We start from the raw sequence: 115343 nt of genomic DNA, 5'->3' as shown, positions 1-115343 counted from the left end.
GTAGAGATACAAAGGCACACTCCCGCCTTGTCACTGACCAAGGCATCCACTCCTTCCAGCAATTCCATTCGCTTCTCCGAAGGAAGTTTCACAAACCCGTCATCAATCACCCTCACCGTCGTGCCGTGTGTCTGATGAGGCACCACCAGCATCTCCGGACGGACAGGCATCAATGAGCACAATAACTCCCGGTTCAGTTCCACCTTTTCGAAATCATCCCCACAATAATGGTTACAGTTGAACGAGGCATAGTTTCCCTCGCTATAGCCTCCATGACGGGTGGTAGAAAAACAAAAGATGTCGGTGCGCGAACTCATCCGGTCGTACACCCACATCCTTTTATCCTCAGTCAGATGATCCATTACTTCTGTGTTTCGTCGTCCCAGTCTTCCTCCTCGTACTCGTAGTCGAAGTCATCCTCGTCCGTATCCTCCTCGTATTCATACTCGAAGTCCTCGTCCTCACCCATATCTTCCAGCTCTTTCTGGAGTTTCTTCAGGTCCTTCGGACGATGTACGATGGCTTCCCGACGTACGGCCTCCAACTGGTTGCTGTCTTTATTCAATTCCGTCCACAACAGGTCCTTCAGCTGCTGGATACCCATTCCGGACACCGAAGAGATAAAGACATGCGGTATATCTTCAGGCAATGTAGGCTCCAGCATCTGCATAAGTTCCTCGTCCAGCATGTCACATTTCGTGATGGCCAGCACCCGCTGCTTGTCCAGCATCTCCGGATTGAACGTAGCCAGTTCATGGAGCAGAATCTCATATTCCTTCCGGATGTCATCCGTATCGCCCGGCACCATGAACAACAGCAGGGAGTTACGCTCGATATGACGCAAGAAGCGCAGTCCCAGTCCTTTACCTTCACTCGCACCTTCAATGATACCCGGAATATCCGCCATCACGAACGATTTGCCTTCGCGATAGGACACGATACCCAGATTCGGTTCCAGCGTAGTAAAAGGATAGTTGGCAATCTTCGGACGTGCCGCAGACACAGCCGCCAGCAAGGTTGATTTTCCCGCATTCGGGAAACCCACCAGACCCACATCAGCCAATAATTTCAATTCCAAAATCACTGTCATCTCCTGCATGGGTTCCCCCGGTTGGGCAAAACGAGGTGCCTGACGGGTAGCTGTACGAAAATGCCAGTTTCCCAATCCGCCACGTCCGCCTTTCAGCAAGATGACTTCTTGTCCGTGCTCCGTTACGTCGCACACATATTCGCCGGTTTCGGCGTTATATACTACGGTTCCGCATGGAACCTCGATGACCTTGTCTGCCCCATCTTTTCCGAAGCTCTTGTTCTTTGAACCGTTTCCGCCGTGTTCCGCAAACACATGACGGTCGTATTTCAGGTGCAGCAACGTCCAATAGTTGCGGTTTCCCCGCAAAATCACATGACCTCCTCTACCACCGTCGCCACCGTCTGGACCTCCGTTGGGCATATACTTCTCACGGCGCATGTGCACCGAACCGCGGCCTCCTTTTCCGGAGCGGCAATAGATTTTTACGTAATCAACAAAATTCGATTCAGCCATAATTTAAAGTTTAAGAACTGGCAGACTGTCCCCAGCCCGCCAGTTTTTCCATTATTTAAAGTTTATCGATAGCTGCGCAGATGTCAGCGAAGATGCCTTCCATGGTACCCAGACCCTGGATGTGGCAATATTTACCGTCGTTCTTGTACCAGTCAATCAACGGAGCAGTCTGAGAATGATATACCACCAGACGTTTCTTGATGGTTTCTTCGTTGTCGTCGGCACGGCCTGATTCCTGTCCACGTTTGATCAGACGAGTCATCAGTTCTTCTTCCGGCACTTCCAGGTCGAGCATGACAGACACTTCCTGTCCACGTTCCTGCAACATCTTCTTCAAAGCTTCTGCCTGAGCGATGGTACGAGGAAATCCGTCAAAGATTACACCTTTGCTATCTTTGAAGCTGTCGAACACGCTCGCCAGGATATCAATCATCAATGCGTCAGGAATCAGCTGACCATTGTCGATATAACCTTTGGCTGTCTTACCCAGTTCTGTACCGTTCTTGATTTCCGCACGCAATACATCTCCTGTAGAAATATGGTTCAAACCATACTTTTCCACAATACGAGCACTCTGAGTTCCCTTACCTGAACCCGGAGCACCAAAAATTACAATATTCAACATGTTGTTTTAGATATGATTTATAAAAAATTATTCTATTACTGTATAAATGTCGCGATAGTTCCGGCCCAGACCGTCATAGTCCAGTCCGTATCCCACAATAAAATCATTCGGAATGCGCATGGCCACATAATGAATGTCCAAGTCCACCTTCAGTTTGTCCGGCTTTACCAGCAGGGTGGCAATACGGATTTCTTTCGGATGACGCGCCTTCAGGGTTTCCAGCAGACGCTGCATGGTCAGTCCCGTATCCACAATATCTTCCACAATAACCACCGTACGTCCGGTTATGTCTTCGTTCAGTCCTACCAGTTCCTTCACCTTGCCCGTGGAAGCTGTCCCCTCATACGAAGCCAGTTTCACAAAAGAAACCTCACACGGAATCGTCAGATGCTTCATCAAGTCGGCCGTAAACATGAACGAGCCGTTCAACACACTCAGGAACAGTGGCTTCTCATCCTCCAAATCACGATTGATTTCATCGGCTACACGTGCCACTTCCTTCAAAATTTCCGCCTCCGGGATAAACGTCTTGAAACGTTTGTCTTTTATCTGAATCGTCTCCATGTTATGATGTAGTTTTTTAGAAATTGCGCAAATTTACGGATTTTCCCTAAAACCGCCACACATCCTCCTGAGTATTTAAAGATATTTTCAATAGAACCTATTCACCATTCGGGGCTTTTTTCGTACTTTTACCGACAAAATAGCTATTTTATATATACAATGAAAATTTTAAGTTGTACACAACAAAAAGAGGCCGATGCATATACCATCGCCCATGAATCTATATTGTCAATCAACCTCATGGAAAAGGCGGCTGGCCTGCTGGCACAAGCCATCAGTGACCGCTGGGACAAATCGCACCGCATCATTGTCTTTGCCGGTCCGGGCAACAACGGAGGCGATGCCCTGGCTGTAGCCCGCATCCTCTTTCTGAAACACTATCCGATAGAAGTCTACCTGTTCAACGTGAAAGGGACCCTTTCCGAAGAATGTCTCACCAACGTACAACGCCTGAAAGAAAGCGGGTTTGCCAATTATACGGAAGTCAGCAGCCAGTTCGACCCTCCCCAGCTGGGCAGCCACGACGTCATCGTGGACGGACTGTTCGGCTCCGGCCTCAACAAGCCGCTGAGTGGTGGATTTGCAGCCGTCGTGCAATACATCAACGCCTCCCCTTCCCAAGTAGTATCCATTGATATCCCTTCTGGTCTGATGGGAGAAGACAACACCCACAACATCCGCCAGAACATCATCAAGGCCGACCTGACCCTGAGCATCCAACTGCCGAAACTCTCCTTCCTTTTTGCGGAGAATGCCGACGTGGTAGGCGAATGGCAATTGCTCGACATCGGCATCAGCCGGGAATTCATCGAAAAAGCCAAAACCCCTTACCTCATCACCGAAGCAAGCGAGATGCGTGCACTCATCAAGCCACGGAAGAAATTTGCCCATAAAGGCATGTTCGGCCACGGCCTGCTGATAGCCGGTTCCTACGGCATGGGAGGGGCTGCCCTGCTGGCCTCGCGGGCCTGCCTGCGTTCCGGCATCGGACTACTCACCGTACACACCCCCGTCTGCAATCACCTCCTGCTCCAGAGCAATGTGCCCGAAGCCATGGTACAGGACGACGTACACGAACGCTGCTTTGCCGAAGCGGCCGACCTCGACAATTTCCAGGCCGTAGCCATCGGTCCGGGACTGGGACAGGAAGAAGTGACCGTACAAGCACTCTTCGACCAAATCAGCAACTGCTACATTCCGCTGGTGCTCGATGCCGATGCGTTGAATATCTTCAGCAACTACCGCAACTACCTGACCCGCATTCCCCGCCACAGCATTCTCACGCCGCACGTCAAGGAACTGGAGCGTATCATCGGCCGTTGCAGCAACAGCTTCGAACGGTTGTCCAAGGCCAAGGAGCTGGCCGCCTATCTGCAATGCTACATCGTGCTGAAAGGCGCATGGACAGCTGTCATCACTCCCGACGGAGAAACGTATTTCAACCCGACAGGCAACCCGGGCATGGCTACCGCTGGCAGCGGAGACGTACTGACGGGTATCCTTCTTTCCCTCCTCTCACAGGGATATACACAGGAAGAAGCCTGCCGTCTGGGAGTCTACGTACACGGCCTGGCCGGTGACATCGCCTGCCAGCGGAAAGGTGTCATCGGCATGACCTCCGGCGACATCGTGGAAGCTCTGCCCGAAGCATGGAAACAATTAATGGAAATCAAATGACAGACAATAATATGAAAAGAGGAATCATCGCGTTGGGACTGCTGGCCTCTCTGAGCGCCTACTCCCAAGAAAGCTATGTGCCACAGGAGGGCGAAGGCATCGTCTATTTCCTGCCCAAGACCAAAGTAGCCATCGACATCATCGCCACCAAGGTAGATTACCAGCCGGGCGACTTCTGCCTCTATGCCAGCCGATACCTGCGGCTGAACAACATCGGTACAAAACCCGAGACTCACTGGGAAATCAAAGATATCCGTGTACGGTTGGAAGGTGTTCCCGATTCTACCAAAGCCTACATCATGAAGCTGAAAGATAAAAATGTGGCTTCCAACGTAGAGCTGACGGATAAAGGCATCGTAAAGGCTATCAACACCACCTCCACCGAAAAAGAACAGCTTCCCGATTACAAGCTGGATACTCCACAACCCCACGAAAATGCCAGCAAATACATGACGGAAGACATTCTCATGGCCGGTTCAACACCTAAGATGGCCGAGCTGACTGCCCGTGAAATCTACAACATCCGCGACAGCAAGAACCTCATCCTGCGCGGACAGGCCGACACCATGCCTAAAGACGGAGCTTCCCTGCAACTGATTATCCAACAGCTCGACAAGCAGGAAAAAGCCCTGACGCAAGCTTTTACGGGAGTTACCGACCGCACGGACAAAGTATTTACCATCCTGGTAGAACCGGGTGAGGACGTACGGGACCAGATTGCCGCACGCTTCTCTGCCCAATTGGGAGTTCTCCCTGTCAGCAATCTTGCAGGCGACCCAGTGTACGTTTCCATCCGCAACACGTCAAACCTGCCTGTACCAGAAGATGGCAAAAGGAAGAAAAAAGATGGCATCATCTACAACATACCGGGCAAAGGAAAAGTCACTGTGACTTACCAGGGTAAGAAGCTCTTTGACGACGAAATGTCGTTTACTCAGTTCGGTTATACCGAAGTGCTGGTAGACGGTCTGTTCGACAAGAAAATCAACACCCGTGTGATTTTCAACCCTACTACCGGCGGAATCGTAAAAATAGACAAAGACTGACCTTACATTTGACTGAAAGAAAATGCAGACCGTCTTCCGGTATCAGACCCGGAAGACGGTCTTTTCTTATCCTGAAAAGAAAGTTCATTCCATTGACGGCAAAACGCCTTGAAGCTAAGGATATTCTGCCAAAAAGCCATGTAAGTTTCCCTTTTCGGAACCGTATGTTTCCCGACAGAGAGCCATACGTTTCCCTCCCCGAAAACATACGTTTCCCGATTGGGAAACATAAAAAGGACCTTGGAGCCTCGCCAAAAATGTCATCTTCTTTCGGGGGCTTTCTCTCCACATCGCAGAAAAAGTAGCAAAAAGCTACAAAAATCACCTTTTTTCCTCTTTATAAAGAGGAAATATTCGTCCTAAACCGTTTTTCTGTTTCTATAATTTGCAGAGTTCTTAAAATAGCCCTATCTTCGCACGATAAAACGTGCAACTTTGTTATGACCCGAATGAACAAAATAAAGAAACTCAAAAAAATCCGACTCCACCACGAAGGGACTCACATTCTGATTACCGGTGCAATCTTGTTACTCCTCATAAATGCCGCTTTGTATTGGGGAATCGAGTGCAAGATACCATTTTATTTAGTAGCTGTCGCAAGTCTCATCGTCTACGGACTGATGGTTAATTTCTTCCGCTGCCCGATACGCTTATTTAAGGGGGACACGGAAAAAATGGTAGTGGCACCGGCCGACGGACGTGTAGTAGTCATCGAAGAAGTGGATGAACATGAATACTTCCATGACCGCCGCCTGATGATTTCCATCTTTATGGATATCACCAACGTACACGCCAACTGGTATCCGGTAGATGGAGTGGTGAAGCATGTAGACCATCATAACGGACGCTTCATGAAAGCCTGGCTGCCGAAAGCCAGCACGGAAAACGAACGTTCGATGGTCGTCATCGATACCCCGGAAGGTCATACCGTCATGGCCCGTCAGATTGCGGGCGCCGTGGCCCGACGCATTGTAACATACGCCGTGCCGGGAGAGGATTGCTACATTGACGAGCACATGGGATTCATCAAGTTCGGGTCGCGGGTGGACGTGTATCTGCCTCTGGGTACAGAAGTCTGTGTGACCATGGGACAGAAAACGACCGGCAATGAAACGGTGATTGCCCGCCTGCCCTAATCCAGAAGAAAACGATATATACCTTATTTATATATAACATCATGGCTCACGCGATTATCCGGAATATACCCAACACGATTACCAGCTGTAATCTGTTTTGTGGATGCATAGCCTGTTACATGGCTTTTCATAGCAAATACGAATGGGCACTGCTTTTCATCGTACTGGGAGCGGTGTTCGACTTCTTCGACGGGATGACAGCCCGCCTGTTGCATGTGTCCTCTCCCATCGGGAAAGAGCTGGACTCGCTGGCCGATGACATTACCTTCGGACTGGCTCCGGCCGCCATTGCTTTCTCCCTGTTCAAGGAGGTGCATTATCCGGATTTTCTCCTTCCGCTGTCGGGACTCATGCCCTACACAGCTTTCCTGATTGCCGTATTTTCTGCCCTCCGACTGGCCAAGTTCAATCTGGACGAACGTCAGACCAGCTCGTTCATCGGCATGCCAACCCCTGCCAACGCCTTGTTCTGGGGCTCACTGACCGTAGGGGCACACGATTTTCTGATTTCCGACAGCTTCAATGCCCTGTACCTCTTCATTCTGGTAATTGTCATGTCATTGTTGCTGGTAGCCGAACTGCCCATGTTCTCCCTGAAGTTTAAAGATTTGTCATGGGGACACAACAAGATAAGTTATATCTTCCTGATTGTCAGCGTTCCACTGCTGATTATCTTCCAGTTGAGCGGCTTCGCGGCCGTCATCGTATGGTACATCCTTTTATCCTTGCTGACACGTAAAAAATAAACGGGAAAAATTGTGGCACGTTTTTTGTTCCTTCTAAATTAAAAACGAAAGAAAATGTTCCATATTCTAGGCTTTATATTTTTCATCATATTGGTCGTCCTGCTCATCGGACTGTTCATCCTGTACAGAGTCATCGGCATGATATTCGGATTCAAACGACGCATGCAACGCAACAGTTCTTCCCAACGGACCACCTATTCCTCCGGTTCAAGTCAGCCACAGGAAGAGTCCTTCGAATCTGATTCCAGCGAAGGAAATCCCTCCGCACGCCGACGGAAAAAGATTTTCGACAAAGAAGAAGGGGAATACGTGGATTTTGAAGAAATCAAATAAAACATTTCATCTTCTCTTCCGGAAGAAGTCTTTCATCAATCCGGCGCACTCGTCGGACAACACCCCTTTTACAACCACCGTCTTAGGGTGCAAGGCTTGCGGCGCATACCGCTGGAAACCTCTTTTCTCGTCTTCCGCCCCGAAGACGAGACGACCAACTTGTGCCCAGGCAATCGCTCCCGCACACATCACACAGGGCTCCACCGTGACATACAACGTACAATCATTCAGGTATTTCGCCCCCAATGCATTAGCCGCCGCCGTCACCGCCTGCATTTCCGCATGGGCCGTCACATCGTGCAAGGTCTCGGTCAGGTTATGCGCACGCGCAATGATGCGGTCCCGGCAGACCACCACGGCCCCTACGGGTACCTCTCCTCTGTCTGCGGCCCGTGCAGCCTCAGCCAGTGCTTGTTTCATGTAAAAAGAATCGTCTGCCATCGGTTTATCTGCGCATGTCATGTTCCTTGAAAAGCGTGGGATAATCATCTTCCATATTCTGATGGATAAAAGACAAGACCGTCTCGCGAAGCCAGCGTGCCTTGTTGGTTATCTGGTATTTTTCCAGATAACGGTCCACAATCCGCACCTCTTCTTCGCTCATCAGGCAAACCATCCGCTGGCGACGGGGAGGATTGCTGACTGGTACTTTCTTTCTTTTTTTCCCGCTATTTACCATTTGTCCTGCAAAATTAGCGTATTCCGTTAAAATTGAAGCATAAAAATGCGTATTTTTGCAAAAAAGCGGAAAATGGCACTACATAATGAGCTGGGAAAAGAAGGAGAGGCTGCCGCAGTGGCTTATCTGACTGAAAAAGGATATGAAATCAGGCACCGGGACTGGCATTCCGGACACCGGGATTTGGACATCGTGGCCCAAAAAGACGGCACCTTGGTCATTGTGGAAGTGAAAACCAGAAGGGACAACCGTTTCGGCCATCCGGAAGAAGCGGTGGACAACCGGAAAATACGGAGTATTGTGGCTTCTGCCGATGCGTATGTCCGGAAATTCGCCATCGACCTTCCCGTCCGCTTCGACCTCATTACCGTGGTAGGAATGCAGCCTCCTTTCCAGATTGAACACATCGAAGAGGCTTTCTTCCCTCCTGTGTGGAACTAATTAATGCATAAAGACTCATGAAATATCCTGAACCTATCGTACTGGCAGAAACCACTTCTACCAATTCCTACTTGGCGGACCTTTGCAATGCACAACCATGTCCGGAACTGACCAGCGTATATTCATCTTTCCAGTCGGCCGGACGCGGACAGCGTGGCAACAGCTGGGAATCGGAAGCAGGCAAAAACCTGCTTTTCAGCTTTGTGCTGTATCCGGACTTTCTGGAGGCACACCGCCAGTTCTATCTGTCACAGGTCACTGCCCTGGCCCTGTATGACGTGCTGTCCAGCTATACGGAAGGCATCTCCATCAAATGGCCCAACGATATCTACTGGAAAGACAAAAAGATTTGCGGCACGCTGATTGAGAACGACCTGACCGGCATCCATATCAGCCGTTCCATCTCGGGAACGGGGGTTAATCTGAACCAAGAACGCTTCTACAGCGATGCCCCCAACCCCATCTCCTTGTGCCAGATTACAGGCAACCAGTATGACGTCGGTGAGATACTGGCACAAATCATGGACAAGGTTACCTACTATTACCAGCGGCTGAAGGAAGGACAGACCGACCTGCTCGAAACACGTTACAAGGAAGCCCTCTACCGCAAGGAGGGAATGCATCCGTATCAGGACAAGGACGGACAGTTCCAGGCACGCATCGTGGACATCGAGCCCAGCGGACGCCTGATACTGGAAGATGCGCAAGGACAACAAAGAGGCTATTTATTCAAGGAAGTGGAATACATCTTATGAAGACGACCGACCGACAGATTCTGCACATTGCCCTGCCCTCCATCGTTTCCAACATCACCGTTCCCCTGCTGGGATTGATTGACGTCAGCATTGTAGGCCATCTGGGAGCGGCTTCCTATATCGGAGCCATCGCCGTGGGAGGCATGCTGTTCAATATGATTTACTGGCTCTTCGGCTTCCTCCGCATGGGAACGGGAGGACTCACCGCCCAGGCCTATGGCCGACACGACATGCAAGAGGCTACCCGAATCCTACTCCGCTCGCTGAGCATCAGTCTGCTGCTGGCCCTTGCCCTGCTGATACTTCAAATTCCGATTCACAGTCTGGCTTTCACCTTCATGGACACCAGTGAAGAGGTGCAAAAGCTGGCTACGCTGTATTTCCATATCTGCATCTGGGGAGCTCCGGCCACGCTGGGACTCTACGGCTTTACCGGCTGGTACATCGGCATGCAGAACTCCCGTTTCCCGATGTTCATCGCCCTCACCCAAAACATCGTCAACATTGCCGCCAGCCTGTTTTTCGTCTTCTCCCTCGGCATGAAAGTGGAAGGAGTGGCCCTCGGTACCCTCGTGGCACAATATGCGGGACTGGGAATGGCCTGCCTGCTCTGGCTGGCCTACTATCGCCCGTTGCGGAAATACCTGCACCAGAAAGCTTTGTTCAACCGGACGGAAATGAAACGTTTCTTCCAAGTGAACCGGGACATATTCTTCCGTACGCTCTGCCTGATTGCCGTAACCGTCTTTTTCACCTCCACGGGAGCCGCATACGGCGATGTGGTACTGGCCGTCAATGCCTTGCTCATGCAACTGTTCACCCTCTTTTCGTATTTCATGGATGGATTTGCCTACGCAGGAGAAGCGCTGACCGGGAAATACATCGGAGCCCGGAACCACAAGGCACTGACACTAACCGTAAAACATCTTTTCAAATGGGGCATCTCACTCTCCCTGCTGTTTACCTTGCTCTACGGACTGGGAGGAAAAGGTTTTCTCAGCCTGTTGACCGACGACGCGACTGTCATTGCCGCGTCCGGAGAATACATTTACTGGGTACTAGCCATTCCACTGGCTGGATTCTCGGCTTTTCTGCTCGACGGTATCTGCATCGGGGCCACAGCCACCCGCCTCATGCTGCGTGCCATGTGGATTGCCTCGGCCAGTTTCTTCCTCCTTTACTACGGTCTGCACGACACATTGGGAAACCATGCCCTCTGGATGGCTTTCATTGTCTACCTGAGTCTGCGGGGTATCGTACAAGGAATCATCCTTTACCGGAAGAGAATCACAGATTTACATACCCTGTCATAGTTTTCCCCACAAAGCGGAAGATATCCGAAATTATTACTAACTTTGCTACAAACTAATAAAACAACTACGATTATGGCAAAATTCAAACGCATTCTGTTAAAGCTCAGCGGCGAAAGCCTGATGGGAGAAAAAAAATACGGTATTGACGAAAAACGGCTGGGCGAATATGCACAGCAAATCAAGGAAATCCATGACATGGGCGTACAGATTGGCATCGTCATCGGTGGCGGTAACATTTTCCGCGGATTGTCGGGAGCCGGAAAAGGCTTTGACCGCGTGAAAGGTGACCAGATGGGTATGCTGGCTACGGTTATCAACAGCTTGGGACTAAGCTCAGCTTTGGTGGCTGCCGGCGTAAAGGCACGCGTACTGACGGCTATCCGCATGGAACCGATTGGTGAATTCTATACCAAATGGAAAGCCATTGAGGCCATGGAAAACGGGGAAGTAGTCATTATGTCGGCCGGTACCGGAAATCCGTTCTTTACCACCGACACCGGTTCGTCACTGAGAGGCATTGAAATCGAAGCCGACGTCATGCTGAAAGGTACCCGCGTAGACGGTATCTATACAGCCGACCCGGAAAAAGACCCGACAGCCACGAAGTTCGACGACATTACGTACGATGAAGTACTGGCACGCGGCCTGAAAGTAATGGACCTGACCGCTACCTGCATGTGCAAGGAAAACAACCTGCCGATTATTGTATTCGACATGGATACCGTAGGTAACCTGAAGAAGGTGATGTCGGGCGAAAACATCGGTACGCTGGTACACAACTGATATCCCAACCCTTCTCTATAAAATAACGGCAAGCTGCGGTCTACGACTGCTCCTTGCCGTTTTTATTTACTCATCCGACAGTTCATAACGGTGGAATTCCGCATTTTTCATCAAGGGAATCGTGCGAAGGTCATCCAATGCCACCCCTTTCATCCGGGCCTCCAGACAGCGGTTGATTTGCCCATGCGCCACGACCAGCACCCGCAGGCCGTCATAATGATGCCACAGATACTCCAGAAAAGCTCCTGCACGGTCGTACAGCATCTGAGGGGTCTCTACCCCGGCAGGCGGATGACTCAAGTCCACACTGCCCACCGTCAGTCCGGTCCATGGTCCCCAGTCGATTTCCCGCAACAAAGCCGTCTGCTGCCACGGCAGATGCCGGTCGCCCACGGCCAGCCGTACCGTATCCACCACCCGCTGCAAATCACTGCTCACCACGGCATCCAACGGAATCTCACGCAAGGCCTGCCCCAGTTCTACAGCCTGCTGCTTGCCCTCTTCCGTCAAGGTACCGGGCAAATGCCCCTGAAAAATCCGACTCAAGTTTTCCACCGTCTGTCCGTGACGGGCCAAATAAAGTGTAATCATAAACCGTGCTGCTTTTAAGTTGACAAACAAAGATAAGAAGTTTCCGGCAAGTTTCGGGCCAGACAGACACAAACTTATGTTCCGAAGTATTGCAAGAGAATAAAAAATAGCTTATTTTTGTTCACATAAATACTTATCAGAGAATATAAAACCTATAAATGTAAGAAATATATGGCAGATTCTAAAACAATTATCAGCGAAGCTGAAGAGAAAATGGATATGGCAATCATGTATCTGGACGAAGCGCTGGCTCACATCCGGGCCGGAAAAGCCGACGTACGTCTGCTGGACGGTATCCGCGTAGACTCTTACGGAAGCATGGTGCCCATCAACAACGTAGCCGCAGTGACTACTCCCGACGCACGCAGCATTGCCATCAAGCCGTGGGACAAGAGCATGTTCCGCATCATTGAAAAGGCGATTATCGACTCTGAATTGGGTATCATGCCGGAGAACAACGGTGAAATCATCCGCCTGGGCATTCCACCATTGACAGAGGAACGCCGTAAACAGCTGAGCAAACAGTGCAAAGGTGAAGGAGAAACTGCCAAAGTAAGCATCCGTAACGCACGCCGCGATGCCATCGACGCCCTGAAAAAGGCCGTAAAAGACGGTATGCCGGAAGACGAGCAGAAAAATTCTGAAGCCAAATTGCAGAAAGTACACGACAAGTACATCAAGCAGATTGACGACATGCTGGCTGCCAAGGACAAAGAAATCATGACAGTATAAATTTTATTCATCCCCATACGAGGAGAGAGGGAACCGTCAGGATTTCTTCCCTCCTCTTTTTTTAAATTTACATCTATTGGAAAAAGGTCTGGTCATAAAAAATACAGGCAGCTGGTATCTGGTCAAAACCGACGAGGGAAAGCTGATTGAATGTAAGATAAAAGGAAATTTCCGCCTGAAAGGAATACGCAGCACAAACCCCATTGCCGTAGGCGACCGGGTACAAATCAATGTCAATGCGGAAGGAACCGCATTCATTACCGAAATTGAAGACCGGAAAAACTACATCATCCGCCGTTCTTCCAACCTGTCCAAACAATCACACATCATCGCAGCCAATCTGGACCAGTGCATGCTGGTGGTCACGGTGAACTATCCGGAAACTTCCACCATATTCATCGACCGTTTCCTGGCCTCGGCAGAAGCCTATCGCGTGCCGGTCTGTCTGGTATTCAACAAAGTGGACCGCTATACAGAAGAAGAATTGCATTATCTGGAGAGACTGATTCACCTGTACACCCACATCGGATACCCTTGCTACCGGATTTCCGCATTGGAAGGCACCGGAGTAGAGGAAATCAAACAGGCCCTGCAAGGAAAAGTAACCTTGTTCTCCGGCCATTCCGGCGTGGGGAAATCGACCTTAATCAATGCCATCCTGCCGGAACAGAATGTCAAGACCGGCGAAATATCCACAGCCCACAACAAAGGCATGCACACTACCACTTTCTCTGAAATGTTCTCTGTAGCGGGCAACGGCTACATCATTGACACCCCGGGCATCAAGGGCTTCGGTACCTTCGACATGAAGGACGAGGAAGTGGGACACTACTTCAAGGAAATATTCGAGTTTTCCGCGCACTGCAAATACGGGAACTGTACCCACCGGCATGAACCGGGTTGCGCCGTACGTGAAGCCGTGGAAAACCACTACATCAGCGAATCGCGGTATGCCTCCTACTTGAATATACTGGAAGACAAGGAAGAAGGGAAATACCGCTCGGCATTTTAAACAGACAAGAATATACAGCCACCGATTTTCTTCCCATCAAGGAAAACGGTGGCTGCTTTTCAAAAAGAGAGGTTGACAAGATGTGCTCCTCAATTCATTAATAGAGTTGATAGGGCTTGATGACTTCATCGCCTTTTACTGATATGTCATAAAAGCCGTCACGACCCTTTTTCAGATGCAAAGGAATGATACGTGTAGCACGGGGAGAAACTTCTGAGTCCGATTTATGTACATGATATACATAATAATAGCCCCCATCTTTACCTAAAAAGACATCTCCGTGTCCGGAACCGTTCTCCCCTATAATGCTACGATGTATAATGGGGTTTCCTCCGTACTTTTTCCAAGGTCCCAATGGAGAATCGGCAGTGGCATAGCCCACTGCATAATCGATGTTCATATAATGATTGGCCGAATAAAACAGATAATATTTCCCATCCAGTTTAATCACAGTGGGTCCTTCCATGATGGGATCAGAAACATAATTATCGGTATGTTCCCAAGGTTCCGTACAATCCAGACATTGCTTTAATGTCTCACTCTTTATCGTACCGGTCAGCATATCAAACTCGGCAACCCAAATATAATTACCATGGTTGAAACGCACATGATACAAATAATACTTCCCATCGTCATCTTTGAACAAAAAAGGATCTATGTTTTTCTTTGATCCGTCAATAGGCTTCATCTCTTCTTGCATGAAAGGCCCGGTTACAGAAGTGCCACAAGCCAATGCAGTCTGTTCGTTAGCCGTATAGGCAAAATAATACGTATCACCCTCCTTCAGCCATTGTGGTGCCCAAAAACCGGTTTCACCATACGACTCACCTTTGCGTAGAATAAAGCGATAATAATCAGCCGTGCCAGTAGTCCATTCCAGCAGATTATCAGACATCAGGACCGTAAATCCCAAAGGAGTCTGCGACCCGGTTCCAGTCATATAATACTTTCCATTGTCCAAAACAATGGTAGGATCTGCGTAAAATATCTCGTGCTTCTGCTGTTGAACAGGCTTTGATGCCTCACAACTTGCTATGACCAGCATAGAAAGTCCTGCTAAAAAAAATTTGATATACATGCCTTCTAAATTAAGTTATAAAATCAATCCATTTCAAGAACATTTGCCTCCAGTGAAGGATAGCCACCCTCTACATAAAGCCAACCCGCCTAACTGTTTTCACAAAAAGTAAAGGGAGACTTGCCACAAATCATAGATTCAAGTCTCCCCTACTCTACCTATTGCTAATTAACGATTTATTGATATCCTTCATTCTGTACCATGTTAGGATTCATCTCTATCTCACGTGCTGGGATAGGCAATACCCAATAATTGTCACCTCCCCAGGTATATTGATAGGTGGGTGTACCCCATACTTGGCGCATACCATTTGTACGACCTTGGCTATCTTTTGAAAATTTCAAGTCTTTCCAAGTTCTCCAACGTATTTCATCAAAGAAAACCACATCTTCACCTACCAGTTCCCAGTGGCATTCATTCATAATACGCTGGCGCATATCTTCCTGTCCGGTAACGGTAGTAGGCGCATTGCTATTCAGCGGTTGTGCACCGGCACGACGACGTACTTCATTTACTTTCTCCACAGCTCCCGATACGTCACCCAGTTCATTCAAAGCCTCGGCCCAGTTCAGTAAAACCTCAGCATAACGAATAAGAGGCAAATCAATCGGGGAGTAGAATGTCATGATTTCCATACCTTCACCCACAAACTTACGATTAACATAGTAAACCATCGAAGCCACATCGGTTTGTAAATCATAAGTAGGAGCCATCACATCACGGTAAGGAGCACGCATAGTATATTCTGTAGGAACTCCGGCACGTCCTCCCAAATAAGTACTGTAAGGAGTTATGACAGACATAGCCAAACGTGGATCACGATGGTCATAAGCAGCCTTGATACGCGCCTCATTTCCCGGAGTGATATATTTAGACATATCAGCACCCCAATCTGCATAAACAGCCTTTTCTTCTTCAGTGGCATCATCGCGCAGGAAATAAACACTACGTTCTTCGGCCGTCATTTCATTGTATCCAGGAATATAATCATCCCAGTTGAATTTACTACCATCTGCATTTTCATAGGAATCCACAAAATTAGGATTAATGATATAGTTGGTCCAACCAATACCTGTTCCAGTACCATCATCAGGCATGCTACGTGTGCCGTAGTTTCCATTCTTATTGTTAGCGCATGCGCCATTATTGGCTGAAGAACATTGCAAAGAGAATATCATTTCATCGCATCTCTCATTCTCTTCCTTGAACAACTGTTTATATGAGTTTGCCCCATCGGCTGTATAAAGGCTATAGCCACAATTCTTCACAGCCTCAAAGTCATCAGCCGCTTTCTGCCATTCCTTCTTCCACATATACACCTTACCACGCAAAGCGTAAGCCGCTCCTTTAGTTATATGTCCATAATTGGCATCACTTGAACTATATTTATCAGGCAAATTGGAGTCCTCAATACACTTGGTAAGGTCCTGAATAAGATAATCCCAGATTTGATCTTGTGTTGAACGAGCGAGTTTAGCTTCATCCGTATTCTTGATAGCTTCTGTGTAATAAGGAACACCGCCATATAAAATATTCAAACGATAATACCACCAAGAACGTAAGAAACGACATTCAGACACCAGTCTTGAAGCTTTTGCTTCGTCCATACCCGGAACTGAAGGCAGATTAGAAATGACATCATTGGCACGCAAGATGCCGCCATAATAATTTTTCCACCAACGTTCGCTGCCACGGTCACTCGTAGAAGAATTGGTAGCAAACAAAAAGTCCAGTCCACCAATCCAGTTGCGGTCAAGATCCATCATAGACGACCAGACATCAAACCATCCAACCCAGCCGTCCTTGGCACCTTCATACAATACATTATAAACTCCTGTCACGGTCTGTTCCGCCAATGTTTCACTAGACCACACATTGCTTTCACTGGCAGAATTAAGCGGTGCCAAATCCATATTGACACAACCGACACAACACCATCCCAAACCGACGGCCAAAGCAACATGTTTACAGTATTTCTTTGCTATGTTTTTCATTATTCAAATTCTCCTTTTCTTAGAATGTTACATTAATACCAAATGCATATTGTCTCATAGATGCATAACCAGCTCCTGTTGCCATTTCAGGATCCATGCCTTGAAACTTGGTAATGGTCAACAAATTTTCGCCAGAAGCATAAACACGCAGGTTCTGTACATAGAGTTTCTCCATCCACTTCTTAGGGAAGGTATAACCTATGGTCAAGTTCTTCAACTTCATATAATTTCCATTATGCAGATGCCATTCGCTTACCGTACTGACCTGATTGGTACCGCTCATTGTCAAACGAGTATTCTTAGAAGTGATGTTTGTACGAGGATCCTCAGGGTTCTCCGGATCATAGAAATAATGATCGTAACCTACATCCTTACCGATACCATAGCCACGAGTCATCACCGTACTGTTCTGTGTCTGTGTATACCACTGAATCTTGAATCCTGCAGCACCAGCCCAGTTCATAGAAAGATCGAATCCTTTCCACGAAGCACTGGCCTGAAAACCATAGTAGAATTTAGGAGTAGCCGAATAACCAATAAAGTCACGGTCGTTGTCGCTACCATAAATACCATCACCGTTGAGGTCAGCATAAATGATATCACCATACCAGATACGGTCTTTACCAATACCCTGTGAAGGATAAAACTCATAACCGGCATTCACCATGGCCTGCAACCACTTCATATCCTGTTCAGTACGTATCATACCGTCTTTAGGACCTCCATTAGGATTCACAGACCCATCGACATTGAATGCACTGCCATTACCATGATACAGCTTGAGCATGTAATATTCGTTCATCGTATGCCCTTCAACAATACGAGTATCCCCACCGGTTGACACATCTCCCAAATTGGTGGTCCATACCCCGTCAACCCAACCACGTTGCAATTCTCCTTTATATTTAGTCACCTCATTCTTGTTGAACGAGAAATTGCCAGAAATGTTATAAGCAAAGCCATTAACATGATCCTGCCAGCCCAATGTGAGTTCAACACCGCGATTGGTTACCTCTGCTATATTTTCTTTTGGAGAACTAAAATAAGACAACGTAGGCGACAAAGTCGGGTTATACAAAATACCGTTGGTCACTTTGTTATACCATTCTATGGTACCTGTCAAACGATTGTTCAGTATAGCAAAATCAAGACCCAGATTGGTAACAGTGGTAGCCTCCCATTCCAGATTGTAGTTGGAGAAGGATGTCATGCCAAGACCTGAAATAAGCGAATTGCCAAACACATACTGCTTAATGCCATAAAGCGCCTGCCAATCATAGTTACCAATCGAATTATTACCTAACTTACCCCAAGAAGCACGCAATTTCAAATTATCGAACCAGCCAAGGTTTTTCATAAAGTTTTCTTCCGAAATACGCCAACCTGCCGAGAACGACGGGAAAATTCCCCAGCGACTTTCAGGAGCGAAACGTGACGAACCATCATAACGCATATTGACTTCAAACAAATAGCGAGAGTCATAAGCATAGGTAAAACGGCCAAAGAGCGAACGAGACGAATATTCTGTCGTATTACCAGACAAATAATTAGGCTCACTCATAGCATCAAAATCTGTCAGACCAGAATCAACCATACCTTTTTTGCTCACATCTGTCGTACGGCGCCATTTACGGTATTCCTCATAACCAATCATAGCTGCCACATCATGCTTTTTGTTGAACACCTGCCCGTAATTCAACACTGTGCTGCTCTTCCAACTTTGGTCTCCATCGATATAATAATATACAATATCCTCAGCCAATGTCTCAGAGGTAGGAGGAGTACTCGTGACGATTCCTGTACGGAAATTCTTTTGTTCACGGTAATCCGTATCATGCAAAAATTGCTCATTACGGAAGTGGTCATAATAGAAGTTATAACTCAGCGAGAAGTGTTTCAGAAAGTCAATCTTAACATAGGGATTGACATAGAACTTGGTCTGCTTGTAGAAACCACCCTGACGGTTCATAAAATAAACAGGATTTGTTGAAACAGGGTCTTCCTCAGTTGCTGCAGGCGAACCATAAGCGCCATCATAATAGGGATAAGTACCCGGAGTAGCCTTCTGCATCATATTACCGTTCAGGTCATCAATATTGTTACGTTCCTGATCGGTATGATAGCCCCAGGCACGCAAACCTACCTTCAGAAAGTCGGAAATCTTCGATTCGATATTGGAACGCATATAGTATTTCTTCATGCCTGAGTTGTCGGCCAAGCCCGGATTGTCTACATAGGTAGCACTCAAATTATAAGTTGTACGTTTCTCTGCACCCGTTACAGTAACGGTATGCTCTTGCATCCATTTAGGATTGTACACTTCATCATACCAATCAGTATTAGGATAAGCAACATAGTTTGGATAACCAGATTCAGAAATACCGTTAGGGTCCTTTTCAGCAGCACGCCATTGATTAATTGTTGATTGTGTGAATAAGGCAGCCTGACCACTGTTGGTCGCAGCTTCATTCATCAGCTCCATATAATCGGCATAATTGGATACCTGATGGATAAGTCTGGCAGGCGTATTCAGTGAAAATTTGCCCGAATAAGATACATTAATCTTGCCATCAGTGCCTTGTTTCGTAGTCACCAAAATAACACCATTGGCACCACGGTTACCATAAATTGCACAAGAAGCAGCATCCTTCAGAACTGAAATCGAAGCTATATCATTGGGATTGATCTGATTTAAGTCCATCTCCATACCATCAACCAAAATCAACGGACTTGAATCATTCAACGTACCATTACCACGAATCAGTACTGAAGCACTTTCTGAATTTGGTTTACTGCTGGTAGTCATCACATTCAAACCGGCAGCCATACCTGATAAGGCTGCAGACACCGTAGTCACCGGGCGAGAAAGCGTTTCATCAGAAAAATTGACGGTTGCCACCGAACCAGTCAAGTTCACCTTCTTCTGAGAACCGTATCCCACCACCACAACTTCATCCAGCACCTTCGTATCATCTTTCAATACCACTCGCAATGGTGTTCCCTGAAATGGAACTTCCTTCGTTTCCATACCAATATACGTAAACACCATTATGTCTCCTTGCTTTCCATTAACCGAAAAAGTACCATCCAAGTCCGTGATAGCACCTGTCGAAGTGCCCTTTATCACCACATTCACACCTATCAGAGGTTCACCATTTGCATCGGTCACTGTCCCTGTTATAGCCACATTTTGTGCCCCAAGGGAAGATGCAAACAAAATTAGGAATAAAAATAAGATTTTTTTGACCATTTATTTTTGATATTAGATTTAAAATGTACAGAAGTTATACTTTACTCTCTACAGGAAACAATAGACCAACCATTGACTCCTGATAAACATAAAAAATCAGGTTGAGTTATTCCATAGGTATTTATTCATAGTTATAAGTTATAATTTAAACATTTGTCTTTTAATGCAAATGTAGATAACCTACACTGAAACCTATACCACAAAAATGCCAAACTATATAATTATTCAACCAATAATCAGCCTCCAACTATATCTGAGCGTATTCTTTCACTTACAGCAACAATCATTTGATGTCTTATCGAAAGGAAACTGGAATCCATCGGAGTCTTTCCTCTCTAAAAGCAAAAGGGAATAAAAGGCGCACTCTTAAATAACTACCTAAAAGGATTAATTTAGAAACAGAAAAGGCTATGAAATAGCAAGATAAAAGTTATTCTTCTGACAGTGGAATCTAATATAATCAATAAGGTCAGGAACCATAAAGGCTATAGAATAAGAGAATCACCATAGACCACTAATTATCAACATACAGCACAACTCACAAGACCATTCCACTATTTACAGTTAACGTTTCAATCACCATCCCAATAAAAGCCTTTCCTATTTTATAAAAAGTATGAAACACATAGAATTCCTCCCATAAATTCATATATTTGCCAAGTATATCGTTTTAACCTTAATCTAACAAACACATGGACAAACGCATCAAATGGGGAATCATCGTAGTGATAGGGGCAGGAGTCATTGCCTTAGGGATTCACACGTTTACCCCTTGGAAGAATGAAGAACTGGAAGCTGCCGAGAAGCAAGTGCCCACCGGCAAGTCCAAAGCACTCAACGTAAATGCAAAAATACTCAAACCTCATTTGCTCACCGACCAGCTGTTTGTCAGTGGTAAACTGATGCCGGATGAGGAAGTAGACTTATCGTTTGAGACCTCCGGAAAAATCACAAGCATTGATTTCACGGAGGGCTCTTTCGTGTCCAAAGGCCAACTGCTGGCCAAAGTGAACGACAGCCAGTTGCAAGCCCAGCTGAAACGGCTGGAGGCCCAGATGCCACTGGCCGAAGACCGTGTATTCCGTCAGAATGCCTTGCTGCAACGCGATGCGGTGAGCAAAGAAGCCTACGAACAGGTGAAAACGGAACTGGCTACCCTGAATGCAGACATCGAGAACGTGAAAGCAAACATTGCCATGACGGAACTCCGTGCTCCGTTCGACGGTATCATCGGACTGCGGCAGGTCAGCCTGGGAGCTTACGCCTCCCCCACAACCGTCATCGCCAAACTGACGAAAATCACTCCGCTCAAGGTGGAATTTGCCGTACCAGAACGTTATGCCCGTGAAATCAAGAAAGGCACGAACCTGACCTTCAAGATTGAAGGGCGACTGGAAACCTTCAATTCCCAAGTTTATGCCACGGAATCACGCATCAATGAAGAAACCCATACACTAACCGTCCGCGCCCTCTATCCGAACCGGAATGGGGAACTGTTGCCCGGACGCTATGCGGACATCGAACTGAAACAGAAAGAAATTCAAAATGCCATCGCCATTCCGTCGGAAGCCATCGTCCCGGAAATGGGGAAAAACAAGGTCTTCCTATACCGCTCGGGAGTGGCCGAACCGGTGGATGTGGAAATCGGTATCCGTACGGAAGCAGAAGTACAGATTCTGAAAGGATTGTCGGCCGGAGATACCATCCTGACCTCCGGTACCCTTCAACTCCGCACCGGCATGCCGGTAATTCTTGACCAAATCAACTAACTTTCTGCCGTATGAATATCTCCGAACTTAGTATCAGAAGGCCCGTACTAGCCACTGTGCTCACCATTATCATCCTGCTTTTCGGACTGATTGGCTACACCACCCTGGGGGTACGTGAATACCCTTCGGTGGACAACCCCATCATCTCCGTGACCTGCAGCTATCCGGGAGCCAATGCAGAAGTAATTGAGAACCAGATTACAGAACCACTGGAACAGAACATCAACGGGATTCCGGGCATCCGTTCCCTGTCGAGTACCAGCCAGCAGGGACAATGCCGCATCACCGTAGAATTTGAACTGTCGGTCGACCTGGAAACGGCGGCCAATGATGTGCGCGACAAGGTGTCGCGTGCCCAGCGCTACCTGCCCCGCGACTGTGACCCTCCTACCGTATCCAAAGCCGACGCTGATGCCAGCCCCATCCTGATGGTAGCCATACAAAGTAATACGCGTTCCCTGCTGGAGCTGAGTGAGATTGCCGATCTGACTGTCAAGGAACAACTGCAAACCATTCCCGACGTGAGCAGCGTCTCCATTTGGGGAGAGAAACGTTATTCCATGCGTCTGTGGCTCGACCCGGTCAAAATGGCCGGCTACAGCATCACTCCAGTAGACGTGAAGAATGCCATCGACAAACAGAACCTGGAACTTCCGTCTGGAAGCATAGAAGGAAATACTGTGGAACTGACCCTGCGCACCATGGGACAAATGCATACGGCGAAGGAATTCAACAACATCATCCTGAAAGAACAAAACGGACAGGTGGTGCGCTTCAGTGACATCGGTTACGCGGAACTGGGACCGGCCGACCTGAAGAGCTACATGAAGATGAACGGGGTACCCATGGTGGGTGTCGTCGTCATTCCGCAACCGGGTGCCAACCACATCGACATTGCCGACGCCGTGTACGAACGCATGGAGCAGATGAAGAAAGACTTGCCCGACGACGTGGAATACACATACGGTTTCGACAACACCCGCTTTATCCGTGCCTCCATCGCAGAAGTGGAAAGTACCGTGTACGAGGCTTTCGCGCTGGTGATTATCATCATCTTCCTTTTCCTGCGCGACTGGCGTGTCACCTTGATTCCCTGTATCGTAATTCCGGTCTCCCTCATCGGAGCCTTCTTCGTGATGTATATCGCCGGATTCTCCATTAACGTACTTACCATGCTGGCCGTCGTCCTGTCGGTGGGACTGGTGGTCGACGATGCCATCGTGATGACCGAAAACATCTATATCCGTATTGAACGAGGCATGAAACCGTTTGAGGCTGGTATCGAGGGGGCTAAAGAAATTTTCTTTGCCGTGATTTCCACCACCATCACCCTGGCCGCCGTATTCATTCCGATTGTCTTCATGGAAGGAACCAGTGGACGCCTCTTCCGCGAATTCAGCTTCGTGGTGGCCGGCTCTGTCATCATCTCGGCCTTCTCGGCCCTGACCTTCACCCCGATGCTGGCTACCAAACTGTTGAAGCACCGGGAAAAGCAAAACTGGTTTTACCGGAAGACGGAGCCTTTCTTCGAAGGCATGAACCGCCTGTATGCCCGTAGCCTTCAGGCCTTTCTGCGCAAGCGTATCATCGCTATCCCGTTCATTCTGATTACGTTGGCCCTCATCGGTTACTTATGGAACCATATTCCAGCCGAGATGGCCCCACTGGAAGACCGCTCGCAAATCAACATCCGGACCAGTGCGGCAGAAGGAGCCAGCTATGAATACATCCGTGACTATACGGAAGAGATCAACACACTGGTCGACTCCATCGTACCGGATGCGGCCTTTGTCACGGCCCGCGTATCGAGTGGAAGCGGAAACATCCAGGTTACCCTGAAAGACATCAAGGAACGCGATTACACCCAGATGGAAGTAGCTGAAAAAATCTCCAAAGCCATCCGTACGCATACCAAGGCGCGTTCCTTCGTACAGCAGCAGTCTTCTTTCGGCGGACGAAGAGCCAGTATGCCGGTACAATATGTGCTTCAGGCGGTCAGCATCGAAAAGCTGCAGGAGGTATTGCCAGAGTTCCTAGCCCAAGTATACGATAACCCGACCTTCCAGATGGCCGACGTGGACCTGAAGTTCAGCAGTCCGGAAATGCGTGTCACAATCAACCGCGACAAGGCCGGCACCATGGGTGTGAGTGTACGCGACATCGGAGAAACCTTGCAATACGGGTTAAGCGGACAGCGCATGGGCTATTTCTACATGAATGGCAAGCAGTATGAGATTCTCGGACAAATCAACCGCCAGCAACGTAACCAACCGGCCAACATCAAGTCGATTTATATCCGGAACGACAAGGGAGAGATGATACAGCTGGACAACCTGGTGGAATTTGTGGAAGCTGTGGCACCGCCCAAACTGTATCATTATAACCGCTTCATCTCTGCGACCATTTCTGCGGGACTGGCCGAAGGCAAAACCATCGGCGACGGTCTGGACGAGATGGACAAGATTGCCGAAAAGGTACTGGACGACACGTTCCGCACAGCCTTGTCGGGCGACTCCAAGGAATATCGCGAAAGTTCCTCCAGCCTGATGTTCGCCTTCATCCTGGCCCTGATTTTGATTTACCTGATTCTTTCCGCACAGTTTGAAAGTTTCAAAGACCCGCTCATCATCATGCTCACCGTGCCGCTGGCCATCGCCGGTGCCCTGGTCTTCATGTGCTTTGGCGACATCACGATGAACATCTTCAGTCAGATTGGTATCATCATGCTGATTGGACTGGTGGCCAAGAACGGTATTCTGATTGTGGAATTTGCCAACCAGAAACAGGAGGCGGGCGAAGAAAAGATGCTGGCCATCCGCGATGCGGCCCTCCAGCGTCTGCGCCCTATTCTGATGACCAGTGCCTCTACCATCCTCGGCTTGTTGCCGCTGGCCTTCGCTTCGGGCGAAGGGGCCAACCAGCGCATCGCCATGGGAGTAGCTGTAGTGGGCGGTATGCTGGTCTCCACCTTCCTGACGATGTACATCGTACCGGCCATTTATTCTTATATATCGACTAACCGCGCTAAAAAAGAAAAGAAATGAGAAAACGGTCTATTTACTATGCACTTCTTTTACTGGGCCTGGGACTTCCGGCACAGGCCCAGTACACCTATACCTTGCAACAATGCCTGGAAGAAGGATTGGCCAACAACTATTCACTCCGCATCACCCGCAACGAAGAGCAGGTGAGTAAAAACAACGTCACCCTGGGAAATGCGGGCTACCTGCCTACGGTGGACCTGACAGCCGGCTATACCGGAAACGCAGACAACAGCAACAGCCAGTCGCGTGAAACGGGAGAAACCACCAAGCTCCGTGGCGTGTACGACCAAACCTTGGACGCAGGTATCAATTTGAACTGGACGATTTTCGACGGGTTCAACATCAGTACCACTTACAAGCAGCTGAAAGAGCTCGAACGACAGGGAGCCACCAACACCCGGATTGCCATCGAGGACTTCATCGCCACCCTCACGGCAGAATACTATAACTACATCCAACAGGAAATCCGGTTGAAGAATTTCCGCTATGCCGTGTCGCTGTCCCGGGAACGTCTGCGCATCGTGGAAGAACGCTACCACATCGGAAACTTCTCCCGGCTGGATTATCAGCAGGCCACCGTGGACTTCAATGCCGACCGGGCGCAGTATATCAAACAACGGGAACTGGTGCATACTTCCCGTATCAACCTGAACGAATTGATGGCCGCCAAAGATATGGACCGCCCGCTCAGTGTGAAAGACTCGGTGATTGATGTCAACGAAAACCTGGATTTCAACGCCTTGTGGGAGAGTACCCTACAAACCAACTCCAGTTTGCTGCAAGCAGACCAAAATACCGTACTGGCCCAGTTGGATTATAAAAAAGTATTGTCGCGCAACTATCCGTATGTACGGTTGAATGCCGGTTACGGTTATACCCTCAATAAATACGATGTCAATGCCACCCGCCAGCGCAGCAACTGGGGATTCAGCGGAGGTATCACCGTAGGATTCAACCTCTTCGACGGCAACCGGAAACGCGAGAAACGGAATGCCAGTCTGGCCATCCGCAACGCCCAGCTGGCCCGCGACGAACTGGAACAAGGACTCCGGGCCGACCTGAGTAACCTGTGGCAAGCCTACCGCAACAACATCCGCTTGCTGAACTTGGAACGCCAGAACCTGATTTCCGCCAAAGAGAACCACGAGATAGCCAAAGAACGCTACCTGCTGGGAGATTTGTCCGGAATCGAAATGCGTGAAGCACAGAAAAGTCTCCTCGATGCGGAAGAACGCATCCTTTCTGCGGAATATGATACGAAGATGTGTGAAATATCCCTGCTACAACTTAGCGGGAAGGTGACGCAATACCTGAAATAAAATGTTTCATAATTTTTTGTATCTTTGCCGCACAATTTACAAATACAATTACCATGGGGCTTTTTATTCGAAAAAGTATAGAGGCTTTACAAGCTGAAGCCAAGGAAACGGGAAGCGGCACCCTCAAACGGGTATTGGGGCCCGTCAGTCTGATAGCACTCGGAGTGGGAGTCATTATTGGAGCCGGCTTGTTTTCCATCACCGGAACCGTGGCGGCTTCTTACACCGGTCCGGCCATCACGCTTTCATTCATCATTGCCGCAATTGGCTGTTGCTTTGCGGGTCTCTGCTATGCAGAATTTGCATCGATGATTCCCGTATCGGGAAGTGCCTATACCTATTCATATGCTACCATGGGCGAACTCATCGCCTGGATTATCGGATGGGATTTGGTACTGGAATATACCGTAGCCGCCACCACCGTCAGTATCAGCTGGAGCCGCTATATGACCGTCTTCCTGCAGGGAGTAGGAATTGAACTTCCCCAGGCATTCACGGCCTGCCCGTGGGACGGAGGTATCGTGAACATCCCAGCCATGGTCATCGTAATACTCATGAGCCTGATTCTGATGCGGGGTACTGCCGGAAGTTCCTTTTTTAACGGACTGATTGTCTTCCTGAAGATTGCGGTGATTCTGATATTCGTGGTATTGGGCTGGCGCTTCATCCAAAGCGACAACTACATACCTTATATTCCGACTAATACCGGCACGTTGGGTGAGTTCGGCATTTCGGGTATTTTCCGAGGGGCCGCCATCGTCTTCTTTGCCTTTTTAGGGTTTGATGCGGTGAGTACCGCTGCTCAGGAGACCAAAAATCCGAAACGGGATATGCCTATCGGCATTTTAGTATCTCTGTTGGTGTGCACCATTTTATATATCCTCTTCGCCCATGTCATGACAGGAGTGGCACACTACACCGAATTCAGCGGACAAGTCGGGATTGCGCCGGTGGCCGTAGCCATTGAAAAAATGGGATACCCCGATGCCCAAGGTATCATCCAGCCCGTTTATCCGTGGCTGAACAAAGCTATCATCCTGGCTATTCTGTTCGGTTATTGCTCGGTCATCATGGTCACCCTGCTCGGACAAAGCCGTGTCTTCCTGAGCATGAGCCGCGACGGACTGCTTCCCCCGTTCTTTTCCAAAATCAACCCCCGTTTCCGAACACCGGTTCACAGCAATGCCCTTTTCATGGTCGTAGTCAGCTTGTTGGCCGGCTTCATTCCAGCACAGGTAGCGGGAGAGATGACCAGTATCGGTACATTGCTGGCCTTCACACTGGTCTGCGCCGCCATACTGGTTGTACGCAAGAGCATGCCCCACGTACACCGGGCCTTCAAAACCCCGTTCGTTCCCTTTGTCCCCATCATGGGCATCCTCACCTGCCTGTGTATGATGAGTTTCCTTCCCGCCGATACATGGATACGACTGGTGTTATGGATGCTCATCGGCCTGGACGTATATGCCTTCTACGGTATCCATCATAGCAAACTGGAACCCGGACAAAAACACCGGAAAGGTGACATGGTATTAAACCTTACAGGATTGATATTGTCTATTTTGAGCGTAGTGACGGGATTGTGGCACCAGCAGAGCGTAGGATGGGACGAGGACAAAACCCTGCTGACCATCTCCTTTGTCTTTGCCTTCACCCATTGTGCTTTCTATATGTGGCGCATCTGGAAACATCCGCACGATAACACAAACTTGTCAGACAAACCGATTGAGTCTTAAAAGAAGTTATAAAAAACAGGCAGGAACAGAAAAAACGAATAATAAACCACAAACGACATTTAAAAAAGCTGTTATTTTACAGCGATTTATACTATTATGGATAAAAATATATTATATACTGCCATTCAGGCCGCACTTGCCGCCGGAGCAGAAATCATGTCTGTATATACCGATCCGAATGCGGATTTTGAGATAGAGAAAAAAGCGGATAATTCTCCGCTGACCATTGCCGACCGCAAATCGCATGCCGTCATAGCACAAGCATTAGCCGGCACTCCCTACCCTTTGCTGAGCGAAGAGGGGGCCAAAATCGCACCCGAAGAAAGACAGCAATGGAAAGAGCTTTGGATTGTCGACCCATTGGACGGTACCAAAGAATTCATCAAGCGGAACGGTGAATTTACCGTCAACATTGCCTACGTAAAAGACGGTTGCCCGGAAGCGGGAGTCATTTATATCCCCGTCAAAAAAGAACTTTATTTTGCCGATACCACATTGGGAGCCTATAAAATCAATGAGATTACGGAAACCGGTTCATGCGCTTCATTGGATGCACTGATTGCGCATGCACAGCGTCTGCCGAATGCCCACCGTACAGACGATACATTCATCGTCGTGGCTTCCCGTTCACACCTGACTCCTGAAACAGAAGCTTATATCCACGAAATGCAGCAAAAGCATGCACAAGTGGAAACCATCTCCAAGGGAAGCTCCCTGAAGCTGTGCCTCATCGCAGAAGGAAATGCCGACGTATATCCCCGTTTTGCTCCCACCATGGAGTGGGATACGGCTGCCGGACATGCCATTATCCGTGCTTCCGGGAAGGAAGTGTATCAGGCAGGGAAAAAAGAGCCGCTACAATACAACAAAACAGACTTGCTGAACCCTTGGTTCATTGCAGAATAATCCAACGAACTTATGTCTATCGAGATTATTATCGTACTACTTTCACTTGTGGCCATGCTGACCGCGCTGATTATGGACAAGATGCGTCCGGGAATGATTCTGTTCTCGGTGGTGGTCATCTTTCTCTGCACCGGCATCCTCACCCCGAAAGAAATGCTGGAAGGCTTCAGCAACAAGGGGATGATTACCGTGGCCTTGCTGTTCCTGGTCAGTGAAGGTGTACGTCAGAGCGGAGCGCTGACCCAGCTCATCAAGAAGTTGCTTCCCCAGCAGACGACGTCCGTCTTCCGGGCACAGGCACGCATGCTGCCCAGCATCGCTTTCATATCCGCCTTCTTGAACAATACACCGGTGGTGGTCATATTTGCCCCCATCATCAAGCGGTGGGCCAACTATGTCAAGCTTCCGGCCACTTACTTCCTGATTCCACTATCGTATGTAACGATTCTCGGCGGTATCTGTACGCTGATTGGTACGTCTACCAACCTGGTGGTACACAGCATGATTCTTGATGCCGGGATGAAAGGCTTCAGCATGTTCGAACTGGGGAAAGTGGGAGTATTCATCGCCTTAGCAGGCATTATCTACCTGTTTCTGTTCTCCCAAAAACTGTTACCTGCCAACCGTCCGGACACGGCCAACGAGGAAGAAAACGACTCTTCACGGCATCTGGTAGAAGCCGTCATCGGTCCGCGTTTCCCGGGTATCAACAAGACGGTGAGCGAATTTGACTTCAAGCGTCATTATGGAGCGGAAGTGAAAGAACTCCGCCGTAGCGGACGTACCTATACCAACCTGAGCAAAGTCAGTTTTCGCGAAGGCGATACATTAGTAGTGCTGGCAGACGACAGCTTCATCCAGACATGGGGAGAATCTTCTGTCTTCCTGATGCTGGCCAACGGGAAAGAATACGAACCGGCCGGAAAGAAAAAACGCTGGTTCACCCTTTTCCTCCTCGTATTCATGATTGTAGGAGCTACCATCGGTGAACTGCCGGGCATTGAGAAATTCCTGCCCGAAGGCATCAAGCTGGATATGTTCTTTTTCGTATCCATCACTACGGTCATCATGGCCTGGACCAAGATATTCCCTCCACAGAAATATACCAAGTATATCTCCTGGGATATCCTGATTACCATTGCCTGCGCCTTTGCCATCAGCAAAGCCATGGAAAATTCCGGAGTGGCCGACTTGCTGGCCGGTTACATTATCAGCCTGAGCCATGACTACGGCCCTTATGTGTTGCTGGCCGTGCTGTTCATCATTACGAACATCTTTACGGAACTGATTACCAACAATGCGGCGGCGGCCCTGTCCTTCCCCATTGCCCTGTCACTGTCCACCCAGCTGGGAGTCAATCCCATGCCGTTCTTCGTGGTCATCTGCATGGCAGCCTCGGCCAGTTTCTCCACCCCTATCGGCTATCAGACCAACCTGATTGTACAAGGTATCGGAAACTACAAGTTCACCGATTTCGTCCGTATCGGACTGCCACTGAACATCATCACATTCCTGATATCGGTCTTTCTCATCCCGCTGATATGGCCGTTTTAAAACAGATTTAAACAGACATTACAATATGAACGATTCAAAAGCAACTCATATCTATCCGATATTCGACCGCATGCTAGGGCGTGCAGACAAGGAAGAGCTCCTTCACCAACACGGACTTATGATTTGGTTCACCGGGCTGAGCGGTTCGGGAAAAAGTACCATCGCCATCGCTTTGGAGCGTGAACTCCAACAGCGCGGGCTGCTGTGCCGTATCCTCGACGGAGACAACATCCGCAGCGGCATCAACAACAATTTGGGCTTCTCGGCCGAAGACCGGGTAGAGAATATCCGACGCATTGCCGAAGTGGGCAAGCTGTTTGTCGATACCGGTATCATTACGCTGGCGGCTTTCATCAGCCCCAATAACGAAATCCGCGAAATGGCCGCCCGCATCATCGGGAAAGACGATTTTCTGGAAATCTACGTCAGCACCCCGCTGGAAGAATGTGAGCGCCGCGATGTGAAAGGCCTGTACGCCAAGGCCCGCCGTGGAGAAATAAAGAACTTCACCGGCATTTCAGCCCCGTTCGAAGCACCGGCGCATCCCGCCCTTTCGCTCGACACCTCCAAGCTGTCACTCAAAGAATCCGTCGACCAGCTGCTCGACCTGATTCTCCCCAAAGTCACTAAAAAATAAATTATATATTAGCCATGCAAGAAGAATACAAATTGAGCCACCTGAAAGAACTCGAAGCCGAGTCCATTCACATCATCCGTGAAGTGGCTGCCGAATTTGAGAATCCGGTGATGCTCTACAGCATCGGGAAAGACTCATCCGTCATGGTCCGTCTGGCGGAAAAAGCCTTCGCTCCGGGAAAAGTTCCTTTTCCACTGATGCACATCGATTCCAAATGGAAATTTAAGGAAATGATTCAGTTCCGCGATGAATACGCTAAAAAATATGGCTGGAACCTGATTGTGGAAAGCAACATGGAAGCCTTCCGCGCAGGCGTAGGCCCCTTCACTCACGGAAGTAAGGTACACACCGACCTGATGAAAACCCAGGCCCTGCTGCACGCCCTCGACAAATACAAGTTCGACGCAGCCTTCGGAGGCGCACGCCGTGACGAGGAGAAATCACGTGCCAAGGAACGTATCTTCTCTTTCCGCAACGAGTTCCACCAGTGGGATCCCAAGAACCAGCGTCCGGAACTCTGGGACATCTACAATGCCCGCATCCGCAAAGGAGAAAGCATCCGTGTGTTCCCGTTGAGCAACTGGACCGAACTGGACATCTGGCAGTACATCCGTCTGGAAAATATCCCCATCGTACCGCTGTATTTCGCCAAGGAACGTCCGGTGGTCAACATCGACGGACAGCTGATTATGCCCGATGACGACCGTCTGCCGGAAAAATACCGCGACAAGATTGAAATGAAGAAAATCCGTTTCCGTACCCTGGGATGCTGGCCGCTGACAGGCGCCATTGAAAGCGAAGCCGACACCATCGAAAAAATTGTGGAGGAAATGATGACCACCACCAAGAGTGAACGCACGACCCGTGTCATCGACTTCGACCAGGAAGCCAGTATGGAACAAAAGAAACGTGAAGGATATTTTTAATTACGCAACGACATGGAACATTTAGATAAAAGCAAATCAGGCAACCCGATGGAAGGAGAAGCCAGAGGCAAGATGTCTATCGAGGAATTCCTGAAAAAAGACGAACAGAAAGATCTGCTCCGTTTCCTGACCGCAGGTTCAGTCGACGACGGAAAGTCCACCCTCATCGGACGCCTGCTGTTCGACAGTAAGAAATTGTATGAAGACCAGCTCGATGCCCTGGAACGCGACAGCAAGCGTATGGGTAATGCTGGCGAACACATCGACTATGCCCTGCTGCTCGACGGACTGAAAGCCGAACGTGAACAAGGTATCACCATTGACGTGGCTTACCGTTATTTCTCGACCAACAACCGTAAGTTCATCATTGCCGACACTCCGGGACACGAACAATATACCCGCAACATGATTACCGGCGGTTCGACTGCCAACCTGGCCGTCATCCTGGTAGATGCCCGTACCGGCGTCATCACCCAGACCCGCCGTCATACCTATCTGGTATCCTTGCTGGGTATTAAGCACGTGGTACTGGCCGTCAACAAGATGGACCTGGTAGACTATTCGAAGGAAGTGTTCGACAAGATTGTAGCCGACTACATGGCCTTCATCACTCCGCTGGGTATCCCCGACGTACAGTGCATTCCGCTGTCAGCCTTGGAAGGCGACAACGTGGTAGAAAAATCCGACCGTACGCCGTGGTATGAAGGACCGGCTCTGCTGGAATTCCTGGAAACCGTCCACATCGGCAACGACCATAACCTGAAAGACTTCCGCTATCCGGTGCAGTACGTACTCCGTCCGAATCTCGACTTCCGTGGTTTCTGCGGAAAGGTAGCTTCCGGCGTGGTACACAAAGGTGATGAGGTAGTAGCCCTTCCTTCCGGCAAGCGTTCGCACATCAAGAGCATCGTGACCTACGACGGAGAACTCGACTATGCCTTCCCGCCGATGTCTGTCACCCTAACCCTGGAAGACGAAATCGACGTATCCCGTGGTGAAATGCTGGTACACCCCGACAACATGCCGATGATCGGGCGTAACTTCGAGGCCATGCTGGTATGGATGGACGAAGAAAAGATGGACATGGAAAAATCTTTCTTTCTGAAACAGACCACTAACACCAGCCGTACCCGCGTAGACAGCATCAAGTATAAGGTAGACATCAACACCATGGAACACCTGTCTGTGGAAAACGGACGCCTGACCAAGGAAGATGTGCCCATGCAGCTCAACCAGATTGCCCATGTGGTACTGACTTCTTCCAAGGAACTGTTCTTCGACCCTTATACCAAAAACAAAGCTACGGGTGCCTTCATCCTGATTGACCCGATTACCAACAACACCAGTGCCGTGGGAATGATTATCAACCAGGTGGCCGACAAAGACATGCACAACCAGATGGAACTGCCTGTCCTCAACCTGCCGAAACTGGGCATCGGTCCGGAACACTACGAAGCCATCGAACGTGCCGTAAAGGAACTGGAACGTCAGGGTATCGCCATTGAATTAATAGTTAAAAATTAAAAGTTAAAATCGACAAGCTGAGTTTCTCAGTTGCCAATTATCAATTAAAGAAATGGGACTACTTGAATTTAACAAACTCCCCATCAATACCCTTGTGGGAGCCGACTGGAAGACTTTCAACCAGATTACTGCCGGACGTACCATCGACCCGGCATACAAAGGCAAATACCGCCTGACCAAGGCCGTCTGCCGTCTGTTATCCACACTGGCTCCTTTACAGGACAAACGGTATAAAAAACTGCTGGCCGACAAGCCCCTGGAACACGACCCTGTGTTCATCCTCGGACATTGGCGCAGCGGAACCACCTTCATGCACAACGTGTTCTCCTGCGACAAGCATTTTGGCTACAACACCACCTATCAGACGGTGTTTCCGCACCTGATGATGTGGGGACAGCCCTTCTTCAAAAAGAACATGAGCTGGCTGATGCCGGACAAACGTCCGACCGACAACATGGAGCTGGCCGTCGACCTTCCGCAGGAAGAAGAGTTTGCCCTGGCCAACATGATGCCCTACACGTACTACAACTTCTGGTTCCTGCCGAAATATATGCAGGAATATGCCGACAAGTACCTGTTGTTTGATGACATCAGTGACGCCGAACTGAAAGTGTTTGAGGAAACCTTCACCAAACTGATCAAGATTTCCTTGTGGAACACCCACGGCACGCAGTTCCTCAGCAAGAACCCGCCGCACACCGGACGTGTGAAAGAGCTGGTGAAGATGTTCCCGAACGCCAAGTTCATCTACCTGATGCGTAATCCGTACACGGTATTTGAATCGACCCGCAGCTTCTTCACCAACACCATCCAGCCGTTGAAATTGCAGGACATCAGCAACGAAGAACTGCAGACCAACATCCTTTCTGTCTACGCCAAGCTGTATCACAAGTACGAGGCCGACAAGAAGTTCATTCCGGAAGGTAACCTGGTGGAAGTCCGTTTTGAAGATTACGAGAAAAACGCCTTCGATATGACGCAGGAGATTTACCAGAAGTTGCAAATCCCCGGCTTTGACGAAGCCCGTGCCGACATCGAAGCGTACGTCAACAAAAAGAAAGGGTACAAGAAAAACAAATACCAATACAAGCCCGAGACCGTCGAACTGGTTGAAAAGAACTGGTCATTCGCTTTGGAGCAGTGGGGGTATAAATTGTAAACTTATCAAACTATACTACAAAAAAATGCGGGACACTCACATCCCGCATTTTTCGTTTCAAACCCTACATACAGACGGCTTTCCTCATTCACATACAATTCTAAACCCTACAGCCGTCTTCAAAGAAGCAGATTTCGGATACACAATACGCAATCCGTCTGCCTCCTGTTTCCACTCTAATTTATTACCTTTTACACCCAACAGTTCTACTGAAGTCACCTTCTTCTTTTCCACTGTGGAGTTCGTACCCAAAGACACAATCTTCAAAGTCTCTCCCGGTTTCGGCACCGTCATGCACCAGGCATACAAGGCCTTGTCTTTTCCTACCGTAAAACGGAAATCCGTAGAATAGAACGTATGGTTTGCCTGACTGCCCCCGATGAATCCACCCGGCAACACATTCAGCTTACCGTCTTTTCCTTCACCCAATACACGCCAAGCTGAACTGCCGTAAATGCCTTGTCCGTTCACCCGCATCCATTGGCCGACTTCTTTCAACATCTTCACGCAACCTTCATCCAATGAGCCGTCGGGACGCAGCGGAATAGATACCCCTACCGAACCGTCACGTGCCACAATCTCCAACAGATAACGTATCATCGCATCCGAACTGTACACGAAGTTCGGGCCATAGAACCAGTCGCCTACCGGGGTTTCCGCAATCCAAGGCTGGTCGGTCTTGATATTCTCCGGGATTCCCGTCTCACACGTATTCACCGTACCGTTCGTCTGTTTCCTGAACTTCACGATGCTGAACACATCCACCTTTCCACGACGGGCCAGCGTCTTGTTGTAGAAATCCGCAATCACCCGCTGCATGGCATCACACTTATATCCTGTACCCGTACCCGAACCGCTGAAAGGCTGCTGGTCCGTACCATCCGTATAAATGAAATCCGGGTTATATTTATCCACGGCATCCATCATGCGCAAGGCCCACCATTTCGCATACCATTCCGCATACACCAGATGCCCGCTAAAAATACCTGCCTTGGGAGGAGACCAACGGGAATTGGCTGCCTCAGCCACCGTTTCATACTCCCTCAGATTGATGCCGTAAAGGTATCTAGGGTCCAGTCCTTCCCACCATTTTCCCTTTCCGTCGGCCAATGTCAGGTTCCCATCGTAAGGCACTCCCTTCTTTTCACCCTTCGTGTCACACTGGAAAGCCGTCTGCCACCACCACCAGGAGTATTCATGATGGAAAGTGAGTCCGAAACGGATACCCGCTTCTCTTGCCGCTTTCTCCCACTCGCCTATCAAGTCCCGTTTCGGTCCCAGACGGGTAGAATTCCAGGCCTGATACTTGGAATCCCATAAGTCGAACTGGTCATGGTGTACCCCCTGAATAATCAGAAACCGTGCGCCGGCATCCTTGTAAATATCCACCAATGCTTTCGGATTGAACTTCTTCGGATTCCAGTCGCGCAGCACCTCCTTGTAGCCCACTTCCGAAGGATGCCCATAGTTTTTCAGATGGTTCTCGTAAGCCGGCGTCCCTTCCACATACATTTTGCGGGCATACCAGTCGCCACTCTCTCCAGCCGACTGCGGTCCGAAATGAATCCATATTCCGAACTTGGAATCCCGCAACCATTCAGGTGTACCCGGATAGTTGGACTCTATCGATGCCCACGTAGGCTCATACGGTCCGGCTGTCACCGGCAAATCCAGTTTTACTTCCTCAAAAGTCTGGCTGTCCCCCATCGGGACAGAGTTTTCCGACAGTGGCTTATGCACCGACGGCATAGGTTCCAACTGATAGTTCACCCCACTGGTCTGCTGGGAAAAAGCCGTTGCACAGGCTCCCAGCCACAAGCAGCCTAATAATACAAATTGATTCATGCCTATTTTTCGTTTTCTATTAATTCTATAATCTCTGTTCTTAACCGATAATCTCATGATAAGATTTATCAAAGCAAATGTAGAAAGAAAATTGAAAAAAGAAATAGGATGAAAATGTGGATTATAGGAGAATATCGATAGGAAGTGAGTTATTCACTTCTTCTTTTCAAAATTTCAATATCATTTCCATTAGACTCTGCATAAATAATGAGTTCTTTATTCACCTTATCAAATTTCCAACCTAATGAGTTTTCAACATTTTCAACACCCCCCTCCACATTCTTTATCACAAAAGTAAACAGCTCATTCCTTTTACCACGTACATTAAGCCTGCCTTTGACATCATCATACAATATTGAATAATCTTCATATTCAATACCATTGCCACATGGCAAATGCAAATTTCTGCACGAGACTCCATTAGGATAAAGCAAAATTGTCTTTCCATTGTCCAAGTTTCCTTCCTCAACCCTACCCTCCATATACTTTTCAGTCTGAACAGGAATAATGGCACCAGCCTTTACAAATAGAGGAAATTCATTTAATGAATAAATTCGGCAAACGACTTCTCCAGCTTTATATTTTTGTCCACTAAAAAAGTCAATCCATTCACCCTCTGAAGGCAAATGAAAAGAGACATTTCCTCCCTCAGAAGTAACAACTTTTGTAAATAAATAATCTCCAAGCTGATGGCTCTCTTCGTTCAATGACGTATTTTTTATTAAAGAACCCCCATACAAATGAGAATCTATAAGTGTAGAAAATAAATAAGGAATCAGGCTATCATGTAGCTCGACACAATTCCGGTATATATCTTCCACCTCTTCACCATACCACCAAGGCAAATGATTGCTAAACGCCCCATTTTCACCCCCATTAATCATACAGGCTGTCATACATCCAAACTGAGCGTATCGAACAAAGGATTCTTTACTTGCTTTTGCGCCAAAAAAGCCAGCCACCTCACATCCTATCGCCCCATATCCTCTTTGAGAGGATTTGTAAATATTCTGTATCTGCAGTTTCAATCCACTCCAATCACCAGAGAAATCACCGCACCATCCCAGACTCATTTTCTCTACACTAGCTGCAAACCCTCCTTGATGAGAGTAAGGTCGGGCAATAATAATGGCATTCGGATTCCTTTTCACCGTATAATCATACATCGCATCATAATAATAAGGACGAAACAATGCATTACTCATTTCACCCATAGAGGTTTCTACGATATCCCCAAACCAATATTCTCCTTGGTCTACTTTCCAACCATATACACCATCTTTAAAAACCTTATCAAGTTGTTGTGACCACCATTCTATCGCATCAGGATTTGTAAAATCAATATGGACTCCTTCTCCCTTCCACCAAGTTGCCGGAACATTCTTATTGATTCCTAAATTGCGACGAACAACCTCATCATAATTTATACTTTTCTGTAATCGGGTATCCTTACTCTTACGATTGACAACTCCCGTCAACCACAAAATCACTTTTACATTTTTCTTTGAAAAATCCTCAATCATCTGAGCATGACCTGGATATCTGAAATAATCCCACTCAAAATCATTATACGCTGTACTCCACGGACTATCTATAATAACCGCATGCACAGGAATCCCATGCTTAAAATATTCACCCACAATCCGCCGAGCCCCATCTTCCGTATTCAAACTGTCTTCCCAAACAATATGCCCTAAAGCCCATGCAGGAGTAATAGGAGGATACTGGGCACGCACGATTCCATATAGCATCACCCCCAATAACACAATAAATATTTTTTTCATAATCAAGTTTTTATCCACAGAGCACATGAAATAATATGCTATATTATTCCATGTGCTCTAGCATTAAACCTTTATTTCATTAAAGTCACCTCAGGCCCCAGATACGAACGTTTCATTCCACCAAAGTCAATTACCACTTTCTGAACCATTACTCCCGGATCTTTACAAATCAGTTTCAAGGTATGTTTTCCCGGTTTGTTCACCGTAAGGCGTATTGCATTCACCGAGCCGTTTCTTGCCACATTTTCTTTCCATTCACTAGAATATTCCTTCGCATCATTAGAAGCGAATTTTATCACACCATCATCTATCATCACGCCAAACCTTGTACTTCTTCCAGGATACAGCGGAAAAGTAGGAATCGCATACGTATAGACAGTCACAGATCCGGCATTGAACGAATAAAAGTCATATTCCGCTCGGCCTGTCATATCCGTGCGATAAGTATCTTGTACGGGTGCCAAAGGATTTCCAAGTTGAATACACTGTCCTTCATAGCCCAATCCATCTATAGACTGTATCTTCACGTCCTTGTTATCATACTTACGATGATACTTTCCCGGATTTATGACTACGCAACCATTTTCTTCCAAGTACAGGCCTTTTACCTCCTCAAGGGATGGAGCTGCCGGATTCATAACGGTCAATAATATCACTTCTTCCGATTGATTGCTGACAATTTTTATTGTTCCAGAAACCTTTTCCCCAACAGGGACCTCATCCCAATCAACAACAACTTTTATTCTATGATAATCCTGCAATGTACCTTTGTCCATACTAAGCCGAATCCACTTGGCAGATGTTTCTGCACGCCATTTCACTTCACCTTTCCCCTTGTTATACAAATCAATATAAGTATCCTTCCGAGTATATGAATTCAATACCGGCAATGTATTGGTTGCCCCCAAAGTAAGATCCTGATCAGGCAACTGAAGACAAAGTTTCCCCTCCTCGGGCAACTCTATGGTTTCGGTAGGCGGCATATTCTGATAAGTCGCTACCCACCCCGGAGCAAGCGACATCATATAATTCCATTTTCCATCAAGCTGCTTGTTATATAAATCAGTATAGTAACCGATACTATCCTGATAAGCCTGGGCTTTCCGGGCATAATCATTCGTCATACTTCGTCCCTGACGGGCAAACCAACGATTCTGCTGGGCCGTAAGCATTTTCTTATTCATCAATGCAGCTCCCTTCACCGGATAAAACACCAGTTCGTAAAAACACGCCTTATATTCTTCCGGCAATGCTTTCCAGATACTCTCTGCCATATTTGAAATACGGTCATATTCGGCAATACGCCTTTCCGCCTCACAATAATTTGTAAACGAGAAATCCGTATCCGTTATCCGTTCCTGCGAATGCTCATTGTTCCATTCATATCCCCATCCCATTGCTTCCGGCTTACGTTGAAAACCTAATTTATAATAAGTAGTCATGATATCAGACAAAGACTTACGATACACCTCCCCAAAAATAGAAGTAAGAAAATCCACTTGATGCCTGTTTATATTACCATAATCAAAGCCCTCACAATCCCAGGCAATATCCAAAAAAGTCTTGATACCTAATTCCCCTGGCTTGATGTCTCCCACATTGAGCAACCAATATGTTTTGGCACCGGTGGCATAGGCCTTGCTCATTTCCTCATACATCAATGCAGGAGGGGTGGTGTTAAGCCACAAATAGTCATGAGGTTCGCCCAAATATGAAATATGATAATACACTCCACTTCCTCCTTTACGTGCGGCTTCCTTCGCTGTATTCAATTTTTTTATGTAGCCAAAGTTATCATCAGGCCACACCACAGTAATATCTTCAGGAAGTTTCAGCCCCCGTTCATAAATATCAAGCACTTCCTTATAGGGCACAAATATTTGTGGAATCGAATCAATCGGAGTCTGAATATACTTACTCAGAATTCCCCGCTGGTCTTGAATGACCTGTTCCACCAGTTCCACCTCCTTGTCTTTAGGAACCCCGACCAACCCTGAATCATGAATACCTCGCATGGCAATCGTATAGATATTCTCATAAGCACAATTTTCCGATACCCGCTTATCCAGCACATCAATAATCCCCTGCTTATTGGTCATATAATTCCATTCTCCATGCACGTCCTTGTCCCACTCTGTAACATTGTTAAACAACAAAGGCTCACAATGGGAAGAAGACATAATGATGCCATAACTATCGGCTACCTTTTTATTTTCCGGATACTTATTAAAGGCTCCCGAACTAGGATGCATGGCAGGGGCCAGCATATTTCCTTTCATACGCAAAATCAATTCACAAACCCGTGCATACGTCTTAGGACCAATATCACCCAGTTCCTTGTCGTATGTTTTACCGGCCCAAGGAGTAATTCCCCAACCTTCATCATTAATAAATATTCCTCTGTATTTCACTGAAGGAGGAGTAGAAACGTATTCTTCTGTTTCAAGATAAACCGATTTCTTTTTCTTGACTGGCACATCAGCCCACCAATACAGCGGTGACACCCCCATTGCCTCCGAGACCGCGAAAGCTCCATAAGAGGTGCCTCTTCTGTCAGAACCGGCAATCACCAACGCACGGTCTAAACCTTTCATCGGATTTTCCACTACTTTTACAACAAAACTTTCCCATTTGCCGTTGATAGACGACACATCCAATTTTCCTTCTTTTATCAACGAATCAATATACCGGCTTTTACCTATTGTCCCTATCAGGACCCATGAACGGTTTTGTACTCCGTTATAAGTAGAAGAGACCAATCCCTCTACTCCTGTGACCCGCCCAATATCTTCTGCAAACAGATTTGCACACTTTCTCACCGATTCATAGTCTGAAGAATCTACCCAAACAGCCGTTTTCTTTTGGCTCGTATAAACAGGGAAAGAGTTGGATTGAGTCTTGTGTTCAGAAATCACAATCTGAGAGTATAGTGATACAGATGATAACAAACATACTCCCATGCATACCAGTTTTTTAACTTTCATATTCTATCAGATTTTAAACTCCACCCTCGACCTCACAAGGGTGGAGTAATTTGTATTAATATCCAGGGTTCTGCTCCAACACCGCATCCGTATTCGCCTCTATGGCTGAATAGGGAATAGGCCACAAATTATACTTTTCCTGCATGCCGATTCCGTCACCATTTGTTTCAGGATTGGCATAATAAGGATTACATTTCATTACTCTGTCATACAGTTTACCCATTCGCATCAGTGTCAACCGACGTTTCTCTTCTATACCCAGTTCTCTCATTCTCTCATCCAAAATATAATCAATATCCACATCGGCAGGATCTACCGGATTGGCATGAGCACGCTCTCTTACTACATTAATATCTGCAGCAGCCTTTGTTTTATCATTCAAATTCAAATACGCTTCCGCACGCAACAAATAAGTTTCAGCCAACCGGAACATATACTGGTCTACATACGTAGTACCTGCAATACTCTTTAATTCCCAAATTGAAGCATTCAAATAAAGTTCACTGGGATGATTGTAGGGAGTGGTACATTTCGTCTGATAAGCATATAAATAGCGCCCTGGGATGGTCATACTACTTCCTTGTCCGACAATTAGATTAGCCGGAGGATTGTCTACATCAATTGTATCTATATCTGGAAATTCAGCTTTAAATTCAGGATTATTTACAGCAAATTTACGTACAAAGTTATGGTTGGCATTTCGGATGTCATTATCAAAATCACTTTCCCATATCGTATTACTAAAATACTGAGTAGATATTCCCCAACCGATACCTCTACCTCCCGTATAATCACCTATAGGCCATAAAAACGGAGAATAATCCTTGATTGTTCCGTCCGGTTGCGTAACTCTAAGCTTCACATCACGGGTCATTGGCGCACAATGACGCTCCAACATATAATTACCATCCAGTTTCAAGTCAGCCGTCGAACTGCCACCACCCGGCAAGTTAGTCTCAAATTGTATCACCCATACTCCTTCCGTATTTCCGGCACTTCTATTTTGGTTATTCATTCTGAAGAGGTCCCAATAGACATCCCCAGGAATTTCTGTAGCACGAGAACCAAACCTTGTTTTCATTAAGCCAAAGGCCGGATTATCGATGACCTCACTAGCTGCATTCACCGCTTCCTGATCCATACCCAAAGCCAGATAAAGTTCTGACAATAAATGATAAGCAGCAGGCGAAGAAACCTCTCCATCCTTCACCGCAGTAATATCTGGAAGATTTTCTGCCGCAAATTTCACGTCGTCCAAGGCTTGTCGCAAGGTTTCCTCCTTAGTCGCTCTCACAAAATCCGTTTTAGGAGTAGAGATTTCCTCCAATACCAAGGGGACCCCACCGTATAAATAAGCCAATGTACGATATGCCATCCCCCTAAAGAACCGGGATTTAGCCACATACAAAGTTTTTTCTTCTTCCGAAAAATCAGTTGCAGCAACCCGTCCAATTATCACATTCGCATCGGATATCAGTTTATACAGATAATCCCAATGCGCTTTCGGAATATTTCCTGTCGGATTATACGCAGCCACCATATTCCCATGTCGGTTCGAGGTTCCAGGCTCCCCATCAAAGACCAGATCGGTACCATAAATATAATCAAAAGGTGTATTCTCATCCACTCCATAAAACTCCTTTCGAATAGAATAATATAACCCATTGACCGCCATATCAAAATCAGCAGTTGTAATATAAGAATTATCCGAACTCATGAAATCTTCCGGAACTTCTTTCAAAAATTCACTTTCATTACATGAAGCAGAAAGTAAACCCACCAATATGCACAATATAATATTCTTCCTTTTCATAATCAATCAGAGTGTTAAATTTAAACCAAAGGTGAAACTTCTCAATACTGGGCGTCCGTAATAATTACTGTTCGCTTCCGGGTCCCATCCTTTCCAGTTGGTAATTGTGAAAAGATTCTTTCCGCTCACATATAATCCCAGTCCCTCAATACCTATATTTCTCAGCCATGATTTGGGAAAATCGTACGACAGATTTATATCTTGTAATCTTAAGAAACTTCTGCTCTGATAAGCGGTTGGAACAATCGCACCGGCAGCAGTCGATCTGGAATAAGTAGCATTGGGGTTGCTAGGTGACCAGTGGTCTGCCGCAAACTCTGCAGGCATATTCCAACGCCGTGCATTGGCATCACCCCGATTCAGGGCACTCGAGTTTTCTCCCAAATATCCATCTTTTCCGCCTAATACAGAGTTAAAGAACAAGCTCAATGAAAAATTCTTATACCTGAACTTATTCATAAAACTCAACCGACAGGCCGGGTCTTCCGAACCGATTACCACACGGTCATCCACGGTGATTTCTCCATCTCCATTTGTATCTCTTATTTTATAGTTTCCCGGATGGTAACCATTGGGAATGTCATCCCCCAATTGATATATACCGTCTATCACATAACCATAAATAGCCGTAGTCGATTCTCCAATAAATAAATTACTTGCAATCAAATCATCTTCCACACCATCCCCGTCCGCATCTTTTCCAAACAAAGACAATATCTTATTGGAGTTACGAGAAATATTGAAAGTCGTACTCCATTCAAAATCTCGGGTCACAATATTTCTGGACGTCAAGGTCAGTTCTACTCCTTTATTTCTAATCTTTCCAATATTGGTACTTACAGAAGAAAATCCCGTCATCGTAGGAATCGTCATATCGTATAGCAAATCATTGGTCGTAGTCTGATAAGCCTCCAAAGAGCCTACCAAACGGTTGTTAAATAAATTAAAATCAACGCCGAAATTATATCCCATCGTCTTTTCCCACATCAAATCCTGATTAGACATGGAAGTGATTTGCTGATAGATTTCAGTAGAGCCTCCATCTCCAAATACATACCCCGGATTCGATGAAACTTGCGCCAACGATTTGTATCTGGTAGTCTGATTACCACTAATTCCCCAGCCACCTCTCAGTTTCAGATAATCAATCCATGGTACTTTGAAAAATTCTTCCTCGGAAATGACCCATCCTAAAGCCACAGAAGGAAATACAGCCGTTTTATTATTCTCGGCAAAACCAGAGAAACCATCCCTACGCACAGTGGCTGTCAGCAAATAGCGGTTCTTATATTTATAGTTCACACGTGCCATCTGATACAATAATGCTTCATGCCAAGCATCGGATGAAGTATATTGATCTTTACCGAGCTCCAGGCTATTATAGCCTAAAGTCAACCTCGAGAAGTTTTGCGCTTTGGCTTCCGTATAATTATATTTTCTTTCACTGGCTCCATACAACAAGGTAGCCCCAATGGAATGGTCACCAAACTCTCCTTCATAATTCAAAATATTATCTACTGTGTAATCATAATAGGAAGTATGCTGTTTGTAAGCCTCTCCGGTCAAACTTGCCCCATAAGGATTTGCCTGAAAGTGCTCATCTATGCGATAGTTATTTCCATAGTTTATACGATATGTCAATCCTTTGACCGGAAGTTTTACTTCTCCATAAAAATTAGCAAAGAAATAATTATGTCTTTCCTTATCGTCTACATCTGAAGCCATAAAAGGATTGGTATCCAACGTCTGAAACGGATAAGGCACCAAATCCCCATTCTCATCATACGGTTCAATCAACGGGTTTTGAATATTCAGCATCCAATAATTAGGCTCTGCCCCGTCCTGATTAACAAAAGAGGCGAAAGCTTGTACTCCAACTTTAAGCCACTTATAAGGATTGGTGTCCAGATTGACCCGCACACTGTTACGAGAAAAGTCATCATTTAATATAACTCCTTTTTGACGCGTATTGGCATAAGAAATCAAATAAGATATTCCTTCCGTTCCGCCCGACAGGCTCACTTTATTTTCCCACATAGACCCAGTCCTGGTCCCTTCATCCCACCAGTCATAATCATAAGGTGAGATACCATCCGGCTGTGTATTGTCCAGCATTACCGCATCGGGCAGATAATCAGCCAGACGAAAATCCGGATTGGGAGTCTGATAATTATCACCAGTATATGCATAATCATACCAGAACTCTTTCGTAAAATCCAGATATTCTTCACGGTTCATCGGATGAAGGTCTTTTGTAGGATTAGAAATCGTATAAGAAGAAGAGAATGACAATTTCGGTTTACCCACCTTACCTCTCTTAGTGGTAATCAAAATAACCCCATTAGCCGCCTGAGCTCCATATACAGCAGTGGCACTCGCGTCTTTCAAAATATCAATAGACGCGATGTCGTTAGGGTTAATCGAAGATAAAGAACTGTTATAAATAATGCCATCGAGTACAATCAGCACATTCGAATTACCCGCCAAGGTATTCGTACCACGTATCGAGAAAGTAGGAGTCGTTCCGGCAGAAGTCACCTGCCCAACATTCAGTCCAGGTACAGAACCTTGCAAAGATTGCAACAGATTGGCGTTTGGAGCTTTTTCAAAATCCTTAATATTAGCACTTACCACTGCACCAGTCAAATCTGATTTCTTCATTGAACCATAACCAATAACCACCACTTCATCCATCAGTTCCGTATCTTCCTGCATGATAATGGCAAGCCTGTCTTGCTTTATCTGGGAGATATTAAACTCCTGACTTTTATAACCAATATAACTGACGACCAGCACACTATTATCCGGCATCTCCAAACTATAATTACCTTCAAAATCGGTCACGGTTCCATTGGTCGTACCTTTTTCAAGTACAGTCGCCCCAATAATCGGCTCCCCATTTATGTCACAAACATTTCCGGTCACCTTTCTCTTCTTCCCTGGGACAACCTGTGGCTGACCTCCTTTTTTAACGACAATATTTTTCCCTTGAATCTCATACGACACATTCTGTCCTTTCAGAATTTGAGCAACCGCATCTTTCAGTTCATTCGCATTGACCGAAACTGTACGGTTTGTATCCACATCACCGGCAATATACACAAACGAATATCCACTCTTGGCCTGCAGTTCCGTCATCGCCTTTTTCACCGATACATTGTTCATTTTCAATGATATACTTTGCGAATAAATACTTAAATTAAGGCATAGCAAAGCTCCGGCCATCAACATGGCTTTTTTCCTGTAATTCATAAGTTTAAGATTTTAAGATTAAAAACTCTGGATAAAAGATGTTTTACAAGGAATGTTTTATTATTTTTGCCTCATCCCTTAGAAAACCTCTTACAACTAGCAAGTTAGAAAGAACTAAGGCTCAGCCGGAGGAACTTCCCTTTCTTCCGGCTTCTTTTATGTCCTTCTGCCAAAAACAACATCAGGTATCTACTTTCTTCATAAAATTAAGGTTTTAGTGTGTTTCACATTCGGTTAATATAAGGTTATTTCCTTGTTTGTCTGTGTATAGCGTACCTTTCCTGTCTTTACAAGTGCTTGCAAGATATCCTTTATGCCTTGCTCACTACGGCTAAAGCTCCCGTAGAAACGGAAATCACGCAATGAATCCGTGCCAAAGGTGATATGCACACCATAACTACGTTCCAGAATCTTAGCCACTTCGGGCAAAGGCATCTCATCAAAGAACAATCTGCCGGAAGTCCATTCCAGGATTTCCCTCACTTTAGCAGATTTTTTCCGCATCCTCCCCTCTTCCTTATCCAGGGTCACCTGTTCATCCGGAAGCAAAATCATCTCGGCTTCCGCATGTAGGCGGTTGTCCAAGGCTACCTTACCCTCCAGCAAAGAAACCACCGCCTCCTCATCATTCGGATAGTCCCGAAAGTTGAACTTGGTACCCAACACTCGAACCGACAAGGAAGGCGTTTGCACATGAAAAGGAAGCTTTTCGTTGCGGGCTACCTCAAAATAGCCTTCTCCACTCAGTTCTACCTCCCGATTGTCCACTCCGAAATCCTGCGGATAGACCAGACGGGAACCGGCATTCAGCACCACCAGCGTGCCATCAGGCAAACGAAGGCGAGTCTGCGCCCCCAAAGGTGCTTCCACCTCTACCTGAGTTAGAGCCTCTTTCAGATTGCTTTCTCCCTTCTGATAAGAGAAGAAAGAGACAAGCCCTACCACCAACACCGCTGCCGCATATTTGAATACGGACTTCCAACCAATAGTCCTCTTCGGCTGTTTTGAGGTTCGATGTTCGGCCACCCGTTGGCGGAAAACCTCGAAAGCCCGGTCGGCATCGTAATGCGTGCGTTCTTCTTCCTGCACGGCAGAAAACCAAATTTCCTGCTGTTGCATGAAATAACGGCGGTTGTCTTCGGAAGCGGCTATCCATGCCTCCAATTCCTCGCGCGCTTCCTTGTCCAATCCTCCGCTCAAAAACGCCGCAATCAGTTCGTCGATATGTGAATTTCTTTCTTCCATTTTCAGGGTTTCTATAAGTGAGACGAAAATTTTGCCTACGCGGGTAGGCAAGAAACTTTATTTTTTTATTTGAAGGTGAAAAAAAACAGCAGAAGAGCCAGCAGGTATTTCTCCAGTTCGGCATGCAGCGAAGCCAACGCACTCTTTATGTGATACTTCACCGTATTGACAGAGATATTCAGTTCCGTGGCAATCTCTTCGTATTTTTTCCCCTCGAAACGACTTTTCACGAAAACTTTCCGGCAGACCTCCGGTAAATGATGGATAGCCTGGTAAATTTTTTCCTCCAGCTCATGCTCCAGCAGGCTGCCCAACGGGTAATCGTCCGACAGCAAGTAACGCATTTCCCCTTCTTCCGGAATGGCAGAAAAAGCCACTTCCGTCCGTTCTTTCTTGGAGCCCAGATAATCCATGCAGTGATTCCGTACGGCACGCACCAGATAACTCCGTAGCGAAACCTGAATATCGAGTTCCGCACGCACTTCCCACAAATGGAAAATGACATCGCCTACCAGTGTCTCAGCCAGAAAATCATCGCCTACATACTCACGGGCCACGTGACACAACAGTGCATAATGATGACGATAAAGATGCCTGTAAGCCTCCTCATTTCCCCGTTTCAGTTGCTCTATGATAATCCGTTCCGTGATTTCCATTACTTATCCTGCTTATTCCGGTTGACCGAACACCTGCCGATAATATGCTCTTTTATCTGTCAGATTCTTCCACTGCTCCATTCCGTGGACAGCCTTGCCATTCACCCGTTCATAAAACGTGATTTCCTCTTGCAACGGACGAAAATCATTCTTCATCAATGCAAGGTTCAACGCCTTTTCCAAGCGGACAAACCCGTACATTAAAGAATCTTGTGCCACTTCCTGCACTTTGACTCCATAGGCTGAATCCGCCCGCAGAAAATCCTTCCTTGCTACCACCGAATCTCCCTGATAGTCTTCCAGCATGGCTTTCATATTCCACAATTCGGGTGACATGGAATCACGCATGCAAGTATCCATCTCGCGGAGCAACGCCAACACTTCCGTCAGACGCCAGCTGCGGAGCAAATAAGTATATTTCAAAAGGTAAGTCTGCTTGTCGGGAGACAACGAAATGGCGCTGTCCAGTTTTTCCCGAATCAATGAATCATGAATACAGACCCGCGGATGTGCTCTGTCGACCGGCACATTCCAGAACAAAGAATCACTCCGCATCAGACTGTCTGCCTCCAAGATAAGCGTATGCACAACAGCCTGATTACCTGAGTGAAATCCAGTCCCTTTATGGGTACAGGCAGCACACATTCCAGCCACACAACCCACCATCAAGAAGAGTCTTGCATTCATAGTCTAAAGGTTTGTTTCGCGCAAAGTTAAGTTTTTTCACTTAACCTTATCCTAAAAAGCACTAAATTCTCTCCCTCAAAAAGAGAAACACCTTGATGAAAAAAGCCTCTCACTACCTGCATTTTCTCTGTCCCACAGTGTGGGATACAAAAACCACACTGTGGGATACATATTTCACAGTGTGGGATATAAAAGCCACAGTGTGGTACAGAGAATTTATCAGGACAAAAAAGAGTATGCTTCGGGGAGCTTTTTATTTATGTACCGTAGAAAGCAAATTATTTTTTCAGGCTTTTTTTCACCACTGCCGGCACACCTGCTGCCAGGGAGTCGTCGGGAATGTCACGGGTTACCACACTGCCCGCCGCAATGATACAGCGGTTGCCGATGGTCACCCCCGGACATACCACCACATTGCCACCCAGCCAGCAGTCCTCGCCCACCGTAATGGGATAGGATGTTTCCTTTTCCTCACGACGTTCCACATGGTCCATGGGGTGCTGGGGCGTGTAGAACTGGCAATGAGGTCCTATCAGCGTATTCTTCCCAATGCGGATATAAGCTCCGTCGAGCATGATGCAGTCGTAGTTCATGAACACATTTTCACCCAGTATTATGCCGTTGCCGTGGTCACAATGGAAAGGGGGACAAATGGTAGTGGTCTTCGGAAAATCGGGAATCAGGTCTTCCATCACCTCGCGGTAATCATCGTCGTAAATGGTCATCGTCTGCAATCGTGCACAGACTTTCTTGGCATGCATCAAACTGACGTGTATTTCAGGGTCGGAAAAATAATAGAGTTCCTGACTGCGCATTTTTTCGTATTCTGTTTTCATAGGATTTCAGTTTATAAATTACCAGAGTCAAAGGTAGGAGGAATTTTGCTTATCTGCAAAAGGATACGAAAAAACTGCTGAGACACTATTGCCTGCGCAAATAAGCCGAAGGTGCCTCTCCGGTAATCTGCTTGAACACCCTGCTGAAGCTGTTAGGCGAGTTAAATCCCACCTCGTAGGCCGTCTGCTCGATGTTCAGGACGTTATCGGTCAGAATCTCGATGGCACGCACCACACGCTGGTAGTTGAGATAGTGTACGAAACGGATGCCCGAACTGGTGAACAACCGGGTCAGACTGCGCACCGAGAATCCAAAATGGGAAGCCACCTGCTCAAGGGTCAGGTCCTGATGCAGATTTGTCTTCATATATTCCAATACGGGCAACAGACGACTATCCGTTGCCAAAATAAACGGCTGGGTGGGAAACGTGGCTTTCTGACAGATACGGGGCAGCACCTGAAAAAAGCTTCTGGCAAACGAAAAGATTTCCGGTTCAGCCCACTTGGACAAGCTGTGAAAAGTACTGATGAACTTCAGGTTGCGGGCTATCAGTTCATCGGTACGGTAAATGGCAAATTCTTCTTCATGGGAATGCTCCAGACAAACATAACTGGTCAGCAGGGTTATCTGCCGGTTGTTACTGGAAAGACGGTGCAAGGTTCCTCCGGGTATCCACACCAGGTGACGGTCGGTCACAAAATAGCTGACCCCTCCCACTTCCACATGAAGTGTCCCCGAAAGGATATAAATTATCTGATGGCGGTCGTGGCAATGAGGGTGCAGGTTCACTTCTTCCCTCCCGGTCACCTTGGTGAACACTTCCTCGACCGACATGGCATCAATTGAAGAAATCCGCTGTTCGGTCACTAAGTCGTCTGGCGTAAATTGCATGATTTATGTCTTGATATGTAATTTAGGAACAAAAATAATGAAACATCTTTGCGGCGTCAAATAAAACAGTCACATTTAATGGAAGAAAGTCGTAAAAAGCACAAAGCCGAACTCTTTCGGCGATACCTGGTATTCGGTATCTCACTCTTTATCATCGCATGTGGTATCAGCCTCATCACCCGTTCAAATCTGGGTACCTCCCCTATCACGAGTGTGCCCTACGTAGCCAGTCTTCACACCCCCGTCAGCCTGGGTACGTACTTTTTCCTGTTCACCCTCGTACTGATAGGCATGCAACTGCTGTTGCTGGGCAGAAGAGGCATCATGGAGCGGAAAATGGAACTCCTCATGCAGTTTCCGGTGGCCTTCGTATTATCTGTCTTTACCGACCTCGGCATGTGGATGACTGCCGGATTCTCCCCGGAAGCCTATTATATGAAAATCATCTCGCTGGTTATCGGTTGCGTGGTACTGGCTCTCGGAATCTGTCTGGAAGTCATAGCCGATGTGACGATGATCAGCGCCGAATATACCATACAATTTGCCACCCTACGCTTCAAGAAAAACTTCGGCAACATCAAAATCTGCTTCGACGTGACCCTGGTAGTCTGCGCCATCCTGTGTTCATGGGCGCTGTCTGGACGCATCGAGGGAGTGAGAGAGGGGACCGTGATTGCCGCCCTGATTACCGGCCCGTTCGTCCGACTGATTATGCCCCGCCTGGCCTTCGTCCGTCACTGGCTGGACGAACCGGGTATCCCTGCCACTTCATCTGTTGCCGCACCAGCACACTATCCGCCGGTCATTACCATTTCCCGCGAATACGGCAGCGGCGGTCATCAAATCGGTAAAGCACTGGCCAAAGAGCTAGGCATCACCTTCTACGACAAGGAACTGATTACCCTTGTAGCCAAGGAAAGTGGTTTCAGTGAAGAATTCATTTCACAGAACGAACAGAAGATGCCCAGTGCCCTGCTCTACCAGATGATCATGCAGGACTATGAGGCTCCGCTGGACAAGAGTCTGTCGTACGACGACGCCTTGTTCGTGGCACAAAGCCGGGTCATCCGCCGTCTGGCAGCGGAGAAACCGTGTGTCATCGTCGGACGATGCGCCGACTATATCCTGAGAGACCGCCCGCACACCCTCCATATTTTCTTGTTCGGCGACATGAAGTCCAAGACGGAACGCGTCATTTCTGAATATGGCATTTCCGCCGCACAGGCACCAGGCAAGATTACCCAAGTGGACAAGTCCCGGAAAGAACACTATTTCCATTACACCGGCCGGCAATGGGGTGACTCACGGAATTATCATGCCACGTTCAATACCAGCCTGATTTCCATAACCCAAGTGACGGAGGCACTGAAAAGGATTTATGAAGAAGACGTATAAAAAAATGTCTTCACAGGTATTTGTATGGGAAATTTGCCACTTCATTGAATTACCGTAGATTTGTAAGTGAAAAACATACAAAGTACCTATATGAAAAAAACATTTCTGCTCAGCATCCTGTTCAGCACTTATATTTCCTATGGAACGGCTCAGGAACTTGAAAACCATTCAATCCCAGAAGAAAAAACGCGTGTCATAGTCATCACTGACGGCGAAGCAGACGACAGGGCTTCCATGGTACGCTTTCTGCTTTCCACCAATGAATTCGATGTAGAAGGAATCATCAACAGCAGTTCGCAATTCCATTGGGAAGGAGGAAAAGGATGGAATGCTTTCCACCCCGTTGAATGGATCAAAGAATATATTGAACTCTACGGAAAAGTATACCATAATTTATTGCTGCACGACAAACGTTATCCGTCACCGGAATATCTACTGAGTAAATGGAAAGTGGGAAACATAAAAGGAAACGGAGAATATGAGGAACGCACTGAAGGAGCACAATTTATCGCCAAAACACTTTTGACCGAAGACCATGACCCGCGCCCTGTCTGGATTCAGGCATGGGGAGGCTGTAACACACTGGCTTCCGCACTGAAAATCATCCAGGAAGATTACCCGGAAAAAATGGAGCAGGTTGCAGACAAGATGCGCCTGTTCTTAATTTGGGAACAAGACAAAGCTTATCAGGAATACATCCGTCCTAACTGGGAACACTATCAAATACCAACCATTATTTCCGACCAGTTTGACTGTATGGCTTATATATGGAACAAGGTACTTCCTGCTACTGTGCAATCTTTCTTTCAGAAAGAATGGATGACACAGCATATCCTCCAAGGCCATGGAGCCCTTTGCGAAGCATACCCGAACAAAAAAGGAGCCTTCAATGCAGAAGGAGACACTCCCTCTTTCCTACATAACCTTTCCACCGGTCTGCGCAACATGGAAAACCCGGGATATGGTGGCTGGGGAGGCCGTTATGTAAAGGTAAGAAATAATGTATGGATGGACCCGAAACCCTCATCAGAATACAATTATCCGACCGGACAATATGGTTTTGACAACAGCTGGTCGAAAATGATGGAACATTACACGGATTCTGCACAAGTAGCCATGCGTACCCGTTATTTTCAGCCTCTATGGCGTTGGCTGGACAAGGTTCAACTAGACTTTGCAGCTAGAGCGGAATGGTGTGTAAAAGATTATGCCTCAGCCAATCATCACCCTATCATCAACCTGAATTTACAATCACTTGATTTGAACGCACAACCAGGAGAAACAATTAAATTGGATGCGTCACAAAGCAAAGACCCAGACGGAGACTTGCTGAAAGTTCATTGGTGGATGTATCCGGAGGCCGGCAGTTATAAAGGGAATTTCCATTTTGAATCTGAGCATCCGAAGACGGCCTTTAAAGTTCCCCAAGATGCACATACCGGAGAAACCATACACATAATTTGTGAAGTGTCAGACAATGGAGAGCCCGCATTGACCAGATACAAACGGATAATCATAACGGTGAACCATTAGCTCACTCAATAATAATACTCAATCTCACCACAAACAATAAAAAATCTCTAATTACTATAACACAAAATCAAACCCTGCAAAGAATAAAAAGTATTATTTAACTATATTACATTCTATGTCAGAGTTTTTTTCTATCTTTGCAAGTGGATAGAGCACACTCTGTCCGAGACATATTAGAAAATGAAAGAAGCGTTATGCTTATCTTGTAAGTTAGGAACCTGAGAAATTTCAAACGTAGTACAAGGAAGGCATAGTGGTTCTCACGCTATAGCGTGGGCTGCTATTCTCATATCTGTACTACGGGTTTTCTCAGGACCTCTAACTTAAGATGTGGCATTGCAGTTCCACGCTTCGTAGTTTTAGAAATCCTCATAAGGAGCTGAAGAGGAAAAAGAGAACCTATGAAAAAACAATCTTCTTTAATTAAAAAAGGCATAATATGTTGCCTTAGTCTGTTCTGTAGCCTCAGCATCCAGGCTCAAAAACTCGGAGATTACATTGAAATCGACAGTATTCCCGCCTTTATCTTTTATATTGACGACACAGGAAACCATGGTCTAGCAATGTCTATGCCTGCAGTCTATTCTGATATACTAAACAAAATAGACAAATATGTGAAAAAGGGATTTATTGATAAAAGACAAGCTGAACTATCAAAAAAAGGCTATGTGATAAATATAAAAAGCTATGAAAAATCAGGAATGTTAAAGCCCAAGAACAAACAAAAACTTTTTGAAGACCTCATTCCAAAACTAACTGAAAAAGGAGAAAAAAACGCAGCCATCATTGAAACCTACTGTAAAGAACAAAATATTTTAATGCAAGACTATTTTCCTTGGGAATACTGGGCCTCCCTATTAGGAAAAGGCTGGTTTATCCCAGGAGATTATGAACTCACTTTATTCGCCCAATTCTATTCTGGAGGAGTTGGTAAAGATTACCACATGGGGATTTCTTTTTTAACAAAAAGAGGAAAGGAACTTTCAGACAATATTAGGGTACAAGATGCACTCACCTCAATCGCATCAAAAGGAGGATTAATATCATCCACAGCAAAATATGCCGATTGCGGTTTTAGGACATTACATAGGATTCAAAAAACAATGCCTAAACTGACATATTGGTTTGAATTATTAGACAACCTAAACGGAGCTTATAAAGAATTGAACGTCCAAACCTGTGCCATACATAAGTTTTAAATAAAATCATAACTAAAAGTTGCGCCCGACACGAAATAGGGTAAACAAAAATGAAAACTATCTTATCTATGAAAAAGTTTTACCTCACTTTTTTATTTCTCCTATTAGGAGTATTTCCGACCTCTATCTGTGCACAAAGCACTGTCTATTTTTTTATAAAATCTACAGGAAACATGACAACAACAATAAAACAAAATGGAAAGGATATTTTTGATATGACAGGACCGATCAAGAAAACCATAAAACCTTCAGGAAATATGCAGTTTCCTTTTAATCAATACGCTCCATGCCATAAAAAGTGCATATTTAAAAGTGAGGGAAAAGTACTTTTCTCAGCAGAATGTAAACATACCAATGCAGTTAATGGAAAAATATCAACCATGGCAGGAGAAATACAATTAAACTTAACAAGTGGATCCACTTATTATATATCCATAACCAATAAAGGATTGAATGATATGCAATTAAAAACATTAACAGAAAAAGAAGCTGAAAAGTTACTGAAAAACAAAAAATATGTGACTCTCCCTGAATATATAGAACAATAAATATCTACAATTATGGAAAAGAAGTCATATATTTTGTTATTCCTTTCTTTCTTCCTGCTAACAAGCAACGCACAAGAAAAATCCATCAATCATATTTTCTCAAAAACATTAGAAGTAGTAAATGAGAAGGACAAAAAAGGCAGTTTTAAAGGGCAAATTCTAAAAGGCAAACGAAACGGAATGGGAGTTCTTTCACAGCGTAACGGAGCACTCTATATAGGAGATTTTTACAGAAACATGATATCTGGTTACGGCATGCTTATTGCTCCAGAAAATAGTTATGTAGATAATTGCGATAGCTGTACTGTGTATATCGGTAACTGGAAGAATGGAGAAAAATCCGGCTTCGGTATTTGTTACGCTAATAATGGCAATATGATCTACCAAGGCCTATTCGAAAAAAATAAGCCAACCTCACAGTATCCATCTACGAATATAGACCAACAAAAATATTTTTCTTATTTTGATTTTGGCAATGGAGAATTTTTCTTAGGAGAAATGAAAAAAGGAATTGTCAACGGCTACGGTATAATAATATATAACAACGGAGATTTATGGTTAAGCAATTTCAAAGAAGGAAAAAGAAATGGTATCGGATTGTACCTTCTATATAATGGAGAATGGGAAACAATTAATTTTGAGGGTGACAACTACAATATTGTCAGTTCATCCATAAACTATCGGAATATTGATGCCAATAGAAAAGCTAATATCAAGAGTTCATTATCGGAAGCATTCGGATATTTTGCACAGGCGGCAAGCCAAAGCGTCCAAATTGCAAGTGAAGTCCAATCTATGAAAGAAAGAGAAAAATCTTTTATCAATACAAATTCAAATGTCAATATCTCCGACAATACAAGTATATCTGACAATAATATATCCCCCCAAAAAGAGCCCTCAACATCTCCTTATTCTATATCCGCAAATCAAAATAAAAATACCGACAGTAGAACATATGCTAATTATGACGGAATGTTAAGCAAAATGCGTTACGGAAATATGGAATATGACGATGCCAAACGAAAAGAATACCAATCCAAGATGAGAGCATTAAGAGAAAAATGGGAAAAACGGGGAGAGAGGTTTCAACATTCAGAAAATGAAGACTGGCTCGGTAAATAAACAATTAATTTATCAACTATATCAAATTCTAAATTAAACAGATTATGAAAAAATTACATTTTGAACTACTTAAAGTATTAACGTTTGCTTTTATAACATTATTTTTCTCTCATGCACAAGCCAAAGACTTCAATGAGACAATCAAACTTCCAGATTTCAAGGGCAGAAAAGCTATCTGGATCATTCGTGCTGGTGTAGGTTTTAATGGTTTTACTGGATCAAATATAGAAACGACCAAACTACAATGGGAAAACGACAACTGGAATGGCAGTTTCGGAAAAGCCACTGGATATGAATTTACATTAGGTTTTAACAAATCTTTTGGAAACCATCCACTATATTGGGGAATGGAACTTGGTATGGCATCAAGAGGATATACATCTTCTTCTTCATGGGAAAAGAGTGCAACTTCATCTATTAGTGGAGGAACTGACTATCATGGCAAATTCCAAGATGAATCAATGCTCTGCCATACAGTAAAATTTTCTCCGTTTACTATTGGTTATCGATATATATTTCTTGAAAAAATGGCTGCAGACATACATCTTGGAGCTTATGCCAGCTATGATATCGCTGGAAAATATAAAAAAGATTATACAGATCATATCATTTCAACATCTAAATATGGTAACAGAAATGATAAGACCGTAAGCTCTACAGAAACCAAAATTAAAGATTATGACAATATGAAACGATATGACGCAGGTATTAATCTGGGGATAGGTTATTGGTTTGGTAAATTTAATATAGACTTTACATGGCAAAGAGGATTTATCGCCATATTTGAAGGAGGAAATGAATTAGTAAAAATAGGAAAAGAATCACGCAGACGTGGAAACTTGTTCACTAACAATTTCCAACTCAAGCTGGGTTATGCATTCTAATATAAACAACCATAAATTTTAATCAGAACAAATGAAAAAATTATATTCAAAACTACAAATATTACTATGCCTATTACTAATGTTACCTTTAGCAAGCCACGCACAAAAAAACATACCTAAAGTCACATGTATTTATTGTGGAGGTACGGGAAGAGCTGGTTATGCATCATGCCTTTTTTGTGGCGGCAGCGGACTAATGGTTGATCCCCAATACCAAAATCAAAAAGCGTATGAATATGGAAAAGCTTTAGGATTATGCGGAAAAGGACAAGCAGCATTAGTACACGGAAATTACAAAGAAGCATTTGACGCCTTTGAAGAAGCTATGAAATTAGAAAATGCAGAGGCAATGTTTTTTATTGGTGTCTGTTGTGAACTAGGAATGGGAGTAAACGTAAATCATGAGTTAGCCAAAGAATGCTATTCATTAGGTAGCCAGTATGGTAATATAAATGCTAAACAAGCTATAGAGAGAATCAACCAAAATGGTTTCTGGCCAGCTACTGACCAAACAAGACAAAATTTCAGAAATGCGCTTAAGATGCAAATAGAAATTCAAGGAAATGCAGCAATGATGAACCGCAATTTCAATAGCAATCAATCAAACTCAACAAAAGACTATGGAGCATGCCCAAACTGCCATGGAACAGGAAAATGTACCATGTGTGCAGGCAGAGGAGAATGGAAAGATTACAACGGAAGATACCATGATTGCAGTATATGTCATGGAGGAGGACAATGTCCAAGCTGTCACGGCAGTGGGAGACTACGCTAATCTGTCTTTTTTATGTGAGAATCAGTAGGAAAGAACATTGATTCTCACATAACTCAATCTCGCAAGCTAAAACAAAAACTTCATCTTTTTTTTTGAAAAAGTTCCACGAATGACAGTTTTCACAATTAAAGTACCCTGAAATAAAATGTGTTAAAGTCTAAATTCGCATGCAGCCTACCCCGGGTTCTTCTATCCTATAAATATAGGAAAATAAAATATGACAAAAAAAGAACTGGTGAATCTGTGCAAAGAAGGAGATAAGCAGGCTTTAAGTTTGCTCTATACCACTTATGCAAACAAAATGAAACGCATTTGCAGTCAGTACATTTCAGACAAACAAACAGTCAACGACCTCTTGCATGATGGATTCATTATCATTTTTACTTCCATCCATACCCTGCGCTCTCCCGAAAAGCTGGAAAGCTGGATGGGAAAAATAATGAAAAACATGTCATTGAGATACTTGGAGCAGTCTCATTCAACCATCCTCGTTTCTTTAGAAGAAATAGAAGAATCCGAGGTACCGCAAGCACAATCCTATTCAACAGACTTTCCGTCTTATGCCGTCATGCGAAAGATGATAGACACTTTACCAGAAGGTTATCGTGAAGTTTTCAAGCTGGCAGTATTGGAAGGATTATCTCACAAGGAAATCGGTTCGCTGTTAAATATAGCTCCTCATTCTTCTTCCTCACAATTGTCAAGAGCAAAAGTATTGCTCCGTAAACTGCTGGCACACTATTATATAGTCATAACCCTGTTCCTATTATCATCCGTCCTTCTTTTGCAAATTCTGTTCTATAAATCAAAAGAAATCGTACACACGTCTTCAAAAATCATCACCCAGTCTAAAAAAGAAAAAGAATCAAAAGATATTTTATTCAAAGATACGGCAAATAATGCCCCTAAATACATAACAGTCTGCCACTATGTACATTCTGATTCAACTCAGGTAGAAATACCCGAGGAAGAAACAATTTCACCAAACAATATGACAGAAAGAAAAGACAGTGTAAGGCTAAGCAATCCTCCAATGAGTAGAAAACAAGAAATAAGACAAGGTACCGAGAACAGAAAGAATTGGTCACTGGCCTTGTCGGTTTCAGGCGTCAACAGGCAGACAAATACTCAAAAGATGATGATTCCAGGAGGTGTTTCGTCCGAAAAGCCGCAAGAAGTAACAAAAAAATCTTACTATCACATTCCTATAACCTTGTCCCTTTCATTGCACAAGAGAATCAATGAACGTTGGGGCATTGAAACGGGTTTACGATATACATATTTGCGCGCTGATTTTACAACTATCACAGATTCCCATTGGAAAGAAACGCAGAAAATCAATTATATCGGGATTCCACTGAAAGGTCTGTTCAACGTAGGAAGCCGACAGAAATTCTCCTTCTATCTGTCTGCCGGAGTAACCTTGGACATTCCCATAAAGGCAACCTCAAAAGAAATCGTATCTGATGAAAACGGGAAAATAATTTCTGACAAGAAAAGCTACATACAACCACCTTTACAATGGTCGACAAATTTAGGTATAGGAGTACAATACCAGATAACTCCCTCTATCGGAATCTATGCAGAACCTAATTTACATTACTATTTCAAGACTAAGCATAGTATAGAAACTATCCGGACAGAAGAGCCTTTCCAGGTAGCATTGCCTATAGGAATCCGTCTGTCTTGGTAAAAAAACACTGAGCCTCATGCAGCCTTTCATGGAATAGCTTATCGTAGTGATAGAAAAGTAACTCAAACAAATATTATTTCATGCAAGCGCGTCATCAGAACAGGATTATTTATTTCAAGGAACTTTCTACCACCAGTAAGAATTATTTCATACCTTACATCCAACAATGGCATCCGGTGGAGAAAGGAACAAAAGTGCTGGAGATTGGTTGCGGGGAAGGAGGCAATTTGCTTCCTTTCGCTGAAATGGGTTGTAATACGGTTGGAATTGACATCGCAGCAAGCCGGATTAAAGAAGCAAAAACATTCTTTCACACAGCCCATGCCAAAGGTACATTTATTGCACAAGATATCTTTCTACTGGATAAAATGGAATGGAGTTTCGATATCATCATCTGCCATGATGTGCTTGAACATATTCCTCAAAAAGAGTTATTTCTAGCTACTTTGAGCAAGTTTTTAAAACCGCAGGGCATTGTATTCATGTCGTTCCCGGCATGGCAGATGCCATTTGGAGGGCATCAACAAATTTGCAGAAGCAAAATCCTATCCCATCTCCCTTTTATTCATCTCCTCCCTACAGCTGCATACCGACTTTTATTAAAAGTGTTTGGAGAAGATAATGACTGCATTCAAGAACTGCTTTCTATCAAGCAGACACGTATATCAATAGAAGGATTTGAAAGTTTAATGAAAAACACAAACCTACGCATTCAAAACAGGAAACTATGGTTGGTCAATCCTCACTACAAAATAAAATTTGGATTGTCGCCACGAGAACTGAACAGAAAAATTGCCCATATTCCTTTCATCAGGGATTTTTTTACGACCAGTTGCTTCTATATTCTAACAACTTAAATGACTAAAAAGAAAAAAATTCTCTTTCCTGTCAGACTTTGAAACGTTTAACCTTAAAAAACATCAATATGAGACTGATAAATCTGACAGCATATTAGCCAACAATGAAGATAAATTTTATCATTGATTGGACTTTAATGATACTATAGCAGAGTTCTCTTCATGTGCAAACTACACGAAGCAACTAAAACATAAAGCTAAACCCTTTCTTCTGAGAAGTCCTAAATCGTTCAATTTCCAAAGAGAGCGATTTCTTTAATTGACCAGCCATAAAGCCCAAGAAAGGCAGATTTGTTTCTTCTTCCTGTGATTGCCGTAAAGCAGAAATATACTCTTCCCTGTCTTCCTTGAATATCTTGGTCGGAAATAGGTTGTAGCAGAACTGAATATAATTCATCAGCAAGCGGGCAGTTCTTCCGTTGCCATCGACCCACGGATGAATAGTCACCAGGTTAAGATGAGCATTGAAACTTAGTTCGTATTGTTCCCGGAATGTTCCCACTGTCTTTTGCTTTTCCTGTAATAAAGCGCAAAGTTCATCTACTTTGGCAGGAACTTTCTGATAACTCATATAAGAACGGCCACCCACACCAGCCGTAACACCGCACAAACGAAATTCTCCTTTGGAAGAATCAAAGGAGCCCCCCATCACATTGTGTATACTGCCTGTAGTACGCATCAGCGTTGCATTCAATCTTTGCAAAAATGGCGAGGTGATTGGTACTTTACGCTTGGCCTCCTCTTTGGCTAGTTCGTATGCCTTCTTTAAGTCCTCATTCATCAAGTGATATACCAGCGGCTTTCCTTTGGCAGTCAGCCCCTCATCAAAAAGCATTTGTGCCTCCGCTTCAGTAAGTGTTGAACCCTCAATCGCTGTAGAATGGGCAATCAGAGAATAGAGGTAGTACTTCTCATAGTCCACCGCTTCACTGATACCAAGTTGCTGAAACTTTTGGTATAACTGTTCAATCTCTTGCCAAACATCTTGTTCCATGGACTCTTATTTAATAGGATTTATATCTTTTCAAAGGTAGTATATTTGTATTGCGTAGCCAAAGAAAATAATGACTTACTACCGTATTTTTGTACTTGTGGGGAAAATGAAGGGAAAGTTTCGATAAAATAAAAAAAGCTAAGCATTGATTTCTCAGTTGCTTAGCTTCTTGTGGTACCCAGACCCGGGGTCGAACCGGGATGGATGTTACTCCACTGGTGTTTGAGACCAGCGCGTCTACCGATTCCGCCATCTGGGCATAATTTTCGATTGCGAGTGCAAAGGTACACATCTTTTCCGATATTGCAAGGATTCCCGCCGAAAAAAACGAAAAAAAGTTTTCTAACACTATTTAGAATCCTTTTCTGACGTTTCTTGCAAAATAAGCTTTATCTTAGCATCAAACTTTAACGCTAGCATCTACCATGGACAGTAAGAATTTTTATTGCATCATCATGGCCGGAGGAACCGGGCGTCGGTTCTGGCCATATAGCCGCAAAGCCTTACCCAAACAATTCCTCGACTTCTTTGGAACTGGGCAGACGCTCTTGCAACAGACTTACGAAAGATACAAGCAAATACTTCCTGCGGAGAATATTTTCATCACTACCAACCAGCATTACAGGGAACTGGTGCTGAACTCGCTCCCCGACTTCAAGGAATCACAGCTCATCGTAGAGGAAGAACACCGAAATACGGCTCCTGCCATCGCATACGCTTCGTATGTCATCCAGAAAATCAATCCCGACGCAAGTATCGTCGTCGCCCCGTCCGACCACCTGATTCTCAAAATGGATGAGTTCAAACGGGATATCCTGAAATCACTGGAATTCGCTTCCCGCACGGACAAGCTTCTGACACTGGGCATCAAACCCAGCTATCCGGAAACGGGTTACGGCTATATCCAGATTTCTGAAGAGGATAAGGAAGAAGATTTCTATAAAGTCAAAACGTTCGTTGAAAAACCACTGCGGGAATTTGCGGAGGTGTTCGTACAGAGCAATGAATTTTACTGGAACTCGGGCATCTTTGTATGGCATGTCAATACCATCCTGAAAGCGTTTCATGAAATGATGGCGGATGTGTGTCCGCAAGTGGAATGTGACATGCCGAAATTCAGCACATGTCCGAACAGCTCCATCGACTACAGCATCATGGAAAAGGCGAACAATGTGTACGTGTTATTGTGTGACTTCGGATGGGCGGACATAGGCACGTGGAACTCGCTCTACGATGCCTCACCGAAGGATGAGAACCAGAATGTGACCACACACAGCAACACGTTGTTGTACAACTGCAAGGGAAATATCATCATGACGCCGAAGGACAAACTGGTCGTTGTGCAGGACTTGGAAAACTACCTGATTGCCGAACAGGGGAACGCCTTGCTCATCTGCAAGAAGGACGACCAGAACGCTATCCGGAAGTTCGTCAACGATGCGGAAATGAAATTCGGAGAACAATACTCATAAACCGCAAAAAGCAATCCGTCCGTTCAGATAATGAAAACGGTCTGCCGCTTTCCTCGAAGAAAGAAGCAGACCGTTTTCTTATGTCGTCTTATTCTCAATATTCAAAAGTAATACCCAGTGTGGGAAGCAGGGTGCCGCTTTCCTGACGGATGGATTTCATGACATAACGCTGTTCGACCAACGGAGCGGAGGGGTTTTCAATCTGCCCCGTACTCATCAGGGCATCCGGCCGACGCAGCTTGCTGGCCGTGATGTTCTGGATGTCGAGGTAAAAGCCCAGCATGCATTTCTTCAAATAAAAGATTTTGTCTACCCGCACATCCAACTGGCCGAACACGGGGAGACGCTCCTGGTTGTAACGGCTGTAGTCGTAATAAGCCCGTCCTTGTACGTCCCAGGCCTCCACCAGAGACGATTTCGCCTCATCATAGGGAGTGTACGGAGAACCTCCGATGCAGCTGACTTTGGCACCCAGGCTCCAATGCTTAGGAAAGTTATAGGTACCGCTCACGTTCAGGATGAAACGGTTGTCCCAGGCAGAAGGCACATAGCTGCCTTGTTTGCCGTCCTTGAACTCACTTTTGAAAATAGTCAGCGAAGAAGAAAGGTTCAGTTTCTGTGTCAACAACCATTTGAACATCAGTTCTGCTCCGTAGGAACGTCCTTTGGCCTGGGAAGAAAGAGCTTCGTTGCCAATCGTCCCGTAGTCATTTCCCTTGCATGACAAGGGTATCTGGTCGGACAAAGAGAACGGCATGTTTCCATAGAGTTTGTAGAAACCTTCCACCGAGAACTCCATGTTTTCATTAGGAGTCCAGGACAGTCCCACACTCTCCTGCGACACAGAAATGTAATCCAGGTGTTTGTTCACGTAGTCTCCGGCTTCTCCCTTGAAGCCCAAGGCGGTGTAAGAAGGCAGCTGGTAGTACAGCCCCACATGACCGCTCAGGAACAGTCCGTCGGCCAGACGATAAGACACGGACAGACGGGGAGAAAGCTGGCGCCACAGTTCTTTCATCTTGTCGCTGTAATTGTTGCCATCGGTACGCACGCCAATGGAAGCAGTGAAACTTTTGTCGGGAGCCGCATAATCGATGGAAGCAAACAGTCCCCACCGCCAAAGGGAGAGGTCGGTGTGGTAATTGTATTCCCGAAGCGCATCGGCAAATATCTTCCGGTATTCATCGCTTTTGTAGCGGGAATAGTTCAGGTCAAAACCAGCTTTTACCTTCCACACACTCCACGAGGAAGTGTTCTCCATTCGCAATTTGGTTTCCTGTTCCACGGACCCCAGATGCAGCGTCAGATTGTCCTCACTGCTTTCATCGTTGTTACGGTATTTAATGTTCCGGTTGTTCAGATAGCTCTGACTCAGCACGATGGTCTGCACATGTATAGGGGTATAATGCCGATATACACCGCCTACGGTATAGGTTTCCTGCTCTATCTTGGGAAGGTAACTGAGCATATATTCGGCATCTTCTCCTTCAATACCCAAGTTCAGTTTCATGCGGTCAAGGCCTCCCAGTCCGAGCAAAGTCAGTTCATTGTGACTGTCGAAACGGGTTTTCAGTTTGAAGGAAGCATCAGTATACGCAGGCAGGAAAGGCAGTCCCAGCACCTTGAACAAAGCCTGCAAGTAGGACTGGCGGACCGACACCAGATAGGAGGTCTTTTTGCCCAAATGCCCGTTGGAACTCAAAGAGACTTCCGAAGCACCCAAAGTGGCTTTCAGGGAATTCCGCTCCATGTCGCCATCGCGCAGACTGAAATCCAACACACTGCTCAGGGCATTGCCCCTGTCGGCCGGGAAAGCCCCGCTGTAAAACTTCACACTACGAATCAGGTCGGCATCAATCAGTCCGACCGGCCCGCCGGAAGCTCCCTGGGTACTGAAATGGTTGATGTTCGGAATTTCCACTCCATCCAGATAGAAACGGTTTTCCGAAGGCCCACCGCCCCGCACAATCAAATCATTACGGTAGCCGATGGGAGAAAAAGCCACTCCCGGATAATTCTGCACCACCTTTGAGATGTCGCGGTTGGCACCCGGAGCTTTCTCTATCTCCTGCAAACCGATGACCCGCAGGCTGACCGGACTCTCCACCACTTTCTGAAAGGGAGAAGCAGTGACCACCACCTCATTCAGGGAGGTGTTTTCCTCTTCCAATTCAATCTGCACATAGGGAGTGACATGGTTCACACGGTATTCGGGAGTCAGTGCCGTTTTATACCCTAGAAACGAGGCCTGCAGGCGATAGATGCCCGGAGGTACCTGCGTAATGGTAAAGTTTCCATTGCTGTCGGTCGAAGCGCCGATACCCAACCCCACCACCAGCACGTTCACAAACTCCAGCGGTTGGCGGGTGGATTTGTCAATCACGGTTCCTTTTATCTGGTATTCAACCGCAAACACTTTCAGCACAAAACACAAGAAAAGGATAAAGGAAGCAATTCGTTTGTAAAACATAAGCACACAATATTTCGATAAAAAAATCAGGTGCGGCTTCCAGAAATCTCAGTTTTCTGAAAACCACACCTGAAAAATACGAAGAATACTTTATATTTAAGGTATTTTTTTAGAAGAAAATTATTTGCTTTCAGCTTTCCAAGCCTCGTTGATGGCCTTGGCTATTGCGGTAAACTCTTCTTGAGAAAGTTGCAGCTTGGGATTGGAGAACAGCATGTCCGATTCCTTCTGGATAGGAATCAAATGAATGTGTGCATGGGGAACTTCCAGGCCGATGACCGCTTCACCCACCTTCTTGCACGGGAAAGCCTTCTGAATGGCCAGTGCCACATGTTTGGCAAACACATGCATCTGAGCCAGTTCGTCATCACTCAGGTCGTAAATGTAATCCACTTCCCGTTTGGGCACTACCAGCGTATGTCCTTTTACCAGCGGATTGATATCCAAGAAAGCATAAAACTTGTCATTCTCAGCCACCTTGTAGCTGGGAATCTCACCTGCAATGATTTTACTGAATATTGTTGCCATATTGATAGAATATTAAATAAGGCAAGTCCGCCGGAGCAGACCTGCCTTACAAATTAAAATGATATACCTGTAATCTCCAATGAGATTTTTCCCTGCGGGATAGTGATTTCTGCCACTTCGCCCACTTTCTTGCCCAGCAAACCCTGTGCAATCGGCGTATTGACGGAAATCTTGCCTTGCTTCAGATTGGCTTCGCTTTCGGATACGATAGTATAAGCCATCTTCATGCCGGTCTTTACGTTTTTCAATTCCACACGGCTCAGAATCTGTACCGTATCGGTTTTCAACTTGGATGTATCAATGATTTTGGCATCGCCAATGGTTGCCTTCAACTGGTTGATTTTCATCTCCAGCATACCTTGAGCTTCTTTTGCCGCATCGTATTCTGCATTTTCCGACAAGTCACCCTTGTCACGAGCCTCCGCAATGGCAGCGACAATCTTCGGGCGCTCCACTGATTCCAGGTGTTTCAATTCGGCCACCAGCTTCTGATAGCCTTCTTCTGACATGTAAGCCATAATTTTTCTCCTTAAATATTTTCGTTATTAATTGATTTGTTTCGATAAAAGTAAAGGGCTGTCCAAAATAAAAACCGCCTATCACAAAAGTAAAGTCATTCTGAACGAAGAGCGAACCCCAGATGAATAGATAAACAAACGGATTCTTCACTTTGTTCAGAATGACAATCTGACAATTCAATTTTTATTTTGATACAGCCTCTCTTGCACAGAGTCTTATATCTTGGGGGCAAAGATAAATCTTTTTATGATACCAGTCAAGTTTATCAATGCATGCTTTTCAACATGTTACAACAATTTCTTGATGGCTTCTTCCATATTGGTCTTCTCATCAATACGCAAGGTCAGCTCGTTGTTGCGGTTTACCAAGAAAGCTGTCGGCAACTGCGTCACTCCATACAAACTTAAGTAAGTGGAATAGGTACTTTGCGGGTCACGCACACAAATCCACGGCAGGTTGTCGGCCGCAGTTTTCCAGAAATGTTCGTCCGCATCCAGGGAAATCTGATAAATCTCCAACCCTTGTGAAGCGTATTTATCATACAGTTCGCGCAATGCCAGATTGCGGGCTCCCGAAACGGCGGAAGCATACGCTGTGAAATCCACCAGCACCACTTTTCCCTTCAAGTCGGTCAGATGATGGGTTTTCCCTTTCAAATCCTTCAATTCAATATCGATGATAGAAGTCTCCTTAATCTTATCCACTGGAATATCGACATTCTGTACCTGAGGTGTGCGGGTATTCTTCATCCCCTTGATGACCATATTGTAAAGGTTACGGGAACGGTCGGCATGAGGATACATATTATTCAGACTGGTAGCCACTGCCGCAAAGCATTTCACGTCTTCCTTGTTGGTCAGCGGATCGAATATCATATACCCGTTCAGTTCCTGAAACAAGGCGAAATATGCATAAGCCTTGTTAGGCTGGGCAAAAATATAATTACGCTTTACATTATTCTTATAGGCATTGACCAGTGAAACCAAACTGTCTTGTGCGATGCCAGCCGGCAGTCCGGAACGTCCCAGCTTGTTTACCTTATCCTGCAAATCTGCCTGCAGCAAAACCAGTTCTTTAATCTTCTGGTTGTTTTCCGAACCTTCCACCTGATAAGCCGTAGCAAATCCATTGGCATCTGCATTCACCTTTACGGTTTCCGTAGAATCAACCACAAAATTGATTACCTGGTTACCCAAGCGAAGCCGATAGAAATCCGGCGCATCCGGACGAGCTTCGGAGAAATGGAACGAACCGCCGTCACTCAGCTTGACAGAGTCAAGTGCCACAATTCCTTCCAGACCGGTTTGCTCCAAATACAACATTTTATCAGCCGCACCGGCCACGGTTCCTTCTACGTTGAAAGAAGGTTCATTGTTGCAGGCCACCAACCCCGCCGACAACAATGCCACAAACAGATAAGTATTTTTTTTCATACCTGATTATTTTCTTTTTATCTCACATTCTAATGTAAATTCAAGATGCAAAGATACGGCTTTTCACGATGTCACAAAGTTTTTAAAAGATAAATCCATCATCAAACGCACGAAATTAGGTGTTTTTGTCACAAATAATTGGATAAAAAGCACTTCACCCTGAAACTTTTAGCTAAATACCTGCTTTTATCCGCAATAAAACACTATCTTTGTACGCTTTTTTAGATGAAATAATATTAAATCAATTTTTATGATCAATCCTATTGTTAAGACGATCGAGCTGAATGATGGAAGAACCATCACACTCGAAACGGGAAAGCTGGCAAAACAGGCAGATGGTGCTGTTATGCTACGCATGGGTAACACCATGTTGCTGGCTACTGTTTGTGCAGCAAAAGATGCAGTTCCCGGTACAGATTTTATGCCTCTCCAGGTAGAGTACAGAGAAAAATATTCCGCATTCGGACGTTTTCCGGGTGGCTTTACCAAACGTGAAGGAAAGGCTTCAGATTACGAAATCCTCACTTGCCGTCTGGTAGACCGCGCGTTGCGTCCTCTGTTCCCAGACAACTATCATGCTGAAGTTTACGTAAATATCATACTTTATTCTGCCGACGGCGTGGATATGCCGGACGCACTGGCCGGTCTGGCCGCTTCTGCCGCACTGGCTGTTTCTGACATTCCGTTCGGAGGTCCGATTTCAGAAGTACGTGTAGCCCGCATCGACGGACAGTTTGTCATCGACCCGACTTTCGAAGCCCTGAAACGTGCCGACATGGACATCATGGTAGCTGCCACTTATGAAAACATCATGATGGTAGAAGGTGAAATGAAAGAAGTTTCTGAACAGGACTTGCTGGAAGCCATGAAGTTCGCACACGAAGCCATCAAGGTTCACTGCAAGGCGCAGATGGAACTGATGGAAGAAGTCGGCAAGACCGTAAAACGTGAATACTGCCACGAAGAAAATGACGAAGACCTGCGTAAGGCCGTACATGATGCCTGCTACGCAAAAGCATACGCCATCGCAGAATCCGGCAACAAGAACAAGCACGAAAGAGAAGATGCCTTCACTGCTATCTGCGATGAGTTCAAGGCTCAGTTCACTGAAGAAGAACTGGAAGAAAAAGGTCCGATGATTGACCGTTACTATCACGATGTAGAAAAAGAAGCAATGCGTCGTTGCATCCTTGATGAAGGCAAACGTCTGGACGGCCGTGCCACTACCGACATCCGTCCTATCTGGTGTGAAACCAGTCCGCTGCCAGGTCCTCACGGCTCAGCTATCTTCACCCGTGGTGAAACTCAGTCTTTGAGTACAGTCACACTGGGTACCAAGATGGACGAAAAGATTGTGGACGATGTACTCGACCAACACAAGGAACGTTTCCTGTTGCACTACAACTTCCCGCCGTTCTCTACAGGAGAAGCAAAGGCACAGCGTGGCGTAGGCCGTCGTGAAATTGGTCACGGTCATCTGGCATGGCGCGCATTGAAAGGACAGATTCCTGCCGACTATCCTTACTGCGTACGTGTAGTTTCTGACATTCTGGAATCTAACGGTTCATCTTCTATGGCTACGGTTTGTGCCGGAACACTGGCTTTGATGGATGCAGGTGTACCTATCAATAAGCCAGTTTCAGGTATTGCGATGGGATTGATCAAGAACGCCGGAGAAGATAAATACGCTATCTTGTCAGATATCCTGGGCGATGAAGACCACCTGGGTGATATGGACTTCAAGGTAACAGGTACTCGCGACGGTATCACTGCTACACAGATGGATATCAAGTGCGACGGACTGACTTACGATATCCTGGAAAAAGCCTTGCTGCAGGCAAAACAAGGACGTGAATACATCCTCGGCAAACTGACTGAATGCATCGCTGAGCCGCGTCCTGAACTGAAACCACATGCACCGCGTATCGAAACGATGACCATTCCGAAAGAATTCATCGGTGCGGTAATCGGCCCGGGCGGAAAGATTATCCAGGGTATGCAGGAAGAAACCGGTGCTACTATCACGATTGAAGAAGTAGACGGTGTAGGCCGCATCGAAATCGCCGGTACCAACAAGAAGTGCATCGATGATGCATTACGCATGATCAAGGCTATCGTGGCAGTTCCGGAAGTAGGCGAAGTATATACAGGTAAGGTTCGTTCTATCATGCCTTACGGTGCTTTCGTTGAATTCCTCCCAGGAAAAGACGGTCTGCTGCACATCTCTGAAATCGACTGGAAACGCTTCGAAACCATCGAAGAAACCGGTTTGAAAGAAGGAGACGAAATCGAAGTGAAACTGTTGGACATCGATCCGAAGACAGGCAAGTTCAAACTGTCACACAAAGCATTGCTTCCGAAGCCGGAAGGTATGACAGAGAGCCACCCGAAACGGGAACGTCGTCCTCAACAGAATCACAAGGACCACAAAGACAAAGAATAATCCGCTTTAAGCGTCTATTTCATAAAAGGCTGCCATGAGGCAGCCTTTTTTATTCTCCTTACCTCCAATATAAAAGCGATTTTTAACACGCCTCCTCATCTATTCTGTTTTTATTTTCGTATTTTTGGGTAAACGAACTTTAAACAGTTATATTATGAACGCAAATCCTGTATTCAGTTTACACATCCCGACCAGAATTCTGTTCGGATGTGGCGAGTTAAGAAAGTTAGCGACAGAAAAACTACCAGGTAAAAAAGCCCTGATTGTCATCTCCTGTGGTACTTCCATGAAGAAATACGGCTACCTAAACAAGGTTATCGAACTGTTACAAGAAAACAATACGGAATCGGTCGTGTTCGACAAGATTCTGCCCAACCCGATAAAGGCACACGTGATGGAAGCCGCTTCCATCTGCCGCGCAGAAAAATGTGACTTCGTCGTCGGCTTAGGAGGAGGCAGCAGCATCGACTCTGCCAAGGCCATTGCCATCATGGCCTGCAACGAAGGCGATTACTGGGATTACATTCCGGCAGGTACCGGAAAAGGACGTCCCGTCACCAAAGCTCTGCCGGTGGTTGCCATCCCGACCACTGCCGGTACCGGTACGGAAGCCGACCCGTGGAGCGTCATCACCAACGAGGAAGTGAAGGAAAAAATCGGCTTCGGCAGTCCGCTGACCTTCCCGGCTCTTTCCATCATCGACCCGGAACTGATGGTTTCCATCCCACCCCATCTCACCGCTTATCAGGGATTTGATGCTTTCTTCCACGCGGCAGAAGGATTCCTGGCCAACTGTGCCACTCCAATCAGCGACCTGTATGCCCTCGAAGCCATCCGCTTGCTGTATAAATACCTGCCGGTAGCCGTAAAAGACGGACGCAACCTCAAGGCACGTGCCAAAGTAGCATGGGCCAGTACCTTGGCCGGCTTGGTAGAATCCACCTCCTGCTGTATTTCCGAACACTCCATGGAACATGCCATGAGCGCCTTCTATCCGGAACTGCCGCACGGAGCCGGACTGATTGCCATCAGTGAGGCCTACTTTGAGACGTTCCGCAACGACAGCATGAAACGTTACATGAAGATGGCCGAAATCATGACTCAGCAGAAGAGCAACCGACCCAGCGACTTCATCGATGCATTGGTCCGCATGCAAAAGGAATGTAACGTATATCAGCTGAAACTGAGCGACTGGGGCGTAAAACCGGAGGACTTCCCCAAAATGGTACAGAACGCCCGCGACACCATGGGCTCACTCTTCACCCTCGATCCGCATCCGATGACCGACGAAGAGGTGCTTCAGATTTACCAGAAATCTTACAGATAATCGCCCGTATATGCACAAAAAAGGAGGACATTCAAAATGCCCTCCTTTTTTATTTCTCCAGATTGATATCGATTAAATCTGTTCCATCGCCTGTTCCAGGTCGGCAATGATGTCGTTCACATTTTCAATACCGACAGACAGACGGATTAGGTCGGGAGCTACTCCCGCTTCAATCAGCTGTTCGTCTGTCAGCTGACGGTGTGTATGACTCGCCGGATGCAAGACGCAGGTACGGGCATCGGCCACGTGTGTCACGATGCAAGCCAGTTTCAGATGGTCCATGAACTTGATGGCGTCTTCACGTGTGCCATGGAGCCCAAAAGCAATCACACCACAAGAACCGTTCGGCATGTATTTCTGTGCCAGTTCATAATACTTGTTGCTCTTCAGGCCACAATAGTGTACCCATTTCACCTTCGGGTTAGCTTCCAGCCACTCTGCCACTTTCTGTGCATTCTCACAGTGACGCGGCATACGCAAATGCAAAGTCTCCAACCCCAGGTTCAACAGGAAGGCGTTTTCCGGTGACTGGATAGAACCCAAGTCACGCATCAGCTGGGCAGTAGCCTTGGTCATGTAAGCCATCTTTCCGAATGCCTTCGTATAAGTCAGTCCATGATAGGACTCATCCGGCTGCGTCAGTCCCGGGAACTTGTCGGCATGTGCTTCCCAGTCGAAGTTACCACTATCTACCACAGCGCCTCCCACACAAGTGGCATGTCCGTCCATGTATTTTGTCGTAGAATGAGTCACGATATCAGCTCCCCATTCAAACGGACGGCAGTTAATCGGAGTGGCAAACGTGTTGTCCACAATCAAAGGTACCCCGTGTTTGTGAGCGATACGGGCAAACTTCTCAATGTCCAGCACATTGATGCTCGGATTGGAAATGGTTTCACCGAACAAACACTTGGTGTTCGGACGGAAAGCCTTGTCAATCTCTTCCTCCGGTGCATCGGCATCGATGAAAGTACATTCAATGCCCAGTTTCTTCATGGTCACGGCAAACAGATTGAAAGTACCGCCGTAGATAGTAGACGAACAAACAAAATGGTCGCCCGCCTCACAGATATTGAATACGGCATAGAAATTGGCAGCCTGACCGGAAGAAGTCAGCATGGCGCCCACACCCCCTTCGAGGGCTGCAATCTTCGAAGCCACCGCATCGTTGGTCGGATTCTGCAAACGAGTATAAAAATAACCACTGTCTTCCAAATCGAAAAGGCGAGCCATCTGCTCACTGGTATCATACTTGAAGGTAGTGCTCTGGTAAATAGGCAATACACGGGGTTCTCCTTTCTTCGGAGTCCATCCTGCCTGCACACAAAGTGTCTCTTTGCTGAATTTCTGTTTCATCTTATGTTATATTTTTTATCCACAATTCATTATGACGGACAAAAGTAAGAAATATTCCACCATTGATAGCAGATTTATGAAAAAAAGATGTACATTTGAGAAAAACTTAAAAACATTACTATGAACGCAGAAATCAAATTCAAACACGAAGTCCCCGTACAAATCCGTTTCAGCGATGTTGACCAATACGGTCACATGAACAACTCGGTTTATTTCTCCTTGTACGACTTTGCAAAGACCTCCTATTTCCGTGATGTCTTTGGACAAGATGAATGCAAAAAATTCAATGTGGTAGTGGTCAATATCAATGCGGATTTTCTGGCTCCCGTCTTCTTTTCCGACGACCTTATCATCGAGACTACCGTCATCCATCTGGGGCATAAAAGTTTCACCATGCTACAACGGGCCTTCAACAAAGCCAGTGGCGTATTGAAATGCCAGTGCCGCACCGTGCTCGTAGGCTACGACATTCTGACCAAAGAACCTATGGAAATTCCTCTGGCCTACAAACAGGCCATCTGTGATTATGAAGGAAAAACGCTCGATGAGCTTTCCGAACCTGTGAAACCCTAACTATAAATTCCTGCAGACTCCTCAGATTTTTCCAGCTTCCTCCCTGAAAATCTGAGGAGAGACACCTGCATGCCGCTTGAAGAACTTACTGAACGAAGCTTGGTCGGCAAAGTTCAGCCGTGCCGTAATCTGCTGGATACTCAAATCGGTCGAGACCAACAGATTGCGTGCCTCACTGTAAATCAGTTCATAAACAAATGCGTTCACCGTCTTTCCAGTCTGTACCTTGACTATGGCTGTCAGGTATTGAGGCGTAATGTGCATGGCCTTTGCATAGAAAGCCACCTGATGCTCTTCCTTAAAATGATTCATCAGCAGGGTGATGAACTCTTGCAACTTCATGCGGTTCCGGGTGACTGTCATCCCACTACCCTCCGGCTGTATGTTCCGGTCCAGAATGTTATCCAGTTCCAAGTAAAACCGGATAAGGGCATTCTGCATCAGTTCCAGATGGTACAAATGGTCCTGCCTTAGAATCTGGTTTCTGATATTTTCAATACTCTCCTTCAACACCACCGTATCAGCCGCACTCATCTGGACAGACGGATTACGATGCATGTGCATCCCCTTGGCAATGCGCTGCTTTAGGTTGAACACCCCGATTCTATCCACAAAATCCTTGTGAAGACACAAAAACATACACCGGAAATCGTCCGATACCTCCGAAAAACAAGTCAGGTGCAAGGGTGAAAGCAGACACAGGCAGCCGGGAAAAATCTCATATTCCGTTTCATCAATCACCAGACGGGCCTTTCCCTGCAAAGCCAGCAAATACGAAAAAGCATTCACATACACCGGAAGTCCTTCGGCCAAATAAATAGCAGAAGTATCACTTGGAACAAATACCCCAATTTCTCCCTGATAAGCCACTCCTTGTTTCTCCCGGACTATTTCCTGTATGTTAATAATCTGATAACGCTCCATAAGCCTGTTTTTCTACCTTTCCAAAGATAAGAAAGAATCACCTTCCTACCCAAACTTTTTCCAAAAAGTTTCATCTCAGACAAATTCTGTCAAATTTGAAACATCATATTTTCCCCGCAAAAACGTGACCTTTGCACCGATAATTAAGACAACCACGTATTTATGATTCACAAACTTTTCATGACAGGGTTACTGGGCTGCATCGGCTTCTGGTCTGCGTCGGCCCAACCGCGCGTGCTGGGAGTAGAAGAACTCTTCCGCCTGGCCGACGCGCACAGCAAAAGCCTGAAAGTACACAACCTGGCCGTCGACGAGGCGGTACAAGCCATCAAAGTGGCCAAGAACGACCGCCTGCCTTCCATAGAAGCCGGACTCTCGTTCAGCTACATCGGTGACGGCTGGATGAGTGACCGGGATTTTTCCAACGGCATGAAGGCCGACATGCCGCACTTTGGCAACAATTTTGCGTTTAAGGCCACACAAGCCGTCTATACTGGCGGCGCGGTTTCTACAGGTATCGAGATGAGCGAACTGCAAAAGGAGATGGCCGAAACGGAACTCGACAACGACCGGCAGAATGTGCGCTTCATGCTGGTGGGACATTACCTCGACTTGTTCCAGCTACACAACCAGCGGAGGGTGTATGAGAAAAACATCGAACAGACCCGGCTGCTGATTGAAGAAATCCATTCGGCTTTCGAACAGGGGGCGGCACTTCAGAGTGATATCACCCGATACGAACTTCAGCTGAAAAACCTGGAACTGGGGCTGACCAACGTGAACAACCGGATTCGGATTCTCAACCGTCAGATGGTCACTACCATCGGGCTGGATATCCAAACGGAAATTCTGCCGGACACCACCTTGCTTTCTGCCGGTATCGACAAACGGAGCGAGCTGTACTGGCAGGACGCACGCTCCCAGGCTCCGATGATGCGACTGGCCGATTTGGGAGTCCGCATGAGTGAAAAACAGCAGGAAATGGCACGGGCCGACCGACGTCCGACCATCGGACTGATTGCGGCCAATAACTTCGACGGCCCGATTCTGATTGAAGTGCCGCCCATCAACAAGAACTTCAACTACTGGTATGTGGGGGTGAATGTCACCTATAAGTTTGACGCGCTGTTCAAGAACAACAAGAAGGTGAAACAGGCCAAACTGGCCACACTGAAGGCACAGGAGAACAAACGGTTGGCCGACGAACAGCTGTCGAACAGCATCAATGCGGCGTATATCAATCTGGAAGAGGCTTACACCCGGCTGGATACCAAAGAAAAGAACGTACAGCTGGCCCACGAAAACTACGAGGTGATTCACAGCCGCTACCTCAACGGACTGTCGCTGGTGACCGACATGCTGGATGCCAGCAACATCCAACTGAGCAGCGAACTGGAACTGGCCAACGCACAGACAGGTATCCTCTACCAGTATTTCATGCTGAAGAAGACTATCGGTACCTTGTAACTCTATTTCCTTTATCAAAGAACATTCACTTTCTAACGTTTATACATCATGGCTAATATAAAAAGAAACAAACAGATTTCGAATATCATTCTTACCGTCATCATCCTCGCAGGAATTGTGTGGGTGTGCAGTCATTTCGTCCACCTGGGCAACGTGGAATACACCGACAATGCACAGGTGAAACAACACATCACTCCCATCAACACCCGTGTGCCGGGATTCATCAAGAAAATCTATTTCGAAGAATACCAAAAAGTCCGCAAGGGAGACACCCTGCTGGTGATTGAGGACTCGGAATACCTGCTGCGTCTGGCACAGGCTGAAGCCAACTACCAGAATGCATTGGTAGGAAAGGATGCCATGCACACCACCATCAGTACCACACAAAGCAACATTCTGGTGACCGATGCAGGTATCCGCGAAGCAGCCGTCCGCCTGAAGAATGCCGAGGCCGACTACAAACGGTACACGGAGATGATAAAGAAACATGCCGTCACCGTCCAGCAGTACGACCGGGTGAAGACGGAATATGAAGCGGCCAAGGCGCGCTACGAGCAGATGACCCGCCAGAAGCAATCCACCTCCCTAGTGAAACATGAACAGACCCAACGCCTGGAGCAGAACGACGCGGCCATCAAAGTGGCGGCTGCCGAACTGAACCTGGCCAAGCTGAACTTGTCGTACACCGTCATCGTGGCCACTGCCGACGGAATGACCGGCCGCAAGAACATCCACGAAGGACAGCTGGTACAACCGGGACAGACCATGGTGACCCTGATTGACGAGACGGAAAAGTGGGTCATCGCCAACTACAAGGAAACGCAGACCTCCGTCATGCAGAACGGACAGAAAGTAGACATTCAGGTGGATGCCGTACCGGGCGTGAAATTCACAGGGGTGGTTTCTTCCATCTCGGATGCCACCGGCTCTTCCCTTTCCCTGATGCCGCAGGACAATTCCGCCGGCAACTTCGTCAAGGTGGAACAGCGCATCCCCGTACGCATTGAATTTACAGCCGACAACAAGCCGGAAGACCTGGCGCGCCTCCGTGCCGGAATGAATGTGGAATGTAAAGTGAGATACTGATATGGCCGGACCGAATATGCCTACCCGTGTCATGATGTTCCGCGACTTCGTGCCGGACAAGGTACGGGTGTTTCTTTGTCTCTTCTTTGCCGTGGCCTTCCAGTTCAGCGGCGGCATCTACCTGTCGTCCGTGTCGCAGATGGTCGGCTCACTGGCCCTGATGCAAGAGGATGTGATGATGGCCGGCTATGCCTCCTTTGTGGGCATGACGATTATCTTCCCCATCCTCTTCCGCCTGAAATTCCGGTTCACCACCCGCAGCATCCTGCTGTTCGTGTGTCCGGCCCTGATTGTGTGCAACCTGATTACGATGCATACCGAAAGCCTCCCGGTGCTGGTCATTGTCTGCTTCTTTGCGGGCATGTTGCGCATGTGGGGTACCTTCGAAGCCCTGTCGAACGTACAGCTGAGTCTGACACCGACCCGTAACTTCGCCGTGTTCTTCCCCGTGGTGTATATGATTGTACTGGGAAGCATCCAGCTTTCGGGCCTGCTCACCGTCTACCTGGGCTACTGGAGCAACTGGCATTCCATGCACTGGTTCATCATGGGACTGCTGTTCGTGCTGTGGGGACTCACGGCTGCCCTCACCCGCCACTTCCGGTTCATGAAGCCGCTGCCCCTGTTCGGCATCGACTGGCTGGGAGGAGCCTTGTGGTCCATCTTCCTGCTGTCTGTCATCTTCGTGTTCGAATATGGCAAGTTCTACGACTGGTTCGATTCCCTGCAAATCCTCCTCGGTACCCTGATTGCCATCCTCTCGCTGGCCCTCAGCATCCATCGGATGATTGTCCGCCGGCATCCGTACATCGCCCTGGAAGCCTTCAAGTACCGCAACCTCACGTCCTTGCTCTTCCTGTTCCTGATGCTCTGCTTCTTTCTGGCGGCCCCGACCGTCCTGCAAAACATCTTCACACACGGCATCCTGCAATACGACGTATTGAACGAAGTCTCGCTGAACTGGTGGAACCTGGGAGGCACGGTGCTGGGATGCATCTTTGCCTACCAGTGGCACGTCCGCCTGCACGGAGGATACAAGGTACCTGTCTTTTTAGGATTTGCCTTGATTGTGGGCTACCAGTGTTTCATGTACTTCCTCATCGACCCGAACATGAACATCGAATGGCTCTACGGTCCCACCCTGCTGCGCGGAGCCGGTTACATCATCCTGTACATCTCGCTCACGGTGTACGTCACCGGTATCGTCCCCTTCCAGCATTTCTTCCAGGTGCTGTCCATTCTGGGTTTCATCCGTACCGGATTCGGTTCCGTACTGGGAGGCGCCATCTATAGCCGGGTATGGCAACACATCTTACCGGAAAACTTCCAGACCCTCTCCATCGAACTGGACGAGGTGAACACGGCCCTCAATGCACAGACATTCTACAGCATCTACGGAGAAGCCATGAAACAGGCCACACTGGTCAGCCTGAAAGAGATGTATGGCTGGGTCTGCATCGTCGGTGTCTTGTTTCTGGCCCTCATTCTTTTCGAGAAGTTCTTAAATAAAAATGTAGTGGGACGTTTGCCCCGCATCCGACGCATCAAGCACCTCATGAAACGTGAAAATGCTTAATTATCAGTGACGGTGCGAAGGATAAAAAGAGACTACTTCCATTTTCATGTAAAGTAGTCTCTTTCCTTTCATCATCCTGAACTTCAATCTTTCGGCACCTATAAAATATACGTCAATTTCTTACTGAGCACGGCACGCTGTATGCCTTTCTTTTCTCCCGCAATTCCTTGGCCAGCCCATCGGCCTGCGCCTCATCCATCGATTTTTCGAGCAGCTGCTCCACTTTCTTCACCAATGCTTCCAGTTCCTTGGACTGGGAATGGGACAAACCGAAATAATCGTCTTCGCCATGGCAATAAAGCAGCCTCAACCGGGCCAGCATGACTTCTGCTTTCAATGCGATAACCCCTTTGTACATAGAAACCGGCGCACTGTCGTCCCGCGACAATTTCAGTTTCGGGTTCACCGCGTCGATATACGAAATCTTTTTCTCCTGCCGGAAACCGTTCCCGTCATAGTCCATCGAGCAGACATAATAGTGGCCATCGATACGGTCAATAAAGAAAATCCGGTCGCGGGTATATTGCATCCGCTCCACATTCTCTATGACCGAAGGCATTTGCAGCTGCCGGAGCACCCGAACGTCTTTCCCGCAGAAATCACTCTTTACAATTTGTTTATTGCCTCCGGCAGCTGATTGGTAATACCAATATCCGTCGGCATACATGGCTTCGGTCTTGATGACTTCTCCCTTCACATTATATCTCCGGGCCACACACTTCTCCGTGTTAAACTCGTGGCCGGAAGCGGCATAAACACGTGGCGGCTGGTTCAAATGCGGTTTGGGATGGTCAAACGCACCATAAAACAAGTCATCCGAACAAAGAAAATATTTGTTGATGCTTCCCATCCCGACCAGATTATAAGTGCTGGCATCATCAAAAGTCGCATCGGCATGATACCACTGTCCGCCGATATAAATCCGGTTCCACGCATGTCCGGAGCTTCCGGGAATAGCTCCTGTCACGTAGTCGGTCGGGATGCCCAGTCCGTTCATCAACAATGAATACGACAGGCTGTATCCCTGACAGACCGCCTTATGGGTCAGAAAAACGCCTAACGCCGAAAAGGAAGCGTATGCCAGGTTAGGGAAAGCCTCGTTACGTTCTCCATACACCACCTCGTTACAGACCTTCTGATAAAGGGTATAGGCAATCTCTGCCGAAGTCATCCGGCAATCCAACAACGCATAAAATCCTTCGACACCTTCTTCCATACGCGGATAGATTTCCGGCAAGGCAGCCGGCGAAACGGCATACTGCGGAAGAAAAGCCGCCAGATATCCAGGATTCTCCAAATCCACCCGATAGCCGATATTCCCACCTACTTTCAAATGGAACAACAGGGAATGGCTGCGCAGAAAAGCATTGTACACACTGTCTGCCTTCGCAACAGGAATACGGAAGTCCTTGACAAGCACTTCCTTTTCTCCTCTCAAGACACCGTTGGTCAGGGCGCGGAATATGTCTGTCTCTTCTGCCGCCGGCTCTTCTGTACCGTCAGATACGTTTTCGTCCTCTTCCCCACTTTCCTCAGTGGGAGTCTCGGTCGTCTCCGTTGAGTCAGCCGGAACCACAGATGTTTCTTGGACGGGCTTCTCCAGTTTCTCTCTCTTGCATCCGGATACGGACAAAAGGCACCCGCACAGTGCCATCGCAATGGGAATCAATCGCTTCATAAGAATAATTATAACAAGGTTTGGTGCAGATTCAATGCTGAATCGGCATATAAAGTGATTTTTTTGTCTTTACATAACAAACAGCACCGACCGAATGTTTAAACACGCACTGTTTTTCAATTCCTCCCCTCCGCTTGCAGTCCTCACAAAGCAAAAATGCCGTTTCAACGCACATTGAAACGGCATCCCTTATTTTTCCGAAAACATTATTCTTCCGGAGTTTCTTCCATCTTCCGTTTCACAAACTTGATTTTCAAGTTGGCTTCCTTCTGCTCTTTCTTGATTTCCTCCATTGCAGAAAGCACACGCGCCAGCTCGCTCAGCTCGGCCACAGCCTTCACATCGTCCGGACGCATCACCGTCTTGTAGTTACGGTCGCCGATAAACTCCAGACGGATGTTCTTCTTGTCGCGGTTGGCCACCAGAAAAGCAATGACGCCTCCGTCCTGTCCCAGCTTGTAGTCGGCCTTTTCCACCGGACGGCCCAGGTCGGTGGTCTCATAGCTGTCGACCGACTGCGGTGTCTCGGCAAACGTATCGTCCACGCTCACCTTCACTGCCGTGTGATGGATGCTTCCCCCGGCACAATAGATGGAAGTGAGCGACATCTCGCCCTGCTCGCTCACCTGTGCACGCAGGAACGACCGACCGATGTTCTTCTCGACCACCTGCGTGGGATAGAAATAATTGCCAACTTCCTGATAGGCGGTATCTTTTTCCAGCACGAACTTTCCTTTGATGGAGTCGAGAGCCGCCTGCTTCACCGTCATCATACTGTCCAGATAGCCCAAGGTCTTGGTCTGCTCGGCCAGGTCAATCTGCTGCATCAGCTTGATGCCGGCTTTCCGCACCTCAAAAGCCTTGGGATACAGGTTGCGGATACTGTCAATCTGCAACTTGGCCAAACTATACTCACCGGCAGCATACGCCGTTTCCGCACGCTGGAACAATTCGCCGGCACGCTTTTCGTCACTCTGGCATCCACACAGTGCCACCGCCATGGGAAAGATCAATAATCCTATCTTTTTCATACGTTTATACATGATTCTATAGCGGCAAAAATACAACTATTTTCCGGAACTTTTCCGTACATTTTTTCTTTTTTCACCGCATTTTCTATGTTTCCCGGTGCGGAAACGTAGGTTTTCCGGCTGCGGGATATAGGGTTCTGCCCGCGGAAACATAGGTTTCGCACACGGGAAACCTACAATTTGCAGAAAGGTTCTTCTAAAAACCCCCTGACGTTTTTCTTTCTGCTTCCGCACAGCACAAGGAAAGGCTATGCTGAATTTCACAGGATTTTTTGTACCTTTGCACGCAAATTGAAAAAGATACAACAATGGAATTAAAAGAACACTTCACCGACAGAATTTTCAAACTGATCTCGGAAACAGCCGATGAACTGGGACTGGAATGTTATGTGGTGGGAGGATACGTGAGAGACATCTTCCTGCACAGGCCTTCCAAGGACATCGACGTGGTCGTAGTGGGAAGCGGAATTGAAATCGCACAGGCTTTCGGGAAGAAGCTGGGGCGAGGTGCTCATATATCCGTATTCAAAAATTTTGGTACGGCACAAGTCAAGTTCAAGGACACGGAAGTGGAGTTCGTGGGGGCACGGAAAGAATCGTACAGCCACGACAGCCGCAAACCCGTGGTGGAAGACGGTACGCTGGAAGATGACCAGAACCGGAGGGACTTTACCATCAATGCCATGGCGGTCTGTCTGAACAAGGACCGCTACGGAGAGCTGGTGGACCCGTTCGGAGGACTGGATGACCTGAAGGAACGGACCATCCGTACGCCGCTCGACCCGGACATCACCTTCAGCGACGACCCGCTGCGCATGATGCGCTGCATCCGCTTTGCCACACAGCTGAATTTCTACATCGACGACGAGACCTTTGCGGCACTGGAACGCAACAAGGACCGTATCAAGATTATCTCCCGCGAACGTATTGCCGACGAACTGAACAAGATACTCTTGTCGCCGGTTCCGTCGAAAGGGTTTATCGACCTGGACCGCTGTGGACTGCTGGAACTGATTTTCCCGGAGCTGGTGGCTCTGCAAGGAGTGGAAGTACGCAACGGACGCGGACACAAGGATAATTTCTACCATACCCTGGAGGTGGTGGACAACATCTCCAAAGTGACCAACGACCTGTGGCTGCGCTGGGCAACCCTGCTCCACGACATCGGCAAACCGAGAACGAAACGCTGGGAACCCAAGGCGGGATGGACTTTCCACAACCATAACTTCATCGGGGAAAAGATGATTCCGGAAATCTTCCGCAAGATGAAGCTCCCGATGAACGAGAAGATGAAATACGTGCAGAAGCTTGTGGGACTGCACATGCGCCCCATCGTCATTGCCGACGAGGAAGTGACCGACTCGGCCGTACGCCGTCTGCTGTTTGAGGCCGGCGACGACATCGACGACCTGATGATGCTCTGCGAGGCCGACATCACCTCGAAGAACGAAGCCCGCAAGCAGCGCTTCCTGGACAATTTCAAGCTGGTGCGCCAGAAACTGAAGGATTTGGAAGAGAAAGACCGTATCCGGAACTTCCAGCCGCCGGTAGACGGGGCGGAAATCATGCACGTGTTCAACCTCCAGCCTTGCCGTGAAATCGGCAGCCTGAAAAGTTCCATCAAGGACGCCATCCTCGACGGGGTGATTCCCAACGAACACGATGCAGCCTTCGACTTTATGCTGAAAAAAGCGGAACAGATGGGCCTGACACCGGTCAACCTGCCCGAAAAAAAATAATCTGCCGTCTCTCACGACGCACGTACGCATGTTGCTGCCGAGTATCGTGAGAGACTTTACCTTCTCCTATCCTCCTCTCTTCTTAAACTAAGGAATAATACAGAAGTTTCCAACATTAAAATACCAGTATAAATTACAGTTCGCCAAAATATAGCTCCACAGCATACTGTAAGCCGAATTTACACTGAAAAAGTTCTCCAAATTTAGAAACTTGTCTAAATTTCCATTTTTTATTTTCCTCCCAAACGTCTATCTTTGCCTCACTTTTCCGAAGGTAACTTAACCGTTTCAAAAGGGAATGCCGTGCAAATCGGCAACAGTACCTGCTGCTGTGATTCTTGTGGAAACCGTGACACGCTCTGCAAGCCACTGTGAGCCTGCTCATGGGAAGGCGTCTACGGCGAGAGATCAGTCAGAAGACCTGCCCGGAAAAGCCTAAATTTATGTCTCACTCTTTAATTTACAGAAAAATGAATCTGACAGAAATCCGTATCATCAAGCGCGACGGAAAGCAGGAGAACTTTTCGGCCGCCAAAATCACCAATGCCATCAGCAAAGCGTTCAAGGCCACCGGCATCGACTTCCAGGAGGAGGAAATAGAAGGTATCACCCGGCAGGTGGTGTCGCATTTCACCCAACAGACCATCGGGGTGGAAGACATTCAGGACCTCGTGGAAAACGAGCTGATGAAAGTACAGCCGGAGGTGGCCAAGAAATACATCATCTACCGCCAGTGGCGCAACACCGAACGGGAGCGTAAAACGCATATCAAACACATCATGGACGGCATCGTGGCCATCGACAAGAACGATGTGAACCTGAGCAACGCCAACATGTCGAGTCATACGCCAGCCGGACAGATGATGACGTTCGCTTCTGAAATCACCAAGGATTACACCTACAAATATTTGTTGCCCAAGCAGTATGCCGAGGCACACCAGTTGGGCGACATCCACATTCACGACTTGGATTATTATCCCACTAAAACGACGACCTGTATCCAGTACGACCTGGACGACCTGTTCGAACGGGGTTTCCATACCAAAAACGGCAGTATCCGTACGCCGCAGTCCATCCAAAGCTATGCCACACTGGCCACCATCATCTTCCAGACCAACCAGAACGAGCAGCATGGGGGACAGGCTATTCCGGCCTTCGACTTCTTCATGGCCAAAGGAGTACTGAAAAGTTTCCAGAAAATTCTGGCTACACATCTCGGCCTGTTGTTCGACCTCAAAGGGATAGAAACGGAGGAAAAAGAAATCCTTCAGGGCATACGCACACATTTCCAGCGCATCGAAGCCGAAGAAGAGACCCTTCACGCTTTCCTCGGCTTCCTGGACGACAAAGGACTTGCGCTGACGCGGGGGGAACTGGACTACGTGCTGCGCAAAACGCTGGTACAGACCCGCAAAGACACACACCAGGCTATGGAAGGCTTCATCCACAACCTGAACACCATGCATTCCCGCGGAGGAAACCAGGTGGTTTTCAGCTCCATCAATTACGGTACCGACACCTCGGCCGAGGGAAGAATGGTCATCCAGGAATTGCTGAAAGCCACCATCGAAGGCTTGGGCAACCACGGAGAGGTGCCCGTGTTCCCCATCCAGATTTTCAAGATTAAGGATGGAGTGACCTATTCCGATGCCGATTACCAGCTGGCCATGCAGGACTTTGAAGCGGCCCTTGAAGGAAAGGTGGCTTTCGAATGTCCGAACTTCGACCTCTTCCTGCAGGCTTGCCGCACCACGGCCAAGGCTTTGTTCCCGAACTTCATGTTTCTGGACACTCCTTTCAACACACACGAGAAATGGCGGGCCGACGACCCGAAACGCTACCGCTACGAGCTGGCGACCATGGGATGCCGTACCCGCGTGTTCGAGAACCTGCACGGAGAAAAGACCTCACTGGGGAGAGGCAATCTCTCTTTCACGACCATGAACCTGCCGCGACTGGCCATCGAAGCACACCGCAAAGCGGAAGCCCTCACGGACGAATCTCCGGAAAACCGACTGGAAAAGGCCAAGGAATTCTTCCTTCAGTCGGTGCACTCCATGGCAGAATTTATTGCAGAGCAATTATACACCCGCTACCAATACCAGCGCACCGCCCTCGCCCGGCAGTTCCCGTTCATGATGGGAAACAACGTATGGAAAGGCGGCGGACAGCTTCACCCGAATGAAGAAGTGGGTGACGTGCTGAACCAAGGTACCCTGGGTATCGGCTTCATCGGAGGGCACAACGCCATGGTGGCACTCTACGGGCAGGGACACGGACATAATCCGAAAGCCTGGGAAACGCTCTATGCAGCCGTGGAAGAAATGAACAAGGTGGCGGAGGCTTATAAACAGAAATACGGCTTGAACTATTCCGTACTGGCTACACCGGCTGAAGGACTGTCTGGCCGTTTCACCCGGATGGACAAACGGAAATACGGCATCATCGAAGGAGTGAACGACCGCGACTACTATGTCAATTCGTTCCACGTGGACGTAAAAGAGCCAATTACGATTGTGGAGAAAATCAAGCGGGAAGCTCCTTTCCATGCCTTGACCAGAGGCGGGCACATCACCTACGTGGAACTGGATGGAGAGGCACAGAAGAACGTGAAGGCCATCGCCAAAATTGTCAAGGTGATGCACGACGAACAGATTGGCTACGGCTCCATCAACCATCCGGTAGACACCTGCCACGACTGCGGTTACAAGGGAGTCATCTACAGCCGCTGCCCGGTGTGCAACGGAGAGAATATCCTGCGCATGCGCCGCATCACCGGCTACCTGACAGGCGACCTAAACAGCTGGAACTCGGCCAAGCGAGCCGAAGAACGTGACCGTGTAAAGCATGCATAACCCTTTTTACGAGTGATGTTACATTATTTATACACGTATCCAGAAACCATTGTCGACGGAGAGGGCATCCGGTACTCCATCTACCTGGCCGGATGCAGCCACCGTTGCAAGGGCTGCCACAACCCGGAATCCTGGAACCCTCGGGCCGGTAAACCGCTCACACCGGAAGTACTGGAGCAAATGATTCAGGAAATCAGTGCCAATCCGTTACTCGACGGAGTGACCTTCTCAGGAGGAGACCCCTTCTATAACCCGAAAGAGTTTCTCCCGGTACTGAAAGCCATCAGCCAGCGCACGGGAATGCACATCTGGTGCTATACGGGCTACACCTACGAACAGCTCCTTCAGGACCCGGAACGCAAAGAACTCCTCCCCTACATCCATGTGCTGGTGGACGGTCCTTTCATCGAGTCGCTCTATTCCCCCTTTCTGGATTTCTGCGGAAGCAGCAACCAACGGATTCTTAAACTGAAATAAGAATTTACCGCGTTTTTGACACATGCCGTATTTTTAGTTCACAAATTCGCAACTAAAAATACGGCATTCATTTTGTCATTTTCCACCTATTTTCCTTCCGTTTCCGCACACGAAATCAACCGTTTTCGTACACGGAGCTTCGTTTTCGCACACAAAGCCCTCAATAAGCCATTTCTTGATTTATATCATGAAAACAACTATTTATTAAAAAAAGAATGTACTACCTCTTGCAGTCAATGAAAAAAGAATTACCTTTGCAATGTGGTTGTGAAACCAATAGGTAAAAAGAGAATTAGAAAGGTATTAGAATAGAGAGACTAAAAGGTAAAAAGCAATTTATTTAAGGTATTAGCTAGACTATTAAGGTATTAGATTATTTACTAAGTACAAGGTATTAGATTTTAAAGGTAAAAGTTTTCAGGAATAAGGTTTGAGAAGGTATTGGAATATCTTCTGGTAAAAAGAAAAAGTAAAAAGGATAACAAAGACACAAAAATTAAGAAGATGAAAAGAACCCTTAAATGGGGGTTCTTTAGGAAGGCAGCGGAGGTTCTGATGAGCTCTCGCTTTTTTTGTGCCCATACGTCAGCTATTGGAAGAACAAACACTCACTTCCATCCCTCATAGCAACAACGCTTCACCCTACCCCCCGATTTTCATGACTCAACGTAAAAACCTGAGGGATTCGTTGATTAAGCATAAATTTTAGCAAGCCTGAATAAAAAGAAGACTTTATTCTTTACTCCATTCACATAAAATATAGAAGTATCCGCAAAAAACAGCGGAACGACTGTCAAAGCCATTCCGCTGTATAAATCCAATTGACTGATTCGTTATCGTTGCGGAATATCTACCGAATCCTCCTGCTTTCCTTTCAGGTATTTCGAGAAGAAATCCACCATGCGCCAGTAGAAATATTCATCCATGTCACCGAAACCGTGACGCTGGCCCGGCAGAATCAGCATGTCAAAACGTTTGTTGGCCCGAATCAGGGCATTGACCACACGAATGGTGTTTCCCGGATGTACATTGTTGTCAATGTCTCCATGTACCAGCATCAGATGGCCCTTCAACTGTTTCACGATTTCCGGATTGGTGGCAATCTTATAGGCAAACGTCGTATCTCCCTTCTCTGAGACTTCTTCCTTCACACCGTGATGGGTCTCGCTCCACCAGCGGTTGTAGATACGGTTGTCATGATTACCCGCACACGATACGGCAGCCTTGTAGAAGTCCGGATACTGACAGATGGCCGCAGTCGACATGAATCCGCCTCCGGAATGTCCGTGGATACCTACCCGCGTGATATCGATGAAAGGATAACGCGCTGCCAGCTGCTCCACAGCCGCCTTATGGTCGGCCAACGGATAATCACGCATATTGCCGTAACCGTAGTTGTGATACCACTTGGAACGGCTGGGGTGACCGCCACGCTGTCCGACGGTAATCACGATAAATCCGGCCTGTGCCAGGCGGTCGGTACGCACACTCATCCGTCGGAACGGATAATCCACAGCTTCTACCTGCGGACCCGGATAGACATAGTCAATAATCGGATAAACCTTGGTAGAATCGAAATCAAACGGCTTGTACATTATGCCGTACAAATCGGTCACTCCGTCGGCTGCCTTTACCTTAAACGGTTCCGGGAACTGGTAACCGGCTGCTTTCAAAGAAGAAAAGTCGCTTTCCTGTATGGTCATCACCTTGTTGCCATTACGGTCCAGCAGATCCGCACAAGGGATGGTATTGGCCCGTGAATAATTGTCTACGAAGAAACGGGCCTCATCGTCCATCTCCACATCGTGGAAGAACTCACCGTGTGTCAGCTGCTTCAATCCGCTGCCGTTCACATTGACCTTGTAGAAATGCTCGTAATACGGATTCTCGCCTTTCTCGCGTCCGTTGGCTACAAAATATACGGTACGGGTAGCCTCGTCCACCTTCACCACACGTTCCACGTGCCAAGGACCTTCCGTAATGCGGTTCTTCAGGTTTCCTTTGTCATCGTATAAATAAAGGTGTGCCCAACCGTCACGTTCACTCCACTGGATAAACTCTTTTCCTCCGTTCAACACATGGATAGGGCGGGTTTCCTGATAAGTATTCATCCGTTCCTTTACCACCGGCACAATAGAATCTTCTCCCAAAGTATAGGTACATACATCAATGCGGTGCAAGTCACGACTGCTGCGGGTCAGGAAGAAACGATGGTTGTCGCCCTGCCAGATACGCGGTATCAGTTCCTTGTCACGCTGTTTCTGTTCCAGCGGCTTTCCTTCCAAGTCAATCGACTGATTTTTCCAGGCTGCCGTACGGATTTCTTTCCGCGTACCCGCCTGCACATCGAACAAATACAGATGATATTCCGGCATACCGGTTTCTCCCGGCATCTCATACTTATAGGTCTCCAGGGTAGGACGCGGCTCCGCAATGGAATTGATGACCCACAACGGTTTCACATTCCTCTGGTCTGCAATGATAGTGGCAAAATACTTGGAGTCGGGCGACCAGTATCCCCACGCACCCCGGCGTTTGCCATTACACAACGTATCCGTGTTCAGCGTACTGTAAGGAATGCCATACCCGAAATCCGGCGTTCCGTCACTCGTCAGGCGCACCTCCACGATGGTACTGTCTTTCTCGTTCTTCCGGGCCTTCCGGTAATCGGCAATGCTCATATAATACAAATCGCAATCTTTGGCATAAATCACCCGCTGTCCGTCCGGCGATACGGAAGCCCAGTCCACTTCCTCCGGTTCTTTCTCCTTGTCCTTCAGGTATGTCAGCTTCTGAGTGGGATAGTCGTACGAGAAATAGAAAGTTGAGTCGGCTTTTGACACCACCTTGAACGTAAAGGTACGTCCGTCTTCTCCCGCCTTCAAATCGGCAATAGGCAACTGATGTGCCTCGAAGGGGTCCTGCACAATCTCCGTCAACTGCGAAGCCAGACGGTCCCGGTCGAACAACAAGTCCTTGCGTTTGGCAGTGGGATTGACCACATACCAGAACTTTCCTTCGCTGGTCTTATACTCAAACCAGAAATTCGTTCCCTGCTGGAACCAGTGCGGGTCGACCATGGTGGAAAACAACATCTTGTCGAGTTTACTCTTGGTAAACTTTTCCGCCTGGAGATAACCGGGCAGACGCCCTTCCGCTTCCCCGCCCGAAATTGCCGTCAGGCAAAAGCCGCCACACAAGATAGCGGCCAATAGGATTTTCTTCCTCATTCCTTTATTCTATTAGATGGATTACACAAAAAAGACACAAAGAACAGAGAAACCTTTCTCCGTGCCCTTGTGTCTTTATTTCATTTGAAACTTTCGCTAAAACAAAAACCTCAATACATCATTGAAGTTGGCCCAGATGAGCAAGCCGAACAGCAGGAACATTCCCACCATCTGTGCATATTCCAAGAATTTGTCACTCGGCTTCCGGCGGGCGATAATCTCGTACAGCAAGAACAAGACATGGCCACCGTCGAGTGCCGGTATCGGCAGAATGTTCATAAAGGCCAGAATAATGGACAAGAAGGCCGTCATTTCCCAAAAACGCTGCCAGTCCCATACTTTCGGGAAGATGCTTCCAATGGTGGCAAAACCTCCCACACTCTTGGCGCCCTCTTTCGTGAATACATATTTCATGTCGTTCACATAGCCTTTCAAGGTATTGACTCCTAAAGACACTCCAGCCGGGAAGGATTCAAAGAACCCGTAGGTCAGCGTACGCTGCTTGTAGTTCACCAGACCTCCCATAGCCGCTACCTTAAACTGATTGTCCGTCATGACCTGGACCGTATCCCGTACCCCAGCACGCGAATACACCAGCGTGAACTCACCCGAGGTCTTCTTATTCAGTTCGGCCTTGGCCTTCAAATCCGCCATATTGTCCAGAAACTCGTTCCAGGAAGTCATCGGTTTCCCGTCGAATGCCAGCAAGGAGTCTCCTTTCTGGACACCTGCCTTGGCGAAACCTCCCCCCGGCAATACTGAATCGACCACATTCGGATAGAACACATCCACAAACATCGGGTCTTCCTTCGCCACGTCCAGCAGGCTCAGTTCCGGCAACAAGATTTTCTTTTCCTGTCCCTCCCGCAACACAGTAACCTCACGGGCCTCCACAATGCTGCGAATCATGTCCATATTGAAACGGGTCAGTTCCTTGCCGTCGGCACTCTTCAGGATATCTCCGTCGCGGAACCCGATTTCCTGCGCGTGCTCGTTGAACTTCATTCCCAGAGTCATGTCACTCAAAGCCGTATAACGGTCGCCCCACGTGAAGAGAATCATGGAATAGATGAACAAAGCCAGCAGGAAATTCATCAAAACCCCTCCCACCATGACCAGCAGACGCTGCCACGCCGGTTTGGAACGGAACTCCCACGGCTGGGCCGGCTGTTTCATCTGTTCGGTATCCATCGACTCGTCAATCATTCCCGAAATCTTGCAATATCCGCCTAGCGGCAGCCATCCCACCCCGTATTCCGTGTCACTGTTCTTCGGCTTGTATTTAAACAGCGAGAACCAAGGGTCAAAGAATATATAAAACTTCTCCACCCGAATCTTGAACAGGCGGGCGAAGAAAAAATGTCCCCCCTCGTGAATAATCACCAGCAACGACAAGCTGAGAATCAACTGAAGGGCACGAATCAAAAATGTTTCCATTTCTACTTAACTTCTTACTTAATTTATCTGATTACACTTCTTATCTCATTCCGTTAATCACCAGTTCCGCGGCAATGCGACGGGTTTCGGCATCAGTAGCCACATAATCGCCGTAAGTAGGCGTCTGGATGAAAGGTACGCGGCTCATTGCCTTTTCAATCACGTCGCTCATTCCCAAGAACGAAATCTGGTCTTTCAGGAAAGCAGCCACCACCACCTCATTGGCCGCATTCACGATGCAAGGCATGTTTCCTCCCTGATGCAAAGCCTCGTAAGCCAGTGCCAGGTTGCGGAAACGCTGCGTGTCCGGCTTTTCGAAAGTCAATGTATTGTATTTGGCGAAATCCAGCCGCTCGCCCGAAAGATGCTCCCGCTTCGGATACGAGAACGCATACTGGATGGGCAGACGCATGTCGGGCACACCCAGCTGGGCTTTCACCGCCCCGTCTTCAAATTCCACCATGGAATGAATCACCGACTGCGGATGCACCACCACCTCAATCTGCGCAGGAGTCACCCCAAACAGCCATTTGGCCTCAATCACCTCAAACCCCTTGTTCATCATGGAAGCGGAGTCAATCGTGATTTTCGCCCCCATCGACCAGTTGGGATGCTTCAGGGCCTGCTCCTTGGTCACTGTCTGCAACTGCTCCATGGTAAACGTACGGAACGGACCTCCCGAGGCAGTCAGAATCACCTTGTGTACGGGATTGTTTATTTCCAAACACTGGAAAATGGCCGAATGTTCAGAATCCACCGGCAAAATCGGTGTCTTATACTGCTGGGCCAGTCCGGTAATCAGTTCCCCCGCCACCACCAGCGTTTCCTTATTGGCTAAAGCGATGACCTTACCCGCCTTGATGGCATTGATGGTCGGTTTCAGCCCCGCATACCCCACCATGGCCGTCAATACGATGTCGATAGGCTGCGACTCGACCACCTGACACAACGCCTCGGCTCCGGCATACACCTTCACCGGCTCGTCGGCCAGCGCTTCCTTCAGCGCCGCATATTTGTCCTCATTCGCAATCACCACCACTTCCGGATGGAACTTGCGTGCCTGTTCAGCCAGCAATTCCACCTTGTTGTTGGCCGTAAGCGCATATACCTCATACAAATCCGGATGCTCCCCAATGACCTGAAGAGCCTGCGTACCGATAGACCCGGTAGAACCTAATATGGCAATCTGTTTTTTCATAACTTTAAAATACAACATATTTTGCCGGATCAATCGGAGTTCCCTCGTGCCACAGCTCAAAATGCACGTATGACACATGTTTGCCTTCGTCCTCCGTTCCGGCCAATGCGATAACTTCTCCTCCTTTTACGCGGTCGCCTTCCTTCTTCCTCGGCGTACCGCAATGCTTATAGATGGAAATAAAATTCTGTTCATGCTGAATCTGAATCAGGAAGCCCTTGTCGGCTGTCTGCACCACCGTCATCACCTTGCCGTCCATGACAGCCACGATACTCTCGTCCATGGCAGCTGCCATATCCACCCCGTAATGCTGACGCGACGGCGCAAAATCCTTCATCACGATACCCTTGGTGGGACGGAAGAACAGCAAATCGGGCAACTTATGGTCTTCTTCGGCAGCCGATCCAGCTTTCTGCCGTGCCTCATATTTCCGGCGGAAGTCGTCCTCCTCCTTCGAACGGTTCATCAGTTCATTCGTGCGGATGGTGGTCAGCGAATCGATAGACTGCACCGTATCCACGTTGACCTTCCCGCTGAAAATATCCTGAATGTTCATGATGTACCGGTTCTGACGGTCGAGCGCCTCTGCCAGCGAATCCGCTTTCAAGGCATTGGTCACCACCTGCGAACGAACCTCACTGTTCATATACCCCGGCAAGTAGTTCCGCAGGGGCGTAAAAACCAAAATGATGGCAGCCAAAAGAAAGATTACCGTACATGCAGCCAGCAGCACGGAAAAGCCGTTCAGCTTCGACACATGAATGCCGACCACCTCCTCCAAGGTGTTTTCATTGATTACCGTCAGTTTATATTTAAACTTGATGTTCTTCCAAAATGCCTTACGACCTTTCTTTTTCATACCTGCCAGTTTTTTAGTCCAACAATCCGTCGGGGATATCCACGGTCATCACCTTCTGTGCCCTGTCTATATCCAGAATAAACTCCTCATGCGCCGGAAGCAGCAGTTCCTCTCCTTCCTTTTCGATGACAAACAGTACGTTCATCGTCGTATCGTCCACATCCACCACTTCGCCCAGGTCGCCATGGTGCACATCGTGCACCTTGAACCCGACAAAGAAATTCCACGACGTGATTTCCTCCTGCTCGTCCATGTACTTCACCGGGAAATACACTTCCACATTCGTAAAGCTACGGGCCTTTTCCGCCGTATCCACGCCCTCGAATTTCACCAGGGCCACGTTGTCCGAACGGAAACGATACTCCTCGATGAAGAACGGGACCAGAATCCCGTCCAGCAACAGAATCAGATACTCACAATCCACCCGGTCGAAGATGTCGTCGGTAAACGTAAACGCGACTTCCCCTTTCACCCCATGCGGCTTGTTGATGATTCCTATCTTAAAAACTTCCTCTTTTCTGATCATACCTTATTCTATACGGGTGATACGTGCTCCCAGCGCACTCAGACGCTGTTCGATATGCTGGTATCCCCGGTCAATCTGCTCAATGTTATGAATGTGGCTGATGCCCTTCGCACCCAGTGCGGCTATCAGCAAGGCAATACCGGCACGGATATCCGGAGAAGTCATGTTGCCTCCCCGCAGGCAGAAGTTGCGGTCGTGTCCGATGACTACGGCCCGGTGCGGGTCGCACAAGATAATCTGCGCCCCCATGTCGATTAATTTATCCACGAAAAACAGGCGGCTTTCAAACATCTTCTGATGAATCAGCACACTTCCCTTTGCCTGGGTAGCCACCACCAGCATCACACTCAGCAAGTCGGGTGTCAGTCCCGGCCACGGTGCGTCGGCAATCGTCATGATAGAACCGTCCAGGAACGAATCAATCTGGTAGTGTTCCTGTGCCGGCACATAAATGTCGTCGCCCCGCTGCTCCAGCTGGATACCCAGCCGACGGAAACTGTCGGGAATGATTCCCAGGTTCTCATACGACACATTCTTGATGGTGATTTCACTGGCCGTCATAGCCGCCATGCCGATGAAACTTCCCACCTCAATCATATCCGGCAATACCGTGTGTGTGCAACCTTTCAGGCTCTTCACTCCCTCGATGGTCAGCAAGTTGGAAGCAATGCCCGAAATCTTGGCACCCATCCGGTTCAACATCCGGCACAGCTGCTGCACATACGGCTCACAGGCCGCATTGTAAATCGTCGTGACCCCCTCGGCCAGTACCGCCGCCATGATAATGTTGGCCGTACCTGTCACGGAAGCCTCATCCAGCAACATATACGTACCTTTCAGCTTGTCGGCCGTAATGCTGAAACGACCTTTCGCTGCATCGTAATCGAACGAAGCACCCAATTTCTGGATGCCCAGGAAATGCGTGTCCAACCGGCGGCGTCCAATCTTATCGCCTCCCGGCTTCGAAATCATCGCCTTGCCGAAACGGGCAATCAGCGGCCCTACCAGCATGACAGACCCCCTCAGTTTGGAGCAGCGTCCCAAGAACTCATCGCTTTCCAGGTAAGCCAGATTCAAATTGTCGGCCTGGAAAGAAAACGTATCACTTCCCGTCTTGGCCACCTTCACGCCCATGTCGCGCAGCAGCTGAATCAGGTTGTTGACATCCAGAATGTTCGGGATGTTTCCGATGGTCACTTCTTCATCGGTCAGCAAGGTAGCGCAAAGCACCTGCAACACCTCGTTCTTAGCACCCTGAGGCACAATCTCCCCCTGCAGCTTGTGTCCTCCTTCGATTACAAATGAAGCCATAGTATCCGGTTTTTAGTTAGTATTTCTTTTTCTGCTGGTTGTTATTGTTCATCTGCCGGCGGCGCGGTCCAAAGGAACGCTGTTCCACCAGATGGTATACCTCGGCCGACAGCTTGATACGTCCGCCCGACAACTCACACAAATCATCCAGAATCTTCTGGTCTTCCACCCCATCCTTGTTGAAGTTGATGTAGTCTTTCTTCATGTGGTTGGCGATGTATTTAATCAGCTGGTCCTTTTCTTCACCCTCAGGATAGTCCACCGCAATCTTGATTAAATCCTGAATGAACCTTCCATAGTGGCGGTAACGGATGACATTCGGTGAATAAGGAATCCGGTCCGGCTTCACTTCCAGACTTTCCTTCTTCACGATATCCACCGGATAGTCAATATCCAGTTTAAAGTCGGACATGATGGCCAGATGGTCCCACAGCTTATGGCGGAAGTCTTCCACGTCACGCAGTTGGGGGAACATCCCTCCCATAATATTCACAATCGTATTGGCACACCGCTGACGCTCTGCACGGTCCTCGATGGTCAATGCATAATCCACCATGTTCTGTACGCTTCTTCCATATTCCGGAAGCGGTAATTTTCGTTGCTGGGTATTATACTCCATATAAAATCTATTATTCAATCATTCAAATTCTTCTTCCACCGGTATACGTGCCCCGGCAATCCCTTCTTACAACAACTTTTTCGGAGTGGAAGCCACAAATTCCTTCAGATAGAAAGGCTCGAAATAAGCCACATCCTTGAAATCCTGTGTGGCCATCGCCTTTTCAGCCAACGGAAACATCCATTTGGCCAGCGGATGCACATCGTCCAGGAAATGCGCATTGGGATGCGTCAGTTTCTCCTTGCATTTGGCCGCCCCGTTGCCAAAGAAATACACCGGATGTTTCTCCAGGAATTCGGCATACGAGTTTTCGTCCACCACATCCGCACCGATGGCACGCTGCACTTTCAACGCACGGTTGTACACGGCAGCATACACTTCCATCCGGCGGGCGTCAATCATCGGGCAAAGCAGGGCATCTTCCGGCAGGTCGTGGGCCAGCAGTACCGGCACACACATCACTTCCAGCGTAGGAAGCCCAATCAACGGAATGTTCCGTCCGTAGCAGATTCCCTTCGCCATGGAAACCCCGATACGCAATCCCGTATAGGAACCCGGGCCACAGCTCACCGCCACCGCATCCACCGGAATGGCATGGCTGTCGGCAAACGACAAGGCTTCATCTACAAATACCCCCAGCACAGTCGCATGCGAAGGGCCGTTAAAATCTTCTTTCGAGAAAATGGAAGCCCCGTCCTGGCTCACTGCCACCGAGCAAACTTCCGTCGACGTTTCAATATGTAAAATGCACGACATAATTAAATTCAATACAGTTATATATTAGTCTGCAAATATACACTTTTCTTCTCACTCTCTCACGAAAAAAGAAGCAGAAAGTGACAAAGCCTTTCCGAAAGGCCCACCGACCCGCGCCAATTCCGACCTTCCGGTCCGCAAAACCGGAAACTTCCGCAAACATTCTTCCGAATGTCCCGAAACATTCTCTGTTCCACGATGCGGGATTTGTATCCCACACTGTGAAATATGTATCCCACACTGTGGTTTTTGTATCCCACAGTGTGGGACAGAGAAAATGCCAGTATCCTTGGAAAAACAGACAAGGAAAAACAGACTTATTTCCACGGAGATATCAGGCTTTATCTGCCCGTCACAAAGCGATTTCATACGTTTTTTACACAGCCGTTTACGCTTTATGCAGATTTTTCCTACCTTTGCATTCAAATGATTAAAAAACAAAAGGAGTTATGATACAGTCAATGACCGGATACGGCAAAGCAACCACCGCCTTCGGAGACAAAAAAATCAACGTAGAGATCAAATCGTTGAACAGCAAAGCAATGGACTTGTCCACACGCATCGCTCCATTGTATCGTGAAAAAGAAATGGAAATCCGCAACCTGATTACCCAGACCCTGGAACGCGGGAAAGTGGATTTCTGTATATGGGTGGAAAAAGACGCCGCCGAATCGGCCACTCCCATCAATACCGCTCTCGTAGAAAACTATTACAACCAGATAAAAACCATTTCTGAAACCTGCCACATTCCGTTGCCGGAAGACTGGTTCGCCACCCTGCTGCGCATGCCCGACGTACTGACACGCGTAGACGTGCAGGAACTGTCGGACGAGGAATGGGCCGTGGCCAAACAGACCATCGAAGAGGCTTTGCAGCACCTGGTGGATTTCCGCAAGCAGGAAGGCGCCGCCCTTGAAAAGAAGTTCACGGAAAAGCTGGACAACATCGAACGGCTGCTCAAATCCATCGAACCGTACGAAAAGGAACGTGTGACCAAAATCCGGGAACGCATCACCGACGCGCTGGAAAAGACCCTGAGCATTGACTACGACAAGAACCGTCTGGAACAGGAACTGATTTACTACATCGAGAAACTGGACATCAACGAAGAAAAACAGCGTCTGGCCAACCACCTGAAATATTTCCGCGAAACCATGGCAGGCGGACACGGACAGGGTAAGAAACTGGGCTTCATCGCACAGGAAATGGGCCGCGAAATCAACACCACCGGCAGCAAGTCGAACCATGCCGAGATGCAGAACCTCGTGGTGCAGATGAAAGACGAACTGGAACAAATCAAGGAACAAGTGTTGAACGTAATGTAAAAAATATGGCAGGAAAACTTATCATCTTTTCAGCCCCCTCCGGCTCCGGCAAGTCTACCATCATCAATTACTTGCTGACACAGAACCTGAACCTGGCATTTTCCATCTCGGCCACCAGCCGTGCTCCCCGTGGCACGGAACAAAACGGCGTGGAATATTTCTTCCTGACTCCGGAAGAATTCAAGCAGCGCATTGCCAATAACGAGTTTCTGGAATACGAGGAAGTGTACAAGGACCGTTTCTACGGCACCCTGAAGGCACAGGTGGAAAAACAGCTTACCGCCGGACAGAACGTGATTTTCGACGTCGACGTGGTGGGCGGATGCAACATCAAGAAATTCTATGGCGACCGGGCCTTGTCGGTCTTCATCCAGCCGCCTTCTATCGAGGAACTCCGCAAGCGACTGACAGGCCGAGGTACGGATGCGCCCGAAGTCATCGAGAGCCGTCTGGCAAAAGCCGCCTTCGAACTGGGCTATGCCAATAAGTTCGACGTGGTGATTGTCAACGACGACCTGGAAAAGGCCAAAGCGGAAGCCTTGCAGACCATCCGCCATTTTCTCCAACACTAAATCCGTCCGACTATGCCGAAAAATCCTAAAAAAGTTCTGCGCTGGATGACGCTGCTCTGCATCGTCATCGGACTGGCTGCCATTGCCGTAGGCGTAGTGGCCGTAGCCAAAGAAGAATACATCATTGCCGTCGCCATGTTGCTGGTGGCTATATGGCAGATTCTCAACTATATCCAATGGAAGAAAAGTCTCAGATAAAAACCGGACTTTTCGGAGGCTCCTTCAACCCGGTTCACATAGGACACCTGGCACTGGCCAATTACCTGTGTGAATACGGAGGACTGGAGGAAGTATGGTTTCTGGTCACCCCTCAAAATCCGTTCAAGCAGAACGAGACGCTGCTCGACGATGCGCTCCGTCTGGAGATGGTAGAGGCTGCCGTGGCCGGATACCCCCGTTTCCGGGCTTCCGACTTCGAATTCCAGCTTCCACGCCCTTCGTACACCATCCATACCCTCGACAAGCTGGCCGAATGTTATCCCGACCGGGAATTCCACCTGATTATCGGAGCCGACAACTGGCAGGCCTTCGACCGCTGGCGGTCGCCCGAGGAAATCATCCGCCGTCACCACATCCTGGTCTATCCGCGTCGGGGTTATCCCTTAGAGGATACAACTCCTCTTCCCCCTCATGTCCGGGTGGTACAGACTCCCCTCCTCGAAATCAGTTCCACCTTCATCCGCCAGGGTATCCGCGAAGGCAAAGACCTGCGCTATTTCCTGCATCCGGAAGTGTTCAGAATCATTCAGGAAAAAGGACTCTACCGCTAATCATTTCTTCCGGTGCAACACCACCAGCACCACCTCGCTCGGAGTGAAGAGGCGCACATCCTTGCGCGACGTACCCAGCCCGTTGGTAATAATCACCGGAATGCCCGCACTGTTGTGTTTCAACCCCGTCAGGAAACGGTTGCCGTATTTGGAGAAATGCGCAGGCGTCCACCGGCGGAACAGACTGACCTGCCCTCCGTGGGTATGTCCCGCCAAGGCCAGGTCGGTGTGCGACACATCCACATCTTCCACGTAATCGGGGGTGTGCACCAGCATCAACACAAAATCTTCTTCCCGCAAGGCCAAGGTAGGTGACACCCCGTTCTGCTTCAAATCGAACGGATTACGGATGCCACACAGCAAGATATATTCCTTTCCCCGCCACAGGGTATCTACCCGATGTTCCAGCAAATGTACACCTGTCTCCCGCATGGCCTTCCGTGCCAGCGAATCGGCTTCTCCGCGTTCGTGATTGCCCATCACGGCATACGTGCCACAGGGTGTCTCCACGGTCTTCAAGGCCTGGAAAAGCTGTGTCACATCTCCTCCGTTCCGCCCCCGATAGTCTCCGCCCAACAGCAGCACGTCCGCATCCAGCGAACGGAGGGCCCGGCACATACCCGGCAACCGACGGGCGGTAAACCGGCTCTCGAAATGAAAGTCGGAGGCAAAAGCTACCCGGAAACCGTCGAAGGAGTCGGGCAACTGGGCACTGTAAAAATCATACCGTTTCACACGTCCCACTCCCTTATACTTGGAAAAGGACGCCGTGGCACAAGAGGAAAGCAGGAAGCTCATCAGCAGCAAGCCACCTGCCAACAAATTCAGTCGTTTCATCATTTTGAACTACATATAACTATCCGGTCGTGACAAAGGTCGTAAAAAAATGCCTAACTTTGCCGGACGAAAAACTAAAAATCCAGATTTCATGACATACGTCAAAACCAATTCCATAAAAGCGTGGCTGCTGGCCGCCCGTCCGAAGACCTTGACCGGAGCCGCCATCCCCGTCATGCTGGGCTGTGCCCTGGCCTTTATTTACGGCCACTTCCAGCTGATACCGGCCTTGCTGTGCTTTCTGTTTGCCTTCCTGATGCAGATTGACGCCAACTTCATCAACGACCTGTTCGACTTTCTGAAAGGCAGCGACCGCGAAGACCGTCTCGGACCGGAACGTGCCTGTGCCCAAGGATGGATCAGTCCGCAGGCCATGAAGGCCGGCATTGTCTGTACTACCCTGCTGGCAGGAATCACCGGACTTTGCCTGCTTTACTACGGGGGGCTGGAAATGATTCCGGTCGGCATTGCCTGCATGATTTTTGCCTTCCTCTATACCGCCGGACCGTATCCGCTGGCTTACCACGGATGGGGCGACCTGATGGTGCTCGTCTTCTTCGGCTTCGTGCCTGTGGGATGTACCTACTATGTCATGACACACGACTGGAACACGGCTGTCACTCTCACCTCACTGGCCTGTGGGCTTCTCATCGACACCCTGCTGATGATTAACAATTTCCGCGACAGGGAACAGGATGCAGTGAGCGGGAAGAAAACGCTGGTAGTGCGGTTGGGTGCCAAAGCCGGACTGATTCTGTATTTCCTGCTGGGACTGGCGGCCTGCTGGTGCTGCTTCTATTTCCTGCGCATCGGAAAAATCTATGCCGTACTGCTTCCGCAGCTGTACCTCATTCCGCACATCCTGACCACCCAGCACATGGCCCGTATCTACCGCGGGAAAGCCCTGAACGGCATCTTGGGAGAGACCTCACGCAACATGCTCATTTTTGGATTATTACTTACACTAGGATTGATTCTTTAAATTATGATTCGGAAAGTATGCAAAGAAGATGCTCCGGCCATTACCGCCATCTACAACCATTACATCACACACACCACCATTACCTTTGAACTGGAACCGGTGAGCGAAGAAGAGATGTGGACCCGCATCCAGACCATCAGTAGCCAATACCCCTATTTCGTGTACGAGGTGGAAGGACAGATTGCCGGTTACTGCTATGTACATGGATGGAAAGAGAAGGCGGCTTACAACCAGAGTGTGGAGACCACCATTTACCTGGCACCTTCCTGTACGGGAAAAGGATTGGGCAGCGAATTGATGCAGCACCTGATAGAGGAATGCCGCCGCTGCGGACTGCATGCCCTGATTGCCTGTATCACCGAAGGCAACGAGGCCAGCTATGCCCTGCACGAGAAACTGGGCTTTGAAAAGGTATCCAGCTTCCGGGAAGTAGGCCGTAAATTCGGCAAATGGTTGGGAATCGTGGATTATGAACTGATTCTCTGAGCCCTCTCGTTCTGCAAAAAAGAAGGCGGCGTCTGGCAAACCGGACACCGCCCTGCATTGTATTTATCAGGAATTCCTCACTTCAACGTAATCGCATACTTGCTCAAGTCCTTTTCATCGGAACTGCTTCCAATCCATACCTGATATTCACCCGGGCAGAACTGGATACTGTGAGTAGTTTCATTCCACCACTCCAGGTCTTTCTTTGACAAGGTAATACACACATTTGCAGTCTTTCCAGCCGGAACAAACACCCGTTTGAAGGCTCGCAAGGTCTTCACCGGACCTCCTTCGTCGCCCACCTTATTCAGATAAACCTGTACTACTTCCTCCCCATCGCGACTACCGACATTCGAAACCGGTACAGTCACCGTCAGATTGTCGTTACTGCCTATCGTCTGTGCATTGAAAGTAGCCGTGCCATACTTAAAGGTAGTATAGCTCAACCCATACCCAAAGGGGAAGAGCGGTTTTTCCGTCATGAAACGATAGGTACGTCCCTTCATATTGTAATCCTCAAAGTCGGGCAACTGCTCCGTATTCCGGTAGAAAGTGACCGGCAAGCGTCCGGCCGGATTGTAATCCCCAAACAACACCTCGGCCACCGCCTTACCGCCCTGCTGCCCCGGATACCATGCCTGCAAGATGGCCTCACACGTCGCCGTTTCCGGCACCAGTCCGATGGGCGAGCCGGAACAGTTCACCAGCACCACCTTCTTTCCGGCCCGGTGCAAGGCTGCCAGCAATTCCCGCTGCACTTCCGGCAATTCGATGCTGGTACGGTCTCCCTTCCGGAAACCCGGCAAATCCACGCCCATCTCTTCGCCTTCCAGACTCGGGGAAATACCTCCCACAAAGACCACCACATCGGCATTCCGGACGGCCTGAACCGACCGGGCTACATCCACTTTCTTCTTAAAGCCCAGGTCGAAGTTCAACTGCGCATCACTTTGCAGGTATTCAAACTGAAGTTCGATGTCGTACTTCTGCCCGGCTTCCACCGGCAGCGTACAAAACTGCTTGCTGCCCCCGTGCACATTATGATAGTTCATCACCTCCTTCCGGTTGACCAGCAACCTTCCCTTGCCATAACTATACACATCCAGCACAATCTCCCCTGATGCTTTGGGCTGGTACGTGGCATTATACGTAGCCGAAAAATCCGTCAGGTTCACCCCCGGTGCAAACACCGTCGCCCCCGAAGTACAGAAATTAAACGGTGTCATCACCCGTGTTTCCACGTCCACTTTACCCTCGTGGTTCACATTGTTCCAATAACGCGCCGTGAAACCCGGCCGCCCTTCCGACCTACACTCACTGAACACGCTTTCCAGCAATTCATCGCCTACCCACGGACAACCCTGTTCATAAATCAGCTTATCATCTTTTCCAAGTGCCGACCGGATTCCCTCCAGAATGGTCACCGTATGAGAAGGTACTCCGTTGTAGTTTCCCCACATCATGACCGAGTCTTTGGCATTCGGTCCCATGACCGCCACGGTCAGTCCACCGCGCTTCAACGGAAGCACCCGGTGCTTGTTCAGCAACAACGTCATGGATTCCCGCGCCATCCGCAATGCCAGTGAATCGTGTGCCGCAGAAGCCACTACAGAGAAAGGAATCTTGGTCCAGGAAACCTTTTCCGGATTGTCCATCTCGCCCAAGTCGAAACGAGCCTTCAGCAACCGCTTGACCGACTTGTCGATGACCTTCTCATCAATCATCTTTTTCCGGGCCGCTTCTACCAGCGATTCATACGTAGAGCCACATTCCAAGTCCGTACCACTCAACACGGCCGCCGAAGCAGCCGAAGGTGCGTCCTTGTGCGTGCGATGTCCTTTTTCATCAAAAAAATCATTGATGGCCCAACAGTCACTCAAAATAATGCCGTCGAATCCCCACTCTTCCCGTAGAATCTGCGTCAGCAGACGGTTGCTGCCACAACAAGGCTCCCCTTCAAAACGGTTGTACGCACACATCACCTCCTTTACCCCAGCATCCTGTACCAGCGCTTTGAAAGCCGGCAAATAAGTCTCATACAAATCCCGAAGGGGCAAGTCTTCCACGTCAAAAGAATGGCGGTTCCACTCCGGACCCGAGTGTACCGCAAAATGTTTGGCACAGGCATACAACTTGTCGTACTTCCCGTCGGTTTCTCCCTGCAAACCTTTGACCACCATCACGCCCATCTTACTTGTCAGAAAAGGATCTTCGCCGTAGGTTTCAATCCCTCTTCCCCAACGCGGATCACGATAAATGTTCACCGTCGGTGTCCACATGGTCAGTCCCTGGTATCTCTTGTAACTGTCATGTTGCACGTAATAAGTATTTTTAGCCCGCGCCTCATCCGACACCGCCGTAAATACCTTATACACCAAAGAATCATCAAAAGATGCTGCCATACCAATCGGCTGCGGAAAGACCGTAGCCAGTCCGGCACGAGCCACCCCATGCAGCGCTTCATTCCACCAGTTATACGGCTTGATTCCCAGCCGCTCCACCGGCTTCGACACATCCATCATCAAAGAGACCTTTTCTTCCAACGTCAGTTCCTGCAAGAGCAAGTCGGCACGCTGGTCGGAAGGCAAAGACGAATCCCGGAAATCGGGACGGGCACAGCCCAGAAAAGCCAAGCCCAATAGCCAAACACCATACCTCATAGATTTATTTATTAGCAGTTTCCCATAGCTTTGTTTCAGCACAATGAATATCTGCCCACAAGTTACCACATTTTATTTAAAAAAAATATTTTTACAAGTATTTTCCCCTATCTTTTCTATTCTATCCCCCTTTCTATTTCGACAAAACTATAATACATAAGAAGAAATTATAAAAATGCATCACAGGAGTACCCAAACAACTGTCAAGACCTGTCCTTAAATAACGTTATCCTAAACCAATACATAGACGTATGCTTAATTCAAGAAAAATAATTACATTTGCATAATAAAAAGTATTAGAAAAACCTTTAAATCAATTGTGTTCTATGAAAAGAAACTCAGTAAAAGTATGGACAATCTGCCTGCTAGCAGCAGGATGCATGGCGGCATGCACACCACAAGAAACCCAGACGGGTGACCTGAATGTGATTCCACTCCCGCAGGAAGTAACGGAAAATCCGTCCGCGGCACCTTTCGTTATCAAATCTTCCACGACCATCGTCTACGACGAAGGCAATGAAAAGCTGGCAAGCACAGCCCGCCTTTTGGCCGATTATATCAAAGAGGTAACCGGTACGGAGGTCAAGACTGGTACAAAAGCAGGGAACAACTGTATCATACTGAAAATTGACCCTTCCATCACCCACAAAGACGGGTATGAACTGAATGTAACAACTGAGGCTGTCACCGTCACAGGAGCTACCGAAGCCGGAGTTTTCTACGGCTGCCAGACCATCCATAAGGCGCTTCCCATCACAAAGGGCAAAGCATTGGCCTCACTGCCAGCAGGCGAGGTGAAAGACTTTCCGCAATACAATTACCGTGGATTCATGATTGATGTAGGCCGTCATTTCTTCCCGAAAGAATATCTGAAAGAATTGATTGATGTCATGGCACTGCACAACGTCAACTATTTTCACTGGCACCTGACCGAAGACCAAGGCTGGCGCATCGAAATCAAAAAATATCCCAAGCTTACGGAAATAGGTTCGTACCGTAAAGAAACAATTACAGCTCCCGGCTCAGGCAAATTCGACGGGACTCCGGTAAGCGGTTACTACACACAGGAAGATGCCAAAGAAATCGTGGCATACGCAGCCGAACGATTTATTACAGTCATCCCCGAAATAGACATGCCGGGACACATGCTGGCAGCACTGGCTTCGTATCCGGAACTGGGATGTACCGGCGGTCCGTATGAAACAGCTACCAAGTTCGGAGTATTCAAGGAAGTGCTTTGTGGAGGAAATCCCAAAACATTACAATTTGCCAAGGATGTGGTAAATGAACTGATGGATATTTTCCCGGACGCTCCTTACATACACATCGGAGGAGACGAATGTCCAAAAACAGAATGGGAAAAATGTCCAAAATGCCAGGCCAAAATCAAAGAACTGGGACTGCGCGACACGAAAGAGCACAGCAAAGAAAACCAGCTCCAAGTGTATTTCATGAATGAGGTGGAAAAGGAAATAGCCAAACGGGGCAAGAAAATGCTGGCATGGGATGAGATTCTGGAAGGCAATCCAAATCCAGAAACAACTACTGTCATGGCATGGACGGGGGTAAAGGCTTCCATCAAGGCCGCACAGCTGGGACATCCTACCATCGTCTGCCCCATCAGTCACTTGTATTTCAGCAATCCAGGATATAATCGTCTGAAAGGCATCAGCAGTGTGGCACGGGTATATAACTTTGAACCGGCATCCGACGAATTGACTACGGAAGAAAAGAAAAACATTATCGGAGTACAGGGATGTATCTGGACTGAATGGACCAAAGACAGCGTGAAAATGGAATGGCAGATGATGCCACGCATCGCCGCACTGAGTGAGTTGCAGTGGAGCAACCCGGAAAAGAAGGATTTGAACGGATTCCTGAAACGACTCCGCCACCAGCTGGATTTGTACCAATTGTACGGATATAATTATAAAAAGGATATCGAGGACGTCACCATCGACGTTGAACCGAAAGGGGAAGGCGGAGCAGCTGTCATTCAACTGAAAACATTCGACAATGCACCGGTTTACTACACCTTGGATGGTTCAGAACCATCGGCTGCCTCACAACAGTATACGCAACCATTTACGGTAGACCAGACGACGACCATCAAGGCAAAGGCTATCCGCGACGGCCGTGAAAGCGATGTGACAGCAGAAACTCTCACGTACAACCTGGCTACCATGCATCCCATTACCCTGAAATGTACACCCGACGAGAAGTTCACTTACAAGGGGGCCAACTTACTGGTAGACGGCATGCAAGGAGATGACAACTACCGTTCGGGACGCTATATCGGCATTTACGGTCAGAATTTGGATGCCACCATCGACTTGCAGGAACCGAAAGAGATATCTTCTGTATCAGTCGGCACTTATCTGGTCCCAGGCGACTATATCTTCGGACTGACGGGATTAGAAGTATATGGCTCTGAAGATGGAAAGACTTACACCAAAATAGGTTCGATATCCATTCCGACACTGGAAAAAGGCAGCAAGAACAATGTGCTGAAACGTGATACCGTCAGTTTTGAGAAGACAAAAGCACGCTATGTACACATCATCGGAAAGAATACACCAGTACTTCCAAAATGGCACCCAGGGGCAGGCAAGCAGACTTTCTTGTTCCTTGATGAAATCGCCATCAATTAAGTTTGAAACAAACAGACAGCAGCTGAGGCAGTCTGCCGGAAAAGAACATCAACGGAAAGCTTGTATCAGGCTCCAATCGGAAAAATCCCGATGCCATTATCCGTAAAATGTAAAACAATAGCTCTATCAAACTCCATTTGGGATATGATAGGGCTATTTCCGTACCACGAAGGAGTATCAGTTTCACACATAAAACTCCTCAAAAAACTCCCTTGCGTTTTTCCAGGAGCACACTTATAGAAGTTTAAGAATATTAATTGTCAAGATATTACCGACCAGTTCACATTTTTCTTACGGAGTTCTTTCAGCTGTTGCCAGACAATCCGGTTTTCCGGCTTCATTCCCTCAGGATCGTCATCCAACAAGCGCTCCGCAATGCCACGGACGTATTGCAGCAGCTGCCCGTCTTTGGCAATGTCGGCAATCTTCAGGTCGAAGGCCACTCCACTCTGTTGGGTACCTTCCAAATCGCCGGGACCACGCAGTTTCAAATCAGCTTCGGCAATCTCAAAACCATCGTTGGTCTGTACCATAATCTCAATGCGCTTGCGGGTTTCTTCCGTCAGCTTGTATCCGGTCACCAGAATACAATACGACTGGTCAGCCCCCCGGCCTACTCGTCCACGAAGCTGGTGCAGCTGGGAAAGTCCGAAACGTTCGGCGTTTTCGATGACCATCACCGACGCATTGGGCACATTCACCCCTACCTCAATCACGGTGGTGGCCACCATAATCTGGGTTTCATTGGCCAGGAAGCGTTGCATTTCCTCCTCTTTCTCGGCCGGTTTCATCTTGCCGTGCACCTTGCTGACCTTGTATTCGGGAAATTCCTCACAAATATGCAGATAACCTTCTTCCAGGTTCTTGATGTCCATCTTTTCACTTTCCTGAATCAACGGATACACGATGTACACCTGACGTCCCTCCTGAATCTGTTTGCGCATGAACTCATACATGCTTTTCCGGCGGTTGTCAAACTGATGGATGGTCTGGATGGGTTTCCGGCCGGGAGGCAGCTCGTCGATGACCGACACATCGAGGTCGCCATACAAAGTCATGGCCAGCGTACGGGGAATCGGAGTAGCCGTCATGACCAGCACATGGGGAGGACGAGTGTTCTTGCCCCACAGCTTGGCTCGCTGGGCTACCCCAAAACGATGCTGCTCGTCAATGACCACCAATCCCAACGAAGAAAAGTTAACCGTATCCTCAATCACGGCATGCGTACCAATCAAGATATGCACATCCCCTGTCAATAAGTCCCGGAGAATCGTTTCCCTGCGCTTGCCTTTCACGTTGCCGGTCAGCAATTCTACCCGCACCGGCATCCCTTCCAAAAAGTGGCGGATGGTTTCATAATGCTGGGTAGCCAGAATCTCGGTAGGAGCCATCATGCAGGCCTGGAAGCCGTTGTCCAAGGCAATCAGCATGGTCATCAGGGCCACCAGGGTCTTCCCACTACCCACATCTCCCTGCAACAGCCGGTTCATCTGCCGCCCGCTGCCCATGTCGCGACGCATTTCCTTGATGACACGTTTCTGCGCTCCCGTCAGCTGGAAAGGCAGGTGATGGGCGTAAAAGGTATTGAAAATTTCGCCCACATGCTCGAATACCAATCCGCGGAACTTATTTCGTCGTTCCTTGGTGTAACGGAGGATGTTGAGCTGCACGTAGAACAGTTCCTCAAACTTCAGCCGATATTGTGCCTTGCGGAGAAGTTCTGGATTCTGCGGAAAATGAATGTTATATAATGCATCCGTCAGGGGCATCAGCTGGTGAGCCGCAATCAGGGAAGGACTCAGGGTCTCCTCAAAACTGTCCTTCTGCAAGGCCTGGAAAAGATTCTTCATCAGCTTTTCCAGCGCGTGCGAATTCAAGCTGGTACGCTTCATCTTTTCCGTGGTATTGTAGTAGGGCTGGAGCCCCATGGTGGAAAGAGTGAGTTCCTGTGCCGGGTCGATGTCGGGATGCGCCACGTTGATGCGCCCGTTGAATACTGTCGGCTTACCGAACACGATGTATTCCTCGTTGGCCTTGTACTTTCCAGTGATGTATTTCAGTCCCTGGAACCACACCAGGTCTACCACGCCCGTACCGTCGGTAAAATGTCCTACCAACCGGCGTTGGCGGCCTTCACCCAACAGTTCAAAGCTCAGAATCCGTCCGCGCAACTGAATATAGGGCATATTGCCGTCAATCTCGTGAATATAATACAGACGGCTGCGGTCCACATACTTGTAAGGGAAATAATACAACAGGTCACGTAAGGAATAGATATTCAATTCCTTATTCAGCAGAGCCGCCCGTTGCGGTCCTACCCCCGGTAAATATTTCACATCGCGTGTGGATAAGTCAAACATCAGTCGTCAATAAGTGATTCAGCTACTTTCAGGTCAAAAGGAGTGGTGAGTTTGATATTTTCCCGATTGCCAGGCACCAAATGTACCGACTGTCCCAATGCTTCCACCACCGAAGCATCATCGGTAAAGAAAGGCTTGTACTCCTGTGCGTATGCCCGTTTCAGCAGTTCCACCGTAAAGACCTGCGGTGTCTGCACCAGCTTGTATTCATTACGCGAGACCGTCTCACTGCCTCCTTCGGGCAACAGATGACGAACGGTTTCCACCACATCCGTCACGGGCACTACGGCCTGCAAGGCTACCGCCTGTGCATAGCAGTCCGCAATGACTTGCGAAGAAACAAAAGGACGTACCCCGTCGTGTACTCCGACAATTCCGTCTTCCTCTACCAGAGCCAATCCGTTCTTCACGGAATGGAAACGGGTGTCCCCTCCTGCCGCAATCCGATGAGACAAAGCAAAGCCATACTCAGCACAAAGGTGCTCCCAGTAGGAACGCTGTTCCACCGGAAGCACCACAATCAGTTCAATCTGCGGGTCACAGGCATGAAAAGCCTCCAGCGTACGCATCAGTACCGGCTTTCCTTTTACCGGTATGAACTGCTTGGGAATCTCTCCCCCCATACGCAGGCCTTTTCCTCCCGCTACCACAATGACATATTTCTTCATTATGCCAGCAACATTCCTTTTTTCACTTCAAGGGTCTTTTCTGCACCGGCATATTTTTCCAGAATGGCAAAGCCAAAGGCAGGTGCGGCACCCGGGCCTTTACCCAAAATGAAATTGTCGACGATTTCGACCATGTTGCCCGTATATTCCGCTCCTTCCAGGAACTTGTCGAAGCCCGGATAGCAGGTCGCTTTCTTGCCTTTCAGCAAACCGCGCTTGCCATAAACCATCGGTGCGGCACAGATGGCAGCCAGCGGTTTTCCGGCAGCGGCAAAACTCATGATCAGCTTGTCCAGTCCGGCATGTGCATCCAAGTTGGTGGCACCTGGCAGTCCTCCGGGAAGTACAATCATTTCCACCTCTTCCTCTTTCAGGTCTTCAAACAACATATCTGCTACGATAGGTACCTGATGGGAGCTGGTCACGGTCTTATTACCGGTTACAGACACGGTTTTCACATTCAATCCGCCTCTACGCATGATATCCAACGGGAACATGGCTTCCATTTCCTCGAAACCTTCAGCCAAAAAGATACAAACTGCTTTCATAAATCTATCTGTTTAGAATTAAAAATTATCTCAATTTAAAATAATAGGTGATGGTACCACTCTGGTTGTTCACCCCATCCACCGCATTGAAGCGGGCTTTCCGGGCCGCCTCTTCCGCTGCTTTCCGCAACGCCGGATTTACCGTGTTCGTCCGCTTGTTGATACTGGTACTGATGACCTGTCCTGCGGGGTTTACCACGATGGTCACCACCACACGGCCTTCATCCTGCACGTTGTACACCGGCACCGGAAGCTTTCCGCTACCCAGCGAACGGCCGTTCAGGTCGAAAGTGCCATAACCGCCTACGCCACTCGTCTTTCCAGTGGAGGAATTCCCGGTAGGACTTCCCTGCAAACCCGCACCAGAGGCATTGCCCTTGCTTCCCATCTGGGAGCCCTTTCCAAAGGCACCGGCTATCTTGTTGGCAGCCGCTTGTGCCGCAGCCTTTTCCGCTTCAGCCCGTTTCTCCGCCTCGGTCTTCTCCTTCGGCTTGTTCACAGTCTGTGCTTCGGTCTTCACCGGTGTTTTCTTCGGCTGTTCCTTCTTGGGAGTTTCTTTTTTCGGGGTCTCCTTCTTCACCTGCAAGGAAGGTTCATTCTGCTGCGTAATCATCGGCTGTTCCACGGCAGGCGTCTCTGCCGCTTCTTGTGCAGCAGGAGCTTCCGAAGGCATCATGTCCACCTCCGTCAAGGTATAAGGGTCGGCTTCTCCTCCCGCCAGTTCCGTATTGCCCAGCATCACGGGCACACCGCCTTCCTCCTGTTCTGCCGGTACGGTCAGCTTCAGAAGAAACAGCAGCAGCAACACCAGCAGGTGCAAAACCACCGTACATACAATTCCGATTACCTTATTTTTTTTCAACGTCACTCTGCTTTTTAGTTTTTATCCGGACGGCGAGTCGCCAGGACCATCTTGAAATGATTCTCGTTCGCAATATTCAGTACCCGGACGATTTCACGATACGGAATGGACTCGTCGGCATACAGGGCTACATACATTTCCGGTTCTTTCCGGGCACATTCCTGAAGAAACGCAGCCACCTCATCGATGGCCAGCGGCATTTCATCCTCGTTGCCGAAAGCACCGTAATAGTTCAGGTCTTTATCAATGATCACCCGCGCCATAGGCTTGGCCGAAGTCTGCTCCGAACCTTGGGGCAGAAGCACCTTGATGGCATTCGGCGATACCATGGTAGAAGTGATCATAAAAAATATCAGCAGCAGGAAAATCAGGTCGGTCATGGACGACATGCTGAAGCTGGGTGATATTTTCTGTCTTCTCTTTAATGCCATACGCGTTTATTTTTCAGTCGGTTCATTCAACAAGTCCATGAAGGCCAGTGTGCGTGCTTCCATCTGACTGACCACCTTGTCCACACGGTACACCAGATGGTTGTAGGCAAACATCGTGGCAATGCCGACCACCAGTCCGCCCACCGTCGTAATCATGGCTTCGTAAATACCGCTCGACAGCAAAGTGATGTCGATGTTATTGCCCGCGTTGGCCATGTTCCAGAAGGCACGCACCATACCGGTCACCGTACCGAGGAATCCCAACATCGGTGCCCCGCTCGAAATAGTGGCCATGATAGACAAGCCGTTTTCCAGCTTGGCCACTTCAATGTTTCCGGTATTCTCGATAGCGGCCTGCACATCAGCTACCGGACGGCCCATACGGGTGATACCCTTCTCAATCATGCGGGCCGAAGGAGTGTTCGTAATGCGGCAATAGTTGATGGCCGACTTGATTTCACCCGACTTGATGTAGTCGCGGATGCGGTCCATAAACAAAGGGTCATCCTTTCCTGCCTTACGGATGGCTACTGCCCGTTCAAAGAAAATATAGAAAGCGATTACCGACATCACAGCCAGTACAATCATAATCCAGCCTCCCTTGCAGGCCATGTCCCAAAGATTCATCTGTGGCTCACCGGAAGAAACCGGAGTCAGCACCGGATTTGCTCCGGCCATTGTGTCGGCTACAGCCTGAGCGGCAGCCAGTAAAGTTAATGTCATCATAATTTAACGAAGGCAATTTTTATATTCTTCAATGGTTTTCTTCAATCCTAAATACAATGCGTCGCATATCAAAGCATGGCCGATGGATACCTCATCCAGCCAAGGAATATGATCATGGAAATACTTCAGGTTCACCAGGCTCAAATCATGTCCGGCATTCAGTCCCATACCCAGTTTATGTACCCGGTCGGCGGCCTCCACAAACGGAGCCACAGCTGCTTCCGGATTCTTGGGATAAAGAGAAGCATAAGGTTCCGTGTACAACTCTACCCGATCGGCCCCTGTCTTGGCTGCATATTCAATCAGTTCCAAGTCTGTCCCCACAAAGATAGAAGTACGGATGCCTGCTTCACCGAACGTATCCATCAGCTCTGTCAAGAAAGCCTGATGCGTTTTGGTATCCCAACCACAGTTGGAGGTAATCTGGTCGGGCGTATCCGGGACCAAAGTCACCTGAGTCGGTTTTACCTTCAATACCAGGTCGACAAATTCTTTCGAGGGATAACCTTCAATATTGAACTCTGATTTCAACACCGGGCGCAAGGCATACACATCCGAGTAGCGGATATGCCGTTCATCCGGACGCGGGTGAACCGTAATACCTTCCGCCCCAAACTGCTCGCAGTCCAGTGCCACTTTCTCTACATCCGGGTTGTTTCCGCCCCGCGCATTACGAAGCGTAGCCACCTTGTTTATATTCACACTTAATTTAGTCATATTCCATGAATTTCGTTATCTTTTAAGAAGACAGGAGGCGGCTCGGCATAGCCCAATCGAAAAACTTTGTTTTTCGTTTGTCTCTACTCTCGCCTTTCGCTATCTTTGCATCAACATCGTGCAAAGTTAGCAGGTTTTACGAGAAACTTGCCATGTTTATTCTTAAAAAGATTGATAAAAAACACCCTATATGCAGCGGAAGATGAAATTCGCCCTCTTTGGAAATACGTATCAGGAACATAAATCGGCCCACGTGACTCATCTGCTGGAGATTCTCCGGCACAAGGAAGCAGACATTTGCATTCACCGGGAATTCTACGAGTTCCTGCGCCTGCATACCTGCGCCGACCTGACGGGACTGGAGATTTTCAACGGTCATGACGACTTTACAGCAGATATGGCACTCAGCATCGGCGGCGACGGCACCTTCCTGAAAACCGCCAGTCTGGTGGGCAACAAGGAGATTCCCATACTGGGCATCAACACCGGGCGCCTGGGGTTCCTGGCCGACATTACGCCCGACCAGATGGAGGAGACCTTCGAAGAGATTCATCAGGGAATGTACCTGGCCGAACCGCGAAGGGTCTTGAAACTGACCAGCAACGGGCAGGTACTGAAAGGATATCCCTACGGACTGAATGAAATCGCCATTCTGAAGCGTGACAGTTCGTCCATGATTTCCATCCGGGCTTATATCAACGGAGAATTATTGAACGTATATCAGGCCGACGGACTGATTGTGGCCACTCCTACCGGCTCCACGGGGTATTCTCTCAGTGTGGGCGGTCCGATTCTGGTTCCCCAGAGCGGCACCATCAGCCTGACCGCCGTAGCCCCGCACAGCCTCAACGTGCGCCCTATCGTGATTCGGGACGACTGGGAAATCACCCTGGAGGTGGAAAGCCGCAGCCACAATTTCCTGATTGCCATCGACGGCCGCAGCGAAACCTTCCGCGAAGGCAGCCGGCTGACCATCCGCCGGGGAGAACATTACATCCGCATCGTGAAACGCTGCCATCATTCTTTCTTCAACACCTTGCGCGAGAAAATGATGTGGGGAGCCGACTCGCGCATTTGAGTCCCGACAGCAACAAAAAGCCGGAACGCTTTCTGAAGGCATCCCGGCTTTCTGAATATCTATCCAGTTACGCATTGTCTTTCTGACGAATTTCCACCCGGCGGATTTTTCCGCTGATGGTTTTCGGCAATTCATCCACAAATTCGATAACACGCGGATACTTGTAAGGCGCCGTCACCCGTTTCACGTGGTCCTGCAATTCCTTCACCAGTTCCGGCCCGGCTTTCTGCTTGTAATCCTTTGCCAATACGATGGTAGCTTTCACCACCTGTCCGCGGATTTCGTCGGGTACACCGGTAATGGCACATTCCACCACCGCCGGATGGGTCATCAGGGCACTTTCCACCTCGAACGGGCCGATACGGTAGCCGGAGCTCTTGATGACATCGTCGGCACGGCCCACAAACCAGTAGTAACCGTCCTCATCACGCCAGGCCACATCGCCGGTATAATACACTCCGTCATGCCATGCCTCGTGCGTCAAAGCCGGGTCGCGATAGTATTCCTTAAACAGTCCCAGCGGTTTGCCCTTGTCGGTACGCACCACAATCTGCCCTTGTTCTCCATCTTCCGCCGAACGGCCGTCCGGTTTCAGCAAATCAATATCATACTGCGGATTAGGCACGCCCATACTGCCCGGTTTGGGTTCCATCCATGGGAAAGTAGCCAGTGTCAGGGCCGTTTCCGTCTGTCCGAAACCCTCCATCAGACGGATACCCGTGATACGCTTGAAGGTCTCATACACCGAGTAGTTCAGAGCCTCGCCCGCTGTGGTACAATATTCCAGCGACGACAAGTCGTACTTCGACAAATCCTCCCGAATCAGGAAACGGTAGATGGTAGGAGGTGCACAAAGCGAGGTGATGTGATAGTCGTGAATCTTCTGCAGGATATCGGCCGGCGTAAACTTC

Annotated in this window: 95 protein-coding genes, 1 tRNA gene and 1 riboswitch (1 of these 97 running past the window's edge); of the genes, 48 read left to right on the top strand and 48 right to left on the bottom strand. The window is 47.8% G+C overall.

Annotated features, from left to right (window positions below):
* The 4 genes in view from pgeF to hpt are tightly spaced (at most 55 nt apart) and all read right to left on the bottom strand, a layout consistent with a single transcriptional unit that may run on beyond the window.
* A protein-coding gene (gene pgeF / locus OIM59_RS00480; RefSeq protein ID WP_299170328.1) for a peptidoglycan editing factor PgeF crosses the window boundary here: on the bottom strand, positions 1-362 show its 5' end (the start). Its footprint begins 445 nt before the window's first position; 362 of the gene's 807 nt are visible here — the first part of the coding sequence; it begins with the start codon at positions 360-362; its stop codon lies beyond the left edge, outside the window.
* On the bottom strand, positions 362-1546 hold the full coding sequence (obgE, locus tag OIM59_RS00475; RefSeq protein WP_022355078.1) for a GTPase ObgE: 1185 nt from the start codon (positions 1544-1546) through the stop codon (positions 362-364). The genes pgeF and obgE overlap by 1 nt, the downstream gene beginning before the upstream one ends.
* 55 nt (positions 1547-1601) lie before the next feature.
* Entirely contained in the window at positions 1602-2171 is a 570-nt protein-coding gene (locus OIM59_RS00470; RefSeq protein WP_299170331.1) for an adenylate kinase, read from the bottom strand.
* A 27-nt stretch (positions 2172-2198) separates the two neighbouring features.
* A complete protein-coding gene (gene hpt / locus OIM59_RS00465; RefSeq protein WP_299170333.1) occupies positions 2199-2735 on the bottom strand; it encodes a hypoxanthine phosphoribosyltransferase in 537 nt (178 codons plus the stop codon).
* A 159-nt stretch (positions 2736-2894) separates the two neighbouring features.
* Here hpt and OIM59_RS00460 point away from each other — a divergent pair, with 159 nt between their 5' ends.
* The 5 genes from OIM59_RS00460 to OIM59_RS00440 all read left to right on the top strand — a co-directional run bounded on the left by OIM59_RS00460 (position 2895) and on the right by OIM59_RS00440 (position 7673).
* Positions 2895-4412: an NAD(P)H-hydrate dehydratase gene (locus OIM59_RS00460; RefSeq protein ID WP_299170334.1), complete on the top strand. Its 1518-nt coding sequence runs from the start codon at positions 2895-2897 to the stop codon at positions 4410-4412.
* Between the two features lie 11 nt (positions 4413-4423).
* Positions 4424-5458 carry a DUF4831 family protein gene (locus OIM59_RS00455; protein ID WP_299170539.1) on the top strand — a complete coding sequence of 345 codons (1035 nt, stop codon included), beginning with the start codon at positions 4424-4426 and terminating at the stop codon, positions 5456-5458.
* Between the two features lie 449 nt (positions 5459-5907).
* The gene (locus OIM59_RS00450) at positions 5908-6594 is read left to right on the top strand and encodes a phosphatidylserine decarboxylase family protein (protein ID WP_299170541.1); all 687 of its coding nucleotides are present in this window, start codon (positions 5908-5910) and stop codon (positions 6592-6594) included.
* A 41-nt stretch (positions 6595-6635) separates the two neighbouring features.
* Positions 6636-7340 (top strand): CDP-diacylglycerol--serine O-phosphatidyltransferase, encoded by a 705-nt coding sequence (gene pssA / locus OIM59_RS00445; RefSeq protein ID WP_299170335.1) that lies wholly within the window; start codon positions 6636-6638, stop codon positions 7338-7340.
* Between the two features lie 54 nt (positions 7341-7394).
* On the top strand, positions 7395-7673 hold the full coding sequence (locus OIM59_RS00440; RefSeq protein WP_299170337.1) for a DUF4834 family protein: 279 nt from the start codon (positions 7395-7397) through the stop codon (positions 7671-7673).
* Positions 7674-7679: 6 nt separating this feature from the next.
* On the opposite strand, the gene OIM59_RS00435 is transcribed toward OIM59_RS00440, so the two are convergent.
* Both OIM59_RS00435 and OIM59_RS00430 read right to left on the bottom strand, forming a co-directional pair.
* Positions 7680-8114, bottom strand: coding sequence for a nucleoside deaminase (locus tag OIM59_RS00435; RefSeq protein WP_299170338.1), 435 nt, complete (start codon positions 8112-8114; stop codon positions 7680-7682).
* Between the two features lie 4 nt (positions 8115-8118).
* On the bottom strand, positions 8119-8352 hold the full coding sequence (locus OIM59_RS00430) for a hypothetical protein (protein WP_022355093.1): 234 nt from the start codon (positions 8350-8352) through the stop codon (positions 8119-8121).
* Positions 8353-8424: 72 nt separating this feature from the next.
* Here OIM59_RS00430 and OIM59_RS00425 point away from each other — a divergent pair, with 72 nt between their 5' ends.
* From OIM59_RS00425 to pyrH, 4 genes are all read left to right on the top strand, one after another.
* Positions 8425-8793 carry a YraN family protein gene (locus OIM59_RS00425; RefSeq protein ID WP_299170339.1) on the top strand — a complete coding sequence of 123 codons (369 nt, stop codon included), beginning with the start codon at positions 8425-8427 and terminating at the stop codon, positions 8791-8793.
* A 17-nt stretch (positions 8794-8810) separates the two neighbouring features.
* On the top strand, positions 8811-9548 hold the full coding sequence (locus OIM59_RS00420) for a biotin--[acetyl-CoA-carboxylase] ligase (protein WP_299170340.1): 738 nt from the start codon (positions 8811-8813) through the stop codon (positions 9546-9548).
* Positions 9545-10861: an MATE family efflux transporter gene (locus OIM59_RS00415; RefSeq protein ID WP_299170341.1), complete on the top strand. Its 1317-nt coding sequence runs from the start codon at positions 9545-9547 to the stop codon at positions 10859-10861. Before OIM59_RS00420 ends, OIM59_RS00415 begins: the two co-directional genes overlap by 4 nt.
* A 72-nt stretch (positions 10862-10933) precedes the next feature.
* The gene (pyrH, locus tag OIM59_RS00410; RefSeq protein WP_007559787.1) at positions 10934-11644 is read left to right on the top strand and encodes a UMP kinase; all 711 of its coding nucleotides are present in this window, start codon (positions 10934-10936) and stop codon (positions 11642-11644) included.
* A gap of 66 nt (positions 11645-11710) precedes the next feature.
* On the opposite strand, the gene OIM59_RS00405 is transcribed toward pyrH, so the two are convergent.
* The gene (locus OIM59_RS00405) at positions 11711-12235 is read right to left on the bottom strand and encodes a histidine phosphatase family protein (protein WP_299170342.1); all 525 of its coding nucleotides are present in this window, start codon (positions 12233-12235) and stop codon (positions 11711-11713) included.
* 171 nt (positions 12236-12406) lie between these two features.
* Here OIM59_RS00405 and frr point away from each other — a divergent pair, with 171 nt between their 5' ends.
* Positions 12407-12967 carry a ribosome recycling factor gene (gene frr / locus OIM59_RS00400; RefSeq protein WP_072541634.1) on the top strand — a complete coding sequence of 187 codons (561 nt, stop codon included), beginning with the start codon at positions 12407-12409 and terminating at the stop codon, positions 12965-12967.
* Positions 12968-13043: 76 nt separating this feature from the next.
* The gene (rsgA, locus tag OIM59_RS00395; RefSeq protein ID WP_299170344.1) at positions 13044-13979 is read left to right on the top strand and encodes a ribosome small subunit-dependent GTPase A; all 936 of its coding nucleotides are present in this window, start codon (positions 13044-13046) and stop codon (positions 13977-13979) included.
* A gap of 97 nt (positions 13980-14076) precedes the next feature.
* Here the strand turns inward: rsgA and OIM59_RS00390 are convergent, their stop codons facing one another.
* The 3 genes from OIM59_RS00390 to OIM59_RS00380 all read right to left on the bottom strand — a co-directional run bounded on the left by OIM59_RS00390 (position 14077) and on the right by OIM59_RS00380 (position 20238).
* Positions 14077-15024, bottom strand: coding sequence for a glycoside hydrolase family 43 protein (locus OIM59_RS00390; RefSeq protein ID WP_299170543.1), 948 nt, complete (start codon positions 15022-15024; stop codon positions 14077-14079).
* Positions 15025-15233: 209 nt separating this feature from the next.
* A complete protein-coding gene (locus tag OIM59_RS00385) occupies positions 15234-17051 on the bottom strand; it encodes a RagB/SusD family nutrient uptake outer membrane protein (RefSeq protein WP_299170345.1) in 1818 nt (605 codons plus the stop codon).
* Positions 17052-17070: 19 nt separating this feature from the next.
* The gene (locus tag OIM59_RS00380; RefSeq protein WP_303894209.1) at positions 17071-20238 is read right to left on the bottom strand and encodes a TonB-dependent receptor; all 3168 of its coding nucleotides are present in this window, start codon (positions 20236-20238) and stop codon (positions 17071-17073) included.
* A gap of 755 nt (positions 20239-20993) precedes the next feature.
* On the opposite strand from OIM59_RS00380, the gene OIM59_RS00375 reads away from it, so the two are divergent.
* From OIM59_RS00375 to OIM59_RS00330, 10 genes are all read left to right on the top strand, one after another.
* Complete coding sequence (locus tag OIM59_RS00375; RefSeq protein ID WP_299170348.1) at positions 20994-22070, top strand: efflux RND transporter periplasmic adaptor subunit; 1077 nt, start codon at positions 20994-20996, stop codon at positions 22068-22070.
* An 11-nt stretch (positions 22071-22081) separates the two neighbouring features.
* A complete protein-coding gene (locus OIM59_RS00370; protein WP_303894206.1) occupies positions 22082-25114 on the top strand; it encodes an efflux RND transporter permease subunit in 3033 nt (1010 codons plus the stop codon).
* Positions 25111-26433, top strand: coding sequence for a TolC family protein (locus OIM59_RS00365; protein WP_299170352.1), 1323 nt, complete (start codon positions 25111-25113; stop codon positions 26431-26433). Before OIM59_RS00370 ends, OIM59_RS00365 begins: the two co-directional genes overlap by 4 nt.
* Before the next feature lie 53 nt (positions 26434-26486).
* A complete protein-coding gene (locus tag OIM59_RS00360) occupies positions 26487-28169 on the top strand; it encodes an amino acid permease (RefSeq protein WP_299170354.1) in 1683 nt (560 codons plus the stop codon).
* 96 nt (positions 28170-28265) lie between these two features.
* Positions 28266-29075, top strand: coding sequence for a 3'(2'),5'-bisphosphate nucleotidase CysQ (cysQ, locus tag OIM59_RS00355; protein ID WP_299170356.1), 810 nt, complete (start codon positions 28266-28268; stop codon positions 29073-29075).
* 12 nt (positions 29076-29087) lie between these two features.
* Positions 29088-30629, top strand: a complete 1542-nt coding sequence (locus OIM59_RS00350) for an SLC13 family permease (protein WP_299170358.1) — start codon at positions 29088-29090, stop codon at positions 30627-30629.
* A 25-nt stretch (positions 30630-30654) separates the two neighbouring features.
* Complete coding sequence (cysC, locus tag OIM59_RS00345) at positions 30655-31266, top strand: adenylyl-sulfate kinase (protein ID WP_177865688.1); 612 nt, start codon at positions 30655-30657, stop codon at positions 31264-31266.
* 14 nt (positions 31267-31280) lie between these two features.
* Entirely contained in the window at positions 31281-32192 is a 912-nt protein-coding gene (cysD, locus tag OIM59_RS00340) for a sulfate adenylyltransferase subunit CysD (RefSeq protein WP_072541623.1), read from the top strand.
* Positions 32193-32204: 12 nt separating this feature from the next.
* Positions 32205-33716, top strand: a complete 1512-nt coding sequence (cysN, locus tag OIM59_RS00335; RefSeq protein ID WP_148329771.1) for a sulfate adenylyltransferase subunit CysN — start codon at positions 32205-32207, stop codon at positions 33714-33716.
* 52 nt (positions 33717-33768) lie between these two features.
* Positions 33769-34875 (top strand): sulfotransferase, encoded by a 1107-nt coding sequence (locus OIM59_RS00330; protein WP_299170365.1) that lies wholly within the window; start codon positions 33769-33771, stop codon positions 34873-34875.
* An 84-nt stretch (positions 34876-34959) separates the two neighbouring features.
* On the opposite strand, the gene OIM59_RS00325 is transcribed toward OIM59_RS00330, so the two are convergent.
* From OIM59_RS00325 to OIM59_RS00280, 10 genes are all read right to left on the bottom strand, one after another.
* Positions 34960-36720 (bottom strand): alpha-L-fucosidase, encoded by a 1761-nt coding sequence (locus OIM59_RS00325; RefSeq protein WP_299170367.1) that lies wholly within the window; start codon positions 36718-36720, stop codon positions 34960-34962.
* 149 nt (positions 36721-36869) lie between these two features.
* A complete protein-coding gene (locus tag OIM59_RS00320) occupies positions 36870-38504 on the bottom strand; it encodes a TIM-barrel domain-containing protein (protein WP_299170369.1) in 1635 nt (544 codons plus the stop codon).
* Positions 38505-38575: 71 nt separating this feature from the next.
* On the bottom strand, positions 38576-41488 hold the full coding sequence (locus tag OIM59_RS00315) for a glycosyl hydrolase 115 family protein (protein ID WP_299170371.1): 2913 nt from the start codon (positions 41486-41488) through the stop codon (positions 38576-38578).
* 55 nt (positions 41489-41543) lie between these two features.
* Positions 41544-43301: a RagB/SusD family nutrient uptake outer membrane protein gene (locus OIM59_RS00310; RefSeq protein WP_303894192.1), complete on the bottom strand. Its 1758-nt coding sequence runs from the start codon at positions 43299-43301 to the stop codon at positions 41544-41546.
* A 6-nt stretch (positions 43302-43307) separates the two neighbouring features.
* A complete protein-coding gene (locus tag OIM59_RS00305; RefSeq protein WP_299170375.1) occupies positions 43308-46553 on the bottom strand; it encodes a TonB-dependent receptor in 3246 nt (1081 codons plus the stop codon).
* A 234-nt stretch (positions 46554-46787) separates the two neighbouring features.
* Positions 46788-47798: a FecR domain-containing protein gene (locus OIM59_RS00300; RefSeq protein ID WP_299170377.1), complete on the bottom strand. Its 1011-nt coding sequence runs from the start codon at positions 47796-47798 to the stop codon at positions 46788-46790.
* 65 nt (positions 47799-47863) lie between these two features.
* Positions 47864-48454: an RNA polymerase sigma-70 factor gene (locus tag OIM59_RS00295; RefSeq protein WP_299170379.1), complete on the bottom strand. Its 591-nt coding sequence runs from the start codon at positions 48452-48454 to the stop codon at positions 47864-47866.
* Positions 48455-48466: 12 nt separating this feature from the next.
* Positions 48467-49141 (bottom strand): hypothetical protein, encoded by a 675-nt coding sequence (locus OIM59_RS00290; RefSeq protein WP_299170381.1) that lies wholly within the window; start codon positions 49139-49141, stop codon positions 48467-48469.
* Positions 49142-49419: 278 nt separating this feature from the next.
* Entirely contained in the window at positions 49420-49977 is a 558-nt protein-coding gene (locus OIM59_RS00285; protein WP_299170383.1) for a sugar O-acetyltransferase, read from the bottom strand.
* Between the two features lie 85 nt (positions 49978-50062).
* On the bottom strand, positions 50063-50869 hold the full coding sequence (locus OIM59_RS00280; protein ID WP_299170385.1) for an AraC family transcriptional regulator: 807 nt from the start codon (positions 50867-50869) through the stop codon (positions 50063-50065).
* A gap of 78 nt (positions 50870-50947) precedes the next feature.
* Between OIM59_RS00280 and OIM59_RS00275 the strand changes: the two genes are divergently transcribed.
* The 9 genes from OIM59_RS00275 to OIM59_RS00235 all read left to right on the top strand — a co-directional run bounded on the left by OIM59_RS00275 (position 50948) and on the right by OIM59_RS00235 (position 60875).
* Complete coding sequence (locus OIM59_RS00275) at positions 50948-52264, top strand: cytidylate kinase family protein (RefSeq protein ID WP_299170387.1); 1317 nt, start codon at positions 50948-50950, stop codon at positions 52262-52264.
* 90 nt (positions 52265-52354) lie between these two features.
* On the top strand, positions 52355-53797 hold the full coding sequence (locus OIM59_RS00270) for a nucleoside hydrolase-like domain-containing protein (RefSeq protein ID WP_299170389.1): 1443 nt from the start codon (positions 52355-52357) through the stop codon (positions 53795-53797).
* A 401-nt stretch (positions 53798-54198) separates the two neighbouring features.
* Positions 54199-54996 (top strand): hypothetical protein, encoded by a 798-nt coding sequence (locus OIM59_RS00265; RefSeq protein WP_299170391.1) that lies wholly within the window; start codon positions 54199-54201, stop codon positions 54994-54996.
* A 173-nt stretch (positions 54997-55169) separates the two neighbouring features.
* Entirely contained in the window at positions 55170-55544 is a 375-nt protein-coding gene (locus tag OIM59_RS00260; protein ID WP_299170393.1) for a hypothetical protein, read from the top strand.
* A 12-nt stretch (positions 55545-55556) separates the two neighbouring features.
* Positions 55557-56666, top strand: coding sequence for a hypothetical protein (locus tag OIM59_RS00255; RefSeq protein WP_299170395.1), 1110 nt, complete (start codon positions 55557-55559; stop codon positions 56664-56666).
* 44 nt (positions 56667-56710) lie between these two features.
* The gene (locus OIM59_RS00250) at positions 56711-57550 is read left to right on the top strand and encodes an outer membrane beta-barrel protein (RefSeq protein ID WP_299170397.1); all 840 of its coding nucleotides are present in this window, start codon (positions 56711-56713) and stop codon (positions 57548-57550) included.
* A gap of 31 nt (positions 57551-57581) precedes the next feature.
* Complete coding sequence (locus OIM59_RS00245; protein WP_299170399.1) at positions 57582-58325, top strand: hypothetical protein; 744 nt, start codon at positions 57582-57584, stop codon at positions 58323-58325.
* A 217-nt stretch (positions 58326-58542) separates the two neighbouring features.
* Complete coding sequence (locus OIM59_RS00240; protein ID WP_299170401.1) at positions 58543-60018, top strand: sigma-70 family RNA polymerase sigma factor; 1476 nt, start codon at positions 58543-58545, stop codon at positions 60016-60018.
* Between the two features lie 80 nt (positions 60019-60098).
* Positions 60099-60875 carry a bifunctional 2-polyprenyl-6-hydroxyphenol methylase/3-demethylubiquinol 3-O-methyltransferase UbiG gene (locus tag OIM59_RS00235; RefSeq protein ID WP_299170403.1) on the top strand — a complete coding sequence of 259 codons (777 nt, stop codon included), beginning with the start codon at positions 60099-60101 and terminating at the stop codon, positions 60873-60875.
* A 184-nt stretch (positions 60876-61059) separates the two neighbouring features.
* Here the strand turns inward: OIM59_RS00235 and OIM59_RS00230 are convergent, their stop codons facing one another.
* Together OIM59_RS00230 and OIM59_RS00225 are read right to left on the bottom strand one after the other, a co-directional pair.
* On the bottom strand, positions 61060-61869 hold the full coding sequence (locus tag OIM59_RS00230; RefSeq protein ID WP_299170404.1) for a Fic family protein: 810 nt from the start codon (positions 61867-61869) through the stop codon (positions 61060-61062).
* A gap of 172 nt (positions 61870-62041) precedes the next feature.
* Positions 62042-62128 (bottom strand) — tRNA-Leu (locus tag OIM59_RS00225).
* A 166-nt stretch (positions 62129-62294) separates the two neighbouring features.
* On the opposite strand from OIM59_RS00225, the gene OIM59_RS00220 reads away from it, so the two are divergent.
* Positions 62295-63341 (top strand): mannose-1-phosphate guanylyltransferase, encoded by a 1047-nt coding sequence (locus OIM59_RS00220; RefSeq protein ID WP_022355126.1) that lies wholly within the window; start codon positions 62295-62297, stop codon positions 63339-63341.
* 94 nt (positions 63342-63435) lie between these two features.
* Here the strand turns inward: OIM59_RS00220 and OIM59_RS00215 are convergent, their stop codons facing one another.
* From OIM59_RS00215 to OIM59_RS00200, 4 genes are all read right to left on the bottom strand, one after another.
* Positions 63436-65811 (bottom strand): TonB-dependent receptor, encoded by a 2376-nt coding sequence (locus OIM59_RS00215; protein ID WP_299170407.1) that lies wholly within the window; start codon positions 65809-65811, stop codon positions 63436-63438.
* 120 nt (positions 65812-65931) lie between these two features.
* Positions 65932-66339 carry an HIT family protein gene (locus tag OIM59_RS00210; protein WP_022355128.1) on the bottom strand — a complete coding sequence of 136 codons (408 nt, stop codon included), beginning with the start codon at positions 66337-66339 and terminating at the stop codon, positions 65932-65934.
* Positions 66340-66392: 53 nt separating this feature from the next.
* Positions 66393-66857 carry a transcription elongation factor GreA gene (gene greA, locus OIM59_RS00205; protein WP_022355129.1) on the bottom strand — a complete coding sequence of 155 codons (465 nt, stop codon included), beginning with the start codon at positions 66855-66857 and terminating at the stop codon, positions 66393-66395.
* Positions 66858-67145: 288 nt separating this feature from the next.
* Positions 67146-68291 (bottom strand): TlpA disulfide reductase family protein, encoded by a 1146-nt coding sequence (locus OIM59_RS00200; protein WP_299170410.1) that lies wholly within the window; start codon positions 68289-68291, stop codon positions 67146-67148.
* Between the two features lie 250 nt (positions 68292-68541).
* Here OIM59_RS00200 and pnp point away from each other — a divergent pair, with 250 nt between their 5' ends.
* Complete coding sequence (gene pnp, locus OIM59_RS00195; RefSeq protein WP_299170412.1) at positions 68542-70734, top strand: polyribonucleotide nucleotidyltransferase; 2193 nt, start codon at positions 68542-68544, stop codon at positions 70732-70734.
* 154 nt (positions 70735-70888) lie between these two features.
* A complete protein-coding gene (locus OIM59_RS00190) occupies positions 70889-72061 on the top strand; it encodes an iron-containing alcohol dehydrogenase (RefSeq protein WP_299170414.1) in 1173 nt (390 codons plus the stop codon).
* 72 nt (positions 72062-72133) lie between these two features.
* Here the strand turns inward: OIM59_RS00190 and OIM59_RS00185 are convergent, their stop codons facing one another.
* A complete protein-coding gene (locus OIM59_RS00185) occupies positions 72134-73417 on the bottom strand; it encodes an O-acetylhomoserine aminocarboxypropyltransferase/cysteine synthase family protein (protein ID WP_022355133.1) in 1284 nt (427 codons plus the stop codon).
* Between the two features lie 120 nt (positions 73418-73537).
* On the opposite strand from OIM59_RS00185, the gene OIM59_RS00180 reads away from it, so the two are divergent.
* Positions 73538-73990: a thioesterase family protein gene (locus tag OIM59_RS00180; protein WP_299170418.1), complete on the top strand. Its 453-nt coding sequence runs from the start codon at positions 73538-73540 to the stop codon at positions 73988-73990.
* A gap of 21 nt (positions 73991-74011) precedes the next feature.
* Here OIM59_RS00180 and OIM59_RS00175 read toward each other — a convergent pair whose 3' ends face one another.
* Positions 74012-74914 (bottom strand): AraC family transcriptional regulator, encoded by a 903-nt coding sequence (locus tag OIM59_RS00175; protein WP_299170420.1) that lies wholly within the window; start codon positions 74912-74914, stop codon positions 74012-74014.
* A gap of 162 nt (positions 74915-75076) precedes the next feature.
* Here OIM59_RS00175 and OIM59_RS00170 point away from each other — a divergent pair, with 162 nt between their 5' ends.
* From OIM59_RS00170 to OIM59_RS00160, 3 genes are read left to right on the top strand one after another with little or no spacing between them, the layout of a single operon-like run.
* A complete protein-coding gene (locus OIM59_RS00170; RefSeq protein ID WP_303894173.1) occupies positions 75077-76381 on the top strand; it encodes a TolC family protein in 1305 nt (434 codons plus the stop codon).
* Positions 76382-76429: 48 nt separating this feature from the next.
* Positions 76430-77467, top strand: coding sequence for an HlyD family secretion protein (locus tag OIM59_RS00165; RefSeq protein WP_072541606.1), 1038 nt, complete (start codon positions 76430-76432; stop codon positions 77465-77467).
* 1 nt (position 77468) lies between these two features.
* The gene (locus OIM59_RS00160) at positions 77469-79043 is read left to right on the top strand and encodes a hypothetical protein (protein ID WP_299170425.1); all 1575 of its coding nucleotides are present in this window, start codon (positions 77469-77471) and stop codon (positions 79041-79043) included.
* Positions 79044-79155: 112 nt separating this feature from the next.
* Here the strand turns inward: OIM59_RS00160 and OIM59_RS00155 are convergent, their stop codons facing one another.
* Both OIM59_RS00155 and OIM59_RS00150 read right to left on the bottom strand, forming a co-directional pair.
* A complete protein-coding gene (locus tag OIM59_RS00155) occupies positions 79156-80721 on the bottom strand; it encodes a transglutaminase domain-containing protein (RefSeq protein ID WP_299170427.1) in 1566 nt (521 codons plus the stop codon).
* A gap of 206 nt (positions 80722-80927) precedes the next feature.
* Positions 80928-81752 carry a hypothetical protein gene (locus tag OIM59_RS00150; RefSeq protein WP_299170429.1) on the bottom strand — a complete coding sequence of 275 codons (825 nt, stop codon included), beginning with the start codon at positions 81750-81752 and terminating at the stop codon, positions 80928-80930.
* Between the two features lie 308 nt (positions 81753-82060).
* On the opposite strand from OIM59_RS00150, the gene OIM59_RS00145 reads away from it, so the two are divergent.
* The 3 genes from OIM59_RS00145 to nrdG all read left to right on the top strand — a co-directional run bounded on the left by OIM59_RS00145 (position 82061) and on the right by nrdG (position 86823).
* Entirely contained in the window at positions 82061-83491 is a 1431-nt protein-coding gene (locus tag OIM59_RS00145) for a CCA tRNA nucleotidyltransferase (protein ID WP_299170431.1), read from the top strand.
* Positions 83492-83746: 255 nt separating this feature from the next.
* Positions 83747-83935, top strand: a riboswitch (cobalamin riboswitch).
* 26 nt (positions 83936-83961) lie between these two features.
* Complete coding sequence (locus OIM59_RS00140; protein WP_299170433.1) at positions 83962-86346, top strand: anaerobic ribonucleoside triphosphate reductase; 2385 nt, start codon at positions 83962-83964, stop codon at positions 86344-86346.
* A 15-nt stretch (positions 86347-86361) separates the two neighbouring features.
* Positions 86362-86823 (top strand): anaerobic ribonucleoside-triphosphate reductase activating protein, encoded by a 462-nt coding sequence (gene nrdG, locus OIM59_RS00135; protein WP_299170435.1) that lies wholly within the window; start codon positions 86362-86364, stop codon positions 86821-86823.
* Positions 86824-87656: 833 nt separating this feature from the next.
* On the opposite strand, the gene OIM59_RS00130 is transcribed toward nrdG, so the two are convergent.
* The 8 genes from OIM59_RS00130 to tsaB form a co-directional block, all read right to left on the bottom strand.
* Positions 87657-90053, bottom strand: coding sequence for a DPP IV N-terminal domain-containing protein (locus OIM59_RS00130; protein WP_299170437.1), 2397 nt, complete (start codon positions 90051-90053; stop codon positions 87657-87659).
* Between the two features lie 96 nt (positions 90054-90149).
* Positions 90150-91490, bottom strand: coding sequence for an RIP metalloprotease RseP (gene rseP, locus OIM59_RS00125; protein ID WP_299170438.1), 1341 nt, complete (start codon positions 91488-91490; stop codon positions 90150-90152).
* A gap of 40 nt (positions 91491-91530) precedes the next feature.
* Positions 91531-92688, bottom strand: coding sequence for a 1-deoxy-D-xylulose-5-phosphate reductoisomerase (locus tag OIM59_RS00120; RefSeq protein ID WP_299170440.1), 1158 nt, complete (start codon positions 92686-92688; stop codon positions 91531-91533).
* Positions 92689-92692: 4 nt separating this feature from the next.
* A complete protein-coding gene (locus OIM59_RS00115) occupies positions 92693-93547 on the bottom strand; it encodes a M23 family metallopeptidase (RefSeq protein ID WP_299170442.1) in 855 nt (284 codons plus the stop codon).
* Positions 93548-93560: 13 nt separating this feature from the next.
* Positions 93561-94073 carry a ribosome maturation factor RimM gene (gene rimM, locus OIM59_RS00110; protein ID WP_177867274.1) on the bottom strand — a complete coding sequence of 171 codons (513 nt, stop codon included), beginning with the start codon at positions 94071-94073 and terminating at the stop codon, positions 93561-93563.
* A gap of 3 nt (positions 94074-94076) precedes the next feature.
* Positions 94077-95384, bottom strand: a complete 1308-nt coding sequence (murA, locus tag OIM59_RS00105; RefSeq protein WP_299170446.1) for a UDP-N-acetylglucosamine 1-carboxyvinyltransferase — start codon at positions 95382-95384, stop codon at positions 94077-94079.
* Between the two features lie 16 nt (positions 95385-95400).
* Positions 95401-96003 carry a DUF4290 domain-containing protein gene (locus OIM59_RS00100; RefSeq protein WP_303894157.1) on the bottom strand — a complete coding sequence of 201 codons (603 nt, stop codon included), beginning with the start codon at positions 96001-96003 and terminating at the stop codon, positions 95401-95403.
* 66 nt (positions 96004-96069) lie between these two features.
* Positions 96070-96759 carry a tRNA (adenosine(37)-N6)-threonylcarbamoyltransferase complex dimerization subunit type 1 TsaB gene (gene tsaB / locus OIM59_RS00095; RefSeq protein ID WP_299170450.1) on the bottom strand — a complete coding sequence of 230 codons (690 nt, stop codon included), beginning with the start codon at positions 96757-96759 and terminating at the stop codon, positions 96070-96072.
* Between the two features lie 449 nt (positions 96760-97208).
* Here tsaB and OIM59_RS00090 point away from each other — a divergent pair, with 449 nt between their 5' ends.
* The 4 genes from OIM59_RS00090 to nadD are packed head-to-tail and all read left to right on the top strand — an operon-like array spanning position 97209 to position 99426.
* Positions 97209-98084 carry a YicC/YloC family endoribonuclease gene (locus OIM59_RS00090; RefSeq protein WP_204475775.1) on the top strand — a complete coding sequence of 292 codons (876 nt, stop codon included), beginning with the start codon at positions 97209-97211 and terminating at the stop codon, positions 98082-98084.
* A gap of 5 nt (positions 98085-98089) precedes the next feature.
* A complete protein-coding gene (gmk, locus tag OIM59_RS00085; RefSeq protein WP_299170453.1) occupies positions 98090-98656 on the top strand; it encodes a guanylate kinase in 567 nt (188 codons plus the stop codon).
* A gap of 12 nt (positions 98657-98668) precedes the next feature.
* On the top strand, positions 98669-98854 hold the full coding sequence (locus tag OIM59_RS00080) for a hypothetical protein (RefSeq protein ID WP_072541589.1): 186 nt from the start codon (positions 98669-98671) through the stop codon (positions 98852-98854).
* A complete protein-coding gene (gene nadD / locus OIM59_RS00075) occupies positions 98833-99426 on the top strand; it encodes a nicotinate (nicotinamide) nucleotide adenylyltransferase (protein WP_299170456.1) in 594 nt (197 codons plus the stop codon). Before OIM59_RS00080 ends, nadD begins: the two co-directional genes overlap by 22 nt.
* Here the strand turns inward: nadD and OIM59_RS00070 are convergent, their stop codons facing one another.
* Positions 99427-100263: a metallophosphoesterase gene (locus OIM59_RS00070; RefSeq protein ID WP_299170545.1), complete on the bottom strand. Its 837-nt coding sequence runs from the start codon at positions 100261-100263 to the stop codon at positions 99427-99429.
* Between the two features lie 91 nt (positions 100264-100354).
* Between OIM59_RS00070 and menA the strand changes: the two genes are divergently transcribed.
* Together menA and OIM59_RS00060 are read left to right on the top strand one after the other, a co-directional pair.
* Positions 100355-101245 (top strand): 1,4-dihydroxy-2-naphthoate octaprenyltransferase, encoded by an 891-nt coding sequence (gene menA / locus OIM59_RS00065; RefSeq protein WP_299170458.1) that lies wholly within the window; start codon positions 100355-100357, stop codon positions 101243-101245.
* A 3-nt stretch (positions 101246-101248) separates the two neighbouring features.
* The gene (locus OIM59_RS00060; protein ID WP_072541586.1) at positions 101249-101731 is read left to right on the top strand and encodes a GNAT family N-acetyltransferase; all 483 of its coding nucleotides are present in this window, start codon (positions 101249-101251) and stop codon (positions 101729-101731) included.
* 77 nt (positions 101732-101808) lie between these two features.
* Here the strand turns inward: OIM59_RS00060 and xyl3A are convergent, their stop codons facing one another.
* Positions 101809-104391 (bottom strand): xylan 1,4-beta-xylosidase, encoded by a 2583-nt coding sequence (xyl3A, locus tag OIM59_RS00055; protein ID WP_303894146.1) that lies wholly within the window; start codon positions 104389-104391, stop codon positions 101809-101811.
* Positions 104392-104717: 326 nt separating this feature from the next.
* Between xyl3A and OIM59_RS00050 the strand changes: the two genes are divergently transcribed.
* Complete coding sequence (locus tag OIM59_RS00050; RefSeq protein WP_303894143.1) at positions 104718-107042, top strand: glycoside hydrolase family 20 protein; 2325 nt, start codon at positions 104718-104720, stop codon at positions 107040-107042.
* Between the two features lie 260 nt (positions 107043-107302).
* Here the strand turns inward: OIM59_RS00050 and recG are convergent, their stop codons facing one another.
* Genes recG through OIM59_RS00015 form a run of 7 tightly spaced genes read right to left on the bottom strand, consistent with a single transcriptional unit; the run spans position 107303 to position 113354 of the window.
* A complete protein-coding gene (gene recG, locus OIM59_RS00045; protein WP_299170463.1) occupies positions 107303-109402 on the bottom strand; it encodes an ATP-dependent DNA helicase RecG in 2100 nt (699 codons plus the stop codon).
* The gene (locus OIM59_RS00040; protein WP_303894140.1) at positions 109402-110070 is read right to left on the bottom strand and encodes a 2-C-methyl-D-erythritol 4-phosphate cytidylyltransferase; all 669 of its coding nucleotides are present in this window, start codon (positions 110068-110070) and stop codon (positions 109402-109404) included. The genes recG and OIM59_RS00040 overlap by 1 nt, the downstream gene beginning before the upstream one ends.
* Positions 110070-110618: a DJ-1 family glyoxalase III gene (locus OIM59_RS00035; protein WP_022353468.1), complete on the bottom strand. Its 549-nt coding sequence runs from the start codon at positions 110616-110618 to the stop codon at positions 110070-110072. The genes OIM59_RS00040 and OIM59_RS00035 overlap by 1 nt, the downstream gene beginning before the upstream one ends.
* A 25-nt stretch (positions 110619-110643) precedes the next feature.
* Complete coding sequence (locus tag OIM59_RS00030; RefSeq protein WP_299170469.1) at positions 110644-111480, bottom strand: TonB family protein; 837 nt, start codon at positions 111478-111480, stop codon at positions 110644-110646.
* Positions 111481-111494: 14 nt separating this feature from the next.
* The gene (locus OIM59_RS00025; RefSeq protein ID WP_072541576.1) at positions 111495-111911 is read right to left on the bottom strand and encodes a biopolymer transporter ExbD; all 417 of its coding nucleotides are present in this window, start codon (positions 111909-111911) and stop codon (positions 111495-111497) included.
* A gap of 6 nt (positions 111912-111917) precedes the next feature.
* Complete coding sequence (locus OIM59_RS00020) at positions 111918-112637, bottom strand: MotA/TolQ/ExbB proton channel family protein (RefSeq protein ID WP_072541575.1); 720 nt, start codon at positions 112635-112637, stop codon at positions 111918-111920.
* 3 nt (positions 112638-112640) lie between these two features.
* On the bottom strand, positions 112641-113354 hold the full coding sequence (locus OIM59_RS00015; protein WP_303894133.1) for a pyridoxine 5'-phosphate synthase: 714 nt from the start codon (positions 113352-113354) through the stop codon (positions 112641-112643).
* Between the two features lie 190 nt (positions 113355-113544).
* Here OIM59_RS00015 and OIM59_RS00010 point away from each other — a divergent pair, with 190 nt between their 5' ends.
* Positions 113545-114432 (top strand): NAD kinase, encoded by an 888-nt coding sequence (locus OIM59_RS00010; protein ID WP_299170475.1) that lies wholly within the window; start codon positions 113545-113547, stop codon positions 114430-114432.
* A 67-nt stretch (positions 114433-114499) separates the two neighbouring features.
* On the opposite strand, the gene OIM59_RS00005 is transcribed toward OIM59_RS00010, so the two are convergent.
* A partial coding sequence (locus OIM59_RS00005; RefSeq protein ID WP_303894129.1) for an AMP-binding protein occupies positions 114500-115343 on the bottom strand: 844 nt, incomplete at its 5' end.

The sequence above is a fragment of the Bacteroides mediterraneensis genome, from assembly GCF_025993685.1.
Classification (GTDB): domain Bacteria; phylum Bacteroidota; class Bacteroidia; order Bacteroidales; family Bacteroidaceae; genus Phocaeicola; species Phocaeicola mediterraneensis_A.
Note: the sequence above shows the minus strand (reverse complement) of the source record. Positions and strands in the feature narration are given on the sequence as shown.

Excerpts from the sequence above, each read along its gene's own strand:
- obgE (WP_022355078.1), bottom strand. The coding sequence starts at position 1,546 with ATGGCTGAATCGAATTTTGTTGATTACGTAAAAATCTATTGCCGCTCC.
- OIM59_RS00470 (WP_299170331.1), bottom strand. The coding sequence starts at position 2,171 with ATGTTGAATATTGTAATTTTTGGTGCTCCGGGTTCAGGTAAGGGAACT.
- hpt (WP_299170333.1), bottom strand. The coding sequence starts at position 2,735 with ATGGAGACGATTCAGATAAAAGACAAACGTTTCAAGACGTTTATCCCG.
- OIM59_RS00460 (WP_299170334.1), top strand. The coding sequence starts at position 2,895 with ATGAAAATTTTAAGTTGTACACAACAAAAAGAGGCCGATGCATATACC.
- OIM59_RS00455 (WP_299170539.1), top strand. The coding sequence starts at position 4,424 with ATGAAAAGAGGAATCATCGCGTTGGGACTGCTGGCCTCTCTGAGCGCC.
- OIM59_RS00450 (WP_299170541.1), top strand. The coding sequence starts at position 5,908 with ATGAACAAAATAAAGAAACTCAAAAAAATCCGACTCCACCACGAAGGG.
- pssA (WP_299170335.1), top strand. The coding sequence starts at position 6,636 with ATGGCTCACGCGATTATCCGGAATATACCCAACACGATTACCAGCTGT.
- OIM59_RS00440 (WP_299170337.1), top strand. The coding sequence starts at position 7,395 with ATGTTCCATATTCTAGGCTTTATATTTTTCATCATATTGGTCGTCCTG.
- OIM59_RS00435 (WP_299170338.1), bottom strand. The coding sequence starts at position 8,114 with ATGGCAGACGATTCTTTTTACATGAAACAAGCACTGGCTGAGGCTGCA.
- OIM59_RS00430 (WP_022355093.1), bottom strand. The coding sequence starts at position 8,352 with ATGGTAAATAGCGGGAAAAAAAGAAAGAAAGTACCAGTCAGCAATCCT.
- OIM59_RS00425 (WP_299170339.1), top strand. The coding sequence starts at position 8,425 with ATGGCACTACATAATGAGCTGGGAAAAGAAGGAGAGGCTGCCGCAGTG.
- OIM59_RS00420 (WP_299170340.1), top strand. The coding sequence starts at position 8,811 with ATGAAATATCCTGAACCTATCGTACTGGCAGAAACCACTTCTACCAAT.
- OIM59_RS00415 (WP_299170341.1), top strand. The coding sequence starts at position 9,545 with ATGAAGACGACCGACCGACAGATTCTGCACATTGCCCTGCCCTCCATC.
- pyrH (WP_007559787.1), top strand. The coding sequence starts at position 10,934 with ATGGCAAAATTCAAACGCATTCTGTTAAAGCTCAGCGGCGAAAGCCTG.
- OIM59_RS00405 (WP_299170342.1), bottom strand. The coding sequence starts at position 12,235 with ATGATTACACTTTATTTGGCCCGTCACGGACAGACGGTGGAAAACTTG.
- frr (WP_072541634.1), top strand. The coding sequence starts at position 12,407 with ATGGCAGATTCTAAAACAATTATCAGCGAAGCTGAAGAGAAAATGGAT.
- OIM59_RS00390 (WP_299170543.1), bottom strand. The coding sequence starts at position 15,024 with ATGCTGGTCATAGCAAGTTGTGAGGCATCAAAGCCTGTTCAACAGCAG.
- OIM59_RS00385 (WP_299170345.1), bottom strand. The coding sequence starts at position 17,051 with ATGAAAAACATAGCAAAGAAATACTGTAAACATGTTGCTTTGGCCGTC.
- OIM59_RS00375 (WP_299170348.1), top strand. The coding sequence starts at position 20,994 with ATGGACAAACGCATCAAATGGGGAATCATCGTAGTGATAGGGGCAGGA.
- OIM59_RS00370 (WP_303894206.1), top strand. The coding sequence starts at position 22,082 with ATGAATATCTCCGAACTTAGTATCAGAAGGCCCGTACTAGCCACTGTG.
- OIM59_RS00365 (WP_299170352.1), top strand. The coding sequence starts at position 25,111 with ATGAGAAAACGGTCTATTTACTATGCACTTCTTTTACTGGGCCTGGGA.
- OIM59_RS00360 (WP_299170354.1), top strand. The coding sequence starts at position 26,487 with ATGGGGCTTTTTATTCGAAAAAGTATAGAGGCTTTACAAGCTGAAGCC.
- cysQ (WP_299170356.1), top strand. The coding sequence starts at position 28,266 with ATGGATAAAAATATATTATATACTGCCATTCAGGCCGCACTTGCCGCC.
- OIM59_RS00350 (WP_299170358.1), top strand. The coding sequence starts at position 29,088 with ATGTCTATCGAGATTATTATCGTACTACTTTCACTTGTGGCCATGCTG.
- cysC (WP_177865688.1), top strand. The coding sequence starts at position 30,655 with ATGAACGATTCAAAAGCAACTCATATCTATCCGATATTCGACCGCATG.
- cysD (WP_072541623.1), top strand. The coding sequence starts at position 31,281 with ATGCAAGAAGAATACAAATTGAGCCACCTGAAAGAACTCGAAGCCGAG.
- cysN (WP_148329771.1), top strand. The coding sequence starts at position 32,205 with ATGGAACATTTAGATAAAAGCAAATCAGGCAACCCGATGGAAGGAGAA.
- OIM59_RS00330 (WP_299170365.1), top strand. The coding sequence starts at position 33,769 with ATGGGACTACTTGAATTTAACAAACTCCCCATCAATACCCTTGTGGGA.
- OIM59_RS00325 (WP_299170367.1), bottom strand. The coding sequence starts at position 36,720 with ATGAATCAATTTGTATTATTAGGCTGCTTGTGGCTGGGAGCCTGTGCA.
- OIM59_RS00320 (WP_299170369.1), bottom strand. The coding sequence starts at position 38,504 with ATGAAAAAAATATTTATTGTGTTATTGGGGGTGATGCTATATGGAATC.
- OIM59_RS00315 (WP_299170371.1), bottom strand. The coding sequence starts at position 41,488 with ATGAAAGTTAAAAAACTGGTATGCATGGGAGTATGTTTGTTATCATCT.
- OIM59_RS00310 (WP_303894192.1), bottom strand. The coding sequence starts at position 43,301 with ATGAAAAGGAAGAATATTATATTGTGCATATTGGTGGGTTTACTTTCT.
- OIM59_RS00305 (WP_299170375.1), bottom strand. The coding sequence starts at position 46,553 with ATGAATTACAGGAAAAAAGCCATGTTGATGGCCGGAGCTTTGCTATGC.
- OIM59_RS00300 (WP_299170377.1), bottom strand. The coding sequence starts at position 47,798 with ATGGAAGAAAGAAATTCACATATCGACGAACTGATTGCGGCGTTTTTG.
- OIM59_RS00295 (WP_299170379.1), bottom strand. The coding sequence starts at position 48,454 with ATGGAAATCACGGAACGGATTATCATAGAGCAACTGAAACGGGGAAAT.
- OIM59_RS00290 (WP_299170381.1), bottom strand. The coding sequence starts at position 49,141 with ATGAATGCAAGACTCTTCTTGATGGTGGGTTGTGTGGCTGGAATGTGT.
- OIM59_RS00285 (WP_299170383.1), bottom strand. The coding sequence starts at position 49,977 with ATGAAAACAGAATACGAAAAAATGCGCAGTCAGGAACTCTATTATTTT.
- OIM59_RS00280 (WP_299170385.1), bottom strand. The coding sequence starts at position 50,869 with ATGCAATTTACGCCAGACGACTTAGTGACCGAACAGCGGATTTCTTCA.
- OIM59_RS00275 (WP_299170387.1), top strand. The coding sequence starts at position 50,948 with ATGGAAGAAAGTCGTAAAAAGCACAAAGCCGAACTCTTTCGGCGATAC.
- OIM59_RS00270 (WP_299170389.1), top strand. The coding sequence starts at position 52,355 with ATGAAAAAAACATTTCTGCTCAGCATCCTGTTCAGCACTTATATTTCC.
- OIM59_RS00265 (WP_299170391.1), top strand. The coding sequence starts at position 54,199 with ATGAAAAAACAATCTTCTTTAATTAAAAAAGGCATAATATGTTGCCTT.
- OIM59_RS00260 (WP_299170393.1), top strand. The coding sequence starts at position 55,170 with ATGACAACAACAATAAAACAAAATGGAAAGGATATTTTTGATATGACA.
- OIM59_RS00255 (WP_299170395.1), top strand. The coding sequence starts at position 55,557 with ATGGAAAAGAAGTCATATATTTTGTTATTCCTTTCTTTCTTCCTGCTA.
- OIM59_RS00250 (WP_299170397.1), top strand. The coding sequence starts at position 56,711 with ATGAAAAAATTACATTTTGAACTACTTAAAGTATTAACGTTTGCTTTT.
- OIM59_RS00245 (WP_299170399.1), top strand. The coding sequence starts at position 57,582 with ATGAAAAAATTATATTCAAAACTACAAATATTACTATGCCTATTACTA.
- OIM59_RS00240 (WP_299170401.1), top strand. The coding sequence starts at position 58,543 with ATGACAAAAAAAGAACTGGTGAATCTGTGCAAAGAAGGAGATAAGCAG.
- OIM59_RS00235 (WP_299170403.1), top strand. The coding sequence starts at position 60,099 with ATGCAAGCGCGTCATCAGAACAGGATTATTTATTTCAAGGAACTTTCT.
- OIM59_RS00230 (WP_299170404.1), bottom strand. The coding sequence starts at position 61,869 with ATGGAACAAGATGTTTGGCAAGAGATTGAACAGTTATACCAAAAGTTT.
- OIM59_RS00220 (WP_022355126.1), top strand. The coding sequence starts at position 62,295 with ATGGACAGTAAGAATTTTTATTGCATCATCATGGCCGGAGGAACCGGG.
- OIM59_RS00215 (WP_299170407.1), bottom strand. The coding sequence starts at position 65,811 with ATGTTTTACAAACGAATTGCTTCCTTTATCCTTTTCTTGTGTTTTGTG.
- OIM59_RS00210 (WP_022355128.1), bottom strand. The coding sequence starts at position 66,339 with ATGGCAACAATATTCAGTAAAATCATTGCAGGTGAGATTCCCAGCTAC.
- greA (WP_022355129.1), bottom strand. The coding sequence starts at position 66,857 with ATGGCTTACATGTCAGAAGAAGGCTATCAGAAGCTGGTGGCCGAATTG.
- OIM59_RS00200 (WP_299170410.1), bottom strand. The coding sequence starts at position 68,291 with ATGAAAAAAAATACTTATCTGTTTGTGGCATTGTTGTCGGCGGGGTTG.
- pnp (WP_299170412.1), top strand. The coding sequence starts at position 68,542 with ATGATCAATCCTATTGTTAAGACGATCGAGCTGAATGATGGAAGAACC.
- OIM59_RS00190 (WP_299170414.1), top strand. The coding sequence starts at position 70,889 with ATGAACGCAAATCCTGTATTCAGTTTACACATCCCGACCAGAATTCTG.
- OIM59_RS00185 (WP_022355133.1), bottom strand. The coding sequence starts at position 73,417 with ATGAAACAGAAATTCAGCAAAGAGACACTTTGTGTGCAGGCAGGATGG.
- OIM59_RS00180 (WP_299170418.1), top strand. The coding sequence starts at position 73,538 with ATGAACGCAGAAATCAAATTCAAACACGAAGTCCCCGTACAAATCCGT.
- OIM59_RS00175 (WP_299170420.1), bottom strand. The coding sequence starts at position 74,914 with ATGGAGCGTTATCAGATTATTAACATACAGGAAATAGTCCGGGAGAAA.
- OIM59_RS00170 (WP_303894173.1), top strand. The coding sequence starts at position 75,077 with ATGATTCACAAACTTTTCATGACAGGGTTACTGGGCTGCATCGGCTTC.
- OIM59_RS00165 (WP_072541606.1), top strand. The coding sequence starts at position 76,430 with ATGGCTAATATAAAAAGAAACAAACAGATTTCGAATATCATTCTTACC.
- OIM59_RS00160 (WP_299170425.1), top strand. The coding sequence starts at position 77,469 with ATGGCCGGACCGAATATGCCTACCCGTGTCATGATGTTCCGCGACTTC.
- OIM59_RS00155 (WP_299170427.1), bottom strand. The coding sequence starts at position 80,721 with ATGAAGCGATTGATTCCCATTGCGATGGCACTGTGCGGGTGCCTTTTG.
- OIM59_RS00150 (WP_299170429.1), bottom strand. The coding sequence starts at position 81,752 with ATGAAAAAGATAGGATTATTGATCTTTCCCATGGCGGTGGCACTGTGT.
- OIM59_RS00145 (WP_299170431.1), top strand. The coding sequence starts at position 82,061 with ATGGAATTAAAAGAACACTTCACCGACAGAATTTTCAAACTGATCTCG.
- OIM59_RS00140 (WP_299170433.1), top strand. The coding sequence starts at position 83,962 with ATGAATCTGACAGAAATCCGTATCATCAAGCGCGACGGAAAGCAGGAG.
- nrdG (WP_299170435.1), top strand. The coding sequence starts at position 86,362 with ATGTTACATTATTTATACACGTATCCAGAAACCATTGTCGACGGAGAG.
- OIM59_RS00130 (WP_299170437.1), bottom strand. The coding sequence starts at position 90,053 with ATGAGGAAGAAAATCCTATTGGCCGCTATCTTGTGTGGCGGCTTTTGC.
- rseP (WP_299170438.1), bottom strand. The coding sequence starts at position 91,490 with ATGGAAACATTTTTGATTCGTGCCCTTCAGTTGATTCTCAGCTTGTCG.
- OIM59_RS00120 (WP_299170440.1), bottom strand. The coding sequence starts at position 92,688 with ATGAAAAAACAGATTGCCATATTAGGTTCTACCGGGTCTATCGGTACG.
- OIM59_RS00115 (WP_299170442.1), bottom strand. The coding sequence starts at position 93,547 with ATGAAAAAGAAAGGTCGTAAGGCATTTTGGAAGAACATCAAGTTTAAA.
- rimM (WP_177867274.1), bottom strand. The coding sequence starts at position 94,073 with ATGATCAGAAAAGAGGAAGTTTTTAAGATAGGAATCATCAACAAGCCG.
- murA (WP_299170446.1), bottom strand. The coding sequence starts at position 95,384 with ATGGCTTCATTTGTAATCGAAGGAGGACACAAGCTGCAGGGGGAGATT.
- OIM59_RS00100 (WP_303894157.1), bottom strand. The coding sequence starts at position 96,003 with ATGGAGTATAATACCCAGCAACGAAAATTACCGCTTCCGGAATATGGA.
- tsaB (WP_299170450.1), bottom strand. The coding sequence starts at position 96,759 with ATGTCGTGCATTTTACATATTGAAACGTCGACGGAAGTTTGCTCGGTG.
- OIM59_RS00090 (WP_204475775.1), top strand. The coding sequence starts at position 97,209 with ATGATACAGTCAATGACCGGATACGGCAAAGCAACCACCGCCTTCGGA.
- gmk (WP_299170453.1), top strand. The coding sequence starts at position 98,090 with ATGGCAGGAAAACTTATCATCTTTTCAGCCCCCTCCGGCTCCGGCAAG.
- OIM59_RS00080 (WP_072541589.1), top strand. The coding sequence starts at position 98,669 with ATGCCGAAAAATCCTAAAAAAGTTCTGCGCTGGATGACGCTGCTCTGC.
- nadD (WP_299170456.1), top strand. The coding sequence starts at position 98,833 with ATGGAAGAAAAGTCTCAGATAAAAACCGGACTTTTCGGAGGCTCCTTC.
- OIM59_RS00070 (WP_299170545.1), bottom strand. The coding sequence starts at position 100,263 with ATGAAACGACTGAATTTGTTGGCAGGTGGCTTGCTGCTGATGAGCTTC.
- menA (WP_299170458.1), top strand. The coding sequence starts at position 100,355 with ATGACATACGTCAAAACCAATTCCATAAAAGCGTGGCTGCTGGCCGCC.
- OIM59_RS00060 (WP_072541586.1), top strand. The coding sequence starts at position 101,249 with ATGATTCGGAAAGTATGCAAAGAAGATGCTCCGGCCATTACCGCCATC.
- xyl3A (WP_303894146.1), bottom strand. The coding sequence starts at position 104,391 with ATGAGGTATGGTGTTTGGCTATTGGGCTTGGCTTTTCTGGGCTGTGCC.
- OIM59_RS00050 (WP_303894143.1), top strand. The coding sequence starts at position 104,718 with ATGAAAAGAAACTCAGTAAAAGTATGGACAATCTGCCTGCTAGCAGCA.
- recG (WP_299170463.1), bottom strand. The coding sequence starts at position 109,402 with ATGTTTGACTTATCCACACGCGATGTGAAATATTTACCGGGGGTAGGA.
- OIM59_RS00040 (WP_303894140.1), bottom strand. The coding sequence starts at position 110,070 with ATGAAGAAATATGTCATTGTGGTAGCGGGAGGAAAAGGCCTGCGTATG.
- OIM59_RS00035 (WP_022353468.1), bottom strand. The coding sequence starts at position 110,618 with ATGAAAGCAGTTTGTATCTTTTTGGCTGAAGGTTTCGAGGAAATGGAA.
- OIM59_RS00025 (WP_072541576.1), bottom strand. The coding sequence starts at position 111,911 with ATGGCATTAAAGAGAAGACAGAAAATATCACCCAGCTTCAGCATGTCG.
- OIM59_RS00020 (WP_072541575.1), bottom strand. The coding sequence starts at position 112,637 with ATGATGACATTAACTTTACTGGCTGCCGCTCAGGCTGTAGCCGACACA.
- OIM59_RS00015 (WP_303894133.1), bottom strand. The coding sequence starts at position 113,354 with ATGACTAAATTAAGTGTGAATATAAACAAGGTGGCTACGCTTCGTAAT.
- OIM59_RS00010 (WP_299170475.1), top strand. The coding sequence starts at position 113,545 with ATGCAGCGGAAGATGAAATTCGCCCTCTTTGGAAATACGTATCAGGAA.